Source organism: Acinetobacter junii (assembly GCF_018336855.1).
Taxonomy (GTDB): domain Bacteria; phylum Pseudomonadota; class Gammaproteobacteria; order Pseudomonadales; family Moraxellaceae; genus Acinetobacter; species Acinetobacter junii.
Genome location: NZ_CP059558.1, coordinates 2,998,910 through 3,114,252, shown reverse-complemented (window position 1 = coordinate 3,114,252; position 115,343 = coordinate 2,998,910). Strand labels below are relative to the sequence as shown.

104 protein-coding genes, 8 tRNA genes and 1 riboswitch (2 of these 113 running past the window's edge) are annotated in these 115,343 nt (G+C 39.8%); of the genes, 68 read left to right on the top strand and 44 right to left on the bottom strand.

From position 1 onward, the window contains the following. The 4 genes from thrC to xerD form a co-directional block, all read right to left on the bottom strand. A protein-coding gene (gene thrC, locus H2677_RS14425) for a threonine synthase (protein ID WP_002048893.1) crosses the window boundary here: on the bottom strand, nucleotides 1–569 show its 5' end (the start). 571 nt of this gene lie to the left of the window's left edge; only the first 569 of its 1,140 coding nucleotides appear in the window; it begins with the start codon at nucleotides 567–569; its stop codon lies beyond the left edge, outside the window. Between the two features lie 58 nt (nucleotides 570–627). Continuing rightward, nucleotides 628–1,929 (bottom strand): homoserine dehydrogenase, encoded by a 1,302-nt coding sequence (locus H2677_RS14420; protein ID WP_004917010.1) that lies wholly within the window; start codon nucleotides 1,927–1,929, stop codon nucleotides 628–630. A 126-nt stretch (nucleotides 1,930–2,055) separates the two neighbouring features. Beyond that, nucleotides 2,056–2,871 carry a DsbC family protein gene (locus H2677_RS14415; protein WP_212638808.1) on the bottom strand — a complete coding sequence of 272 codons (816 nt, stop codon included), beginning with the start codon at nucleotides 2,869–2,871 and terminating at the stop codon, nucleotides 2,056–2,058. 136 nt (nucleotides 2,872–3,007) lie between these two features. Further along, nucleotides 3,008–3,928: a site-specific tyrosine recombinase XerD gene (gene xerD / locus H2677_RS14410; protein ID WP_004957351.1), complete on the bottom strand. Its 921-nt coding sequence runs from the start codon at nucleotides 3,926–3,928 to the stop codon at nucleotides 3,008–3,010. A gap of 149 nt (nucleotides 3,929–4,077) precedes the next feature. Between xerD and H2677_RS14405 the strand changes: the two genes are divergently transcribed. From H2677_RS14405 to ftsW, 5 genes are all read left to right on the top strand, one after another. Next, complete coding sequence (locus H2677_RS14405) at nucleotides 4,078–4,338, top strand: FeoA family protein (RefSeq protein ID WP_020899909.1); 261 nt, start codon at nucleotides 4,078–4,080, stop codon at nucleotides 4,336–4,338. After that, a complete protein-coding gene (gene feoB / locus H2677_RS14400; protein ID WP_151707865.1) occupies nucleotides 4,335–6,188 on the top strand; it encodes a ferrous iron transporter B in 1,854 nt (617 codons plus the stop codon). The genes H2677_RS14405 and feoB overlap by 4 nt, the downstream gene beginning before the upstream one ends. Before the next feature lie 13 nt (nucleotides 6,189–6,201). Continuing rightward, a complete protein-coding gene (locus tag H2677_RS14395; RefSeq protein WP_004958521.1) occupies nucleotides 6,202–6,453 on the top strand; it encodes a DUF6587 family protein in 252 nt (83 codons plus the stop codon). 148 nt (nucleotides 6,454–6,601) lie between these two features. Further along, a complete protein-coding gene (murD, locus tag H2677_RS14390) occupies nucleotides 6,602–7,960 on the top strand; it encodes a UDP-N-acetylmuramoyl-L-alanine--D-glutamate ligase (protein ID WP_212638807.1) in 1,359 nt (452 codons plus the stop codon). A gap of 10 nt (nucleotides 7,961–7,970) precedes the next feature. Beyond that, complete coding sequence (gene ftsW / locus H2677_RS14385; protein ID WP_004916997.1) at nucleotides 7,971–9,164, top strand: putative lipid II flippase FtsW; 1,194 nt, start codon at nucleotides 7,971–7,973, stop codon at nucleotides 9,162–9,164. A 52-nt stretch (nucleotides 9,165–9,216) separates the two neighbouring features. On the opposite strand, the gene gluQRS is transcribed toward ftsW, so the two are convergent. From gluQRS to thiC, 5 genes are all read right to left on the bottom strand, one after another. Beyond that, complete coding sequence (gene gluQRS, locus H2677_RS14380) at nucleotides 9,217–10,080, bottom strand: tRNA glutamyl-Q(34) synthetase GluQRS (protein ID WP_212638806.1); 864 nt, start codon at nucleotides 10,078–10,080, stop codon at nucleotides 9,217–9,219. Nucleotides 10,081–10,215: 135 nt separating this feature from the next. Next, nucleotides 10,216–10,749, bottom strand: a complete 534-nt coding sequence (dksA, locus tag H2677_RS14375; RefSeq protein WP_004916993.1) for an RNA polymerase-binding protein DksA — start codon at nucleotides 10,747–10,749, stop codon at nucleotides 10,216–10,218. Between the two features lie 189 nt (nucleotides 10,750–10,938). After that, on the bottom strand, nucleotides 10,939–11,754 hold the full coding sequence (gene cpdA, locus H2677_RS14370; RefSeq protein WP_039046861.1) for a 3',5'-cyclic-AMP phosphodiesterase: 816 nt from the start codon (nucleotides 11,752–11,754) through the stop codon (nucleotides 10,939–10,941). 21 nt (nucleotides 11,755–11,775) lie between these two features. Next, a complete protein-coding gene (locus H2677_RS14365; protein WP_212639621.1) occupies nucleotides 11,776–12,387 on the bottom strand; it encodes an NUDIX domain-containing protein in 612 nt (203 codons plus the stop codon). Between the two features lie 75 nt (nucleotides 12,388–12,462). Then, a complete protein-coding gene (thiC, locus tag H2677_RS14360) occupies nucleotides 12,463–14,358 on the bottom strand; it encodes a phosphomethylpyrimidine synthase ThiC (RefSeq protein WP_212638805.1) in 1,896 nt (631 codons plus the stop codon). A gap of 84 nt (nucleotides 14,359–14,442) precedes the next feature. Continuing rightward, nucleotides 14,443–14,562: riboswitch (TPP riboswitch) on the bottom strand. A 147-nt stretch (nucleotides 14,563–14,709) separates the two neighbouring features. Here thiC and phoU point away from each other — a divergent pair. Together phoU and H2677_RS14350 are read left to right on the top strand one after the other, a co-directional pair. Next, nucleotides 14,710–15,432: a phosphate signaling complex protein PhoU gene (gene phoU, locus H2677_RS14355; protein WP_004916988.1), complete on the top strand. Its 723-nt coding sequence runs from the start codon at nucleotides 14,710–14,712 to the stop codon at nucleotides 15,430–15,432. A 219-nt stretch (nucleotides 15,433–15,651) separates the two neighbouring features. Then, nucleotides 15,652–15,771 (top strand): hypothetical protein, encoded by a 120-nt coding sequence (locus H2677_RS14350; protein ID WP_004916987.1) that lies wholly within the window; start codon nucleotides 15,652–15,654, stop codon nucleotides 15,769–15,771. Between the two features lie 439 nt (nucleotides 15,772–16,210). Here H2677_RS14350 and H2677_RS14345 read toward each other — a convergent pair whose 3' ends face one another. Together H2677_RS14345 and argH are read right to left on the bottom strand one after the other, a co-directional pair. After that, complete coding sequence (locus tag H2677_RS14345; RefSeq protein ID WP_004916986.1) at nucleotides 16,211–16,486, bottom strand: oxidative damage protection protein; 276 nt, start codon at nucleotides 16,484–16,486, stop codon at nucleotides 16,211–16,213. A gap of 9 nt (nucleotides 16,487–16,495) precedes the next feature. Next, the gene (gene argH / locus H2677_RS14340; RefSeq protein ID WP_125299568.1) at nucleotides 16,496–17,929 is read right to left on the bottom strand and encodes an argininosuccinate lyase; all 1,434 of its coding nucleotides are present in this window, start codon (nucleotides 17,927–17,929) and stop codon (nucleotides 16,496–16,498) included. On the opposite strand from argH, the gene H2677_RS14335 reads away from it, so the two are divergent. The 29 genes from H2677_RS14335 (at nucleotide 17,920) to H2677_RS14195 (ending at nucleotide 46,641) form a co-directional block, all read left to right on the top strand. Beyond that, nucleotides 17,920–19,062, top strand: a complete 1,143-nt coding sequence (locus H2677_RS14335) for a sensor histidine kinase (protein ID WP_005403540.1) — start codon at nucleotides 17,920–17,922, stop codon at nucleotides 19,060–19,062. The two genes, argH and H2677_RS14335, sit on opposite strands and share 10 nt — an antisense overlap. Nucleotides 19,063–19,119: 57 nt before the next feature. After that, nucleotides 19,120–19,860: a LytR/AlgR family response regulator transcription factor gene (locus tag H2677_RS14330; RefSeq protein WP_004916982.1), complete on the top strand. Its 741-nt coding sequence runs from the start codon at nucleotides 19,120–19,122 to the stop codon at nucleotides 19,858–19,860. Between the two features lie 110 nt (nucleotides 19,861–19,970). Then, nucleotides 19,971–20,888 carry a hydroxymethylbilane synthase gene (gene hemC, locus H2677_RS14325; RefSeq protein WP_099949318.1) on the top strand — a complete coding sequence of 306 codons (918 nt, stop codon included), beginning with the start codon at nucleotides 19,971–19,973 and terminating at the stop codon, nucleotides 20,886–20,888. Between the two features lies 1 nt (nucleotide 20,889). After that, nucleotides 20,890–21,666 carry a uroporphyrinogen-III synthase gene (locus H2677_RS14320; RefSeq protein WP_212638804.1) on the top strand — a complete coding sequence of 259 codons (777 nt, stop codon included), beginning with the start codon at nucleotides 20,890–20,892 and terminating at the stop codon, nucleotides 21,664–21,666. After that, nucleotides 21,663–22,493: a hypothetical protein gene (locus H2677_RS14315; RefSeq protein ID WP_212638803.1), complete on the top strand. Its 831-nt coding sequence runs from the start codon at nucleotides 21,663–21,665 to the stop codon at nucleotides 22,491–22,493. The genes H2677_RS14320 and H2677_RS14315 overlap by 4 nt, the downstream gene beginning before the upstream one ends. 6 nt (nucleotides 22,494–22,499) lie before the next feature. Next, nucleotides 22,500–23,693 carry a hypothetical protein gene (locus H2677_RS14310; RefSeq protein ID WP_004957381.1) on the top strand — a complete coding sequence of 398 codons (1,194 nt, stop codon included), beginning with the start codon at nucleotides 22,500–22,502 and terminating at the stop codon, nucleotides 23,691–23,693. A gap of 8 nt (nucleotides 23,694–23,701) precedes the next feature. After that, nucleotides 23,702–24,133 carry an acyl-CoA thioesterase gene (locus H2677_RS14305; RefSeq protein ID WP_212638802.1) on the top strand — a complete coding sequence of 144 codons (432 nt, stop codon included), beginning with the start codon at nucleotides 23,702–23,704 and terminating at the stop codon, nucleotides 24,131–24,133. A gap of 382 nt (nucleotides 24,134–24,515) precedes the next feature. Continuing rightward, nucleotides 24,516–24,842, top strand: a complete 327-nt coding sequence (locus H2677_RS14300) for an H-NS histone family protein (RefSeq protein WP_004958548.1) — start codon at nucleotides 24,516–24,518, stop codon at nucleotides 24,840–24,842. Nucleotides 24,843–25,022: 180 nt separating this feature from the next. Continuing rightward, entirely contained in the window at nucleotides 25,023–25,766 is a 744-nt protein-coding gene (gspN, locus tag H2677_RS14295; RefSeq protein ID WP_035336641.1) for a type II secretion system protein N, read from the top strand. After that, nucleotides 25,766–26,614: a type II secretion system protein N gene (locus tag H2677_RS14290; RefSeq protein ID WP_212638801.1), complete on the top strand. Its 849-nt coding sequence runs from the start codon at nucleotides 25,766–25,768 to the stop codon at nucleotides 26,612–26,614. The genes gspN and H2677_RS14290 overlap by 1 nt, the downstream gene beginning before the upstream one ends. A gap of 41 nt (nucleotides 26,615–26,655) precedes the next feature. Then, the gene (gene gspD / locus H2677_RS14285; RefSeq protein WP_004957392.1) at nucleotides 26,656–28,911 is read left to right on the top strand and encodes a type II secretion system secretin GspD; all 2,256 of its coding nucleotides are present in this window, start codon (nucleotides 26,656–26,658) and stop codon (nucleotides 28,909–28,911) included. A 63-nt stretch (nucleotides 28,912–28,974) separates the two neighbouring features. Further along, nucleotides 28,975–29,586, top strand: coding sequence for an FHA domain-containing protein (locus H2677_RS14280; RefSeq protein ID WP_099949312.1), 612 nt, complete (start codon nucleotides 28,975–28,977; stop codon nucleotides 29,584–29,586). A gap of 65 nt (nucleotides 29,587–29,651) precedes the next feature. Beyond that, nucleotides 29,652–30,344 (top strand): phosphoglycolate phosphatase, encoded by a 693-nt coding sequence (locus H2677_RS14275; protein ID WP_212638800.1) that lies wholly within the window; start codon nucleotides 29,652–29,654, stop codon nucleotides 30,342–30,344. Nucleotides 30,345–30,426: 82 nt separating this feature from the next. Beyond that, nucleotides 30,427–31,920: an anthranilate synthase component I gene (trpE, locus tag H2677_RS14270; RefSeq protein ID WP_212638799.1), complete on the top strand. Its 1,494-nt coding sequence runs from the start codon at nucleotides 30,427–30,429 to the stop codon at nucleotides 31,918–31,920. A 98-nt stretch (nucleotides 31,921–32,018) separates the two neighbouring features. Next, nucleotides 32,019–32,094: transfer RNA gene (locus tag H2677_RS14265), tRNA-Thr, on the top strand. Between the two features lie 53 nt (nucleotides 32,095–32,147). Further along, nucleotides 32,148–32,231, top strand: a tRNA-Tyr gene (locus H2677_RS14260). A 34-nt stretch (nucleotides 32,232–32,265) separates the two neighbouring features. Further along, nucleotides 32,266–32,341, top strand: a tRNA-Gly gene (locus H2677_RS14255). Nucleotides 32,342–32,352: 11 nt separating this feature from the next. Continuing rightward, a tRNA-Thr gene (locus H2677_RS14250) sits at nucleotides 32,353–32,427 on the top strand. Between the two features lie 165 nt (nucleotides 32,428–32,592). Then, on the top strand, nucleotides 32,593–33,783 hold the full coding sequence (gene tuf / locus H2677_RS14245) for an elongation factor Tu (RefSeq protein WP_004913952.1): 1,191 nt from the start codon (nucleotides 32,593–32,595) through the stop codon (nucleotides 33,781–33,783). Nucleotides 33,784–33,837: 54 nt separating this feature from the next. Next, nucleotides 33,838–33,913, top strand: a tRNA-Trp gene (locus H2677_RS14240). A 76-nt stretch (nucleotides 33,914–33,989) separates the two neighbouring features. Continuing rightward, nucleotides 33,990–34,427, top strand: a complete 438-nt coding sequence (gene secE / locus H2677_RS14235) for a preprotein translocase subunit SecE (protein ID WP_004674339.1) — start codon at nucleotides 33,990–33,992, stop codon at nucleotides 34,425–34,427. Nucleotides 34,428–34,434: 7 nt separating this feature from the next. Continuing rightward, nucleotides 34,435–34,968, top strand: a complete 534-nt coding sequence (nusG, locus tag H2677_RS14230; RefSeq protein WP_004916944.1) for a transcription termination/antitermination protein NusG — start codon at nucleotides 34,435–34,437, stop codon at nucleotides 34,966–34,968. A 111-nt stretch (nucleotides 34,969–35,079) separates the two neighbouring features. Then, the gene (rplK, locus tag H2677_RS14225) at nucleotides 35,080–35,508 is read left to right on the top strand and encodes a 50S ribosomal protein L11 (protein WP_004637639.1); all 429 of its coding nucleotides are present in this window, start codon (nucleotides 35,080–35,082) and stop codon (nucleotides 35,506–35,508) included. Between the two features lie 3 nt (nucleotides 35,509–35,511). Then, nucleotides 35,512–36,207 carry a 50S ribosomal protein L1 gene (gene rplA, locus H2677_RS14220; RefSeq protein WP_004916940.1) on the top strand — a complete coding sequence of 232 codons (696 nt, stop codon included), beginning with the start codon at nucleotides 35,512–35,514 and terminating at the stop codon, nucleotides 36,205–36,207. Between the two features lie 246 nt (nucleotides 36,208–36,453). Continuing rightward, complete coding sequence (rplJ, locus tag H2677_RS14215) at nucleotides 36,454–36,960, top strand: 50S ribosomal protein L10 (RefSeq protein ID WP_004957403.1); 507 nt, start codon at nucleotides 36,454–36,456, stop codon at nucleotides 36,958–36,960. Between the two features lie 42 nt (nucleotides 36,961–37,002). Further along, nucleotides 37,003–37,374, top strand: coding sequence for a 50S ribosomal protein L7/L12 (rplL, locus tag H2677_RS14210; protein ID WP_004916934.1), 372 nt, complete (start codon nucleotides 37,003–37,005; stop codon nucleotides 37,372–37,374). 308 nt (nucleotides 37,375–37,682) lie between these two features. Continuing rightward, a complete protein-coding gene (gene rpoB / locus H2677_RS14205) occupies nucleotides 37,683–41,771 on the top strand; it encodes a DNA-directed RNA polymerase subunit beta (RefSeq protein ID WP_004957405.1) in 4,089 nt (1,362 codons plus the stop codon). 149 nt (nucleotides 41,772–41,920) lie between these two features. Next, nucleotides 41,921–46,114: a DNA-directed RNA polymerase subunit beta' gene (rpoC, locus tag H2677_RS14200; protein WP_004916929.1), complete on the top strand. Its 4,194-nt coding sequence runs from the start codon at nucleotides 41,921–41,923 to the stop codon at nucleotides 46,112–46,114. A gap of 170 nt (nucleotides 46,115–46,284) precedes the next feature. Further along, nucleotides 46,285–46,641, top strand: a complete 357-nt coding sequence (locus tag H2677_RS14195; RefSeq protein ID WP_004916926.1) for a hypothetical protein — start codon at nucleotides 46,285–46,287, stop codon at nucleotides 46,639–46,641. Nucleotides 46,642–46,706: 65 nt separating this feature from the next. Here H2677_RS14195 and H2677_RS14190 read toward each other — a convergent pair whose 3' ends face one another. Then, nucleotides 46,707–47,192, bottom strand: coding sequence for a DUF4442 domain-containing protein (locus H2677_RS14190; protein ID WP_004957412.1), 486 nt, complete (start codon nucleotides 47,190–47,192; stop codon nucleotides 46,707–46,709). Nucleotides 47,193–47,306: 114 nt separating this feature from the next. Between H2677_RS14190 and H2677_RS14185 the strand changes: the two genes are divergently transcribed. The 5 genes from H2677_RS14185 (at nucleotide 47,307) to htpG (ending at nucleotide 53,271) form a co-directional block, all read left to right on the top strand. Beyond that, nucleotides 47,307–48,182, top strand: a complete 876-nt coding sequence (locus H2677_RS14185) for an alpha/beta fold hydrolase (protein ID WP_212387911.1) — start codon at nucleotides 47,307–47,309, stop codon at nucleotides 48,180–48,182. A gap of 121 nt (nucleotides 48,183–48,303) precedes the next feature. After that, nucleotides 48,304–49,725, top strand: a complete 1,422-nt coding sequence (locus tag H2677_RS14180; protein ID WP_020899659.1) for a Na+/H+ antiporter family protein — start codon at nucleotides 48,304–48,306, stop codon at nucleotides 49,723–49,725. Between the two features lie 452 nt (nucleotides 49,726–50,177). Continuing rightward, nucleotides 50,178–50,762 (top strand): OmpW/AlkL family protein, encoded by a 585-nt coding sequence (locus tag H2677_RS14175; protein WP_212638798.1) that lies wholly within the window; start codon nucleotides 50,178–50,180, stop codon nucleotides 50,760–50,762. A 120-nt stretch (nucleotides 50,763–50,882) separates the two neighbouring features. Further along, the gene (locus H2677_RS14170; protein WP_042892076.1) at nucleotides 50,883–51,233 is read left to right on the top strand and encodes a lysozyme inhibitor LprI family protein; all 351 of its coding nucleotides are present in this window, start codon (nucleotides 50,883–50,885) and stop codon (nucleotides 51,231–51,233) included. Nucleotides 51,234–51,351: 118 nt separating this feature from the next. Next, nucleotides 51,352–53,271 carry a molecular chaperone HtpG gene (gene htpG / locus H2677_RS14165; protein ID WP_212638797.1) on the top strand — a complete coding sequence of 640 codons (1,920 nt, stop codon included), beginning with the start codon at nucleotides 51,352–51,354 and terminating at the stop codon, nucleotides 53,269–53,271. 95 nt (nucleotides 53,272–53,366) lie between these two features. On the opposite strand, the gene H2677_RS14160 is transcribed toward htpG, so the two are convergent. The 4 genes from H2677_RS14160 to H2677_RS14145 all read right to left on the bottom strand — a co-directional run bounded on the left by H2677_RS14160 (nucleotide 53,367) and on the right by H2677_RS14145 (nucleotide 57,378). Further along, nucleotides 53,367–54,488: a hypothetical protein gene (locus H2677_RS14160; protein ID WP_212638796.1), complete on the bottom strand. Its 1,122-nt coding sequence runs from the start codon at nucleotides 54,486–54,488 to the stop codon at nucleotides 53,367–53,369. Between the two features lie 172 nt (nucleotides 54,489–54,660). Further along, the gene (locus tag H2677_RS14155) at nucleotides 54,661–56,097 is read right to left on the bottom strand and encodes a hypothetical protein (protein WP_212638795.1); all 1,437 of its coding nucleotides are present in this window, start codon (nucleotides 56,095–56,097) and stop codon (nucleotides 54,661–54,663) included. Nucleotides 56,098–56,108: 11 nt separating this feature from the next. Next, nucleotides 56,109–56,294: a hypothetical protein gene (locus tag H2677_RS14150; RefSeq protein ID WP_212638794.1), complete on the bottom strand. Its 186-nt coding sequence runs from the start codon at nucleotides 56,292–56,294 to the stop codon at nucleotides 56,109–56,111. Nucleotides 56,295–56,682: 388 nt separating this feature from the next. After that, complete coding sequence (locus tag H2677_RS14145) at nucleotides 56,683–57,378, bottom strand: DsbA family oxidoreductase (RefSeq protein ID WP_136695458.1); 696 nt, start codon at nucleotides 57,376–57,378, stop codon at nucleotides 56,683–56,685. A 175-nt stretch (nucleotides 57,379–57,553) separates the two neighbouring features. On the opposite strand from H2677_RS14145, the gene H2677_RS14140 reads away from it, so the two are divergent. Beyond that, nucleotides 57,554–58,303, top strand: coding sequence for a hypothetical protein (locus H2677_RS14140; protein WP_212638793.1), 750 nt, complete (start codon nucleotides 57,554–57,556; stop codon nucleotides 58,301–58,303). Between the two features lie 64 nt (nucleotides 58,304–58,367). Next, nucleotides 58,368–60,173: an ABC transporter ATP-binding protein gene (locus H2677_RS14135; protein ID WP_212638792.1), complete on the top strand. Its 1,806-nt coding sequence runs from the start codon at nucleotides 58,368–58,370 to the stop codon at nucleotides 60,171–60,173. An 81-nt stretch (nucleotides 60,174–60,254) separates the two neighbouring features. Here H2677_RS14135 and H2677_RS14130 read toward each other — a convergent pair whose 3' ends face one another. Next, on the bottom strand, nucleotides 60,255–60,953 hold the full coding sequence (locus H2677_RS14130) for a YidX family protein (RefSeq protein WP_212638791.1): 699 nt from the start codon (nucleotides 60,951–60,953) through the stop codon (nucleotides 60,255–60,257). Nucleotides 60,954–61,253: 300 nt separating this feature from the next. On the opposite strand from H2677_RS14130, the gene H2677_RS14125 reads away from it, so the two are divergent. Continuing rightward, a complete protein-coding gene (locus H2677_RS14125; protein ID WP_004916891.1) occupies nucleotides 61,254–61,766 on the top strand; it encodes a hypothetical protein in 513 nt (170 codons plus the stop codon). A 56-nt stretch (nucleotides 61,767–61,822) separates the two neighbouring features. On the opposite strand, the gene H2677_RS14120 is transcribed toward H2677_RS14125, so the two are convergent. The 3 genes from H2677_RS14120 to fadB form a co-directional block, all read right to left on the bottom strand. Beyond that, the gene (locus H2677_RS14120) at nucleotides 61,823–62,446 is read right to left on the bottom strand and encodes a PH domain-containing protein (protein WP_004777818.1); all 624 of its coding nucleotides are present in this window, start codon (nucleotides 62,444–62,446) and stop codon (nucleotides 61,823–61,825) included. Between the two features lie 165 nt (nucleotides 62,447–62,611). Next, nucleotides 62,612–63,784 (bottom strand): acetyl-CoA C-acyltransferase FadA, encoded by a 1,173-nt coding sequence (gene fadA, locus H2677_RS14115; RefSeq protein WP_004756315.1) that lies wholly within the window; start codon nucleotides 63,782–63,784, stop codon nucleotides 62,612–62,614. A gap of 12 nt (nucleotides 63,785–63,796) precedes the next feature. After that, nucleotides 63,797–65,950, bottom strand: coding sequence for a fatty acid oxidation complex subunit alpha FadB (gene fadB, locus H2677_RS14110; protein WP_212639620.1), 2,154 nt, complete (start codon nucleotides 65,948–65,950; stop codon nucleotides 63,797–63,799). 481 nt (nucleotides 65,951–66,431) lie between these two features. Here fadB and H2677_RS14105 point away from each other — a divergent pair, with 481 nt between their 5' ends. The 8 genes from H2677_RS14105 (at nucleotide 66,432) to pgsA (ending at nucleotide 74,928) form a co-directional block, all read left to right on the top strand. Further along, nucleotides 66,432–67,403 (top strand): hypothetical protein, encoded by a 972-nt coding sequence (locus H2677_RS14105; RefSeq protein ID WP_212638790.1) that lies wholly within the window; start codon nucleotides 66,432–66,434, stop codon nucleotides 67,401–67,403. Nucleotides 67,404–67,810: 407 nt separating this feature from the next. Further along, a complete protein-coding gene (locus H2677_RS14100) occupies nucleotides 67,811–68,869 on the top strand; it encodes a diguanylate cyclase domain-containing protein (protein WP_004957450.1) in 1,059 nt (352 codons plus the stop codon). A gap of 143 nt (nucleotides 68,870–69,012) precedes the next feature. Further along, nucleotides 69,013–69,927 (top strand): lipid A hydroxylase LpxO, encoded by a 915-nt coding sequence (gene lpxO, locus H2677_RS14095; RefSeq protein WP_004957454.1) that lies wholly within the window; start codon nucleotides 69,013–69,015, stop codon nucleotides 69,925–69,927. A gap of 90 nt (nucleotides 69,928–70,017) precedes the next feature. Beyond that, nucleotides 70,018–70,437 carry a PH domain-containing protein gene (locus H2677_RS14090; RefSeq protein WP_212638789.1) on the top strand — a complete coding sequence of 140 codons (420 nt, stop codon included), beginning with the start codon at nucleotides 70,018–70,020 and terminating at the stop codon, nucleotides 70,435–70,437. Between the two features lie 123 nt (nucleotides 70,438–70,560). Next, the gene (locus H2677_RS14085; RefSeq protein ID WP_212638788.1) at nucleotides 70,561–71,424 is read left to right on the top strand and encodes a hypothetical protein; all 864 of its coding nucleotides are present in this window, start codon (nucleotides 70,561–70,563) and stop codon (nucleotides 71,422–71,424) included. Between the two features lie 108 nt (nucleotides 71,425–71,532). Beyond that, nucleotides 71,533–73,332, top strand: coding sequence for an excinuclease ABC subunit UvrC (gene uvrC / locus H2677_RS14080; RefSeq protein ID WP_212638787.1), 1,800 nt, complete (start codon nucleotides 71,533–71,535; stop codon nucleotides 73,330–73,332). 105 nt (nucleotides 73,333–73,437) lie between these two features. Beyond that, nucleotides 73,438–74,235: a thioesterase family protein gene (locus H2677_RS14075; RefSeq protein WP_212638786.1), complete on the top strand. Its 798-nt coding sequence runs from the start codon at nucleotides 73,438–73,440 to the stop codon at nucleotides 74,233–74,235. Between the two features lie 105 nt (nucleotides 74,236–74,340). Next, nucleotides 74,341–74,928, top strand: a complete 588-nt coding sequence (gene pgsA, locus H2677_RS14070) for a CDP-diacylglycerol--glycerol-3-phosphate 3-phosphatidyltransferase (protein ID WP_004916874.1) — start codon at nucleotides 74,341–74,343, stop codon at nucleotides 74,926–74,928. Nucleotides 74,929–75,152: 224 nt separating this feature from the next. Here the strand turns inward: pgsA and H2677_RS14065 are convergent, their stop codons facing one another. Then, nucleotides 75,153–75,932, bottom strand: a complete 780-nt coding sequence (locus tag H2677_RS14065; RefSeq protein ID WP_004916873.1) for an IclR family transcriptional regulator — start codon at nucleotides 75,930–75,932, stop codon at nucleotides 75,153–75,155. Nucleotides 75,933–76,348: 416 nt separating this feature from the next. On the opposite strand from H2677_RS14065, the gene H2677_RS14060 reads away from it, so the two are divergent. Genes H2677_RS14060 through H2677_RS14050 form a run of 3 tightly spaced genes read left to right on the top strand, consistent with a single transcriptional unit; the run spans nucleotide 76,349 to nucleotide 79,703 of the window. After that, complete coding sequence (locus H2677_RS14060; RefSeq protein WP_212638785.1) at nucleotides 76,349–78,442, top strand: FUSC family protein; 2,094 nt, start codon at nucleotides 76,349–76,351, stop codon at nucleotides 78,440–78,442. Continuing rightward, nucleotides 78,435–78,641, top strand: coding sequence for a DUF1656 domain-containing protein (locus H2677_RS14055; protein ID WP_005403570.1), 207 nt, complete (start codon nucleotides 78,435–78,437; stop codon nucleotides 78,639–78,641). The genes H2677_RS14060 and H2677_RS14055 overlap by 8 nt, the downstream gene beginning before the upstream one ends. Nucleotides 78,642–78,701: 60 nt before the next feature. Next, complete coding sequence (locus tag H2677_RS14050) at nucleotides 78,702–79,703, top strand: HlyD family secretion protein (protein WP_151834249.1); 1,002 nt, start codon at nucleotides 78,702–78,704, stop codon at nucleotides 79,701–79,703. Between the two features lie 165 nt (nucleotides 79,704–79,868). Here the strand turns inward: H2677_RS14050 and ruvX are convergent, their stop codons facing one another. From ruvX to recN, 3 genes are all read right to left on the bottom strand, one after another. Then, nucleotides 79,869–80,312 carry a Holliday junction resolvase RuvX gene (ruvX, locus tag H2677_RS14045; RefSeq protein ID WP_004916868.1) on the bottom strand — a complete coding sequence of 148 codons (444 nt, stop codon included), beginning with the start codon at nucleotides 80,310–80,312 and terminating at the stop codon, nucleotides 79,869–79,871. Next, nucleotides 80,305–80,859 carry a YqgE/AlgH family protein gene (locus tag H2677_RS14040; RefSeq protein ID WP_004916866.1) on the bottom strand — a complete coding sequence of 185 codons (555 nt, stop codon included), beginning with the start codon at nucleotides 80,857–80,859 and terminating at the stop codon, nucleotides 80,305–80,307. The genes ruvX and H2677_RS14040 overlap by 8 nt, the downstream gene beginning before the upstream one ends. Before the next feature lie 114 nt (nucleotides 80,860–80,973). Beyond that, nucleotides 80,974–82,635, bottom strand: a complete 1,662-nt coding sequence (gene recN, locus H2677_RS14035) for a DNA repair protein RecN (RefSeq protein ID WP_004957482.1) — start codon at nucleotides 82,633–82,635, stop codon at nucleotides 80,974–80,976. Between the two features lie 640 nt (nucleotides 82,636–83,275). Between recN and ppnP the strand changes: the two genes are divergently transcribed. The 3 genes from ppnP to H2677_RS14020 all read left to right on the top strand — a co-directional run bounded on the left by ppnP (nucleotide 83,276) and on the right by H2677_RS14020 (nucleotide 85,484). After that, a complete protein-coding gene (gene ppnP / locus H2677_RS14030) occupies nucleotides 83,276–83,602 on the top strand; it encodes a pyrimidine/purine nucleoside phosphorylase (protein ID WP_004958605.1) in 327 nt (108 codons plus the stop codon). Nucleotides 83,603–83,792: 190 nt separating this feature from the next. Continuing rightward, nucleotides 83,793–84,542 (top strand): 23S rRNA (guanosine(2251)-2'-O)-methyltransferase RlmB, encoded by a 750-nt coding sequence (gene rlmB / locus H2677_RS14025; protein WP_212638784.1) that lies wholly within the window; start codon nucleotides 83,793–83,795, stop codon nucleotides 84,540–84,542. Nucleotides 84,543–84,572: 30 nt separating this feature from the next. Next, on the top strand, nucleotides 84,573–85,484 hold the full coding sequence (locus H2677_RS14020; protein ID WP_212638783.1) for a DMT family transporter: 912 nt from the start codon (nucleotides 84,573–84,575) through the stop codon (nucleotides 85,482–85,484). On the opposite strand, the gene coaE is transcribed toward H2677_RS14020, so the two are convergent. Genes coaE through pilB form a run of 4 tightly spaced genes read right to left on the bottom strand, consistent with a single transcriptional unit; the run spans nucleotide 85,481 to nucleotide 89,917 of the window. Continuing rightward, a complete protein-coding gene (gene coaE, locus H2677_RS14015; protein ID WP_212638782.1) occupies nucleotides 85,481–86,080 on the bottom strand; it encodes a dephospho-CoA kinase in 600 nt (199 codons plus the stop codon). The two genes, H2677_RS14020 and coaE, sit on opposite strands and share 4 nt — an antisense overlap. Before the next feature lies 1 nt (nucleotide 86,081). Then, a complete protein-coding gene (locus tag H2677_RS14010) occupies nucleotides 86,082–86,942 on the bottom strand; it encodes a prepilin peptidase (protein ID WP_212638781.1) in 861 nt (286 codons plus the stop codon). After that, nucleotides 86,942–88,168, bottom strand: a complete 1,227-nt coding sequence (locus H2677_RS14005; protein ID WP_125298853.1) for a type II secretion system F family protein — start codon at nucleotides 88,166–88,168, stop codon at nucleotides 86,942–86,944. Before H2677_RS14005 ends, H2677_RS14010 begins: the two co-directional genes overlap by 1 nt. Before the next feature lie 24 nt (nucleotides 88,169–88,192). After that, nucleotides 88,193–89,917, bottom strand: a complete 1,725-nt coding sequence (pilB, locus tag H2677_RS14000) for a type IV-A pilus assembly ATPase PilB (protein ID WP_125298852.1) — start codon at nucleotides 89,915–89,917, stop codon at nucleotides 88,193–88,195. Between the two features lie 345 nt (nucleotides 89,918–90,262). Between pilB and tpiA the strand changes: the two genes are divergently transcribed. The 9 genes from tpiA (at nucleotide 90,263) to H2677_RS13955 (ending at nucleotide 97,191) form a co-directional block, all read left to right on the top strand. Next, complete coding sequence (gene tpiA, locus H2677_RS13995) at nucleotides 90,263–91,054, top strand: triose-phosphate isomerase (RefSeq protein ID WP_004958617.1); 792 nt, start codon at nucleotides 90,263–90,265, stop codon at nucleotides 91,052–91,054. A gap of 12 nt (nucleotides 91,055–91,066) precedes the next feature. Beyond that, nucleotides 91,067–91,396, top strand: coding sequence for a preprotein translocase subunit SecG (secG, locus tag H2677_RS13990; RefSeq protein ID WP_004916847.1), 330 nt, complete (start codon nucleotides 91,067–91,069; stop codon nucleotides 91,394–91,396). Between the two features lie 57 nt (nucleotides 91,397–91,453). Further along, a tRNA-Leu gene (locus tag H2677_RS13985) sits at nucleotides 91,454–91,538 on the top strand. Between the two features lie 43 nt (nucleotides 91,539–91,581). Further along, nucleotides 91,582–91,658: transfer RNA gene (locus tag H2677_RS13980), tRNA-Met, on the top strand. An 85-nt stretch (nucleotides 91,659–91,743) separates the two neighbouring features. Then, a tRNA-Met gene (locus H2677_RS13975) sits at nucleotides 91,744–91,820 on the top strand. A 198-nt stretch (nucleotides 91,821–92,018) separates the two neighbouring features. Further along, nucleotides 92,019–92,543 (top strand): ribosome maturation factor RimP, encoded by a 525-nt coding sequence (gene rimP, locus H2677_RS13970; RefSeq protein WP_004916844.1) that lies wholly within the window; start codon nucleotides 92,019–92,021, stop codon nucleotides 92,541–92,543. Between the two features lie 37 nt (nucleotides 92,544–92,580). Further along, nucleotides 92,581–94,065, top strand: coding sequence for a transcription termination factor NusA (gene nusA, locus H2677_RS13965; RefSeq protein ID WP_004916840.1), 1,485 nt, complete (start codon nucleotides 92,581–92,583; stop codon nucleotides 94,063–94,065). A gap of 10 nt (nucleotides 94,066–94,075) precedes the next feature. After that, nucleotides 94,076–96,790 (top strand): translation initiation factor IF-2, encoded by a 2,715-nt coding sequence (gene infB, locus H2677_RS13960; RefSeq protein WP_004957499.1) that lies wholly within the window; start codon nucleotides 94,076–94,078, stop codon nucleotides 96,788–96,790. Next, a complete protein-coding gene (locus H2677_RS13955; RefSeq protein WP_004916834.1) occupies nucleotides 96,790–97,191 on the top strand; it encodes a ribosome-binding factor A in 402 nt (133 codons plus the stop codon). The genes infB and H2677_RS13955 overlap by 1 nt, the downstream gene beginning before the upstream one ends. A 64-nt stretch (nucleotides 97,192–97,255) precedes the next feature. Here H2677_RS13955 and H2677_RS13950 read toward each other — a convergent pair whose 3' ends face one another. The 16 genes from H2677_RS13950 to H2677_RS13875 form a co-directional block, all read right to left on the bottom strand. Beyond that, on the bottom strand, nucleotides 97,256–97,636 hold the full coding sequence (locus H2677_RS13950) for a Na+/H+ antiporter subunit G (RefSeq protein ID WP_004916830.1): 381 nt from the start codon (nucleotides 97,634–97,636) through the stop codon (nucleotides 97,256–97,258). An 11-nt stretch (nucleotides 97,637–97,647) separates the two neighbouring features. Then, nucleotides 97,648–97,923, bottom strand: coding sequence for a monovalent cation/H+ antiporter subunit F (locus tag H2677_RS13945; RefSeq protein WP_004916826.1), 276 nt, complete (start codon nucleotides 97,921–97,923; stop codon nucleotides 97,648–97,650). Continuing rightward, nucleotides 97,920–98,447 carry a Na+/H+ antiporter subunit E gene (locus H2677_RS13940; RefSeq protein WP_212638780.1) on the bottom strand — a complete coding sequence of 176 codons (528 nt, stop codon included), beginning with the start codon at nucleotides 98,445–98,447 and terminating at the stop codon, nucleotides 97,920–97,922. The genes H2677_RS13945 and H2677_RS13940 overlap by 4 nt, the downstream gene beginning before the upstream one ends. A gap of 1 nt (nucleotide 98,448) precedes the next feature. Continuing rightward, complete coding sequence (locus H2677_RS13935) at nucleotides 98,449–100,260, bottom strand: monovalent cation/H+ antiporter subunit D (RefSeq protein ID WP_004958626.1); 1,812 nt, start codon at nucleotides 100,258–100,260, stop codon at nucleotides 98,449–98,451. Beyond that, a complete protein-coding gene (locus H2677_RS13930; RefSeq protein ID WP_004876507.1) occupies nucleotides 100,260–100,628 on the bottom strand; it encodes a Na+/H+ antiporter subunit C in 369 nt (122 codons plus the stop codon). Before H2677_RS13930 ends, H2677_RS13935 begins: the two co-directional genes overlap by 1 nt. Before the next feature lies 1 nt (nucleotide 100,629). After that, complete coding sequence (locus tag H2677_RS13925) at nucleotides 100,630–103,473, bottom strand: monovalent cation/H+ antiporter subunit A (protein ID WP_212638779.1); 2,844 nt, start codon at nucleotides 103,471–103,473, stop codon at nucleotides 100,630–100,632. A gap of 252 nt (nucleotides 103,474–103,725) precedes the next feature. Next, nucleotides 103,726–105,108 carry an AAA family ATPase gene (locus H2677_RS13920; RefSeq protein ID WP_099949286.1) on the bottom strand — a complete coding sequence of 461 codons (1,383 nt, stop codon included), beginning with the start codon at nucleotides 105,106–105,108 and terminating at the stop codon, nucleotides 103,726–103,728. A 24-nt stretch (nucleotides 105,109–105,132) separates the two neighbouring features. Then, on the bottom strand, nucleotides 105,133–106,635 hold the full coding sequence (locus tag H2677_RS13915; RefSeq protein WP_212638778.1) for a UvrD-helicase domain-containing protein: 1,503 nt from the start codon (nucleotides 106,633–106,635) through the stop codon (nucleotides 105,133–105,135). Between the two features lie 9 nt (nucleotides 106,636–106,644). After that, complete coding sequence (gene hisIE / locus H2677_RS13910) at nucleotides 106,645–107,412, bottom strand: bifunctional phosphoribosyl-AMP cyclohydrolase/phosphoribosyl-ATP diphosphatase HisIE (RefSeq protein ID WP_212638777.1); 768 nt, start codon at nucleotides 107,410–107,412, stop codon at nucleotides 106,645–106,647. A 92-nt stretch (nucleotides 107,413–107,504) separates the two neighbouring features. Then, the gene (locus H2677_RS13905; protein WP_212638776.1) at nucleotides 107,505–107,885 is read right to left on the bottom strand and encodes a VOC family protein; all 381 of its coding nucleotides are present in this window, start codon (nucleotides 107,883–107,885) and stop codon (nucleotides 107,505–107,507) included. A 22-nt stretch (nucleotides 107,886–107,907) separates the two neighbouring features. Continuing rightward, nucleotides 107,908–109,224 carry an FAD-dependent oxidoreductase gene (locus tag H2677_RS13900; RefSeq protein WP_212638775.1) on the bottom strand — a complete coding sequence of 439 codons (1,317 nt, stop codon included), beginning with the start codon at nucleotides 109,222–109,224 and terminating at the stop codon, nucleotides 107,908–107,910. Between the two features lie 11 nt (nucleotides 109,225–109,235). Then, nucleotides 109,236–110,291 carry an SMI1/KNR4 family protein gene (locus H2677_RS13895; protein ID WP_212638774.1) on the bottom strand — a complete coding sequence of 352 codons (1,056 nt, stop codon included), beginning with the start codon at nucleotides 110,289–110,291 and terminating at the stop codon, nucleotides 109,236–109,238. A 166-nt stretch (nucleotides 110,292–110,457) separates the two neighbouring features. Next, nucleotides 110,458–112,077, bottom strand: coding sequence for an ABC1 kinase family protein (locus H2677_RS13890; protein WP_004916803.1), 1,620 nt, complete (start codon nucleotides 112,075–112,077; stop codon nucleotides 110,458–110,460). A gap of 12 nt (nucleotides 112,078–112,089) precedes the next feature. Further along, nucleotides 112,090–112,758, bottom strand: a complete 669-nt coding sequence (locus H2677_RS13885; protein WP_004958639.1) for a ubiquinone biosynthesis accessory factor UbiJ — start codon at nucleotides 112,756–112,758, stop codon at nucleotides 112,090–112,092. 10 nt (nucleotides 112,759–112,768) lie between these two features. Further along, nucleotides 112,769–113,713, bottom strand: a complete 945-nt coding sequence (gene ubiE, locus H2677_RS13880) for a bifunctional demethylmenaquinone methyltransferase/2-methoxy-6-polyprenyl-1,4-benzoquinol methylase UbiE (protein ID WP_004916798.1) — start codon at nucleotides 113,711–113,713, stop codon at nucleotides 112,769–112,771. Between the two features lie 193 nt (nucleotides 113,714–113,906). Then, the gene (locus tag H2677_RS13875; protein WP_168154542.1) at nucleotides 113,907–114,614 is read right to left on the bottom strand and encodes an FFLEELY motif protein; all 708 of its coding nucleotides are present in this window, start codon (nucleotides 114,612–114,614) and stop codon (nucleotides 113,907–113,909) included. A 204-nt stretch (nucleotides 114,615–114,818) separates the two neighbouring features. On the opposite strand from H2677_RS13875, the gene pap reads away from it, so the two are divergent. Then, nucleotides 114,819–115,343, top strand: partial view of a polyphosphate:AMP phosphotransferase gene (gene pap / locus H2677_RS13870; RefSeq protein ID WP_212638773.1) — the beginning only. It continues 894 nt past the right edge of the window; only the first 525 of its 1,419 coding nucleotides appear in the window; it begins with the start codon at nucleotides 114,819–114,821; the stop codon falls past the right edge of the window.

Genomic DNA, 115,343 nt, shown 5'->3' with positions numbered 1-115,343 from the left:
GGTAAACAGTGGTAGTCAGGTGCACGCCCTAGAGCTTCAACAATTTCGTACGCAATGGTTTTTTGACCTTGCAAACGATAAGGATTGATTGAGTTTACGATAGTCACAGGCGCTTGATCTGCTACTTCTTTTACTAGACGCATACCGTCATCGAAGTTACCGCGGATTTGCATGGTGATTGCACCGTACATCATTGCTTGAGCCATTTTACCCATTGCAATTTTGCCTTCAGGAATCAAAACGAATGCTTTGATTCCTGCACGTGCTGCATATGCCGCTGCTGCAGCTGAAGTATTCCCTGTTGATGCACAGATAATTGCCTTCGAGCCTTCTTCAACCGCTTTGGTTACAGCCATCGTCATACCACGGTCTTTGAATGAACCTGTTGGGTTAAGACCTTCGTACTTCACATAGATTTCAACGTCTTTGCCAATAATACGTGGAATGTTCTCTAGTTTAATAAGAGGAGTATTTCCTTCGCCTAAAGAAATTGCACGTGTAGTTGCAGACACAGGTAAACGGTCACGATAACGATCTACAAGACCAGTATAACGATTGGCATTCGACATGATGGTGTTCCAATATGAGGTAGAGCGGGGTGAGGGAAGGCATTTTCCCTCAACCTGATTAACTATCGAGCGATTCTAAACGAATTCTTACGATTTCGCCACGAATAGCTGGTAATGCTTGAATTTGAGCAAGAGCTTCATCCATTTTTGATTCAACAATTGGATCAGTCAAAATCACGATTGGGATGAGGTCTTTAAGGCGAGATTGTTGCATGATCGCATCAATACTAATACCTGAACGGCTGAGAATGCTAGTGACATCAGCGAGCACACCAGTTTGGTCTTCTGCATTTAAACGAATGTAATATCCCGTTGTCATTTCTTCACGGCTTAGGATTGGTACATTTGTAAGCGCTTCGAATGCAAGTTGAGGGATTGTTCCAGCACCGTCTTCGGTGTATGAGATATCTCGAACAATATCAATCACATCTGCTACAACTGCTGAAGCTGTTGGTCCTGCACCTGCACCTGCACCGTAATACAGTGTCGGACCCACCGCATTTGCTTGAACAAGTACCGCATTTTTTACGCCATTCACGTTTGCGATCAATTCTTCAGCAGGAATCAAAGTTGGGTGTACGCGTAACTCAATACCTTTTTCAGCACGACGCGCAATACCTAAATGTTTGATACGGAAGCCAAGTTCTTCAGCATATTTCACATCTTGAGCTGTGATTTTACTAATGCCTTCGGTATAAACCTTATCGAATTGAAGTGGAATACCAAACGCACAAGATGCCAAAATCGTCAGTTTGTGTGCAGCATCAATCCCTTCAACATCAAATGTCGGATCTGCTTCAGCATAGCCAAGCTCTTGAGCTTCTTTGAGAACATCATCAAATGCACGACCTTTTTCACGCATTTCAGTCAGAATGAAGTTACCTGTACCGTTGATGATGCCTGCAAGCCATTCGATATGGTTAGCTGCTAAACCTTCACGGATGACTTTAATAATTGGGATACCACCAGCAACAGCCGCTTCATAAGCAATTTGCACGGCATTGTCTTCTGCTGCTTTGAATAGCTCATTACCATGTTCTGCGAGTAAAGCTTTGTTTGCGGTAACAACTTGCTTGCCATGCTTAATGGCTTCCATGATGACTTCATAAGCAGGATGAATACCACCCATGACTTCAACGACTACATCAACATCAGGTTGACGCACGATCTCCATGAGATCTGAGCTTTGTTTAATGCCTTCGAGTTGTAGATCTGGACGTGGACGGCGGGTGCCTACGTGTGTAATTTGAATTTCTCGACCAGTACGGCGTTTAATTTCAGCAGCATTTTCTTGTAATAATTTAAGGGCTCCACCACCTACAGTACCAAGACCGAGTATCGCCAGACGAACTGGTTTCACGTCACACTCCATTTTATTCAATCATTTTAATGAAGCTTGATCATAGCTAAAAAAGTGCGCAGACACTAGGGCTAAGATCATCTTTAATCTGTCGCCCAAGTCGCTTTGTGGAGTTGCTGTGAGGATTTATTTTTCGAGTCGTTTAATGATTTCTTCTGGTGTCATATATCCACCAAGATATTCGCCGTCAACGTTATAAATTGCTGGTGTGCCATTAACGCCCATGTTTAAACCTAACTGATATTGATCACGTACAGGGTTTTTACATTCTGCTGCAGCAACAGGAAGACCTTGTGATGCTTGATCAAATGCAGCTTTGCGATCTTCACTACACCAAATTGCTTGCATCGTAGACATAAACTGCTCACCACGTGGCCATGCGATATAACGAACTTCAATACCTTTGGTATTAATTTCAGGTAAATGTTCATGCAGCTTGTGACAGTACGGACAGCTTGAATCGGTAAAGACATAAATCACATGCTTAGCTTTACCGCCTTCGGCTGGATAAACAATTAAATCTTCAGTTTTGAGTGCTGCTAAATGCTTTTTATTTTCTGTAGCTTGAAGAGCTTCGCTAACATTCTGTAGTTGTTTGTCGCCTAAACGGATCACATCGCCTTGGATGATGTATTGACCATCACTAGTGGCATAAACAGAACCCATGCCTTCTAGACTCACCCAGAATAGATTAGGAACTTCTGTTTTTTTAACTGCAATAATTTTAGCGTTGATATTTGCAGTTTTAAGATGCTTTTCTAAGGTTGAGACTAAACGTTGTTGCGCGTTTCGCTCACTTAAGGTTGATGCTTCACCCGTAGCAGGCGCTGTTGCTGTAAGAGCATCTTGTTTTTGCGCTGAATTTTCTTTTGAGCAGGCACTAACTAATAAAGTTGATGCTAATGCACAAGCAAGTGCAAGCTTAGACCGAGTAAATACCATAAAGAACCTTTTTTCTACGTATTCATTTGTATTAAGGGTCTAAGCATAGCAAAAAAAACATCTGACTTCGTTAAATCTTGCTTAAGCTTTGTGAACTCAATCAACTTGTTGAATGCGTCAAAGATAAACGGTCGGTTTAACCTCTTGGATGATGTTTGCTATGCAGCTCTTGCATTCGATGTTGAGCGACATGCGTATAAATTTGTGTGGTTGAAAGATCGCTATGACCGAGTAGCATTTGTACTACACGCAGATCAGCGCCGTGATTGAGTAAATGTGTTGCAAACGCATGTCTCAGGGTATGCGGGGATAATTCTGCGGATATATTGGCCTGTAAAGCATAGCGTTTGATCGCGTACCAAAAGTTTTGCCGACTCATGATTCCGCCATGTTGGGTAAGAAATAAATAATCGGTATTACTTTTATAAAGCTGTGGGCGGGATTCGGATAAGTATTTCTCGACCCATTCGCATGCGTATTGACCTAGCGGGACAAGACGCTCTTTATTCCCTTTACCTGTAATACGTAAGAAGCCTTGTTTTAAATTTATTAACTCTAAACGTAAATTCAGTAGTTCTGTAACACGTAGACCACAAGCATATAAAACTTCAAGCATGGCTCGATCACGTAAACCCAAAGCGGTACTGATATCTGGTGCATTTATCAGTGCTTCAACATCATGCTCTGATAAATCTTTGGGTAATGCTCGACCAATCTTAGGGGATTGATGTGTCGCAACAGGATTATCATCTCTAAGTTTTTGTTCTCTGAGAAATTTAAAAAATTGCCGTAAAGCTGATAAACACCGAGCAATGGAGCGTGGGCTTTTGCCATGTTTGGTCAGCGCGATCAGTACATCGGCAATATCATCACTTGACCACTCAGTAAGTACCACTGTGTCGTGCAAGTCACTACATTGAATTAAATCAGACAAATAGGCATTACGAGTATGCGGACTTACTGTTTGTGCAACTAAATAATCACGAAATCCATGTAAAAAACTTAAATGTTCAGGGATTTTTACAGCAGCAGGAATACGAGGTTTTTTATTTAACATAACAGCTTAAATCCTTTCATCTACTGCACTGTAAAAGAAAAAGTATTTGTTGTCGATCTGTGACAAGACTAAATGCCACTGAGATTGCTTTTGGTAATTATTCTCATTTGCTTGTATACTACGTGCAAAAGAGTTATGGGTTAGAAACGGTGCGATTGTCAGCATTAAAAGTCAAACAAACAGCGAAAATCACGCAAGTGAATCGCCTTGTGAATGATAATGATGAACCAGATCTGGTAGCGATACGTCTCGAGAGTTTGGGTTTTGTGCCAGGAGCACAGGTTCAAGTGATTACCAAAGGTGTTTTTGGTGGTGACCCGATTCTAATCCAAATAGGTTTTACCCGTTTTGCTCTGCGCAAATCTGAAGCCGATAAAATTGAAATTCAGCTGGAAGGAGCACCTACATGAGTGATGCACTTCGTGTTGCCCTTGTGGGAAATCCAAACTGCGGTAAAACATCTTTATTCAATCATTTAACTGGTACTCGTCAAAAAGTAGCAAACTATGCGGGTGTTACGGTTGAACGTAAAGTCGGACATTTTCAGCTGCCATCAGGTAAAAATGTTCGTGTTCTAGATTTGCCAGGAACTTATAGTTTACAAGCAACCAGTCCCGATGAAGCAATTACCCGTGACGTCTGCCAAGGTAAAATAGCTGAGGAAGGTCAGCAAGATGCTTTCTTGTGTGTGGTAGATGCGACGAACTTAAAACTACATCTTGGTCTCGTATTAGAAATTATTGAGCTTGGTCGTCCGATCCTCGTGGTTTTGAATATGATGGATGAAGCACGTCGTCGTGGTATTCAAATCAATACACAAAAATTATCTCAACGTTTAGGTGTACCTGTGGTAGAGACGGTTGCTGTACGTAATTCAGGAATCGAAAATTTATTACATGCACTTGATCAAGGGAAATATACCGTTCCGCAGACCGAGCTGAGTGGTTTGACTGGTGAGCATCATCAGAAAATTGAAACCATTTTCAAAGATGTCGTGAATTTCGTAGATCAGGAAGATAAGCGTACAGATTTCCTTGATAAAATCTTCTTGCATCCAGTGTTGGGTTTGCTCAGTCTAGCAGTGATGATGTTCATCGTTTTCCAAGCCGTATTCGCTTGGGCGGCACCATTTATGGATGGAATTGAAACATTCTTTGGATGGCTTGGTGAAACATTAGGTACCCATATCAGTCAGCCACTTTTACAAAGTTTAGTGGTTGATGGAATTATTGCAGGTGCTGGTGGCGTAGTGGTGTTTTTGCCACAAATTCTGATCCTGTTCTTCTTCATTTTAGTTTTGGAAGAATCTGGATATCTACCTCGTGCTGCGTTCTTGCTTGATAAATTGATGTTTAAAGCAGGTTTGAGTGGTCGCGCGTTTATTCCATTGCTTTCAAGTTTTGCTTGCGCTGTTCCGGGTATTATGGCTACTCGAAGTATTAGTGATCCCCGTGATCGTTTCACGACGATTATGGTCGCGCCATTAATGACTTGTTCAGCTCGTTTACCTGTATATGCTTTATTGATTGCAGCTTTTATTCCAGCTCAGACCGTTTGGGGAATCTTTAATCTTCAAGGTTTAGTGCTGTTTGGTCTATATATGGCCGGTATTGTTAGCGCATTATGTGTTTCATTTGTGATGAAATTTTTGCAAAAAGATAAATCACAACATGCGCTTTTATTAGAGTTGCCAAGCTATCGTATCCCCGATTTAAAAAGTGTCGGCATTGGTTTATTGGATCGTGGAAAAATCTTCTTAAAACGCGTGGGTGGAATTATCTTCGCGCTTTCGATTTTACTTTGGTTTTTATGTACTTTCCCACAAGCGCCTGAAGGTGCCACTCAACCTGCGATTGATTATAGTTTTGCTGGTATGTTGGGGCATTTAATGCAGCCTATTTTTGCCCCAGTGGGATTCAACTGGCAGATATGTATTGCACTTATTCCAGCGATGGCAGCACGTGAAGTAGTTGTTGCTGCACTGGGAACAGTATATGCCTTATCTGGAGCTGATGATGAAGCTGTTGCCCAAGGCTTGGCTCATTTAATTAGTGCAGATGGAACAGGTTGGTCTTTAGCTACAGGGCTGTCTTTGCTGGTGTGGTTTGTTTATGCGCCACATTGTTTAGCAACTTTGGCAACGGTGCGTAGAGAAACAGGTTCTTGGAAACATGTGGCTGTGATGACCGCATATTTATTTGGTTTGGCTTATTTGATGTCTTTCTTTACTTACCAAATCGCTTCGCGAATTTGGGGCTAGATAGGAGCTGCATATGTTTGAGTATCTGATTATTGCGGTTTTGGTCGGTTGGAGTGCCATAGTTGTCTTTAAAAAGGTATTTCCTCAAACCGCAAATGCTATGTTCATGTCTTTGTCGAATGTATGTCAACATTTTGGTTGGCAACGCTTAGCACTACGATTGAAACCTAAAATGGTTGTTGGATGTGGTGGTGGATGTGGTTGTGCAAGCGATGAAAAGGACAATAAAAAAACTGAAGAGATTCAAGCCGTGAAATGGCGTTAAGATTTTTTGTTTATAAAGCCATCGAATGATGGCTTTTTTACGCACTGACACAAAAAAATGCGAATAATGATAAAACTGAAAAAGCATTCAAAACAGCAAAGTGCTAACATTTTTGCCATTCTGTGATCTGCGATAAAATGGGGTAAAAATGTTAATACAACGTGGTGGATTAAAAGTTGTTGCTGGCTTGGGTATTTCTGGTGTGTCAGCAGTAAACTTTCTGCATGAACAAGGCTACCAAGTTGCAGTAACAGACTCTCGAGAAACTCCACCAGGTCATGATAAAATTCCTGCTGAGGTGAGAACGAGCTTTGGACGACTCGATACAGAGCTATTACTTCAGGCCGAAGAGATTATTTTAAGTCCTGGATTAGCACCACAATTACCTGAAATTCAACAAGCCATTGATAAAGGAATTCCAGTTGTAGGGGATATTCAGCTTTTACGCCGTGCAACTGATGCTCCCATTATTGCGATTACAGGGTCAAATGCTAAAAGTACAGTGACAACACTCGTGGGTTTGATGGCTCAGGATGCTGGAAAGAAAGTGGCTGTTGGTGGAAACTTAGGTCGACCAGCTTTAGATTTATTAAAAGACAAACCTGAACTCATCGTTTTGGAGTTATCGAGTTTCCAGTTGGAAACTACTTCGCATTTGAATGCTGAAGTTGCGGTTGTTCTCAATATGAGCGAAGACCACTTGGATCGTCATGGTGATATGTTGGGTTATCACAAAGCCAAACATCGTATTTTCCAAGGTGTTAAAAAAGTCGTTTATAACCGTGATGATAATTTAAGCCGTCCTTTAGTGCCTGATGCAACACCAATGCAAAGTTTTGGTTTGAATGCTCCTGATTTAAATCAATATGGTGTGTTGAGAGATGCAGATGGCACCATGTGGTTGGCACGTGGACGAGAGCGCATCTTAAAAAGCTCTGAGATGTATATTCAAGGAATGCACAATGTAGCAAATGCACTTGCTTGTTTGGCCATTGGTGAAGCAGTTGGATTCCCGTTGCCGAGCATGTTGGAAACATTGAAAACATTCAAAGGCTTGGAACATCGTTGTGAATATGTGCAAACGATTGATGGTGTGCGTTATTACAATGATTCAAAAGGAACAAATGTCGGTGCAACTTTAGCGGCGATTGATGGGCTTGGCGCTGCTATTGAAGTCAATAAAGGCAAATTAGCACTTATTTTAGGCGGTCAAGGCAAAGGTCAGGATTTCCGTCCTTTGCGTAATGCAATACAAAAATATGTGAAATCTGTCATTCTAATTGGCGAGGATGCGCCTGTAATTGAACAAGCGATACAAGGAACAACTGTTATTCAGCACGCGTCTAGCTTAAAAGCCGCGGTCGAGCTTGCTCAGAAAGTAACGCAAGCTGAAGATGTGGTTCTGTTGTCGCCAGCATGTGCAAGTTTTGATATGTTTAAAAGTTATAATGATCGCGGGCATCAGTTCGTGGCATGTGTAAATGCCTTGAGTGAAAATAAAAACTAGGAACAGCGTTATGGCGGATTTGGCCCAAAATACAGTGCAGAAGATTTCTCAAATCTTAAATCGATTGCCGAAGCTTCCAGCAGAAATGACACCACGTAACATTCTGATTTTCTGTGTGGTGTCTTTACTCTGTTTGGGTTCGGTGATGGTGGCCTCTGCTTCCATGCCGTATGCAGAATATATCCATGAGAATCCATTTTATTTTTTGATTCGTCATGGTATTTCGATTGTTGTCGCCGCTGTGGTTGCATTTTTGACTTATCGTGTCTCTTTAAACTTATGGTTTAAAAATGCGTTTCCATTATGGCTGATTACGATCATATTGCTGCTCGCTGTTTTGGTGGTCGGATCAGAAGTGAATGGTGCACATCGTTGGATTAAAGTTGGTGGTTTCACGATACAGCCAACGGAGATTGCTAAGATTGTGATGGCAATTTTTACGGCAGATTATGTGGTGCGCCGTGCGAAAGAGGTTCGAACGCACTGGAAAGGCTTGCTACGCTTAAGCGGAGTAATGGCACTTACAGTCGGTTTTATCGTTGCTGAGCCTGATCTTGGGGCAACAGCGGTGATAGTTTTAATGATGGTTGGTGTGTTCTTCTTAGCTGGCGCGCCTGCGACTCAGTTTTTGATCATGTTAGGGGCGATTCTTGCAGGAATTACCGCACTGATTTTATTTGAACCATTCCGCTTTCAACGACTTATTTCATTTACCAACCCTTGGGCTGATCCATTAGGTGTGGGTTATCAGTTGTCAAATGCTTTGATGGCATTTGGTCGGGGTGAATGGTTTGGAACAGGTTTGGGGCATAGTGTCCAGAAACTTTCCTATCTTCCTGAAGCACATACAGACTTTATGTTAGCAGTCTTGGGGGAGGAGTTTGGATTCTTCGGTGTAACCACAGTCATGATTCTCTCATTTACCATGCTGGCATGTTGTATTCGTATTGGGCATCGTGCATTGCAGCATAATTATCTGCGCGCAGGTTATTTAGCTTATGGTATCAGCATTATTTTCCTGTTACAGATTTTGGTAAATGCGGGCATGAATATGGGCTTGATGCCAACTAAAGGTTTGACACTGCCGTTTATTAGTTATGGTGGTACATCATTGATGATGTGTGCTGCGATGATTAGTCTGATTTTGAAAATTGATGCTTCAACCCAAGAGCTAAATCCTGTCAAAGAAGAATCGAATTTCTAAGTGATTTAGTTTCTGATGCAAAAGAGACCCTAATACATTAGGGTCTTTTGTTTTATAAATAAGATCCTGTCAAATGAATGCCTTTAGGGATTAAATTCACATCCCATTGCTGTACAGCTTGTTGCAGCATTATTCTAGGTTGATTTAATTCAACATTTGGTTGCCCAAGTGCCAATATGGCTTGCTGTAATAATTCAGAAGCCTTTGATAGGTCTAATGCTTGTGCCAAATTTTGCTTAGATAATTTCTGACCTTGATTATTCATAGCTAGGGGTAAATGCATATAACTCAAACTTGGATAGTTCAATATAGAACCAAGCCAGATTTGTCGAGCGGTATTATCTAATAAATCCGCACCGCGAACGACATGTGTAATGCCTTGTAAATAATCATCAACCACAACTGCTAATTGATAACTAATGATACCATCTCTTCGTTTTAGAACGAAGTCACCGAGATCATCTTTTAGGTTGGAACATTGTCGACCTTGTGATCTGTCTTCAAAACAAATCAGCAGATCATCGACTTTTAAACGAATGGCTTGATCTGCAAAATCAAGATTTAAATCTCGACATGTGCCAGTATAGATGTGATTAGAGCCGAGCATTTTTCGGGTACATTGGCAGGCATATATGGCATGTTGCTGTTTGAGTTGATCGATTACTTGCTCATAAATAGTTAAACGATCTTTTTGGAAAATAATCTCGGCATCAGGTTCAAATTCAAAGGCATCGATGCAAGATAAAATGTGAGTTTCGCTATTTGGATAAATGCGAGGAATATCGGTATCTTCTATTCGTACTAACCACTTACCATGATTGGCTTTGGCATCACAATAGCTTGCGACAGCAGTCAGTAAAGAACCAAAATGTAAAGGGCCAGTAGGAGAGGGTGCAAAACGTCCGATATAAGACATAAAGATTTATTGGTGTCTAAATAATTAAATCTACACCTAATCCCTCCAATACAAGGAGGGAGATATGCGAAAATAATGGGGTTTTTTAAAATTCGCAATATTCCTCCCTTTCTAAAGGGAGGTTAGGCGGGATGGTTATCCGTTGTTTTGCTTTTCTTTGATTTCAGCCAAAGTTTTGCAATCGATACATTGAGTAGCTGTTGGACGAGCTTCTAGACGGCGTAAGCCGATTTCGATACCGCAAGTTTCGCAGAAACCGTAATCACCACTTTGAATCGCTTCTAATGATTGCTCGATTTTACGAATCAGCTTACGCTCACGATCACGTGTACGTAATTCAATCGCAAACTCTTCTTCCTGAGTCGCTCTATCATTTACATCGGGTAAAGCTGTTGATTCATCTTGCATTGTGTTGAGCGTACGATCAACTTCTGACATTAACTCTGCTTTCCATGCATTTAAGATTTGGCGGAAATGCTCAAGTTGTCCATCAGACATGTATTCTTCATTTTTTTTCGGCTGATAAGGTTCAATCCCAAACAAGCTCGCAGTTGTACCGCCTTCAGAAGCTTTAGGTTTGGTTTTGCGTACACGTTTTACAGTCGATTTTTGTTCGTCGATCACTGCTGTGTGTTCGTCCAAGACTTGATTTTGGTTGTCATTCGCCATATAGGGCATTCCTCATCTTACACGTACTATCTATACGCAAAAAATATGGTGATATGCAAGTGTTTTTATAGAAACCTAAGATGGTTTTTTCCATCAAGGGTCGACATCATATAGACTTTTTCAGCAAGATGGTAGTCATTACTGTCTAGAATTAGTGATAAATCTAGGATGTGATTTGTAATCAAAAGTTTAGTCATAACCTAAGACTTCTGAGCTACTCAAGCGTTGAGAATTACTCAGACGATGTACTTGTGTTTCAATCTCGCCATTTGCTTTCAAACGGATATAACGGTAGCCAGGGTGTTCTTCATCAAGTGCAAATTTTTCACTTTTCGGTTTGAACTGAATACATGTAGAAGGGGTCGACAGGAATTCTATACCTTGCCATGACGTAATAGAGTCTTGATGCACATGTCCACAAATAATTGCCTTAACATTGCTAAAGGGCTGAATGGTTTCAAGTAAATCAGAAGAATTTTTTAATTTATGCTGATCAATCCATGCAGATTGCATTGCAAAGGGATGGTGGTGACATGCAATCATGACATAACGATCATGTAGTTGAGTCAATAATTTTGGAAGTTGCTGCAATTGGGCATCTGCGATTTTGCCGTCAATACGATTCGGCTGGGCACTATTTAATAAAATGACACACCAATTTCCAAGCTCGACAACGGTTGGAGCAGTCTTGTCTTGCTCATGGAATGGAAAATGATTGACATCATCGTGATTCCCAGGTGTTTGAAAAAAGGGAATGCTCAAGCTGTGCATATACTCGAGATAGCGATGATAGGTCAGTGGCGTCGGATTCTGAGCTAAATCACCAGTATGAACAATCAAGTCAATCTCAGGGTGTGTTTGACGCATCAAGTCGATTACTGCATGAAAACTTTGTTCGGGTTGCATTCCGACAAATTCTAAATGTGGATATTCAAGTAAATGAGTATCCGTAATCTGGATCATCACAAAATCTTTTTGTGATAATGTTGAGACTTGAAAAGTCACCGCTTTATCCCCTTCAGATTTTTATTGTTGTCGTACATGCTGAGTAAGCCACTGCAATGCCATAATGACAGGTGCATTTCTCAACCGCCCATTTTTTAATAATAGAGGTGCATCGGAGTAATCAAACAAATGAAGTTGAATGTCTTCCCCTTCGTCTGGCATTCCAAACACACCACCTGATGTTGGTAATTCAACATTTGCAACATATAAGTGGAAAATTTCTGAACATGCTCCTGCCGAAGGATAGAAGGTAAATAAATGTTGTAAGTCATGAACTTCACAACCCGCTTCTTCTAAGCTTTCACGGCGAATACATGTTTCAGGTGTTTCATCCCCATCTAAAACACCAGCAATCACTTCCAATTGCCAAGGTGAAACGATATCGTTTAATGCGCCAATTCGAAATTGTTCGATCAAAGCAAAACGTCTTTGTTGATTATCATATAGTAAAACACCAGCCGCTTCGGGGCGGTGAATTAATTCACGATGAATGGATGATGAATAATTAGATTTATTAAATAATCTATGTTTTATTGTGACTTTCTCTACCTGAATGAACCCTCGAAATAAGTTCTCTCGAGATTCTATTGAAACGTCGGATGCTGAAAAGCTGGCGTGCTCAAGAATATTCATCATAAATTAGGATGAGATTGTACATATCTCATCCTAACCGAGAATGGTTCGCTGGAAAATGTTTTTTTAGTCGATTTACACTTTGTGGTACAGTTTTTGACCATGTTCCTGATAAGCGGTTTTCATGGCATTGAGACCTGCTTCAACTTCTACATCTTCATCATTTGATTGATTGGCATTGTGTTGATTTTGCGCATAATCTCGCACATTCTGTGTGATTTTCATCGAACAGAATTTTGGTCCACACATTGAACAGAAATGAGCTGATTTATGAGCTTCCTTTGGAAGTGTTTCATCATGCATGCTACGTGCCGTATCAGGGTCTAAGCTCAGATTAAACTGATCGTCCCAACGGAATTCAAAACGTGCTTTAGAAAGTGCATTATCACGGACTTGCGCACCTGGATGACCTTTGGCTAAGTCTGCCGCATGCGCTGCAATTTTGTAGGTAATGATGCCATCTTTTACATCTTTCTTATTTGGTAAGCCTAGATGTTCTTTAGGTGTAACATAGCAAAGCATCGCTGTACCATACCAACCAATCATCGCAGCACCGATTGCTGAGGTAATGTGATCATATCCTGGTGCGATGTCAGTCGTGAGTGGTCCAAGAGTATAGAAAGGAGCTTCTTTACAGACTTCTAGTTGTAAATCCATATTCTCTTTAATCATATGCATAGGCACATGACCAGGACCCTCAATCATCACCTGAACGTCATGTTCCCAAGCACGATGTGTCAATTCTCCCAGTGTTTTAAGTTCACTAAATTGCGCTTCGTCATTGGCATCTTGAACACATCCAGGTCGTAGTCCATCACCTAAGCTGAATGAGACATCATAAGCTTTCATGATTTCGCAAATTTCATCGAAATGCGTGTACAAGAAGTTTTCCTGATGATGAGCTAAACACCATTGCGCCATAATTGAACCCCCACGAGATACAATGCCTGTGAGGCGATTAGCAGTCATAGGAACATAGCGAAGTAAGACACCAGCATGAATGGTGAAATAATCTACACCTTGTTCAGCTTGCTCAATTAAGGTGTCTTTAAAGATTTCCCAAGTGAGGTCTTCTGCAACACCATCCACTTTTTCTAAAGCTTGGTAAATTGGAACTGTCCCAATTGGAACTGGTGAGTTGCGAATGATCCATTCGCGTGTTTCATGGATATTTTTACCTGTCGATAAATCCATAATGGTGTCAGCACCCCAACGTGTTGCCCATGTCATTTTGGCAACTTCTTCATCAATAGATGAGCCAAGCGCTGAATTACCAATATTGGCATTAATTTTTACCAAAAAATTACGACCAATAATCATCGGTTCACATTCAGGGTGATTAATATTTGCAGGGATAATCGCACGTCCCGCAGCAATTTCTTGACGTACAAATTCAGGGGTAATTTCTCTTAAATTTTGTGCACCAAAGTTTTGTCCTGCATGTTGGCGCATATCAACGTCATGACGTTGGCGCTGATTTTCACGAATTGCAATATATTCCATTTCTGGCGTGATAATACCTTGCTTCGCATAATGCATTTGCGTGACATTTTTGCCTACTTTTGCGCGGCGAGGATTTTGGATATGAGCAAACCGAATATCTGCTGTGCGAATATCTTTTAAGCGTGCTTGTCCAAACTCAGAACTCAAGGTTTCTAAAACATCGGTATCATTGCGTTCTTCAATCCATGATTGGCGAACAAGAGGTAAGCCTTTGTTCAAATCAATTTGGACATTTGGATCTGTATAGACTCCAGACGTATCGTAAACCATGATCGGTGGATTATGTTCGCCACCTAAACCAGTAGGAGTATCTGTGAGACTGATTTCTCTGAACGGTACTTGGATGTCTGGGCGTGAACCTTCAACATAGACTTTTTTAGAGGCAGGTAAGATACGGGTTAAATCTTTAGCATCTTGCTCATGTTGAGCAGAAATATCAGCAGGGGAAAGATTCGTTAATTGGTTCATTGCATGATCCTTATGTTTGGCATTAACGAATCAAGCACGACCAAAAACGATGGCGGATTTATCTCTTTGATAAATAAAGGCGAAGTTTTTGCTGGGCTTGATTCCTACGCAGGTGTTAACCTGATCAGGTTCAACGGTACTTGTCTTTAAATTGAGAATTAAGACAATCTCAGCAGTTTGTTAACTGCGCTCCGTCAAGCTAGGTATTTAGACTAACAGATTTTTGCTTTATTGTTGTATCAATTAACACCATTCGTTAATTGCCAAATCCATGCTATTGTCATAAAAGTTTCATCATAGTTATGGTTTAATCACCAATCATTTTTTCCATGTGTCTAGTGGAGGCATCCTGTGTGTCCAAGTAATCCAGTGTTAAGTCACCATATTTCTTCACAATTTAATGAAGACCTACAAGATGTTCATACCAAATTTATGACAATGGGTGGATTAGTAGAGCAGCAAGTTGCTAACTCAATTCATGCTTTATTAGACACAGATGCCAATTTAGCGATTGACGTTCAGTTTAAAGACAACACGGTGAATCAATATGAGCGAGATATTGATGAAGGTTTGACTTTAATTTTGGCGCGCCGTCATCCTGCTGCGATCGATTTGCGTATGGTTATTGCAATGAGCAAAGCCAATACCGACCTTGAGCGAATTGGTGATGAAGCTGCAAAAATTGCACGTATTGCCCAAAATCTTTGTGAAGAGGGTGAGTCACCACGTGGTTACATGGAAACGCGTCATATTGGTAATCAGGTTCGTGTCATGATCCATGATGCATTAGATGCATTTGCGCGTTTAGATGTGGATCAGGCTTTGAAAGTTGTTATGGCTGATGTCGATATTGATCGTGAATATCAATCAGCGACTCGTACACTTATGACATATATGATTGAAGATCCACGTCATATCGCACGTGTTATTAATGTGATGTGGGTGTTACGTTCTTTAGAGCGAATTGGTGATCATGCGCGTAATATTTCTGAGCAAGTGATCTATATGGCGAAAGGTATGGATGTTCGTCATACTAGCATTGAAGAAATTGAACAAAAAGTAAATCAAAAGTAATTTTGGCACAGCCAAAAAGATTTAATAGAAAGTGAATTTAATCAAAGTAAATCTGAAGCAGATTTTGATTAAGTTCACTTTTTTTATGAAAAACGGTTTGTTTGGATCATTTTGGGGTGATTTAAATGATCTGTTATAGTTTTTTTTGAAGGCTTTGTGGCTATATTTAGAATCAGTATTTTTTCAAAATAGTATTTTCAACCTAAAGGCGAGAATGCTATGAGTTTCCTGAAAAAGAAAAATAATGCGAGCTTCGTTTTCTTTATTATCGTTCTATATGCATGTCTTGGATTTGGTTTAGGATTTGTGATTTGGGAGTATTTCCTGCTATCTCCATAAGATTGCAGAAATGGATATGTCACACAGATATTTAGATAGAATAAAAAAAATCCCAGACTTCGGGGGAAAAGTCTGGGAGAGAAATATCATGCATTGTTGAGATATTGGGGGTATCTCTATCTTTCTATAAGTAACTTTAAATAGAATCGTTCAATCTGTCATGTAGACAACTGTGTATACTCTGTAATCCTTTATTACTAGTGTAAAGATCACGTAAATAAAAATGATAAATAATAGGCATTTTTAGGTTAAAATTTGAACTTATGGTAAAAATTTCCTTTATTTTAAATAATCAATCTTGTCTGGCTTGCATTTCTTTTAAATAAAAAAAGCAATGATGGAATCATTGCTTTTGATACAAGAAATTTTAAAAAACTAAGCTCCCTTTCTTAACTTGGCAGAGCTTAGCTTTTCGACAAGGGGGATAGCGTTGCTCAGCTTATCCTTGTTCAGGCTTCCAGCCTTCGGCTTTTTCTACGCTTTGGTCATTGTTGAAAAATTTCTCGCGTTGTTCCTCGAGGAATTTTTTTGCATCTGGTTCAAAGACATTTAAACGTTTTTCGTTAATCAATGTGGTTTGATGTTTTAACCATTCTTGCCAAGCTTGTTTAGATACGGTCTCAAAGAATTCTTGACCCTTTGCACCAGGGAATGGTGCAAAATCTAAACCTTCAAGTTCTTGTTGGTATTTACGGCAAAATACTTGTCTAGTCATGATCAGTCCTTAAGCGTATAGCTGTTCTAAGCGAGTGTGTGCACGGACAATTGCAGCTTCAACTTGTTTAGGTGAAGTTCCTCCAATATGATCACGTGCATTCACTGAAGCTTCTAAAGTTAAAGCTTTGTCAAATACATCTGCTTCAATCAGATCAGAGAATTGTTGTAACTGTTCAAGAGAAAGCTCAGACAAATCTTTTTCTTCTGCTACGCCAAGAGCAACTGCTTTACCAACAATTTCATGCGCATCACGGAAAGCAACCCCTTTTTTAACAAGGTAATCTGCAAGGTCAGTTGCTGTAGAGAAGCCACGTAAAGCTGCTTCACGCATAATTTCAATATTTGGTACCAGTGCTGGAACCATGTCTGCAAAAGCCATAAGTGAGCCACGAACGGTATCAATTGCATCAAATAATGGTTCTTTGTCTTCTTGGTTATCTTTGTTGTATGCCAATGGTTGACCTTTCATTAAGGTCAATAAGCTAATCAAGTCGCCAAAAACACGACCTGACTTGCCACGTACTAATTCAGGAACATCTGGGTTTTTCTTCTGTGGCATGATTGAAGAACCAGTACAGAAGCGATCAGGAATATTCACAAACTTGAACTGAGCTGAAGTCCATAGAATTAGTTCTTCAGACATACGTGATAAGTGCATCATGATCAAAGATGCTGCGGCATTAAATTCAATGGCAAAATCACGATCTGAGACTGCATCGAGAGAGTTTTCTGAAACGGCTTCAAAACCTAATAACTCAGCGGTATAGGCACGATCAATTGGGTAGGTTGTACCAGCTAAGGCTGCTGAGCCGAGTGGCATACGATTGACACGTTTACGGCAGTCTTGTAAACGTTCGGTGTCACGAACAAGCATTTCAAACCAAGCTAATAAGTGATGACCAAACGTCACAGGTTGAGCAGTTTGTAAATGAGTAAAGCCGGGCATGATGGTATGCGTATTTTGACTTGCTAAACTCAGTAAACCTTTTTGTAAGCGAAGCAATAAGCCTAAAATGTCATCAATTTCATCACGTAGATATAAACGAATATCTGTTGCGACTTGGTCATTACGACTGCGACCTGTATGAAGTTTTTTACCTGTGATGCCAATACGTTGAGTCAGACGAGACTCAATGTTCATGTGGACATCTTCTAAATCAATACGCCATTCAAAATTTCCAGCTTCGATTTCTGCTTTAATCGTGCTTAAACCTTGAATAATGTCATCACGTTCAGCTTCAGTGAGTACACCAACTTTCGCTAACATGGTTGCATGAGCAATAGAGCCCGCAATATCTTGTTTATAAAAACGTTGGTCAAATTGCACAGATGCTGTAAATTCTGCAACAAATGCATCCGTTGCTTCTGAGAAGCGACCGCCCCACATACCAGAGGTTTGATTAGGGCTTGCTGAAGATGAGGATTGAGAAGATGTGGTCATGGCGGCTCAGTAAAATAAAAAAGAGTATAGCAAATCCAAACGCAGATGCCGAAACTCGACGCAAGAAGTTATCGCAATCTCGTCAGATGAATTCATCAGGCACGTATTTTTTTACGAAAATTGGTCAATGGCAACACTTATTAGAACTAATTGTTGCAAGTAATGTATTGGCAATGGTTTTAGCATTGGCGGAAGCTCGCTCTTGGCATGCTTTGGAAGGTATTCGCGTTTTACAATACACCTTTTTTATTAATTGGGTGATTTTATCTTTTTCCGCATTTGTCGATTATTTTCAGGATTTCTTTACTAAGTTAAGTCAAAAGGTCGCTTTGACTTTGGGTTTTGTTGTCCTGCAAATCATTGTGCTGCTTACAACTTGCGCTGTGAATATCATTCAGTTTTGGGCAGCTCGATCTACTGGTTTTTCCGAAGATGTCTTATTTCATGGCGTAAGTTTGCATTTGGGGTATGGTATTTTATTGGGTGCTTTTTGCTTACGTTATTTATATATGCGTGAGCAATGGTTGCGTCAGCAGTACAGTGAGTTAAATGCGCGTATTCAAGCGATGCAGGCACGGATTCATCCACATTTTTTATTCAATAGTTTAAATAGTGTGGTGAGTTTGATTTCAATAGATCCAGATAAAGCTGAAAATATGTTGATCAGTCTTTCTCGATTGTTTCGGGCCAGTTTTCAGGAGTTGAAACTGGTAAGTTTGGAGGAAGAAATTGATCTGTGTAAGCAGTATCTCAGTATTGAGAAAATGCGTTTAGGTGATAGATTAACCGTAGAATGGAATATTCAAGCGACACCAATTGAGTTAAAACGAGCGACTATTCCATTATTAACGTTGCAACCTTTGTTAGAGAATAGTATTTTTCATGGGGTGGAAAAAGTTTTACAAGCTTCAACGATTAGCGTATTGGTTGAAATATTGCAAAATCAAGTCACTATAGTCATTACTAACCCCTATTCTCACGATAAAATAAAATCCAGAACAGGGAATGGTATTGCAATAGAAAATGTTGAACAGCGCTTGAAGGCTTATTATGGGCCAGCTGTGAAATTTCAAGTGTATGGGGGAGTGTCGTTATATACGACTGTGGTGAGTTACCACGATCGAGTAAAATAATAAGTCCAGTTAACCATAAAAAATATGGATGATGTTAACGGTGACAAGGAGGAGAGGATGAAAGTTCTGATTGCTGATGATGAACCTCTCGCAGTAGAGCGTTTATCACGTTTAGTGACCCAGATGGGGCATGAAGTGATTGCGACAGCACATCATGGGCAAGATGTGTTAGATCATATTGAAAATGATTCACCAGATGTTGTTTTATTAGATATTCAAATGCCAGGGATGAATGGATTAGAGTGCGCTGAGCAATTGAGTCACTTGAACCCACGTCCTGCTATTATTTTTTGTACGGCATACGATCAACATGCATTGGAAGCATTCAAATTTCAAGCCCAAGGATATTTACTTAAACCTGTAGCCCAACAAGATTTACAGCAGGTTTTTGATAATTTAACTCAACTTACCCAAGCTCAAATGACGGGTTTAAAACAACAAGATCATATGTACGATACTAAAACTCAACGTCACCAAATTGCTGCGAAAACTTATCGTGGGGTCGAACTTATCCCTGTAGAAAATATTTATTATTTTTTGGCGGATCAGAAGTATGTCACCGTGCGCCATAAAAATGGCAGTGTATTGATAGACGAAACATTAAAAGATTTAGAGCATGAGTTTGCTGACCGCTTTATTAGAATCCATCGTAATGCGCTTGTTTCACTAGATTATTTAGAAGGTTTAGAGCTGGTTGCTGCTGGACAATACCAAGTTCGATTACGTGAACTTGAGGAGCGCTTGTCGGTGAGTCGCCGTCATTTACCAAGTCTAAGAGAGTGTATGCATCAACTATAATTTGTTGAAGCTAAGCTTGTTATGATCACTTTTTGCTTTTTTTGCTTGCATTTTTAAATGATCAAGTTAAGTTTGGAGCAATTGCTTTGATCAATACTTAACTTAGATTTATGAAAACTCTAAAAATTGCAACTCGACAAAGTCCTCTTGCACTTTGGCAAGCTGAGCATATTCGTGCTCGTTTAAATGAACTTTATCCTGATTTAACGGTTGAATTGGTTAAGTTTGTAACCCAAGGTGATAAAATTTTAGATACACCTTTGGCAAAAATTGGTGGTAAAGGTTTATTTGTAAAAGAGTTGGAAGCAGCACTATTGGATGGGCGTGCTGATTTAGCTGTACATTCAATGAAAGATGTTCCGATGCATTTACCTGAAGGTTTAACACTTGCAGTGATCTGTGAACGCGAAGATCCTCTAGATGCTTTTGTATCGAATCAATATGCTCATTTTGATGAGTTACCACATGGTGCGAAAGTAGGGACCTCAAGTCTACGCCGTAAATGTCAGATACTTCAGCAACGCCCTGATTTAGAAATTATTGATCTACGCGGTAATGTAGGAACACGTTTATCTAAACTCGATGATGGACTGTATGATGCGATCATTTTAGCGAGCGCAGGTTTAAAACGCTTAGGTTTGGCAGAGAGGATTCGCCATTGCCTCGCACCTACATTGAGTTTGCCTGCAGTAGGGCAAGGTGCTTTGGGTTTGGAATGTCGTGCAGATGATCAAGAATTACTGGAATTAATCTCTCCTCTTCAACATGAAGTAACTTCAATTTGTGTACGTGCAGAACGTGCATTTAATGCCTATCTTGAAGGCGGATGCCAAGTTCCGATCGCTGGTTATGCGATAATTACTCAAAATCAACTTCATATCGAAGGTCGAGTCGGTAGTGTAGATGGAAAGACGCTATTAAAAGAACAATTGTCAGGAGCATTGGATGAGGGAGAGCGATTGGGTGTGGTTTTAGCCGAAAAATTATTGGCACAGGGTGCAGGTGAGCTACTGAAAGCTTTATATTAAAATGTTATTCATCAATACGCGCCCTGAAGATCGAGCACATTCATTAAATCAAGCTCTGATTCAAGAGGGGATACAGGTTGAATCCTTGCCCTTACTTGAGTTGGTTGCTGAGCCATTTACAGTAGATTTGATGCAGTTGTATGATCAACTCAAGGCTTCGCAAGTGATCGTTGTTGTCAGTCCAACTGCTGTTGAGATTGGCATGCTGCATCTCAAGAATAGTGGGATTGATTTAGATCAACTTAAACATATTCAATGGATCGCGGTTGGGCAAGCCACAGCAGCAGCGCTAAAAACCTTTGGGATTGATAGTCTTGTTCCTGATGTGGAAAGTTCAGAAGGGATGTTGCAGCTACCGATACTTAGAGAACGTGTTGACTTAAATACAGTCGCCTTTTGGCGTGGGCATGGCGGACGTCAATTTATGATGCAACATTTGCAACAAACAGGCGTTAATATTCTCAACTTTATCCTTTATCGTCGCCAATGCCCTGAACTAAGTTTGACTAAATTTCCTAAACTCGTATCTCAATTGGTATCGCAACAACCAGTTTTTGTGTTGATTAGTAGTGAAGCAAGTTGGAGAAACTGGCAGCAGCTCACCGCACAGATTAGCAAAGAGTTGGATTGTATTTATTTAGTACTTGGTGAGCGTTTAGCTCAGGTATTGTGTCAAACGCAAAATCAAGTAGATTCTATATTGAAATATATTCAGTTAGAAACATTAGCACCATTAGAAATTATTCATTCTATTCAAGGCTGGCAAGGACAATCATGAGAAAAATTGCTTATTTCATATTGGTTCTGGGTTTAGTATGGTTGGCGAAACTCAGTTATGATGTTGCGCAATATTCTCAAACAATTCCTCAGCTTCAACAGCAATTGGTTGAATCACAACAACAATACTCTTTGTTAAATGACCAATTAGTCGGTTTACAACGACAACTGCAAGACAAAAACACTTCAAATACCACTAATAAACTTGTAACTACACCGATAACGATTGATGGTATTGCTCCCGCCGTTGTGATCAAGCAAAAACTACAATTAGTGCAGTTTGCGGTAGATCAGCAACAATTCATTTTTGCGCTAGAACAGTTGAATCAGTTGCAACAACAAATGGCTCAACATCAAGTTTCACCAGCATTGCAGCATGGTCTTATCAAAGCGATTGAACAAGATAAGCAAAACATTCAACAATATGTATTGCTGCAAACTCAGCAGCGTCAGCAGTTTGATACGTTGTTGCAGTATTTAGATCAGCAGCTTCAGCAAGAAATGCAGAAACCCGATATTCGACTGCAGAAAAACAGTGAGCGTTCATGGTGGCAATGGTTCAAATTTGAAAAGGTGCAACGCACTCCACCAGACTTAATCCAACGAAGTATCTTACTAAAAGAGGCTCAATTAAGATTATTACTTGCAGAGCAAGCATTACATCTAAATCAAGCCACTGAATATCGTAAGTCAATGCAAGAAGTTATGCTACTTTTAGAGGATTTGCCAGATCGTAGTAGTCAGCAAATGAAACTACGTGTGGAGAAAATGCTTAATCTTCCCGTCGTTCCTGCTCCGAAACTAACGACTCTCGGTTTGCTAGGGTAGTCCGATATGAAGCATTTATTGAAGATATATTTCCTTGCAATCCTTAGCTTATTCGCTATTTTTTCAGTCTTTAGCTATGGTTACGGTAGTGGTTACGCTTATATCTATTGGCGGGACTGGCAGTTTCAAAGTAGCTTTTGGGGATTAGTAACCTGCTTTATTCTTGTGAGCTTCATCGCTCAGGCAGGATGGTTGTTAGCAAAAAGATATCTCGCACAACAGCAAAGACAGAAAGATACAATTCTTCGATTTAAAGATTTACATCCTTATGAGCAGCTTGGCATCGTTTGGTTATTAGATGCTGCCAAAGATCAGCAAGTGTTCATTGAGCGTGTTTTCACACAGTCAGGTTTGCTGAGTAATATCGTTGATGCTCAATTTGATTATCGCAATGGTGATTATGAAACGGCATTGATGAATCTAGAAAAGTCAGCCCCTATGGCTTTTGAACTTGCTGAATTGCTTAGAGTGGATATTTTTCTAGAGCGACAAGAAACAGAAAAAGCACTTACACATTTGGAATTTCTCGCACAGCATCAACTATCCCCTTGGCTAAGCGAAATTGAAACGGCATATCAGCAAAAAATAACCAGTTTGTGGGGTAAATTGGCCTTACAAAGGCCATGGGTGTTTTTACAAAGTACTCAACATGGGCTGCTAGATGCAGAACATCGTGATCTTTGGTTGCAGCAATTATTAATTCAATTTGATCAAGCTACTGTCGATGATTTAGGTGCACTTCAACAACGTTACATGATGCTGCATTCAGAAATCAAAGCACGGCCGTATACCAGTAAAGTACTTTGGTTAAAATTATTGGCTCGAATGCCTGAAATGAGTGTTCAGCACGAGGAGCTTGCCTTACATCTATTGCAAGAGCATTTTGATCCTGAAGTATTTTATTTGTGGTTTCAACAACAGCTACTTAAGCAAATTCCTGATTATGCTTATGTTGAACAACGAATTATGGAGTTGGAGCAAAAATATACCAGCGTTCCAATGCTGGCTTTTGCAAAATGGCATATATTTATGGCGACAGATCGCCAGACTGAAGCAGCACAATTGTTGGATTTATATCCTGATAATATTTTAATGAGTTATTTAAGGATTAAATCCACCTTGGGTGATGATTCTGATTTAATCAGACAGTTGAATTTAATCTTTGAAAATGATGTTAATTTTCTTAACTTTAAGATATGAGTGAAATAATGAAAGAGCTGTCTGTCTATCCAGTAATTCTTGAGCAAACTGTTGCATGGGGGGATATGGATGCTTTTGGACATGTAAATAATGTTCAATATTATCGATATATTGAAAGTGCACGAATTGCTTATTTAATGAAATTAAATATATTCGATGAGGTTATATTGACGGTTGTTGCTTCGAGTCAATGTAAATATTTAAGCCCAGTATTTTATCCTGATGTGCTGCATATTGGTGCAAGAATTGAAGAGTTAAGAAATAGTGCGTTTAGAATGCATTATGTTTTATGGAGTCGTGATCAAGCTCAAGTGGTTGCAACTGGTGAGGCAGTCATGGTGTGTGTTGGCAAACATGATTCAAAGAAAATTAATATACCAACCGAGATTCGTAATCGTATTATAACGTTGGAATCAAGTGTTGGGCATCATATTGAATAATATGTAAAGACAGTTATGTATAATTTTATCTAAGTCATATTTATTGAGTTGTATCGAGGTGCAATTCAATAAATTTTTTAAAATAAAGCTTACTTATAAATCTAGATTAAGTTTATTTTAAGGTGGGTTTTGAATTGATATTTTAAGAAATAATAACAATAAAATACGAAGTTAAAAGAATGGTAAAATGTGCTGTAATATTTGATGTGAACAAAGTTTCTTTGTTTTATTGTAAATAATAGCTGATTTAAGTGAATGCTGTGATTAAGTTGACTATTTTAATATTGATTATCTAATTACATATAAATTAATATTGAGTTGAATTTTTAATTCATTTTATTTTTTGAGTGATATATTTCCCTTTTGAGTTGGAGTGGTTCTAATGAAACCAGATATTAGTGATTTATCTGTTGAAGATCTCAAGCGTTTGCAAGCTGAAGCTGAAGCTTTAATTGCAAGCAAAAAAGATCAAGCAATTGAAGATGCTTATAATCAAATTATTGCGATTGCTGAAAACGTTGGATACAGTGTGGAAGAGCTTTTGGAGCTTGGTGAGCAAAAACGTAAGAAAACAACCCGTAAAGCTGTTGAGCCGCGTTACCGTAATAAAAATAATGCAGAAGAAACTTGGACAGGTCGCGGTAAGCAACCTCGTTGGTTAGTTGCAGAATTAGAGAAAGGTGCAAAACTTGAAGATTTCTTAATCTAAGTCAAGTTTTAAAGTCATCGTATTGTCATAAGGTGATTTTATCCTTTATTAAAAAGCCAGGCTTAAAAAGCTTGGTTTTTTTATATGAGAGAATTGGCGATGTTGAAAAAGTATGCATAATGTCAATCAGAGGGCGAGTGTCTCGACAAGGATGATATTTTGCGTGTTGGTAAGGGTGGAATGAAGAAAAAAACAAAACAATGGAGATGGTGGGTTTTCGCCGTTTTTGCATTCTTAATTTTTATTATTTTACAAATTCCAGCAACATGGTTAATTGCTAAGTTTTCTAAAGATAATCAAATATTACATAATGTTAGTGGCAATATCTGGCAGGGGCAGGCGGATTGGCAGCGTGGTCAATTACGAGGAACTGTCCATTGGAAAACTAGACCTCTAGATTTATTGTTATTACGTGTTGGTGCAAATCTCGATATACACAGTGGAAATACCCAATTTAATGGTGTTTTTGGTTATGGTTTTGGTAAAAAAATCATGATCAAGAATCTTCAAGGTGAAGTTTCACCTGAAACCTTAAAGTATTTTGCAAATTGGCAGTGGCCTGAGAACGCGATTCAATTAAAAGATGTTCAGTTAAATTATCAAAAAGAAAAAGGATTTAGTGCTGCGGAAGGGCAGCTAAACTGGGGTGGTGGTGAATTGAATTATACGTTCGGTCAACGTCAAGATCGTATGAATATGCCTTCATTAATGGCTGAAATAAAAGATGAAAATGGTCAGCTACAAGTAGATGTACGTGATCAGCGCAGTCAAAAAATGGCAAATCTAAGTTTAGACCCTAGTTTGATGCTTGATGTGCAATTGACGCAACGAATGCTTTTGAATATTCCATCATATGAAGGAAAAGCTGGTTTAGACACTTACGTGATTAGCTCACGTCAACCACTCATGCAGGGTGGCTTCTGATGAAACAATTTGCTCAAAAGATTCAACAATTGAGATGGCAGAAGTTAGACAAGCTAGGTGCGTTGGTGTTGGTAATATTAGTGCTATGGCTATGTTGGAAGTTGGCTTCCTTATTTTGGTTTGTTGTCGCACCACCGCAGCCGATGCAGTTTGATCGAGTTGAGTTGGGTTCGCAGCAAGCTCAAGTACCCAACATTAGTTCGTTTGCATTATTTAACGAACCCGCAGCAGTTTCTGCTCAAGATAATGTTAATTTAGAGTTGCAGGGTGTTTTGCTAGGTTATCCAAGTTATTTATCCTCTGCTGTCATTAAACTCAATGATGTTGCTGAACGTTATCGTGTCGGTGAGACGATTGGCTCAACGTCCTACCAACTTGCAGAGGTTTATTGGGATCATGTGATTCTTAGGCAAGGAAATGGTGCTACACGAGAAGTTAAATTCAAAGGTCTTGAAAACGGCTTATATCAACCGATAGCACCCGTTTTAAATGAGAGTATGAATAATCAGTCAACTCAAATGCAGCCTCAGGCACCTTCTCAAAGTTCTCCGCAATCTGCTTTAGGTCAAGCCATACAGCAGATGCAAGATAATCGAGAGCAGTATTTAAAAAATATGGGTGTGACCGGCGGCGGTTCAGATGGTTATGAAATCTCTGATCGAACACCATCGAACTTGAAAAACACATTAGGTTTGCGTTCAGGTGATCGTATTCTGTCGATTAATGGTCAAACTGTTGGGCAAGGGCTAAGCGAAGTACAATTATTAGAGCAAGTACGTCGTGAAGGGCATGCCAAAATAGAAATAAAACGTGGTGATCAAGTGATGACCATACAACAAAGTTTTTAGTGATAACACGTCACCACATAAGTTAGGAATAAGTGCAGGTTATGGCTTTTTTAAATCATCAACGTCCACTTTGGGCATTACTTGCCGCAGCACCTTTAGCCGCGTCAATCAGTACCCATGTGCAAGCACAAACATGGAAGATCAATTTACGTGATGCGGACTTAACAGCATTTATTAATGAAGTTGCAGATATTACGGGGAAAAACTTTGCGGTTGATCCTCGTGTACGTGGTAACGTCACGGTGATTTCAAATAAGCCTTTAAATAAAGATGAGGTTTATGACCTATTTTTAGGTGTTTTGAATGTTAACGGTGTTGTGGCTTTACCATCGGGAAATACTGTAAAACTTGTTCCTGATAGCAATGTGAAAAATTCTGGTATCCCATATGATTCACGCAGTCGTGCGGGTGGAGACCAAATCGTTACACGTGTGATTTGGCTGCAAAATACCAACCCTAATGATTTGATTCCTGCACTTCGTCCTCTGATGCCACAATTCGCGCATTTAGCTGCTGTAGCAGGAACAAATGCGTTGATTGTTTCTGATCGTGCTGCAAATATTTATCAGTTAGAAAATATTGTGCGTAATCTTGATGGCACAGGTCAGAATGATATTGAAGCGATTAGTTTGCAATCAAGCCAAGCGGAAGAAATCATTGGTTTGCTAGAAACGATGAGTGCAACGGGTGCATCTAAAGATTTTATTGGCTCACGTGTACGCATCATTGCGGATAATCGGACTAATCGCATTTTGATTAAGGGTGATCCTGATTCGCGTAAACGTTTACGTCAAATGATCGAAATGTTAGATGTGCCTTCAGCAGATCGTTTGGGCGGTTTGAAGGTTTTTCGTTTGAAATACGCCAGTGCAAAAAACTTAGCTGAAATTTTGCAAGGCTTAGTCACAGGTCAATCGGTTTCATCGTCTTCAGCATCAAATAATGCAGGTTCATCAAATAATCCAATCAATAATCTTGTTTCAAACAATCAAAGCTCAAATTCAACATCTGGATCATCTTCCTCGATTTCCACGCCTTCAATTAATTTGAATAGCGGCTCAAATAATCAAAATGCAGGTGTTTCAAGCTTTAATGGAAATGGTGTTAGCATTATTGCGGACAGTACGCAGAATGCATTGGTAGTTAAAGCGGATCCTCAATTAATGCGTGAAATTGAGGCAGCGATTCAGCAATTAGATATACGTCGTCAACAGGTGCTGATCGAAGCGGCAATTATTGAAGTTGCTGGTGATGATGCAGATCAATTGGGTGTTCAGTGGGCATTAGGTGATATAAGTAGCGGTATTGGATTAATAAACTTTACTAATGTTGGGTCTAGTTTATCAAAACTAGCTGCTGGATATCTGACAGGTGGAGCGGCTGGTTTGGGTTCTGCAATTGGGGCTGGTTCTTCGATTGTGGTGGGTGACTATAAAGAGGGTGCGAATGGTTCGCGTAAGCTTTATGGTGCATTGATTCAGGCGCTAAAAAGTAACACGAAATCCAACCTTCTTTCCACACCATCTATTGTGACGATGGATAATGAGGAAGCCTATATTGTTGTGGGTCAAAATGTACCATTCGTAACAGGTTCTGTGACGACTAATAGTACAGGTGTAAATCCATACACTACTGTTGAGCGTAAGGATGTGGGTGTAACGCTAAAAGTTGTACCGCATATTGGTGAAGGTGGTTCTGTTCGGTTAGAGGTTGAGCAAGAAGTCTCTGCTGTACAGGAAAGTCGCGGTCAAGCAACTGATTTGGTGACCAGTAAGCGTGCCATCAAAACTTCGGTTTTAGCTGATCATGGTCAAACGGTTGTTCTGGGCGGTTTGATTTCCGACAATTCAATCCATTCGAGACAAGGATTGCCTGTCTTAGGCGATATTCCTTATCTTGGTCGATTATTCCGTGCAGACAGTAAAACCAATGAAAAACGTAATCTCTTGGTTTTCATTCACCCAACGATTGTTGGTGATTCGGATGATGTGCGTCGAATTTCTCAACAACGTTACAATCAGCTTTATAGCTTGCAGCTAGCTATGGATAAAAATGGTAATTTTGCTAAGTTACCTGAAAATGTGGCTGATATTTATCGTCAACAACCGTTAAATACTACGTCACCGTATCAAAAGGTTCCAACAGCAACACAAAATCAAAGTAGTGTCGTCACTACACCTGTAGCGACTATAGAACCCCAGGTACAACAGCAATCTATTCAGCTGCCAGCAAAATCGACTGAGCGTAGTAAGAATACAGTGACAACTACGACGATTCGTTCGGCATCTTCACAGTAGATGCACAGAAGACCTTATGTCACAATGTTAAAATTGAGAGAAATTTTATAAGGATATGCATCTATGACTTGGAAACTACAAGCCATTACGGGTGAATTTACGGGGCAAGAGATTAGCGTAGAGCGTGATATGTTAGTTGGTCGTCATCAAGATGCTGACCTTTTGTTGCAATCTGCTGATATTTCTCGTCGACATGCTGCCTTGTTGTTGAAAGATCAGCAGCTTTGGGTTCAAGATTTGAATTCTTCAAATGGCACATTTATCAATGATTTGAAAATTGAACAAGAAACAGAGTTGCATGATGGGGATATTTTGCAATTTGCGAGCTTTATGTTTTCTGTACTTGCACCTGTTGATGCTGAATTGCCTGAAATTGAAGCAGAGCCAGTGCCATCAACATCACACGACCAAGGTATGCCGAGTATAGCTGAACGTGCTGTCGAAACTCCAATTAGTCGTGATGGAATGCCGCAGCAAGTTGCGATTCCAAAGCCTGCGCCGATACCACAAGGTGTTGATGTGCAGTCGACTTTAGAGCAACAACCTATTCCATTTGAAGAGCCTGTATCACGAGTGGCACAAGAAGTTGAGCAACAGAAAAATGCATCTGTAGGTTTGATTTCAATTATCGTGCTGATCATTTTGGCTGTGATTGCTTGGCTGTTCTTTAAATAATTACGCGAAGCTTTTACAATCAGGGCATACCATGAGCGTATGCCTTTTTTATGTCGAGTAAATTTATGCTAATTGCACAGTTAGAGCGTCGTAGCCTTATTCTCTTTGATCTCGATGGAACACTTGTTGATTCTGCAGCAGATTTGTACCGTGCGATGAATCTCAGTTTGGAAAAACTAGGATTTCCATTAGTCACGGAAGTGCAGATTCGAGCTTGGGTTGGAAAAGGCGCTGCAAAGTTGTGTGAAACGGTGCTTGATCATTTATTTGGAGATGCTAATCCAGAGCAACTCAATCATTTACTTGATACATTTGTTGAAATTTATGCGCAGGAATTATGTGTCGACACGAAAGTATATGCAGGGGTGTTGGAATTTTTACAGTATTGTCAAACACATCAAATAACGATGGCATGTGTAACCAATAAGCCTGAACACTTGGCTCGAGGTATTCTCGATCTTTTGGGATTGAGTGCTTATTTTAAAATGGTAATTGGTGGTGATAGTTTAGCTGAGCGCAAACCACATCCGTTGCCATTGTTACATTGTATGCGGCAGCAAAATGCTCTGGCTTCTGAAACCTTGATGATTGGCGATTCAAGTAATGATGTTGAAGCGGCAAGACGTGCAGGTATAGATTGTATTGTGGTCAGCTATGGCTATAATCATGGAGAAAGTATCTATGACTGCCAACCACAACAAGTGATAGACAGTTTGGCAGAATTGGTAGATGAAGATCAGGTGAGGAGAAGGGCATGAAAATGAGTATGGTTTTTCGATGGCGGGATTAAAGCAGCATTAAAACTAAACGCAGATTAAATCGAAACCATAGAGAATATTCATGACGACCTTAGTACAATTCGAACAGTTAAAATCTTTAGGCTACAACACTATTCCTGTATACCGTCAACGTTTAGCGGATACCGAAACTCCGCTTTCTGTTTTCGCGCGCTTCAAAGAACACAAACAAGCATATTTGTTTGAGTCTGTTGAAGGTGGGGAGAACTGGGCGCGTTATTCCATGATTGGGTTGGGAGAGTCGACAGTTTTTTCTTGCAATGCAGGAATCTTGACTATTCAACAGTTGGATGGTTCTGTTATTCAACAAGAATGTAGTGATCCATTCCAATATATACGTGATTTTCAAAAACAATTTAAAGTGCCGACTCAAAATGAGTTGCCTGATTTACCAAGTTTTACTGGTGGTTTAGTTGGTTATCTTGGTTATGATGCAGTTCGTTATATTGAACCTAAACTTAAAAATGTACCAACAGCCGACCCTGTGTCTTTACCCGATTTATGGTTAATGCTATCTAAAACAGTTATTGTTTTTGATAATTTGAAAGATACGTTATTTTTGATTCATCATGCTGATGTGAGTCAAGAAAATTCCTATCAACAGGCACAACAAAAATTAGATCAACTTGAACAATTACTTGCAACACCTGTAAGTCTGCAAGCAAAGCCGCATTCTGCTCCTCATTTTGAATCTATTACAGGTAAAGAGAAGTTCCTTGCAACCGTTGAAAAGGTAAAAGAGTACATTCGTGCCGGTGATGTGATGCAGGTGGTACCTGGCCAGCGTATGGTTTCTGATTTTGATGGTGAAGCATTACAGGTTTATCGCGCACTCCGTCATTTAAACCCTTCACCTTATTTATTCTTGGTGCAAGGACAAACACTGACGGATCAGAAGCCTTTTCATATTGTTGGTTCATCTCCTGAGATTTTGTCTCGTTTGGAGAATGGTATCGCAACAGTACGTCCTTTAGCAGGTACTCGACCACGTGGTAAAACCAAAGAAGAAGATTTGGCTTTAGAGCAGGATTTATTGGCTGATGAAAAAGAAATTGCAGAACATTTAATGCTGATTGATCTTGGACGAAATGATGTTGGTCGGGTTTCAAAGATTGGTAAGGTTCAAGTCACTGATCGTATGGTGATTGAGCGCTACTCACATGTGATGCATATCGTGTCAAATGTTCAGGGTGAGGTTCGAGATGATATCGATGCACTTGATGTATTTAAAGCAACATTCCCTGCGGGCACACTTTCGGGTGCACCTAAAATTCGTGCAATGGAAATCATTGATGAAGTAGAACCAGTTAAGCGTGGTGTATTTGGTGGTGCTGTTGGATATTTGGGTTGGCATGGTGAAATGGATATGTCGATCGCGATTCGTACCTGTGTGATTCGTGATAAAAAAGTATATGTGCAAGCTGGAGCAGGGCTTGTTGCAGACTCAAATCCAGAATCAGAATGGAATGAAACCCAAATAAAAGCTCGCGCAGTGATCAAAGCGGTTGAATTATCATCAAATGGTTTGATTTTATGAGTTTTTCGCAGTTTTTATAAAAAAACTGCTTGCATAGCCTGAGAGTTTTGCTAAACTGCACACCGTTCCGATACGAAACGTACGAAACACTAAGAAACGCCGGCATAGCTCAGTTGGTAGAGCAACTGACTTGTAATCAGTAGGTCCACAGTTCGAATCCGTGTGCCGGCACCATCTTAATGTAGTAGAGTGTTAGAGTGAAGAACAGCACTGTGTAAGTGTGATATGGTGAGATTCCCGAGCGGCCAAAGGGGGCAGACTGTAACTCTGTTGCGAAAGCTTCGAAGGTTCGAATCCTTCTCTCACCACCATCTAGCTTCGATTGAAGTGGTTAAGTACCAACGCGCGGGAGTAACTCAGTTGGTAGAGTGGCAGCCTTCCAAGCTGCATGTCGCGAGTTCGATCCTCGTCTCCCGCTCCATCGAAGAGATCGCTCTTATAGCTCAGTGGTAGAGCACTCCCTTGGTAAGGGAGAGGTCTCGAGTTCAAATCTCGATAAGAGCTCCAGATATACAACTTGGTAGAATTTCTACAAAGATTTAAAAAGAAGCAGGCTATTATAGTCTGCTTTTCAAGTATTAGGTGTCTAGTTTTTTAGGCGAATGTCGATAAAGAAAGTTTTTCAGGGTTGTTTTTCTCTAAACTGGTGTCGACGTAAACGAGGAAAATCAAATGGCTAAGGCTAAGTTTGAACGTAATAAACCACACGTAAACGTGGGTACAATTGGTCACGTTGACCATGGTAAAACAACTTTAACTGCTGCGATTGCAACAATTTGTGCAAAAACTTACGGCGGTGAAGCGAAAGATTACTCACAAATCGACTCTGCTCCTGAAGAAAAAGCACGTGGTATTACAATTAATACATCACACGTAGAATACGATTCTCCAATCCGTCACTACGCTCACGTAGACTGCCCGGGCCACGCCGATTATGTTAAAAACATGATTACTGGTGCTGCTCAGATGGACGGCGCGATCCTTGTGTGTGCTGCGACTGATGGTCCAATGCCACAAACTCGTGAACACATCCTTCTTTCTCGTCAGGTAGGTGTACCTTACATCATCGTATTCTTAAACAAGTGTGACCTTGTTGATGATGAGGAATTACTTGAATTAGTAGAAATGGAAGTTCGTGAACTTCTTTCTACTTATGACTTCCCAGGTGATGACACTCCAATCATCCGCGGTTCAGCTCTTCAAGCATTAAATGGTAACGACGGTCCTTACGGCGAAGCTTCTGTTCTTGCACTTGTAGAAGCGCTTGACTCTTACATCCCAGAACCAGAGCGTGCAATCGATAAAGCATTCTTGATGCCAATCGAAGACGTATTCTCTATCTCTGGTCGTGGTACAGTAGTAACTGGTCGTGTAGAAGCTGGTATCATCAAAGTTGGTGAGTCTGTTGAAATCGTTGGTATCCGTGATACTCAAACGACTACAGTTACTGGCGTTGAAATGTTCCGTAAACTTCTTGACGAAGGTCGTGCGGGTGAGAACTGTGGTATCTTACTTCGTGGTACTAAGCGTGAAGACGTACAACGTGGTCAAGTACTTGCTAAACCAGGTACAATCAAGCCGCACACTAAATTCGATGCAGAAGTATACGTACTTTCTAAAGAAGAAGGTGGTCGTCATACTCCATTCCTTAACGGTTACCGTCCACAGTTCTACTTCCGTACAACTGACGTAACTGGCGCGATCAAATTACAAGATGGCGTAGAAATGGTAATGCCTGGTGACAACGTAGAAATGTCAGTAGAGTTAATCCACCCGATCGCAATGGACCCAGGTCTACGTTTTGCGATCCGTGAAGGTGGTCGTACTGTAGGTGCTGGTGTTGTTGCTAAAGTAACTGCATAAGCCCAATACTGTGTTACACTCAAATCGGAAGCTTCGGCTTTCGATTTGCTTAATAGGTCAGTAGTTCAATTGGTAGAGCGTCGGTCTCCAAAACCGAATGTTGGGGGTTCGAGTCCCTCCTGGCCTGCCACTTTTTTTAAATAAAAAAGCTTGATTCTGGCTAAGTTGTCATATAATAAGTCGCGAATTCAACGACGAGTAAAAAAATGTCGAATGATAAATCGCGTGACGCATTAAGCGACGCGCCAATCCCTCAAAGAAATAATGCAGAAGTTGTAAGTTCAGGTTCGCCATTGGATGCTGTCCTGTGGTTGGTTGCTATTGCTTTGCTAATCGGTTCTGCATTGGTAAATCAGCATTTACCTGCCTATTGGGCACCTGCAAATGATATTTGGGTGCGCGTTGGGGTAATTTTGGCTTGTATCGTTGTCGCTTTAGGTTTATTATACGCCACCCATCAAGGTAAAGGCTTTGTGCGCTTGTTGCAAGATGCACGAATTGAACTGCGTCGAGTGACTTGGCCGACGAAACAAGAGACGATCACCACTTCGTGGCAGGTGCTCTTGGTAGTAATTATTGCATCTCTAGTGTTGTGGTGCTTTGATTATGGGTTAGGTTGGTTTATTAAGTTAATTATCGGGTAAGAGCGCCATGAAACGTTGGTATATTATTCATGCCTATTCAGGCTTTGAAAAACAAGTGTTGCGTTCGCTTAATGAACGTATTCAACGTAGCACGGTAGCTGACAGCTTTGGTGAAGTCCTAGTTCCTACTGAAGAAGTAGTTGAAATGAAGGATGGTAAGAAACGTAAATCTGAACGTAAATTCTTTCCAGGCTATGTGTTAGTCGAAATGGAAATGAATGATGATACTTGGCACATTGTAAAAGAATGTCCAAAGGTTCTTGGTTTTATCGGCGGTACGCCAGAAAAACCAGCGCCAATCACACAACGTGAAGCTGATGCGATTCTTGCTCGTGTACGTAATACTGGTGAAGCGCCGCGTCCTAAGACGATGTTTGAACCAGGTGAAGAATTGCTCGTTATTGATGGTCCGTTCACTGACTTTAAAGGAGTCGTGGAGGAAGTTCAGTACGAAAAGTCACGTTTAACGTTGACGATTAATGTATTTAATCGACCAACTCAAGTTGAACTTGAATTTCGACAAGTCGAAAAAACAGTTTAATTTCAGTTGTTTGAAAAGCGCCCGATTTGATCGGGCATTGTTGTTGTAATGTTTCGGCATTACTTATTTTTTTGGGGAGCCTAACGGCGTCTGTACCCAGAGGTAATTTCAATGGCTAAGAAGATTGACGGCTATATCAAGCTGCAAGTTCCAGCTGGTAAAGCGAATCCATCTCCACCAATTGGTCCTGCTTTAGGTCAACGTGGTGTAAACATCATGGCATTCTGTAAAGAATTCAATGCTGCTACACAAAAACTTGAAGTTGGTTTGCCAATTCCTGTCGTGATTACTGTGTACAACGATAAGTCGTTCACTTTCATCATGAAAACTCCACCTGCATCTATTCTTCTTAAGAAAGCTGCTGGTATTCAAAAGGGTTCTTCTGTACCTAACAAAACTAAAGTTGGTAAGTTGACTCGTGCTCAATTAGAAGAGATTGCGACTACTAAAGAACCAGATTTAACTGGTGCTGATTTAGACGCTCGTGTGCGTACCATTGCTGGTTCTGCACGTTCTATGGGCTTGGAAGTGGAGCTATAAGACATGGCAAAGTTAACTAAACGTCAAAAAGCCATTGCTGCTGCTGTAGAAGCAAACAAAGTTTATACTTTGGAAGAAGCAGTACAAGTTCTTAACAGCCTTCCAGCTGCGAAGTTCAAAGAATCTTTAGATATCGCTGTAAACCTTGGCGTAGATCCACGTAAATCTGATCAGGTTGTTCGTGGTGCGACTACTTTACCAGCAGGTACAGGTAAAACTGTACGTGTTGCAGTATTTGCTCAAGGTGCTGCTGCTGAAGCTGCGAAAGCTGCTGGCGCTGATATCGTTGGTTTTGATGATCTTGCTGAAAGCATTCAAGGTGGAAACCTTGATTTTGACGTAGTAATTGCTGCTCCTGATGCAATGCGCGTTGTTGGTAAGCTTGGTACTATTCTTGGTCCACGTGGTTTAATGCCAAACCCGAAAGTGGGTACGGTTACTCCAGACGTTGCTAACGCAGTTAAAAATGCTAAATCTGGTCAAGCACGTTACCGTGTTGACAAAGCGGGTATCATCCACGCTGCGATCGGTCAGCTTGGCTTTAGCGAAGAAGCTGTACGTCAAAACGTTGAAACTTTAATTGCAGACTTGAAAAAATTAAAGCCTGCTACTTCTAAAGGTGTATACGTTAAAAAGATCACTTTAAGCTCAACTATGGGTCCTGGTCTTACTGTTGACGTAAACAACGTTTCTAAGTAATTAGACAGAATTTTAAAGCCTCAGACTCTTTTTTTTAAAGAGTTTGAGCAAACTTTGAATTGATAAATGAATATTTATCAGCGTCAAAGACCTCAGGTGAGAAGTGTTTTCGAACATTTTTCTTAATCTACCAGCCTGAGTAGACGTGGTGGTGTGATTTGTTCCTCCTCCACGTGTAAGTCGAAAGGCTTACGAATTGGGAGTGCGTCTGTATAGATGCATAAATCACCGTTAGGAGGTTTTACAATGGCTCTTCTTATCGAAGGCAAAAAACAGATCGTTGCAGAAGTAAGCGAAGTTGCTTCTAAAGCGTTTTCTGTTGTTGTGGCTAACTATCAAGGTTCAAGCGTAGAGCAATTAACAACACTTCGTGTTGAAGCTCGTAAGTTAGGTGTGACGACTCGTATCGTTCGTAACACTTTGGCTAAGCGCGCATTAGAAGGTACTCAATTCGATATCTTAAATGACAACCTTGTTGGCCCAACCATTCTCGGTTTCTCTACTTCTGAAGATGACATGGGTGCAGCTGCACGCTTGTTCGAAGAATTTGCGAAAACTAACAAAGCATTTGAACTTAAAGCTGCTGCATTTGATGGCAAGGTTTATCAAGGTGCTGAAGTTAGCGTTATTGCAAATCTTCCGAACCAAGAAAAAGCGCTTACTATGCTTGCGTCTGTTCTTCAAGCTCCTATTTCGAAATTGGGTCGCCTCATTACAGCGCTCAAAGAGAAAAACGAGTCAGAAGCAGCTTAATCCTATTTTCACACCATTCAATATCCATTTGGAGTTATTCTCATGGCTTTAACAAACGAAGAAATCTTAAACGCAGTTGCTGAAAAAACAGTTCTTGAACTTGTTGAATTAATTTCTGCTTTCGAAGAAAAATTTAACGTATCTGCTGCTGCTGTAGCTGTAGCTGCTGCTCCAGGCGCTGGCGCTGCTGCTGCTGAAGAGCAAACTGAATTCAACGTTGAGTTGACTTCTTTCGGTGCTAACAAAGTTGCTGTAATTAAAGCAGTTCGTGAAGCTACTGGTCTTGGTCTTAAAGAAGCTAAAGACCTTGTTGAAGGCGCTCCAGCTGTTCTTAAAGAAGCTGTTTCTAAAGAAGAAGGCGAAGAGCTTAAGAAGAAGCTTGAAGAAGCTGGTGCTACAGTTACACTTAAGTAATTCTGTAGGGAGTCGATTTTTTTATAATCGGCTCCAAAAAATGGCTGATGGCTCTTGGGTCATCAGCCTTTTTGCGTTACAATAATCGGCTCGTTTTTTGTTAGTTTTGCATATTTCGTGCAGATTTTTATAGAAAACAAATAAAATCAAATGCTTACCAATATTTTTTTGCTTATAAAAATATTGTTAAGCGTTTTGATACCACTAAAAATTGCAGCATTTGTAAACAGTGGTGGCCATATCGGCCTGCGTAATTCCTTCTAGGCCCGTTCTGCAGGCGGGCTTAGTTTACTTTCCGAGGACTCCAGATGGCATACTCATATACCGAAAAGAAACGGATCCGTAAGAATTTTGGTAAATTGCCCCACGTAATGGAAGCACCGTACTTACTTTCGATTCAGGTCGATTCGTATCGTACATTCTTACAAGGTGGTAAAACTCCAAAAAATCGCGAAGATATCGGTCTCCAAGCCGCATTTCGTTCAGTTTTTCCTATTGAAAGTTATTCTGGCAATGCTGCTTTAGAATTTGTTGAGTATAGCCTTGGTAAACCCGAGTTTGACGTGCGTGAATGTATTTTACGTGGTTCGACTTATGCGGCACCAATGCGCGTAAAAATTCGTTTGATCATTAAAGATCGTGAAACGAAATCAATCAAAGATGTTCGTGAACAAGAAGTGTACATGGGCGAAATGCCGCTCATGACCGACAACGGTACTTTCGTTATTAACGGTACTGAACGTGTAATCGTATCTCAATTACACCGTTCACCAGGCGTATTCTTTGATCATGATAAGGGTAAAACACACTCAAGCGGTAAAGTGTTGTATTCAGCACGTATTATTCCTTACCGTGGCTCATGGTTAGATTTTGAATTCGATGCAAAAGATTTAGTTTTCGTACGTATTGACCGTCGTCGTAAATTGTTGGCGACTGTAATCTTACGTGCCTTAAATTATAGCAATGAACAAATCTTGAATTTGTTCTATGAAAAAGTACCTGTATATCTTGATATGGGTAGCTATCAAATTGACCTCGTTCCAGATCGCTTACGTGGTGAAATGGCGCAATTTGATATCTTGGACAATGATGGTAAAGCAATCGTTGAACAAGGTAAGCGTATTAATGCACGTCATGTACGTCAAATGGAAGCAGCTAACTTAGCTAAGCTTTCTGTACCTGATGAATATTTATATGAGCGTATTACAGCTGAAGACATCACACTTAAGAATGGTGATGTGATTCCTGCAAATACCGTACTTAGCCATGAAATTATGGTGAAATTGGCTGAGGGTGGTGTTAAACAATTTAACATCCTATTCACTAATGACATCGATCGTGGTTCGTTCATTGCAGATACATTACGTGCAGATACAACAACAGGTCGTGAAGAAGCGCTTGTTGAAATCTATAAAGTAATGCGTCCAGGTGAACCACCGACAAAAGAAGCAGCAGAGAACTTATTTAATAACTTATTCTTCTCTTCTGAACGTTATGACCTTTCTCCAGTAGGTCGTATGAAGTTTAACCGTCGTTTGGGTCGTCCTTACGAAGTGGGTACTGATCAGAAGTCGCGTGAAGTTGAAGGTATTTTATCGCATGACGATATCATTGATGTACTTCGTACATTAGTTGAGATCCGCAACGGTAAAGGTGAAGTCGACGATATCGATCACTTGGGTAACCGTCGCGTACGTTCTGTTGGTGAAATGACAGAAAACCAATTCCGTGTTGGTTTAGTTCGTGTTGAACGTGCTGTTAAAGAGCGTTTAAGCCAAGCTGAAACTGATAACTTGTCTCCACAAGATTTAATCAACGCGAAACCAGTTGCTGCGGCCATCAAAGAATTCTTTGGTTCAAGCCAATTATCTCAGTTCATGGACCAAAACAACCCATTATCTGAGATTACACATAAACGTCGTGTATCTGCGCTTGGTCCTGGTGGTTTGACACGTGAACGCGCAGGCTTCGAAGTGCGTGACGTACATCAAACTCACTATGGTCGCGTTTGTCCAATTGAAACACCTGAAGGTCCAAACATTGGTTTGATCAACTCGCTTTCTGTCTATGCTAAAGCGAATGACTTCGGTTTCTTGGAAACACCATACCGTAAGGTTGTAGACGGTCGTGTGACAGATGAAGTTGAATATTTATCTGCAATTGAAGAAGTAGGCACTGTCATTGCACAAGCCGACTCAGCAGTGGATAAAGATGGCAACTTGACTGAAGAAATGGTTTCTGTACGTCATCAAGGTGAATTCGTACGTATGTCGCCTGAGCGCGTAACACATATGGACGTTTCTGCACAGCAGGTTGTTTCTGTTGCAGCGTCATTAATTCCATTCCTTGAACACGATGACGCAAACCGTGCATTGATGGGTTCGAACATGCAACGTCAGGCTGTTCCTACACTTCGTGCTGACAAACCACTTGTCGGTACGGGTATGGAAGCAAACGTAGCACGCGACTCAGGTGTATGTGTGATCGCGGGTCGTGGTGGTGTAATTGAATATGTTGATGCATCTCGTATCGTTATTCGTGTGAACGAAGATGAAATGATTGCAGGTGAAGCAGGTGTAGATATTTACAACCTGATCAAATATACACGTTCAAACCAAAATACATGTATTAACCAAAATGTCATCGTAAACTTGGGCGACAAAGTTGCTCGTGGCGATATTTTGGCTGACGGTCCATCGACTGACATGGGTGAACTTGCGCTAGGTCAAAACATGCGCGTCGCGTTCATGACATGGAACGGTTATAACTATGAAGACTCGATCTTACTTTCTGAGCGTGTGCTTCAAGAAGACCGTTTAACGTCGATTCATATTCAAGAATTGTCATGTGTAGCGCGTGATACTAAGTTAGGTGCAGAAGAAATTACTGCTGATATACCTAATGTCGGTGAAGCTGCACTGTCTAAACTTGATGAGTCAGGTATTGTTTATATCGGTGCTGAAGTTACTGCAGGCGATATTCTTGTTGGTAAGGTAACACCTAAAGGTGAAACTCAGTTAACACCTGAAGAAAAACTACTTCGTGCAATCTTTGGTGAAAAAGCGGCTGACGTAAAAGATTCATCTTTACGTGTTCCGTCAGGCACTAAAGGTACAGTGATTGACGTTCAAGTCTTCACACGTGATGGTTTAGAAAAAGATGAACGTGCGCAAGCAATTGAGAAAGCTCAGCTTGATGCATACCGTAAAGACTTGAAAGAAGAATACAAAATCTTCGAAGAAGCAGCACGTGAGCGTATTGTTCGTTTGTTGAAAGGTCAAGAATCTAACGGTGGTGGTTCGACTAAACGTGGTGAGAAGCTTTCAGAAGATATGTTGTCTGGTCTAGAGTTAGTTGATCTACTTGAAATCCAACCAACAGATGAAGCAATTGCTGAGCGTTTAACTCAAATTCAAGTGTTCTTGAAAGAAAAGAGCCATGAAATTGATGAAAAATTTGCTGAGAAGAAACGTAAACTTTCTACAGGTGATGAGTTAACAACTGGTGTATTGAAAGTTGTTAAGGTTTACCTAGCAGTTAAACGTCGTATCCAACCTGGTGATAAGATGGCGGGTCGTCACGGTAACAAGGGTGTTGTATCAAACATCTTACCAGTTGAAGATATGCCACATGATGCCAATGGTGTGCCAGTTGATATCGTATTGAACCCACTCGGTGTACCATCGCGTATGAACGTGGGTCAGATTCTTGAAACTCACTTAGGTATGGCAGCAAAAGGTTTGGGTGAGCAGATTGATAAAATGCTCAAACAACAACGTACAATTGCCGAGTTACGTTCATTCCTTGACAAGATTTATAATAAAGTGGGTGGTGAGCAAGAACAGCTTGACACACTAACTGACGAAGAGATCTTGAAGCTTGCAGGTAATTTACGTGCTGGTGTGCCTTTGGCAACTCCAGTATTTGATGGTGCTGAAGAGTCACAAATCAAAGAGTTACTTGAGCTTGCAGAGTTACCACGTTCTGGTCAACAAATCTTGTTTGATGGACGTACAGGTGAACAGTTTGATCGTCCAGTAACTGTCGGTTACATGTACATGCTTAAGTTGAACCACTTGGTTGACGATAAGATGCATGCACGTTCAACTGGTTCTTACTCACTTGTGACACAACAACCGCTTGGTGGTAAAGCACAATTCGGTGGTCAGCGTTTCGGTGAGATGGAAGTATGGGCACTTGAAGCATATGGTGCAGCATATACCCTCCAAGAAATGCTCACTGTGAAGTCGGATGACGTCGAAGGTCGTACACGCATCTATAAGAACATTGTAGATGGAAACCATTATATGGATCCGGGTATGCCTGAATCGTTCAACGTATTGACCAAAGAGATCCGTTCTTTAGGTATCAACATTGAACTGAAAAATGGTGACTAATTAGCCATTAATCCTCCTAGTTTTCACTCAAAAAGAGTGGGGGCTTCCCTCCTGAGAAAAGGAGGGGTTGAGGGAGGATTGTTCAGTTAAAAAACAATATTTGTGACCCAGTCAGGTAAGCCTAGCTTCCTGACACACGGAGAAAAAAATTGAAAGACTTGCTCGATATCATGCGTAAGAAAACGGATTCAGAAGGTCATGCACCGATTGAATTTGACCGTATCCGTATTGGTCTTGCGTCACCAGAGATGATTAAGTCATGGTCTCACGGTGAAGTTAAAAAGCCTGAAACCATTAACTACCGTACTTTTAAACCTGAACGTGACGGTTTGTTCTGTGCCAAAATCTTTGGTCCAGTAAAAGATTACGAATGCTTGTGTGGTAAATACAAGCGTATGAAATATAAAGGCGTCATTTGTGAAAAATGTGGCGTTGAAGTAACGACTGCTAAAGTTCGTCGTGAACGTATGGGTCACATTGAACTTGCTTCTCCAGTTGCACACATTTGGTTCTTGAAATCATTACCGAGCCGTATTGGTTTACTTCTTGATATGACATTACGTGATATCGAGCGCGTATTGTATTTCGAATCTTATGTCGTTACTGATCCTGGTATGACTCCGTTTGAAAAGTATCAACTTTTAACGGATGAAGAATACTACAATGCACTTGAAGAGCACGGTGATGAATTCACAGCGAAAATGGGTGCAGAAGCTGTTCAAGACTTGTTAAAAGACATTGATCTTGAAGCTGAAATTGCTCGTTTACGTGAAGAGATTCCACAAACGACTTCAGAGACGAAACTTAAAAAAGCGTCTAAACGTTTGAAGTTGATGGAAGCATTCAAAGAATCAAACAATAAGCCTGAATGGATGGTGATGAATGTACTTCCAGTACTTCCACCAGATTTACGTCCGCTTGTACCACTTGAAGGTGGTCGTTTCGCGACTTCAGACTTAAACGATCTATATCGTCGTGTGATTAACCGTAACAACCGTTTGAAACGTCTTCTCGACCTTGCTGCACCAGACATTATCGTACGTAACGAAAAACGTATGTTACAAGAGTCTGTTGATGCATTGCTTGATAACGGTCGTCGTGGTCGTGCGATTACAGGTTCGAACAAACGTCCATTGAAATCTTTGGCTGATATGATCAAAGGTAAACAAGGTCGTTTCCGTCAAAACTTACTTGGTAAACGTGTTGACTATTCTGGTCGTTCGGTAATTACTGTAGGTCCTACTTTACGTCTTCACCAATGTGGTCTTCCGAAGAAAATGGCGCTTGAATTATTCAAACCATTTATTTTCGCGAAACTACAAGCATCTGGTCAAGCAACAACCATTAAAGCTGCGAAGAAAATGGTTGAGCGTGAGACTCCAGAAGTTTGGGACGTTCTTGCTTCTGTAATTCGTCAACATCCAGTGATGTTGAACCGTGCGCCAACACTTCACCGTTTAGGTCTTCAAGCATTTGAACCGATTCTGATTGAAGGTAAGGCGATCCGTCTTCACCCACTCGTATGTGCTGCGTTTAACGCCGACTTCGATGGTGACCAAATGGCGGTACACGTTCCATTGACATTGGAAGCGCAGCTTGAAGCTCGTGCATTGATGATGTCAACAAACAACATCTTGTCACCTGCAAATGGTGAACCAATCATCGTTCCTTCTCAGGACGTTGTATTGGGTCTTTACTACATCACACGTGATGCAGTAAATGCCAAAGGTGAAGGCATGGTGTTTGCGGATACTCACGAAGTAAACCGCGCATTGGCAACGGGTAAGGTAGCGATTCACGCACGTGTAAAAGTACGTGTACACCAAACTGTGATCAATGAAAATGGTGAACGTGAACAGCAAACGATTATCGTTGATACAACACCAGGTCGTTGCTTACTTTGGGAAGTTGTTCCACAAGGTTTAAGCTTTGATATGATCAACCTTGAGATGACTAAAAAGAACATCTCTAAGTTAATCAACTCTTGCTACCGTAAACTTGGTTTGAAAGATACTGTTATCTTCGCTGACCAATTGATGTATTTGGGCTTCCGTCAAGCGACGCGTTCAGGTGTATCTGTTGGTATGGAAGACATGCTGATCCCACCAACGAAACAAGTCATTATTGACAAAGCTGAAACAGAAGTTCGTGAAATCGAACAACAGTTTGAGCAAGGTTTCGTAACTGCGGGTGAGCGCTATAACAAAGTGGTCGATATTTGGGCGCGTACCAATGACCAGGTTGCGAAAGCAATGATGGATAACTTGTCTTACACACTTGTTAAAAACAAGCAAGGTGAAGACGAGAAGCAGAAATCATTCAACAGTATCTACATGATGTCTGACTCGGGTGCCCGTGGTTCGGCAGCTCAGATTCGTCAGTTAGCAGGTATGCGTGGTTTGATGGCGAAGCCAGATGGCTCGATCATTGAGACACCGATTAAAGCAAACTTCCGTGAAGGTTTGACAGTACTTCAGTACTTCATTTCAACACACGGTGCGCGTAAAGGTTTGGCCGATACAGCTTTAAAAACAGCAAACTCTGGTTACTTGACTCGACGTCTAGTAGACGTAGCACAAGACTTAGTAATTACTGAACCTGACTGTGGTACAGCGGGTGGTTTAGTGATGACTCCATTCATTCAAGGTGGTGATGTCATCGAGCCATTACGTGACCGCGTATTAGGTCGTGTAACGGCTGAAGATGTACGTCGTGCATCTGATGATGAAGTTGTATTACCTCGCGGTACGCTTATTGACGAGAAAATCGCAGCTCAGCTTGAAGAAGCGGGTGTCGATGAAGTTAAAGTACGCTCAGTAATTGCATGTGAATCTACATTCGGTGTGTGTGCTCGTTGTTATGGTCGTGACCTTGCACGTGGTCACTTGGTGAATCCAGGTGAATCAGTCGGTGTAATGGCTGCTCAGTCAATTGGTGAACCTGGTACACAGTTAACGATGCGTACGTTCCACGTTGGTGGTGCTGCGAGCCGAACTTCTGCTGCGAACAGCGTTCAAGTACGTAACAAAGGTACTGTACGTTTCCACAATGTGAAAACTGTACAACATGCCAAAGGTCACTTAGTGTCAGTTTCTCGTTCAGGTGAAATTGGTATTGCGGATGACTTAGGTCGTGAGCGCGAGCGTTATAAACTTCCTTACGGTGCCAGCATCTTGTTGAAAGATGGTGAGACTGTAGAAGCTGGCGGTATCGTAGCGACTTGGGATCCACATACACATCCACTTGTTACAGAAGTTGCGGGTAAAGCACGTTTCAGCCAAATCGCTGATGGTGTAACTGCTACCTCTAAGACTGATGATGCAACAGGTATGACGACTGTTGAAATCTTACCAGTAACAGCACGTCCTGCTTCTGGTAAAGATTTACGTCCTGCGATCGTGTTGGATACAACAGATGGCGGCGAACAGTTCTACTTCTTGCCACAAAATACAATCGTGACTGTCCGTGATGGTGAAACGATTGGTGTGGGTGATGTAATCGGTCGTGTACCACAAGAATCTTCACGTACTCGTGATATTACCGGTGGTCTTCCACGCGTTGCAGACTTGTTTGAAGCACGTAAACCAAAAGAGCATGCGATTTTGGCAGAAGTGTCTGGTATCGTAAGCTTTGGTAAAGAGACCAAAGGTAAGAACCGTTTAGTGATCACACCTGATGATGGTTCAGAGATCTACGAAGAGTTGATTCCTAAATGGCGTCAAATCAACGTGTTCGAGGGTGAGCATGTAAACCGTGGTGAAACCATTTCTGATGGTCCACAAAACCCACATGACATCTTACGTTTGAAAGGCGAAGTTGCTTTAACAAACTACATCGTGAACGAAGTTCAAGACGTTTACCGTCTCCAAGGTGTAAAAATCAACGATAAGCACATTGAAGTCGTCGTACGTCAAATGTTGCGTAAAGTTGAAATCACTGATGGTGGCGATACAAGCTTTATTAAAGGCGAACAAGTGGATTACATCCGTGTTGTTCAAGAGAACCAAGCTGTCTTGGCTCAGAACAAGTTCCCTGCGAAGTTTGAACGTCAATTGATGGGTATTACTAAAGCGTCGCTTTCTACTGACTCGTTCATCTCTGCTGCATCGTTCCAGGAAACAACACGTGTGTTAACTGAAGCGGCTGTAACAGGTAAAGAAGATGATTTACGTGGCTTGAAAGAAAACGTTGTTGTAGGTCGTTTGATTCCTGCTGGTACAGGTCTTGCGTATCACCTAGAACGTCGTCGTCAAGAAGCGGAAGCTGCTGAGTTTGAACTTCACAATGATTTCAGTGAAGTTGATCAAGCGTTCAGCCAAGCATTAAATTCAGATCAATTCTAATTATGAGTTGATTCAAAAAAAGCACCTTCGGGTGCTTTTTTTATTGGTTTAAGATTGAGTTTAAATTTACAAATATTAAAGTATTAGCTAACTCAAATTACATAACATGATCAAAGTCCACATAAAAGAAGATTATTATTTTTAACATACAGAACAGGAGAGTATCCGTCATGAAAAAAACAATTGGTGTTGTTTCCGCTTTAGTCATATCAACGGTTATGTTTACAGGTTGTCAAAATATGAGTGCATCAGACCAGCGTATCGGTGCAGCAGCCTTAGGTGGTGCAGTAGGTGGTGGTGTTGGTAACCATGTTGGTGGTGGTCTAGGTGCGGGTGTAGGGGCGGCAGCTGGTGCTGGTGTAGGAGCAAATACCCAAGGTGGTAGTAGCCGTACGACTACAAGTAGTGCAATTGGAGCAGGTATTGGTTCGGTTGTAGGTAAAGCGTTATTAGGTGGTGATTCTGGTGCTGCAATTGGTGGTGCGATTGGTGGTGGTGCAGGTGCTGCCATCCAAGAAAAGAAATAATCTCTAGTTTCTTAAACCAAAATGCCTGTGATTCCTTACAGGCATTTTTTATCTAGCTATATAGATTAGGTAGTAGCTTTAGCCTTTTTTCTACGAATGTATAAGGTTTTCTCGACTTCTGCGATCCGAGTACCAGCTTCATCCACAATATTTAAAGTATATGATCGGAGTACAGGTTCGTGATTTTCAGCTAATCGTTTAATTTCGCTAATTTCTTCTGCGCTGATCCGAATATCAGCATAAACAGTGCTTCGACCTGGTGATAAAAAATTGATTGCAGCACTTTTATCCCACACAATGTATTTGTTTCCCAAATGATGCATCAAAATAAGCATATAAAAGGGATCAACCATAGAGTACAAGCTGCCACCAAAATGTGTTCCAACGATATTTCGATTTTTTCGTGTAAGCGGCATTTTGATTCGAATGAAATAATTGTCGAGATCAATCGTTTCAATTGCAATTCCTGCACCGCGATAGGGTGAGTAATGATTGATCATAAATTTTGAAACGGCTGGAATGGTTCGAATTTTTTTGAAAAAGTTTTTCATGGTCAATTTTTTTTCTGATAACTCTATTCATACTCCATAAGTATCATTTTTATTGTATCGCTGGCAATGGCTGTTTAGTTGACCAAGCCACTTGAAAACAAAATGGGAAAAATTATGCAACCACAAGTAAAAACTGTCACAACTTCTGATCAGCAAACACTGTGTGTGAAGACATGGGGCGATGAGAAAAAAACACCATTGGTTTTAGTACATGGTTATCCAGATAATCAGGAAGTTTGGGAGCCAATTATTGAAAAGCTCGTCAATGATTATTTTATTGTAACTTATGATGTGCGTGGTGCAGGTTTATCTTCTATTCCAAAACGTATCAAAGACTATCGTCTACCGCGTTTGTCATTAGATTTACAAGAAGTGGTAGATCAAGTTTTACCAAATCGTAATTTCCATATGGCAGCCCATGATTGGGGTTCATTACAATCTTGGGAATCGGCAACTGAGCCTAAACTTAAAGGTCGTTTGTTGTCTTATACAACGATCTCTGGTCCTTGCTTAGATCATGCTTCTTTATATTTGCGTGAAAAGTTCAAATCAGCGCCAGCAAATGTTCTGAAAATGCTGACAAAGTCATGGTATATAGGCGCATTCCATTTACCACTCATTGCACCTACAGTTTGGACTTTCTTCAGTCCAGAAAAATGGGGCAAAATCTTGAATGGACTAGAGAAAAAACAAGATTTACCATTAAATGCAAATATTGTTGCAGATGGTAAATACGGGATTAACTTATATCGTGCAAACTTTATTCCTTCTTTAACTCAACCGCGTCAACGTTATGCGCAATGCCCAGTACAAGCGATTGTATTGCGTCGCGATGCATTTGTTAGCCCAGAATATATTACTGAGTCTATGCCGAAGTGGGTTGAAAATTTTGAATATACAGAACTCGATGCGAATCATTGGGCTGTCATCAGCCAACCTGCGAAAATTGCTGAACTTATTCGTGGTTTTATTCAGCGTCAGGCTGCTTAAGATTGAACGATATTTAACAATAAAAATCACATAAGATTTACGCACTTTATTCGGCGATATTTTCAGCTTCATCTCAATGAATCTGCTAGAATGTCGCCTTTCTTTTGCTCCTACTTTTTTCATGAATGCTGTCGTAATCGCGATTGCCGTGATGTTTATACTGTCACTGGCACGAGTTTCTGTTGTTCTCACTTTAGTGATTTCAGCCATTATTGGTGGTTTAGTTGCAGGTTTGAGTCTTTCCCAAACTGTGGAAGCATTTAATGCTGGTTTAGGTGATGGTGCTGAAGTTGCCTTAGCCTATGCAGTATTAGGTGCGTTTGCTTTAGCACTTTCTAAATCAGGTTTACCTGACTTACTTGCGCATAAATTGATTGGTTTACTGGGCTTTGAAGCAAGTAAAAATCAAGAAAAAAAGGTGAAGTATCTTTTATTAACTATTTTGTTAATTGCAGCAATCTTTTCGCAAAACTTAATCCCAGTTCATATCGCTTTTATCCCTGTACTGGTACCTCCATTGCTGAAAGTCATGAACCATCTAAAATTGGATCGTCGTGCGGCAGCATGTGTGCTAACGCTTGGTTTAGTGGGAACATATATTTTCCTGCCTGTTGGTTTTGGTGCGATTTTCCTTGAACAGATTTTGATGGGAAATATTAACAAAATTGGTGCAGCATATGGTTTGCATGTCGAACGCAGTATGATGCCGATTGGAATGGCTATTCCTGTTTTAGGAATGGTTCTTGGTACGCTTGTGGCAGTGTTTGTGAGTTACCGTAAGCCACGAGAATATGTAGATCGTACAATCACAACGGTAAAAACTATTGATTTAGATAAACCATTGCGTACAACATCTCAAGTTGAGCATGATCTCAAAGCCGATGCTGAAGAGCTTCGACATGAAGCAGAAAATGTACCGACAATTTCTAAGAAAACCATGTTTATGGCTTTGCTTGCAATTGTACTGACTCTGGTTGCACAACTGTATTCTGGTTCTATGATTCTAGGTGGATTGGTTGGATTTGCTGTGCTATCCGCTTCTGGAATTTTTAAATGGCAAGATGCGGATGATGTTTTTGTGCAAGGCATGCGGATGATGGCATTGGTAGGCTTCATCATGATTTCTGCTGCTGGATTTGCATCAGTCATGACGCATACAGGCGATATTAATCAATTGGTAAATGGTGTGGTCAATATCATTGGTGATAATCATGCATTAGCTGCATTTCTGATGTTATTTATCGGCTTATTTGTCACGATTGGGATTGGATCGTCTTTTTCGAGTGTGCCTGTATTGGCTGTTATTTATGTACCGTTGTGTGTGCAGTTTGGATTTTCGCCATTGGCGACGATTGCATTGATCGGTACAGCTGCGGCTTTGGGAGATGCAGGATCACCAGCATCGGATTCAACTTTGGGACCAACGGCTGGTTTAGGTGTGGACGGTCAACATGATCATATTTGGGATACGGTTGTTCCAACATTTATCCATTTTAATATTCCTCTTTTGATCTTTGGCTGGATTGCAGCCATGATTCTATAATAATCTTTCTAAATAAAGGCCCTGATTAAGGGCCTTATTTTTTGTGAATTAAATCACGTATTTTATTTATTTAATATCTTGGTTATCTGATTTTAAAATAATTAGGTGACATTTTTCGTCTCTTTTTTATTCTATTTAAATAATAATTACTTTATATTAAAAAATATGGTTTTGTTATTTTGAAGTAAACTTAAATTCTATTTTTTAAATAAATTTACCTATCTTTATTAATGGCTAATTCTGACAAAATAGCTAGGTTTTATAGGTATTTATCTTGACTTAAATGGTCTGGATTAAAGTTATATTACATATTTTAACAATTATATTTTTTTGTTATTCAATGGATTAGGTAAATAATTAAAATAGTCGGATTTTATCTCTATTGCATAATAATGTGAACTGGTGTTTATTATATTGGACAAGAACATAATTTTTTAAATGAGGTTATTTAAATGTTAAATAAAGTTTTAGTGGTCGCATTATTGGGGTTATCTTCAACTGCATTTGCAGGAGGTTTTCAAATTAAAGTGGGTGCGAGTTTAATTGACCCAACAGCAGATACAACGCTTGCACCTGGTGCTACGGTAAAAGGGGATCATGAATTTGCATTTACACCGTCAGTTGAATATTTCTTTGGTGATACACCGTTTTCTGCTGAAGTGTTATTAGCTAATCCTATTAATCACGATGTTTTATTAAATGGTGAAAAGGTTGCAAGTGTGCGCCAATTACCGCCAACAATTACAGCAAAATATAATTTTAAAAATTCAACTCGTTTCACGCCTTATATCGGTGTCGGTGGTACAGCATTTATTGCATGGCATGAAAAAGGCGTGGCGGATGACGTAAAAAATGCATACGGTGTTGCAGGTCAGTTAGGTTTCAATTTCCAACCTGCTGATGCGAAAAACTGGGGTGTGTACTTTGATGCACGTTATGCAGACATTAGCCCTAAAGTTAAATTAGTTGATGGTACTAAATTTAAATTAGACTTGAATCCAATGGTCTATACCCTCGGTTATAGCTATAAATTCTAAGTCATCTAGTTGTGCAAGCCTCACATTATGTGGGGCTTTTTTTATATTAAAAACCTACATAAAAATTAAAAAACTGCTCTTATTATAAATAGAATTCACTATATTTATGTGTGATTTGATATGAAATTTAAATTAGGGTGTATTGGGTTTATTTTGTTTCCATTATTTATTTCATCTGTGGAAGCTGCTAGTTTTCCATGCCATCAAGCAAAATCAACGGTTGAACATCAGATTTGTAATCAACGAGAATTAAATGATGCCGATGTAAAGTTGGCAACAACTTATCAAATTATCTTGCATGCTCTTCCAATGGGAGGGCGTGATGCTGAAAAAGATAAGCAGTTTCAATGGTTGAAACAGCGTAATCGTTGCGGTGCCAAAACATTATGTTTGAGTAAAGCGTATTTACAAAGACAACAACAACTTGATCGTATCCTACAAGATCGCGTGTTGAGTCAGGGACCTTTTTAGCTCACGTAAATTTGAGTGATTTAGATAAAAAATTGCATTTTAAGGATTGAAAAATTTTAGTTATACACCATTCATAGATCATTCCAAATTGATAAGCCTCACAAATAAGGAGTGATTTATGAGTGAACAAGCATCACAAAATTATAGTTTCCAAGCTGAAGTTGCTCAGTTATTGCATTTAGTGACGCATTCTCTCTATTCAAACCCAGAAATTTTCTTACGTGAACTCATTTCGAATGCATCAGATGCATGTGATAAATTACGTTTTGAGGGAATTAATCATCCCGAATATTATGAAAATGATCCAAATTTACGAGTGCGTCTGACTTTAGACAAAGAAAATAAAACGCTTACAATTTCAGACAATGGTATCGGTCTAAGCCAACAAGAAGCGATTGATAATCTAGGTACGATTGCAAAATCAGGTACAAAAGATTTTATGTCTAAGTTGACTGGTGATCAGAAAGCAGATGCGCAATTGATCGGTCAGTTTGGTGTTGGTTTTTATTCAGGTTTTATTGTTGCGGATAAAATCACTGTCGAATCTCGTCGTGCTGGTTTAGCTTCAACTGAAGCGGTACGTTGGATTAGTGGTGGAACAGGTGAGTTTGAGGTTCAAAGCATTGATAAAGCAACACGCGGTACAGATATCATCTTGCACCTACGTGATGATGCACTGGATTATTTAGAATCTTGGAAAGTAAAACAAATCGTTAATAAATATTCTGACCATATTAGCTTGCCAATCGAAATGCAAAAAGAAGTCTGGCAAGAGGAAGAGACTGCTGAGGGCGAAGAGCCTAAAGGTGGTCAAATGGTCAAAACAGATGAATGGGAAGCGATTAACTCTGCGAGTGCATTATGGACACGTAGCAAGAGTGAAATTACTGAAGAGCAGTACATCGAGTTTTACAAAAATTTAAGTCACGACTTTGCAGAACCATTGGCTTGGGCACATAACCGAGTTGAGGGAAGTACTGAATATACGCAATTGTTGTATATCCCAAGTCAAGCGAAACAAGATTTATTTACCCGTGAAGCAAAAGCTGGCATTAAGCTATATGTGAAACGTGTTTTCATCATGGATGAAGCAGATAATTTGATTCCAAATTATTTACGATTTGTACAAGGTGTCGTGGATAGTGCTGATTTGCCATTGAACGTCAGCCGAGAGTTATTGCAAGAAAGCCGTGATGTTAAAACTATTCGTGAAGGGAATGCACGCCGTGTATTAACCTTATTAGATAGTTTAGCTAAATCTGAAGATGAAAAAGATCAAGAGAAATTCAAAAAATTCTATGCGGAATTTGGATCTGTATTAAAAGAAGGTCTAGGCGAAGACTTTGGTAATCGTGAGCGCATTTTAAAATTATTGCGTTACGCAACGTCGACTAATGATGAGGTTGTTACGTCTTTTGCTGACTACAAGTCGCGTATGAAAGAAGGTCAGAAGGCTATTTATTATGTGACGGCTGAAAGTTTGAGTGCTGCTAAAAACTCTCCTCAACTTGAAGTATTTAAGAAAAAAGGCATTGAAGTATTGCTGATGGCAGATCGTGTTGATGATTGGGCGATGAATTTTGTCCATGAGTTCGATGGTACGCCATTACAGAATGTTTCAAAGGGTGCTGTTGACTTAGGCGATTTACAAGATGCTGAAGAGAAAAAAGCGCTTGAAGAGGCAGCTGAGCAGTTTAAACCTGTCGTCGATCGCTTGAGTGCTTCACTCAAAGAGAAAACTAAAGAAGTCCGTGTTACTACACGGTTGGTGGATTCTCCAGCATGCTTAGTCACTAGTGAGGGTGAGCTTTCACCTCAGTTGGTACGTATGCTTAAACAAGCAGGACAAGCAGTTCCAGAGATTAAGCCTACCCTTGAAATTAACCCTGAACATCCACTGGTGAAAAAGTTAGAAAGTTCAGAGCAATTTGATGACTTAGCCAATGTGATTTTTGATCAGGCTGTTATTGCAGAGGGTGGTTTACCTGAAGATCCAGCAGCATATGTAAGACGGATCAATAGCCTACTATTGAAGTAGTTTTATCTCATCTGATAGCAAAAAACCTCTAATCACTTAGAGGTTTTTTGCTATGGATAAACTTAAAGTTATCCACAAGATTGCTGTTAATTTCATCAAAACAAACTTTCAAAGCGAACAAATGTACTGACGTAATGGCTTCGATCTTCACGGTGGTCGTTAAAATAATTGAGATCTCCTTGTACATAGAACCATTCGCGCCAAAGAGGTTGTCGCCAAGATACAAAAGGTCCCCAACTATTTAGACGTAAATCGTTGTTATCGTAATAGCCACCCGTGTAAATACCGTACTTAAAACTATTGTGTGCGAAAAATTGGTGTTGGCGGAATGTACGGTTGTCCCATCGTAGATCATCATCTTGTGTATCAGCATAGGTCAAACTGAGCTGATTTGATAAAAAAGGTTGGTTTGGGCGTGCGTGAATCAGTTCTAAATTTGTTCGAAGATAGTTTTCACTTTTACTGCCATAGCGATAGATTTGTTCAGCATTGAAATTAAAGTCATGATCTAAATCCCAATATTTTTTTGCTCTCAAACGTAAATAAACATCATCACCAGAGCGAATACCGATATCTGCATCGGTATCAAATGGTAGTCGTTTGGAGAAATTTGACCAACGTAATGCGATTGATCCATTACTGTCTCTAGTTTGTTTTGAATCAAATTTTTTATCAGGATCTTGATTCGGTTGAGTGTTGGTATTGGCAACATTGTTGTCAAACTCATCATCAAGCGAGTCATCACCAAAAACCACACTGAATTTTTTTTCTAATGTTGGTAGTTTGATTTTTCCACGAATACGAGGTTTAACCTCATATTGATCATATTTATTCCAATAATTATCAACCAAGACCCGAATGGTAGCTGAAGCAGGCTTTTCTGGATCTACATCTCCAAACCAATCATCAATTTTGACAGAAGTTCGATCTGCCCAATTCCGAATATCTTTTTGTTTGCGATCAATCCAGGTTCTATCTTCTGTTTCTGAAGTTGGTGGAACGATAGGTTCATCAGATTGTTCAGGAAGTATAGTGGGTGTAGCATCGACCCATTTAGGTATATAACTTAATAGATTTGCCGACTCTGATGCATGAGCTTGTTCACCCTGAACGGATATTTCTTCAGTGGCGTAAGTGGCTTGAGTTATCACGCCGAATGGAAGAGCCAAAAGTGTTGGAACAAGGGCGATAGGGACCGTTTTTAAAAAAGTATTCATAATTTAAGCTTATATATTGTTCTTCTTTTCACTCTTTATTATTTCGTTATTAAAATCAATATTTAGACACAAAAAACAGCAATTTATCAGAGAGCTATACAAATAAACTTTAAAAAAAATAAGCCACATTCTGAGATGAATGAGGCTATATAAATCTTGTGATAGATTTTTGTTATGCTGAAACGTCCGCCTTAGCTAAAGCATCATACAAGGCGTGGACTGAGATTGGTTGAGCTAAACTACTAATCACTTGTCGAATCAATTGCCATGTATAGCCGTTTGCACGATCAAGTAATAAGAATGGATAAGCTTGATCTTCAGAGGAAAGTTTGATGCGTTCTAAGCCATGTATCACACGAATTTTTTGACGTTCTTTCAACAGAATAATTGGTGTAAGGAAATTAGCCGCTGTTTCTTCAAAAGGAATGAACTTCTGTGTATTGATAAATGATGCTGGAATATATGGATAAGCATCTTCATCACGTTGCCAAACTGTATGACCATTCATGATGCATTCATTAAACAACGTTTCATGTTGATGATAGTTCTGTTTAAAGGTCGTCCAATGTGTCTGATGTATGGAGCTGGTACGCGTATGGCGTTGATCAGTGTAGGTTTGTAAAACACTCGTTGCATATTCAACGCTGTGTGTACCAATTAAGACAACATAATGTGAAAATTGACCTTGTGCATAGAGTTGTTCAGCTAAAAAGATTTGAGCTGTTTCCCAAATTGGTTGTTCATCATTTTCAGCTTTTAAATATAACCAATCAATTTTAATGTTTTGATCAATCTCATCATGTAGATCTACATGATACAAAGATGGAAAAACTTTTGGATCTACACGTTCAAGTCGGCAAACTAAACCATCTAGATTAAATTCTGTATTTAGAGGTTTAATTTTTTCTAGATTCGCAGTCGGTCGAGAAGCGGATTTAAAACTTGGTTTTGGTCTGCTCGCAACTGATGGTGTCGAAGGTGCAATTGGTGGTGCAGTTTGTAATTTTTCTTGAATAATCGCTTCAAGCTGTGCATCGAAATTCGCAGTTTTCTCTTTAAGCACCGTTAACACATCCTTGGTTTCAGTTTGAGTTGCCTTTGTTGTTGAATCTAACCCAGCTTCACTGATTGGTTCTAAGATTGGAATGATTTGTTTTAGCTGCTCATCAGTTTTGACATATTGCTTAGCGTGTTTAGTTAACCATTCTAAAGCTTCTTTGCTTGAGTCCATCCACGGACTTTTCAAAAATGACAAAGCAGGGCGAACCACCCATACTTGCCAATGATTAGCTTGGCGTAAGGTTGCCCATCCCATATCAGGAGCAGCAAATAAAGCATGCTCAATTTTTTCTGAGAAGTTATATGTGCCGTAATAAGTCATCGAAAAACCATATGCAGCAAGTTCCTCAGATGGGACTTCTTCTTGTTGTATATATTGTTTGAACTGCGCTAATTCTTCTTGAAAAAGAGGGTCATTACATGATGCACAAATGTCTTTAATTCTTTTTTTTGATTTGGCAATTTCAAAAAGCGAAGCTTTATTATCATTAAGCCCAACAATAAGATGTTTGAGCTCATCAACCAATAATGCTTTCTCTAATACGTCCATTGCTTATTTCCTTAGAGATAGGCTTGAGCCTGTTTTAAATAATAAGTAAGTACAACATTGACAGCATCTTCAAGCAATTTGTATTCAGTCGTGGTTGCCAAAGTGTGCTGTTTTGCCAATGCTACAAGCTGTTCTACACATATTTGTTCTAGTTGAATCTGACCGTTTATTAAGGCTTGTAACTCTTGCATTTCCATAACAAAAGATTGTCACTTTATGACGATTATAGAAGAAAAATGCGTAAAATCTATAGTACCTAAGTTATTCAAATTCTGTATTTAAATTTGCTAAATCGAGATTTAGATCATACTTTTAGCTTTAAAACTGCTACGTATTAAAAGATAGAATCGGATAATTAGATGACTATACACAAAGATATCTATAAATTTAAATTCTTTATGTGAGCTTCATCACAAAGCCTGTAGTCAAAACTTGATCAAAGTAATTACAGGATTTGTTTCATATTATTTAGTGCAATAAAAATGCCTGATTTGTGATCAATAATGATTGGAATTGTATTGATTTTTACATGCGTGAAACGCATAGGTTTCGGGGTGAACCGAAACCTATGTGATGAATGATGTCTTAATGTTTGATTTCACAAGATTCATCATTACATTGAGCTGAGTTGTCCTGCTCAATGCTTTCTACTGATGAGGTTTGTGCTTGTTGAAGTGCTTGTAAAAAGATTTCTCGAGGCTGTGCGCCTGAAAGAGCAAGTTTCTGATCAAAAACAAAGAAAGGAACGCCTGTGACCTTCAATTGCTCATGTGCAATTTTTTCATCATGACGTACAAAGTCAGCTAATTCATCTGAATCTAACACGTATTCAACTTCAGCATTGTCTAAACCAATACGCGAAGCAATTTCCTCAACAACTTCTCGCTCACCAATCGCCAAACCTTCAGTCATATAAGCATGGAAAAAAGCTTCTTTTGCTTCATTACCTAAACCTTTGCTTTGTGCCAAATGAATGATGCGGTGAGCGTTAAAACTATTCCCAGAGTTGGCTTTTTGCCATTGGAAATCGATGCCTTCAGTCGCTGCCATAGCGGCGACATTACGCTCCATTTCTTCCATCTCTGCATAACTACGTCCATACTTTTGCGCGAGACGTTCAGTATTTGAAACCTCGTGTTTTGTAGGGGCGTCAGGATCAAGTTCAAAGCTATGCCAATGAATATCTAGCTCAATGCCTGCTTGTTCAGCTACATGTTCAAGACGCTTTTTTCCGATGTAACAGAAAGGACAAACTACATCTGACCAAATATCAACGCGCATAAAATTTCTCTTCAATTATCGTTAAAAGAGATAATAGGGGCGTAGTTGCTGAATTTAAAGCGATTAAAATGTAATGCTCCGTTACGAGAAGTGAAATAAAAACTATATATATTGTTTTCTTATTGATTAAACTGACTTTAACAACAAAAAAATAAAATGAAACTAGGGAGGCTTTATGCGCCGTATTTTAATGATTCTCGGTGTGATCGTGGTATGTATAGGGGCATTTTTCATCTATCAAAATAATTCAAAACAGCGAACAATTCAAAATCAGAAAATGTTTGATGTCGTGATGGCAGAAAAAATGCGTGAGCTATATATCCAAGCACAGGATTGGTCAACGCCCGTACAATTGGAGGTTGAGGATGATCGGCTATCTGGTGATTATCAATTGATGTCGGAGTTTCTACTGAATTATTGGAAGGAGAATATTGAGGCGCGTAATCACTATCTACGTCAATTAAAAGCAGCACAGTGGGATGCATTTTTAGATGTAGAAAGATTGGAGCGTGATAGTAAATTGAACTATAAAGAAACAGAGCAAATGTTTAGCGACGTTCGCCGTGCATCATCAGAGTACGATAAAAAGCGTCAGCAGATACAATCTCAAGCTTTAGCTGATGCCAAAGAACTTTCTCTAGATGCTGAGTTACAGCAACGCCTACAACAAAAACTCGCCAAGAATCTGCATGTTGATCCAGCTCAAGATATTTTTGCTATAGAACAGCAAATCATTGAGAAAGCTCAAGCGATGTTTGATTTGTTAAAAAAATATGAATGGCAGCGACAAGGAAAACTTATTTTGTTTCATGAATCTGCCCAAGTCCGCAAATTCAATACGTTATACCAAGATGTTTTAAAGCTAAATGCTCAAATAGAGAAAATTAAAAATAACAATGTTGCTGTTTTAGAAAAAGAGCTCTAGGTTATTTAGACGATAATGGTTTGAACTAAATTAAAAGTTTTTGAGGAGAGCTGACGTTAAAAACATGAATCTATGGCAACTTTTTAGCAAAGTTCGACCTTTTGTGAAGCCTTACAGACTATTGGTGATAATCACCTTAATCCTGACTTTGATTGGAGCATTGACCGCTCAGGTTAATGCTTTAACGCTGCAATATGCTGTTGATCAAATCAATCGTTTAGTAGAAGCGGGAGATGGTCTTACTCAAGGTTGGCATATTTTAGTAACGATCAGTGTTATTTTACTTAGTAAAGAAATTATCAGTACTTTGATTCAGTTTGGGCAAAAGTTATTTGGTGAACGTCTCAGAATCATGGTGTCACAAGATGTTGCCCAAGCAATTATTGAGAAATTTCTGACCTATCGGCTTTCATTTTTCACTCAAGATGACAATCAAGCGGGAAAATTACAAACTCGTATTGATCGTGGTATTGGTTCGATTACACGTTTGATTCAAATCTTCTTTATCGACATTTTGCCTTTATTCAGTAGCGCGATTCTCGCATTGGGTTTGATGTTCTATGCTAATTTTTGGATCGGACTAGTCGCCCTAAGTATCGTGCCGATTTATTTTTGGTTGACCTTTAAACAAGCGCAGAAATTAGGTGGAGTAAGACGGAGTTTAAGAGATGGTCGTGAGCGGAAAAGTCAGGGTATTCTGAGTATTATTAATTCGATTACAGTTATTAAGTCGTTTAACCGTGAACAAGTTGAAGCTGAAAAACAACTGATCTTACAAAAGCAGCTTACCGATAATCAGATGCACACGCGTCAAATTAGTTTTATTTTTGATGGCGTTAAAACTTTTACTGAGCAAATTGGGATCGTTTTTATCATTATCCTCACCGCGTATTTTGTGTTGATTGGCGACATGAGTATCGGGATGATTATGTTTCATATTTTGCTATTTAATAATGTTTCAGCTCCTATTCGCTCATTGCATCGTATTTATGATGAGGTTAATGATGCCATGATTTATGCGGAAAGTTTTTTTCAGATTCTTGAGGCGGATAATGAGATTGAAACTTCAGGACAGCAGAAACCTTCACAACTCAGTGGAAAGTTTGAGTTAAAACAGGTCGATTTTTTCTATCCAAATGGTTATCATGCGCTTAAAGAAATTAGTATGACCATACAACCCAATAAAATTACAGCACTGGTAGGATTATCTGGTGCAGGCAAATCGACTTTAATCAGCTTATTAGATAAATTTTATTTACCGCAGACAGGACAAATTCTGTTGGATGGTATTGATTTGAATGATATGGATACTCAATATTTGCGAGATCATATTGGTTTAGTGCTGCAAAAAAATCATATCTTTCAGGGCACGATACAAGACAATATTTGCTATGGAAAAATGGATGCAAGTGAAGACGAAATTATCCAAGCTGCTAAAAAAGCATCAATCCATGAACAAATTTTAAAGTTACCTAAAGGTTATCAATCTGATGCATTGTTATTGTCTGGTGGACAACAGCAACGAATCGCAATAGCACGTATGTTTCTGAAAGATCCGCCGATTATTTTTCTAGATGAACCGACAGCGAGTTTGGATGCAATCGCAACAGAGCAGATTAAGCACAGTTTAGATGAAATCAAACAAGGGCGAACTGTGATTATTATCTCTCATAGTCTTTCTCAGATTATTGATGCTGACTACACCTATGTCATGCAAGATGGTGCCATAGTTGAGCATGGTGAACATCATCAACTTTATCAGCAACAGGGTGTATATAAAGATATTTTTGATGCGATGGCAAAAAGCCTAAATATCGAAAAGATCGCTAAAACTTTTGATAATGAAGGCGAAGAAGAAACACATAGTTGATATAACACATTGATTTAGAATCAACATAGTAGGAAGGTCTTTGAGCATCTTTCAGAACAATGATCAAAGACCTATTTTTATTTAATCAAAAATCTTTTCAGCTGCTTGGAACGGTAAGCTCACTACATCAATCGCCACTGCAAATGGCAATAAAACGAGTTTTTCAAAAGGATTCATACCTGATTTTGAGCTATAAGTTTCTTGTTTGTGGGTATAAAACGAGACTTGATAAGGTTTACTCAATGCTTTTAATGAACTGAGATTGTTTGCGGCAGGGTAGACTACCCCCGCCAATTTAATATCAAAACAAAAGCGTTGTGCTTGCATACGTTCGTCACTAGATGATGAACATTCTTTGGCACCATTCTCTATGAAAAACTCTAAGTCCTTTTTGCTCAGGTCTTCTTTGAGTTTTACATAAGACAGCGGCAATGTACCTGAGAAATTTCCATCATTCTTTTCCGAATAGAAGTTTAGTTCTCTGGTGATTTGAATGTTTTTAGGATCAAGTTTATTGATCAAAGTGACAAACTGAGTGCCGCCTTGCGTCAGGATATAACTGTTTTTTTGCCCTGCAATCACAATACTGTCTTTCGGTAAGTTCGCAGATGCTTGCGCAGGTCGTCCGAATGCAACGACATTGTCCTCAACTAACATGACACGTTCAGTACGGGTATATGTTTTACTGTCTTTAGTAATAAGGGTTTTAGTTGCACATCCAGTTAAAGCAATGCCTGTTAGCATGCAGATCATTGTTATTTTTGCTGATGTTGAAGACATCCATTTACTCCTAATATTTTGAATTTTAAATTTAAAAAAGAACAAAAAAATGAAAATAGCTCATAGGACAATAATCAAAAAAGGCGATATATGCGAGGTTTTTTGGCATTGAAATTTGATTTTTTACAAACATCTAACAGATGAGTCTATTTTAATTTTTTTTATCTAAAGTTTAAAATTTTAATGAAATTTACCGTTTATCTGACCTCTGCTGAATAAAACAGCACTTTGTTGTAGCCTATAGGTAGATGCTTTTATTTAATCTCATCACGGATTTGATGACTGAGTTTTGGAGCAGAAATGAACTTACTCAAACGATCATTGCTGATTACGATGTTAACTTATATCGGTATTGCCACTGTTCAAGCCGAAGAACAGGTAGGTTCTTTGCCTACGATTCGGATCATGGCAGAATCAGAGCTACGTGAAGAGGTTGGATTGGTTCCTTTTCAGGAAGATATCAAAGTCCGCCAAGCCCTACAACATTATATAAACAAGCAGCAGACTGATATTCAAAATGCTCAACTCACCGAAGTCACAACTTCGATGGATTATCAGCCGAGAACCGTACAGCCTGATTTATCTCAAGTTTCACCTTTTTTAGAAGATTACATTATGGCTGTTGCGATGGGCTTTCAGTCATCTAATCCAAGTAATGGGGTCTTCAAAATGTTAGAACCCCTCAATATTAATCGGGATAATGCGAATGCATTTCGTGAAGGCACAATAAAAGTAAGTTTGGATGATCTATTAAAATTACAACAACAAATTGAAGCGGGTTTGAAAACACCTCAGAACTTTCTAACACGTTAACTTAAATCATATGTTGAGATAAAAAAATCCCCGTAATGGTACGGGGATTTTTTTATTTATTCTTTTATATAACGCTCAAAAATTGAAGAAAAATCATAGTTTTCAATCTTTTTACGATGCTCAGTCAGTTTTGTTTCAACTTGAATCGTTGTTTGCGAAATGATACTTGGTAAATTTAATAACACTTGCTCAGGAAGTTCACGCAACGAGAACATATTATTTACAGCTTGTTGTGTTGAAAAAAGCAATGATGATTGGCGCTCGATTTCTTTACAAGCCTCACCAATGCTAAACAGTGCTTTATATAAATCGCGCACTTTTTCAATTTGTGATTTTTCAATATCAATTGAATATGCTGCACCGCCTAGATGGAACTTGAGTTCTACATCACGGTCTACTGTACCTGCAGTTTCGAGCTGAACATGACTGATTTGATAATGTTTGTAGGGATATCGGTTTAAAGTACGTTTTTTACTTACAGCACTTGTACCATCGAGATGAATGAAAGCAGAGTTTGTGAAACAATATTCATCAGTTTTGGCTTTGATCAGGAAAAAGATTTTTTCGTTATCTTCATGAAAAATATAGTCATCAATATCTGTTTTGTCATAGTCTCTTGGTTCGATGATCCGACCAATGTCACTTGTCCCCATTAAATCTGCTGCCATATTTTTAAACATTGTTAGAGCCTTATAATTTTTGGAAATCCGATATTAATCTGATGCCAATTTGTTTGTCTATAGACTTTTTGGGATGGATCACTGTTTTAAATTCTCTAATAAATAGAATTGGTTATAAAAAAATCCCCGCACATGGCGGGGATTTTTCTTTTATCTCAGTGTCGATTAAACACGTTCGATAATTGTGGCGATACCTTGACCAAGACCGATACACATAGTCGCAAGACCGATTTGTGTATCTTGTTGTTCCATCACGTTCAACAATGTTGTAGTGATACGAGCACCAGAACAGCCCAATGGGTGACCCAATGCAATCGCACCACCATTCAAGTTGATGATGTCTTGTTTGTCATAAACACCTAAGCCTTTCATTACTGATAAGCCTTGAGCAGCAAATGCTTCGTTTAATTCGATAGTTTGGATATCCGCCATCGTTAAACCAGCACGTTTAAGCGCTTTTTGAGTTGCTGGAACTGGACCGTAACCCATGATCGCAGCATCACATCCTGCAATAGCCATAGAACGAATCACAGCACGTGGTTTTAAACCAAGCGCTTGAGCACGTTCAGCAGACATAACTAACATTGCAGAAGCACCGTCAGAAAGAGCAGAAGAAGTTGCTGCTGTTACTGAACCACCTTTAGGGTCGAAAACTGGTTTCAACGCTTTGAATGCTTCAAGGTTTGCGTCAGCACGAATCACTTCGTCGATGTCGCAAAGGATTTTGAAACCATTTGCATCATGACCTTCAACACCAACGATTTCGTTTTTAAAACGACCTTCTTGTGTTGCAGCCCATGCACGACGGTGAGATTCAACACCGAACGCATCTTGTTCTTCACGAGAGATACCGTTCATACGACCTAACATTTCAGCAGTTAAGCCCATCATGTTAGATGCTTTTGCATAGTGTTTAGATGCTTCAGGGTTAAGGTCGATGCCGTGCATCATACCTACGTGACCCATATGCTCTACACCACCGATGATGAAGATGTCACCTTGGTTGGTCGCAATTTGTGCAGCAGCAGTATGAAGTGCTTGCATAGAAGAACCACAAAGACGGTTAACGGTTTGACCGCCAGCAGTCTTTGGAATATCAGCCAATAAACCAATATTACGAGCAATGTTCATACCTTGCTCTAAAGTTTGGTTTACACAACCCCAAATGATGTCTTCAACTTCGTTGGTATCAAATTGGTTACGAGCAACAAGTGCACGTACTAATTCAGCAGATAAACTGTCGGCACGTACATTGCGGAACATACCGTTACGTGATTTGCCCATGGCAGAACGAACGCCATCAACAATCACAACGTCACGTGGATTTAAAGTAGCCATTCACGTCGCTCCTTAACCGTAGAATTTTTTGTTGTTAGCAGCCATGTCACGCAACATTTGTGGCGCTTCATAAGCTTTACCTAAGTGTGCATATTTGTCGCAAAGCGCAACGTATTCAGCAACACCAGTTTGGTCGATATAACGGCATGGACCACCACGGAATGGAGGGAAACCTACACCCATGATCATCGCCATATCTGCTTCAGAAGCAGTTGCAACGATGTTGTCTTCTAAGCAACGAACTGTTTCGTTACAGAAAGCAAGCATCATACGGTCAATGATTTCTTGTGGATCAAATTCACGTTTTTCGCCAGTTACGAAAGGCGCAATGATTTCGTAAGCTGTTGGGTCAACAGTTTTCGCTTTCTTACCTTTCTTGTCTAACACATATTTGTAGAAACCAACATCGTTCTTTTGACCAAGACGTTTTGCTTCGTACATCGCTTGGATAGAACCTTTGTAATCTGGCTTCATACGGTCAGGGAAACCTTCAGCCATCACTTCTGCACCATGTACACCTGTATCGATACCAACAACGTCGATCAAGTATGCAGGACCCATAGGCCAACCGAATTTCGCCATTACATTATCAACTTGCTGGAAGTCAGCACCGTCTTTAACGAGTAGATCGAATGCACCGAAGTAAGGGAACAATACGCGGTTTACCAAGAAACCTGGGCAGTCGTTTACAACGATAGGTGTCTTACCCATTTTCTGAGCAAGAACAACAGTTGTTGCGATTGCTTCATCAGAAGTTTTTTCACCACGAATAACTTCAACCAATGGCATCATGTGTACTGGGTTGAAGAAGTGCATACCAACGAAGTTTTCAGGACGTTGTAATGCTTTCGCAAGGCGTGTAATCGAGATTGTAGACGTGTTAGATGCAATGATCGTGTTTTCACGGACATGCTTTTCTGTATCTGCAAGTACGATTTCTTTAACTTTAGGGTTTTCCGTTACCGCTTCGATCACGATATCCACTTCTTTAAACTCATCGTAGCTTAAAGTAGGACGGATGCGAGCAAGGGTTTCACCCATTTGCGCAGGTTTCATTTTCTTGCGTTCAACTTGCTTTGTTAGCAAGCCATTCGCTTCTTTCATACCTAATGCAAGTTGTGGGTTACCAATATCTTTCATGATGATTGGAGTGCCTTTGCTTGCCGCTTGGTAAGCAATACCACCACCCATAATACCAGCACCTAATACAGCTGCTTGGTTTACAGGATGAGCACCTTTTTCATATTTTTTCGCAGTTTTCTTCACAACTTGATCGTTGATGAATAAACCGATAAGTGCGCCAGCTTGTGGTGTGATCGCAGCTTTAGCGAAACCTTGAGCTTCTGCTTTTAATGCGTCATCACGAGTTGAGCTTGCACCTGCTTGTAATGAGTCAAGCAATAACTTAGGAGCAGGGTATTGTGCAGGGTTTGCTTTAGCAAGAACCGCACCTTTCGCTGTATTGAACGCCATCATTTGTTCAAGTGGGTTCAATTTAATTGCGTCTAATTTTTCTTGACGCTTTGCTTTCCAGTTCAAACGACCAGCAAGTGCTTGTTTAACTAAGTCAACAGCAGCTTCTTGAAGTTTGTCAGCAGCAACAACTGCATCTACAGCACCATCTTTAAGCGCAGCAGCAGGCTTCTTAGGATTCGCCATTGCCATCCATTCAACAGCATTGTCGATACCGATCAAACGGCTTAAACGAACGCTACCACCGAAACCAGGATAGATACCAAGTTTGATTTCTGGTAAGCCAACTTGTGCTTGTTCAGACATGACACGGTAGTCACACACTAAGCACATTTCAAAACCGCCACCAAGCGCCATGCCATTGATCGCAGCAACTTTAGGTATTTCTAAATCTTCAAAGCTATTGAAGATTTCGTGTACAGGCATAAGCCAATCAATGATTGCTTGTTCACCAGCAGCGAAATTGTCGCCGAATTCAGTAATGTCAGCACCAACGATAAATGTTGATTTTCCAGAAGTAACAACTAAGCCTTTAATATCGTTATTGGCTTTAACTGCAGCAATTGCTGCTTGGAAGTCTTCAATGGTTGCACGGTTAAATTTATTAACCGACTCACCTTGTAAGTCAAAGCGGAATTCTGCAATTCCGTCCGCAAGCATTTGGACGGTAATGGCATTGCCAGCGTGGATCATGCCTGATCTCCCTTGTTGTGGAGGATTCTGAGTTGATGTCATAAAAGCGTGTGTGTGGATATAGGCACACAAAATGCTTCGCTAATCTTACGATAACTATATCCAAAAAGAACATAACAAGTTGTATCAAGCCGTGACGCTAGGGTCATCTATTGTTTTACAAAAATATAGATGGCATGCTTTTTTAAATTTTTTATTTATAAATTATATGCTTATGGGTTCCGCTGTTTCAGCAGGATTATAATTCAAAGCTTAATATGAAAAATGAATATAACGATTGTATGAGAAAAATCAGTGAGCTATGTCCGTATAGCGTTCTATTAAAGCTTTTTGTAGACATAGAAAAATCCTAAAAAGTGGATCAGTACTATGATTTGAATATTTGATAAAAAATAATCATAAATATAGACAGAAAGGATTGTCTATTTTGTGGTGGGTATTTAAAATCACCATGTTATAAAATGTTATTGAAAGTAAGATTATGTTAAAAAATAAATTGATTTTATGCTCTCTCCTTTCTGTTTTATTAACTGCTTGTGGTGGTGGTGGAGATTCAGGATCTTCATCAAATAATAATGAGCCATCACCAACACAAGAAAATGTATCTGTTGATTTATATTCTGTTAAATATGAAGAAGCTGAAGATCATTTATATACTAAAGAATATTCCTATGTGAATAATATTGTTAAGGATACGGAGTTTTATACGCCTTTATCAGAAGAAGATTACTTGTTAACTGAAGATGCTATATATACAGATACTTGGGTTACAGCTAAAACAAAAGCGATAAGTGCATTGAACTTCTATTTTAGTGATGCGCCAAATACGGGCTACTACCATACATTCAAAAAAATTGACCTTTCTGGAGAGAATGTTTTTGAACGTTTTTATCCTAGCTATAAAGTCATGTTTGATAAATTTGGTGTTCCAGAAGAATTACTAAATTCTAAGGTAGCTCAGGCATATAACCGAATAGGTCCTCTATTTTTCCCTCAGGGTTCTTATTGTTATCAAGTTCAAGAAGAGAAAGTTGAAAAGCCATATATCAGTTTTTCTGAATCAGGGATGACGGAAGACAATTATGCGGAAGTGATCAATCAATTGGACAGCCAATATAAATATGAACTAGCGAAAGTAGGTCATACTTATAAGGTGAATACAGGAAAATGGAAAGGTTACACATGGCGTTATTATCGTGAATACGATGCTTACGGACAAATCTATGATTTTGTCGTACTTAACTACAATGGAAAACTAGTTTTGGGGGATATGAATTATTTTGAAAATGTACGTCTGGGTGATGTGGTTGCACAGCATAAACAACGTTTGAATGCGATGAACTCTTCAACTTTTGTTGAGGCATATTATGCTCAAAAAGCGATTGTGCAAGAACTAGATAAGCATTGTTCTTGGTTCAATAAGACTGCAGCTGATACCATTCTAAAACTATAATTTCTGTCTTTAGCCTAAAATAATAAAACCTGTTTTCTGTGCTGATTTGGATCACTAAGTTGATACTGATTCAGCACTTTCATTTTTTCTGAACAAATCCTTAAAATTATCTTTTCAATTCTTTATTTTGGTCTATTTCTTGCTGCATTTTGAGAAGAAAATCACATTAAGCGCTAGAACCTTGAAATAGGGAAGCTGTGGTTCTTTTAAACATTCACAGCATTTATTTTTCATATCGAAACACCGTCATCAGCTGACAAAAAATGTTAGTTAATGCTTGAAGTGGAATGTGAAAATTAAGGCTAGAATTTAATCTAAAGATGGTTTGCACACTCAGAACAAGATAGAACTGAAAATCAATCCAATTCGATTCTCGATAATCTTGTTTGGGGATGAGAGGTGTCAGGATGAAACCAACAGACCAAACCTTGATGAAACAAATGCATATTTCCTCAGAGGAAATAGAGTATCGAAAATCTTTATTGTCGTTGACGAATAAAGAACTTCTACAGTTGGTTCAACTAGGCATAAAGCTTGAGCCTTTATTTGATCAAGTTGTTATGGAGTTTTATCAACAACAAACTTCAGTAGCCGAAATTGCAACTTTGATTGGAGATGTAGATACCTTATCTCGTTTACAACGTGCGCAACGACAATACGTCACTGAGTTATTTTCTGGGACTTATGATGCCAATTACGTTAACAACCGTCTAAGGATTGGTTTAGTGCATAAACGGATCGGTGTAGAACCCAAATTATATTTATCGGCGATTTATCATCTCAAAACTAGATTAATGACTTTGGTGTATGAGCAAATTGGACATACAGATGAATATCATCAAGTTGTGCAAACTCTAGAAAAACTATTTATGTTTGATATTTCTTTAGTTGTTGAAACCTATGTTTGGAGTTTAGTCAGTGAAATCAAATCGTCTAAAGAGAAAATTGAACAATACGCCAATGTCCTCGAAGATCGCGCACAACAAATGGAAGCATTGTCACAAACCGACCCTCTGACAGGTTTACTGAATGTTCGACATTTAAATAGTATTTTGAATGCAACCATATGTACGGCTGAACACACATTAGAACCTGTGACGGTGGTATTTATTGATATTAATGATTTCAAAATGATTAACGATACATTTGGGCACCCACGTGGCGATCAAATTTTAAAAATAGTGGCAGATGGTATCCGCTATGTTGCTCGACTTGATGATCATTGTTTCCGATGCGGAGGTGATGAATTTTGTATCATTTTCCCAAGATGTACAGAGTCTCAAGCGATAGAGAGTTTTGTACCTCGTTTGGAGCAATATATTCGCCAAATAGAACCTTCAATTAGCTTGAGTATCGGTGTCAAACAAACCGATCATGTTGAAGGGTATATTGATGCAACAACCTTAATCCATGAAGCTGATGCGAGAATGTATCAGGTGAAAAAAGAGCGTAAAACAAAAATATAGTTTTTAAAAAAGTTATTAAGTTTTTGAAAAATAGAATTAAAAAAAAATAACTTGCTATCTACGTCTGAGTTTGAGTAAAAGCGGCTAGAAATTGTGAGGGATGGTGTTAAAATTTGGCGATTAATTTTTAAGTGCCGATATCAATGATTAAATGGATCATATTAGCGATCTTTATCATTTCGGCGTTGTATATTCAGCGTCGTGGTAAAGTTAAGCACTCGTTTTATCGTCAATTTTTTGACCATTCTACTGTGCTCGCACCGATTAATTTCTTAATGTACATGTTTTCTAAAGTACCGAATCAACCTTATATCGATACTCAATATTTCAAAGACCTAAAAATTTTAGATGAAAATTGGGAAATGATTCGTGATGAGGCGAAAGCTTTATACGACAAGGGTGGGATTAAAGCTTCAAGTAGCTACGATGATTTAGGTTTTAACTCATTTTTTAAAACAGGTTGGAAGCGTTTTTATCTTAAATGGTACGATTCTGCGCATCCGTCAGCTGCTGAGCTTTGCCCAAAAACGACGGCTTTGTTGAAAACATTGCCAAGTATTAAAGCTGCGATGTTTACCGAGTTGGCACCAGATAGTCGTTTGGTACGACATCGTGACCCTTATGCAGGTTCGTTGCGTTATCATTTAGGTTTGATTACACCAAATGATGACCGTTGCTTTATTGATGTGGATGGCGAACGTTATTCATGGCGTGATGGTGAAAGCGTTGTGTTTGATGAAACCTACATTCACTACGCTGAAAATAAAACAGATCAAAACCGTATTATCTTTTTCGCTGATGTAGAGCGTCCATTAAAGACGCGTTTTATGGAAAAGTTTAATCACTGGTTTGGTAAAAGTGTGATGACTGCTGCGAGTTCACCTAATGAAGCAGGTGACCAAACAGGTGGTTTAAATAAAGTTTTTGGTTATGTTTACCAAATCCGAATTAAAGCCAAAGCATTAAAGAAATCAAACCGCCAACTTTATTACTTTTTAAAGTGGTTCTTAATGTTAGGATTATTCTTCCTTATTTTTATACGTCCCTATGTATTTTAATGAGTGAAATCAAAACGCCCGACAGGGCGTTTTTTATTTGCTCTCGTTATAAAATACGTTTAAATGAGTGAATTTTATCGAGGTACAAATATGCAGACATTTCGTTCAAAAATAGATTGGTGGTTATGGGGAATAGTCATTGCGACGACAGGTTTACTGCTGCAGTTTTTATGGACGATGTATATTAAAGGAACCATGCAAGAATACCCTGAGCATGCAGCTATATACTTTCTAACGATTGTAGTGCTGTGGTGGCCGATCTTAAACACTCGTTATGTTGTGACTGAACATGAACTGACGATTCATTCGATGTGGTTTAAATGGAGAATAAATAAGAAGGATATTGTTGAGCTTAAAAGTACACAGCATCTGACCTCGTCCCCAGCTCTATCTTTGGATCGTTTACGCATTGATTATAAAAAGAATGGTATAGCAACTTATATTTTGGTATCACCTAAAAATAAACAGGCTTTCTGTCAGGCAATACAGTCAGTACTCACTAAAAAATAGATTGATAATTTCGCATTTCATGTTGAATAGAAAACTTATTTTTAAAAAGAGCGATATTTTTTTAGTTGTACCAGATAGTATAATTTGGATAAAATTTGATATTTAAAATCATGAGAAAATATAATGAAAAAACAGCTATTGATTAGTTTAAGTATTTTAAGTTTAGTGGCTTGTACTGAAGAAACTGATGATATTTATGGAACTGTTGATCCTCAGAATAAAGCTTTTTATAGTTATGATCTTTCAGCTGCAAATGAGTCTAATAAACTGACAAAGAAATCGTATCAAGTAGATAAAAATAATGATCTTTTAATTACTTATACCGAAACACCAAAATTACAGACTGAAGCGCTTCGAAACTTTATTACTAGCAATGGGATATCAACCATATTTCCACCGCAAAATACCACTGGTGCTTATATCGTAGGTCGTAAAGCAGTATTCAGTGATAGTGTTTTAGAGTATGAACCTTATAATTTAGAACAGAGAACAGCATTTAAACTTACTTATCAGCTCAAGAAGATTGACTTGTCTGGCTTAGAGGTTTCTGACTATGTACGTTATTTTTTAAGACAAGCGACAGCATCATCGTTCATAAGCGATGTAACACTAGAAATTATTCAAGGACTATTGTTTGCCAGTCAGGATAAATTCCCTACAGGTGCAACATGTTGGCAAAAACAAGTTCAGTTGAGTACTCAAGATTATATTGAATCTTATCCAACGCAAAATCTTGCGCATGTCAGTACCAGTAGTACTGTTCAAAATCAGGGTATTTGGCAAAATGCATCATGGACAGCATATCAACCTAGTACAGAGTTTAATTTAGCGGATACGCGAATTCGTCATCAAGCACGTGAGTATTGGGGTTTTTACCATACGACGAGAGAGGTTAATCCAATTACTCCGACAAATGAACTCGCTTGTGATTTCTTTAATGAGTCAGCCTTTAAGACTGTTGATAAAGTATTGAGTCGAGTTTTTTAATTATCGGTGTAATTTGAGCTATTCAGTTGATGGATTTTAGCTCAATTCACTTGAAATTGATTTATGCAGACTACATCATCAAACCAATACTGATCATGAAAGTCTGCTGTGAATCCAAACGCGCGTGAACACATTGAAAAAATACTGACTCATATGACTCAACTGCCTGGTGTGTACAAAATGCTAGGCAAAGATGGGGAGTTGCTATATGTCGGTAAAGCGAAGAATCTAAAAAATCGTGTCTCCAGCTATTTTGTAAAAACTATTGAGCATCCCAAAACACAAGCTCTGGTTGCACGTATTTATGATATCGAGACATTGATTGTTCGTTCCGAAACTGAAGCGCTACTCTTAGAACAAAATCTTATTAAATTACATCGTCCGCCATATAACATCATGCTGCGGGACGATAAGTCTTATGTCTATATCTTTGTTTCCGCAGATAAACCTTATCCTCGTATTGCCAGTGGGCGAGGTAAAGGTAAGCATCAAATCGGAAAATTTTTTGGTCCTTATCCAAGTGCGTACAGCGCGCGAGATACTCTATTAACCTTACAAAAACTATTTAATGTAAGACAGTGTGAAAATAGCTATTTTTCTCAACGCAAACGCCCTTGTCTACAATATCAAATCAAACGGTGTACAGCACCGTGTGTGGGGTTAATTAGTCCAGAAGACTATAAAGAAGATGTTGATAATTCAATTCGCTTCTTACAAGGCGATACTAAAGAGTTGAATCAGGAACTGATCAGCAAAATGGAGCAAGCGGCAGAAGCTCTTGAGTTCGAAAAAGCGGTATTTTATCGGGATCGGTTGTCTTTATTACGTGAAGTTCAAGCACAACAAGCGGTGTTTAAAATAAAAGGTGAGGCTGATATTTTAGCCATTGCCTATCAAGCGGGTGTCACCTGCGTACAAATCATGTATGTGCGTAATGGTCGTATGCTGGGAGGAAAAAGCTATTTTCCAGATATGTTGGGTGATGATCTTGGACAAATGCTCAGTGATTTTATTGCCAACTTCTACTTCCAAGTGGCAGATGAAATCCCTTCTGAGTTGATTGTGAATGTTGAACTTTCTGATCGAGTTCAACTCGAAGAAGCGTTACAACAAACCTTTGAAAAGAAAGTTCAGATCAAGCACAAAGTTCGAGAAACACGGGCTGAGTGGCAAGAGCTTGCACAAATGAACGTGCAGCATGCAATCAAAGGGAAGTTGAGTAATCATTTAGAGTTGAATGAGCGTTTTCATCAACTTGAACAAGTTGCGGGACGTCCGATTGATCGGATTGAATGTTTTGATATTAGTCATACGATGGGAGAAGCACCAATCGCTTCCTGTGTGGTGTTCGATCAAGGTGGGGCGCGGAAAAGAGATTATCGTCAGTTCGCCATTCAGGACATTACAGGTGGTGATGACTATGCAGCGATGCGTCAAGCGCTGATTCGTCGTTATAAAAAGAATATGTTACCTGACCTTTTACTGATTGATGGTGGTAAAGGGCAGTTGCATATGGCTATGGATGTCATGCAAGAGCTTGGTCTAGATGCATTTATGATTGGGGTCTCTAAAGGTGAAGGGCGAAAACCAGGTTTAGAAACCTTACATTTTACTGATGGTACAAAGATCCAATTGCCTGAAGACCACAAAGCTTTGCACTTGATTCAGCAAGTTCGAGATGAAGCACATCGTTTTGCCATCACCAAACATAGAGCCAAGCGAGATAAACGACGTAGTAGTTCTGTATTGGAAGCAATCCCAGGTTTAGGACCTAAACGTCGACGCGATTTATTGACTCATTTTGGCGGTATACAAGGCGTGCTAAAAGCTTCAGAAAAAGAATTAATGCTTGTTCCTGGTTTGGGAGAAGTGATGGCAAGGACGATTTATAAAATTCTTCATGAATAAAAGGGCGGATTGACCGAATCTTCCATAGAGTTATGGATAAATGATCATTCACAAAACTTAAGAAACGTTGAAAGATAAAGTGAATTTGCCCCTTAAGGAATAATAATGTCACTGCTTGGATTGTATCAACAGCTAGAACAACAAGAATGGATTGATATTCCATCAGGATGGTTGCAAGGGCGTACGGTATTTGGTGGTCTTATCGCAGGTCTGCTCATTCAAAAAGCAATTCTTACAGTCAATGATTCAGCAAAACAGCTTTTAAGTTGCAGTGTCAGTTTTGTTGGGCCTGTACAGCAAGGTGCAGCCAAATTAACGGCTGAAGTATTGAGACAAGGGAAATCAGTGATGACACTTGAAATTCGTCTTTGGCAAGATGATGCAGTGCAAAGTGTTTTAGTCGCAAGCTTTGGTCTGGGGCGAGAGTCGAGAATCGTGGTGAATAACCAACCAACAGTTCCTGACTACGTAAGAGCAGATCAACTGGAAAAAATGGTTTATCTTGAAGGTTTGATGCCTGAATGCTTACAACAGTTCGAATTGTGTTGGGCTGAAGGACATTATCCAATGGCAGGAAGTAAAACACCTGATTTTGGTGGATGGTGTCGTTTTTCTCCTCAATTACACTCAAATCGTGATTTATGTTTGGGTGATTTATTTTCTTTAATGGATGTGTGGCCGCCAGGTGTTTTGCCAATGTTTAAAACACCAGCACCAGCGAGCTCTTTAAGTTGGCACATTACATATATACACCCGATTGAGAATCAATTGCATGACTGGTTTAAATATAAAGTCGTTACTGAGTTTGCAGAACACGGTTATTCAACAGAATATGCTTATCTTTGGGATAGTGAAAATCGATTAATTGCGATCCTTAGGCAGACGGTTGCCGTTTTTGCCTAGTCGACACTTCCTCGTATTTCGTATAAAGTTGCTTACAGATGGATACAATCTCGGCACAACCTTTGTGCAATATGCATATTTGATGCGACCAACATGGCGGTGTTTATGAGCACAGGGCGAATCCTGAACATTCCTAATATTCTAACATTGGCACGTATTGCCTTTATTCCTGTTTTTTTGGTGATTGCCTATTGGCCACCAGCGATTGGAATTGCTGAGCATCATGGTGGGATGATGCGACATTTGATTTTGACCGCGATCTTTGTCCTTGCAGCTGTAACAGATTGGTTTGATGGCTACCTCGCAAGGACATTAAATCAAACATCGGCTTTTGGACGCTTTCTCGATCCTGTCGCTGATAAATTGATGGTCGCTGCTGCTTTGATTGTTTTGGTTCAATGGCAACCTACAATTTCCATGGCATTTGCCGCGATTGTGATTATTTCTCGTGAAATTACAGTTTCAGCATTGCGTGAATGGATGGCAGAATTGGGTGCAAGAACCAATGTTGCGGTTTCAACCGTAGGTAAATATAAAACTGCCTTTCAAATGATTGCGATTAGCGTATTTTTGTTGAACTGGAAGCCATTAGAAATCTGGGCATATGCTTTATTGTATGCTGCGGTGATATTAACCTTGTGGTCGATGATTATATATCTACGAGCTGCATGGCCTTATTTAAAACAGCCTTAATTGCTCATCAATCTAATAGCATCAAATCTAAGAAGCTCTCTACCTAGAGGGCTTTTTTATTGCCTCATCTATACAGCTCAAGAAAAAAGCCCATAACGAATATGAGCTTAGTTCTCTGAGGAAAGTCATGCTCTTTTTGGGAGAGTATGCTGAAGAACATAATCATAATATGAGAATATACTGATATTTACAACGCATGAAAGTGTAAAGATTTTTTAATATTCTCAGTTTTGATTTGCTTGGTTTTCAGTCAGTGTTGCAAATTTATGTTCGATCTGAGCTGCATTGCTTTGTAAGATTTCGATAAGCTTCTGAATATTCAGAAAATCAAAACGATTTTTTGATGCAACTAAGGTCAAGGCGATCGGTGCTTCCTTTGTGGAAAAACGTATCGGTACAGACAGACCGCAAACTTGTGGATCAATTTCACCTTGAGATAAATAAAATCCCTGCTTTTTGATTTTTTTCATCTGTTGAGCGAATTCATCTAGATCATGGGCAAAGCCAACTTTGGCAAGCTCATTTGAGAATTGCTCATAGTAAGACTGAATTCTTTGTTTGGTTAAATGAGCAATCACAATTTTAGGTGATGCCCCCACATATACAGGTCGAGGACAGCCACGTCCGTATGAAAGCAGCTCGGCTGCTTTGAAGGTTTCATGATGTAAATCAATACAGTAATCATGATTCAAATAGGTGAGTAAGCAGCAAAGTTCTGTACGATCTACGATGTCTCGCATGAACGGAATACTGATTTGTACTAAAGGATCTGTACTATGCGAAATATAGTCTAAAACCGCTATTTTAGAGCCTAAAGTGTAGTCACCAGATGTTCCACTAATACGTTTCAAGATATCAGTTGATACCAGTTCCTTTAAATAGCGATATGCAGTGGGTTTTGAGAGATTGAGCTCATCACAAATGATATCAACGTTGATAATCGGGCGAGAAACTGAAAATAAGTCCAGTACAGTGAGAATTTTACCAAAACTCGAAATTGCCATGATGAGCTGTTTACTCCTTAAAAATAGTCTAAAGCTGTGGCTTTTATTTGCTTTATAACAGAAAAGTCATTCAGCGGGTATGCACTTTTAGCGTAGTTGATTCTAAAACGTATGAATAAGTTCTCTGATGAGAAAAATGATATTTTTTGAATGACATATTCTATATTTAATTAAATAATTATCAAATAGTGATAATTTATGTTGACTAAATAACTTTGTTTTGAAAAAATTATAAGCACAATTTCTTCATTGGATAATTTGTTTTAAATTTATCCCTGAAATGTTTGCCATTCCGATCAGTTCATTCTATTTCACGGTCAATTGAACGCTCTTTTAGTCTCTATCAAGAAGCTAAATGCAGCTGAGTTGTTTTGTGAATTTGCGTTTCCTAACGCGGTTAGTATTGAGAAAAGTTCATGTTATTTAAACAGTTGTTGGCTTTTAGGCCGAGTCGACTTGATATTATTTTTGCGTGCAAAACCTTTGTCGCAGGGATGTTGGCACTGTTTATTTCATTTGAGCTTGATTTGATTAACCCAATGTGGTCGATAGGGACGGTATTAATTATTGCCAGTCCTTACTCTGGAATGGTTTCTTCCAAATGTATTTATCGCTTGGTTGGTACGGCTGCAGGAGCAATTATTGCGTTGCTTTTGACACCACATTTTATCAATACGCCGTGGTTGTTTACGATCATCTTGGCACTGTGGGTCGGGTTTGCACTGTATATATCGCTCTTGGATCGTACTCCACGTAGCTATGTATTTATGTTGGCTGGATATTCCACCGCAATGATTGTGTATAACGCCATCACTTATGTTGATACCTATAATATTTTTGATATTGCTCTAGCACGAGTTTTAGAAATCTCTGTAGGTGTGATTTCAACCGCTGTCGTTTCAGCAACTTTTTTTCCTGTTCATGTGGGTGCCATGATTAAACAACGTGTCATCAAAACTTTGCAGGATCTAGAAAATATTTTTGAAAAACTCATTTCAGCCCAAGATACAAACCAAAATTACACACAAATTTTAGGGGTGATCACTCGTGATGCATCAGATATCCATGCTCTAGCAGTTCATCTCGCTTATGAAAAAGGCGAGTTGCAAGGTATGACCAAACCTCTACAAGAAATGCTGCATCAGGTCTCGCTTGTTGTGGCCAATCTAGTTGCCATGTCTCAACGGATTAAACAATTAGAGCAAATGCCATTAACTACATTAGCTCCAAGGTTAAGCCAACTACGACAACAGACCTTACAGTTTTTAAATCAAGAAAAACAATTAACTGCCGATAACTTACGTGATTTACCACCACAGTTTGAACAAGATTTTAGCGAATTGATTGCGATGGCTTCGTCTGAACAAAAGACTGTGTTGGCTGCCTTAAAAATGGATGTACGTCATTTTATCGCCAATATGTTGGCAGTGAAGTTACTTTGGCAACAGATCCAGAAAGGTCATAAAGAAATCCCATCTGAGATAACTACGATTACCACCAAATATCCAAGTTTACACCGTGATCATGGTATCGCGGTACGCGGTGGAATCAGTGCGGTTCTCATCACTTTCATCGTGACAGGAGCGTGGATTTTATCAGGTTGGAAAGCTGGATTTATGATGGCGCAAATGGGCGCGATCACAGCGTGTATTTTGACTGCTTTGGATAATCCTGTACCTGTGTTGCGCATATTTATCTGGGGGAGCATCGTTTCAGCGGGATTGGTTTTTATTTATGCCTTTGGAATTTTTCCCCACATTACGCACTTTTGGCAATTAGCACTGGTACTTTTTCCAATTTTCCTTGTGGCTGTAAGCATGATGGCAAATCAAATGCTAATGCCGATAGGTATGGTTTTAGGCATTAATACCATGATGGGGCTGAATTTACACAATAAATATTCAATGGATGCGGTGTCTTATTTAGACAGCTCTTTTGCCATGATTTTAGGTGTTTTGGTCTCATTAATTGTGATTGATTTGGTTCGTGCTGTTTCACCCGATACAAGCGCAACACGTATTTTAAGTTTGCATTACCAAGCGATGCGTCAAGCTTTAACACTGAGTTATGGGATTGATTTCAAAATTCATTTACGTAGCATGCTTGATCGAGTTGGGGTTCTAAATAGCAAGATGGTACAAAATGCTGAACTGAAATATGCCATCCAAAATGCCTTAATTGAAAGTGCATCGATTGTTGATCTTGTGCGATTACAGGAAATCCGCCAAAAGCTTCCACATTATGTGGACTTGCAAATGCAAATTGCTCTTTTAGAGCAGCAGCTTGCCGAATATTTTCAAACTCAATCAGAGCAACTTTCACTTCAAACTTTTCCAACGCAAATCCTTCAGCAAATCGAAGTGGTCAAGCATCTTGCAATGCCAATTAGTGAAGATGAGTTGCATCAAAGATTATTGATTTCAATGAATAATATTCTCAAAAGCATTGGGCATGTTTCAAATGAACAGGTGAGTTTAAATATGAATGACGTTGAGGTTGCTCATGGGTGAAATCAATCTATATGGAATTTATATTCCAACGTTGTTAGTGCAAGCCGTGATTGCTTATGTGTTGTTTAAGATATTAAGTCCATTCGTAGACCGTTTCGCTCAGATGGGGTGGATCGGGTTACCCAGTATTTTTAATCTCTGCTTCTATTTAGCTTTGATGCTTTGTGTGCATGAAATTTTTGTCCGACTTTGGATTTGAGCTAAATTTTTGATTGTTTAAATTTCTCTGATTTAAAAATGAGTAGTAAAGGTGAAGAACATGAATGCATTTGATATGCGAAAAGTCATACGACCCGTGGTTCTTTTCATTGCCATTATTGTGGCGATATACACGGTTGTGCATTTATGGAATTACTATAATGCGGCACCTTGGACGCGAGATGGTCGTGTCCGTGGCGATGTCATTCAAGTGGCTTCAGATGTAAATGGTTTGGTGACTGAGGTTTTGGTACAAGACAATCAAACTGTAAAGAAAGGACAGGTCTTGTTTAAAATTGATGTCGCACGTCAAGCATTGGATGTGGAGCAAGCCAAATCTGATCTTGCGAAAGCTAAAGCAGGTCTAGCACAAGCTCAAGCGACTCTCGCGGGTACCAAAGCTAGCTTAGTAAAGACCGAAGCCAATATGAAACTTGCCGAAAAGAATGCAGCTCGATATACCAGTCTTATGGATGGTGCAATTTCCAAACAGGAACAAGATCAAGTTTTTGCTGCACGTGATCAAGCTTTTGCTGAACGCGAACAATTAAAAGCAAGTATTGAACAAGCCAATGCTGCGATTGAACAGCAATATGCGTTACTAGATGTGGCGACAAGTAATTTGCACTTGGCAGAATTGAATTTACACCGTTCAGAAGTTGTTGCTCCTGCCGATGGAACTTTATCAAATTTTGATTTACGTGTGGGTAATTACGTTAAAGTTGGACAAGCTGTAGCAGCTCTTTTAGATCGTCAGCAACTTTATGTGGTTGGTTATTTTGAAGAAACAAAACTTGACCGTATTCATGTTGGAGATGTTGCAACAGTTCAATTGATGGGGGATAAACAACGTATTCGTGGTCATGTGCAAGGTATTGCATCTGGGATTGAGGATCGCGAGCGTTCGGGCAGTTCAAACTTATTGGCAAATGTAAATCCAACTTTTAGTTGGGTACGATTGGCTCAACGAGTGCCTGTGAAAATTGTATTAGATGAACCACCACAAAATCCATTGGCATTCGTTTCTGGACGTACTGCAACGGTGAGAGTGATTGAGAAATAAGCTTTGAAGTTGTTAATAAATAAAATTAGTAGAGTGATATTGGTTAGGAAAGCTCATAAGCTCAATTAAACGTTGTTATTCCGTTCCGCCTTCAATGTTAATTCAGCTCAAAAGGCGATATGGATATCGCCCGCCAAGATATTCATTTATATCTAAGATGTCTGATTAAGGTGTGATGCCTGTAGGATCGCGATACCAGCTTTGTATCAACAACGCTGCTGCGAAGCTATCTGCTGATAAGCGTTTTGCTTGACCTTTACTTTGATAAGATTCGAGTTCTTCTCTCGCTTCACGAGTTGTTAGGCGTTCATCCACCATCCACGTTTGGATATTTGTCTGGTGACGTAAACGACGAGCGAATTTACGAGCGCGCGCTGAGAGTTCGGATTCACTATCATCCATATTCAAAGGTAGCCCGACTAGAAATAAGTTCGGTTGCCACTCTTTAACAAGTTTGAGTAATTGGTTCCAGTCAGGAATGCCATCTTTCATTATAAATAAAGGCAGTGGATTGGCACTTTCAATCGCGGATTGACCAATCGCAATGCCCATTTTTTGTGTACCAAAATCAAATGCCATAATCGACTGAGAAGTTTGTATATCAGGCATGACCAATCTCAGAAGCAAACCAAGTACGATCTACACCGATTTTTTTATAAGCCGCATCCCAACGATCGCCGTATGGAAGATTAAAAATAAGATCCATATCTGAATCGCAAATTAACCAGTCACCACGAGTGATTTCATCTTCAAGTTGATTTTTACCCCAACTCGCATAGCCTAGAGCAATTTGATAGCGACCAACGCCTTCATTGTGAGCAATCGCATCTAAGATATCTTTACTGGTGGTGATGCAGACATTTTCTCCTACCGCAATAGAGGAGTGCCAAGTCGGTTGACCAGTATGTAGAACGAAGCCTGCTTCTGGGCGTAAAGGACCGCCCTGCAAGACCGCGTGAGGGTGAACATTATCCGCATCAATTTCCAAATCATTGAGAAGTTCTTTGATTTGTAAATCAGACGGACGATTGATAATGATGCCTTGTGCACCGTCTTCATCATGGCGCGCAACATAGATGACAGTATTTGCAAAGAAGTCATCTGCCATGTCTGGTGGAGCGATGAGACAACGGTGAGTTAAGTATTGTTTCGTCACCTAGGCGGTTCTCCATCAAAAGAATGTACGTTTCTATCTATATAGGTTCTTTATATCAACATACAAGAGTTAATCGGATTTCGCCAATCATTTTCTGATATTTTGCCCTAAAAATCAGGCAGGCTGAAACTTAAGCTGTCGCAACTGCTTTGCATGTTGCAAAGTTGTCTCACTAATTTCGACACCACCAGACATACGAGCAAGCTCTAGAATACGCTGTTCTTCGTCAAGTTCGATGATGGTACTGCTAGCTGGATCAGTTTGTTGTTTTTTGACCAGTAGATGTTGATCGGATTGCGCCGCAACCTGGGCTTGGTGAGTAATACATAGTAATTGAACATGCTGTGCTAAATCAGCCAGTAATCGTCCTACAACTTCTGCAGTTCCACCGCTAATTCCGACATCAATTTCATCAAATACTAGAACTTCTGCTTCGGTCTTCTCAGCATTCATGACTTGCATGACTAAAGCAATACGAGAAAGCTCACCACCTGAGGCAACTCGTGCTAATGGTTGTGGAGGAATTCCTTTATTTGCAGTGAATAGCAGTTGAATAAAGCTTAAGCCTTCTGATGATGCTTGTTCTAATGGTTCGAATTTGAATTCAAAATGAGCTTCAGGAAGAGCCAAAGGTTTGACTTGTTCCGTCAGTTGTTTAGCTAGTGGAATCGCAGCGGTTCGACGAATATCATCTAAGTGCTGTGCTTTTTCAATAAAGGATTGATAGGCAATTTCAACTTGTTCAGCCAAAGTTTCAGGATCTTCAAGTTGATGAAGTTGTTCTAATTCCTGTTGCCATTGTTCAAAATCTTGTTTGAGGGACTCTGGTTGAGTTCTGTATTTACGGGCCAGACGATGGAAAATTTCAAGTGTAGAATTTAATTGCTCCATGCGTTCAGGATCGAAACTTTGGCGATCGATGAACTGACGCAAGCTTGCTGTAGCATCTTCGATTTCGCTTTGTGCATTTAATAAAGAATTATAAATGGTTGAAAGCAGTTCGCTGCGTCCAGCATGAGACTCTAACCGACGGATAATCGATGAGATTTCTTGAGTAATATTTTGTTCAGCTTCATCTAATACATTTAGGCTATAACCACAGTCTTGCATGATGTGTTCGTGATGGCTTAAGCGATCAAATTCTTGTTCAATTTCTCGATAGTCTGTTTGTACGATTTCTTCAAGCTCTTCCAATTGAGTTTCTAAGTTTTGAATCTTCTGCAGGCGAGTGGCTTGCGCATCTAGCGCGGCTTGGTGTTGTCGAATATTTTGCTGCCAAATGCTATACGCTTCACGAACTGCTTGTGCTTGATCACCAAAATTGTGATAACGATCTAACCAGTGTTTTGGATAAGGTGGTTCTAGAAGTTGTTGCTGGCTGTGCTGGCTGTAGAGCTGGACTAATAATCGCCCGATTTCTTTAAGTTCAGCAAGGCTACTAGGTCTTCCATTAATCCAAGCTTTACTACGGCCAGTTGCAAAGATGACGCGACGCAAATGAATCTCGCCTGATTCATCATCAAGCTCATGATCTATGAGCCAATTGGCTTCAGCACTATCAGCTTGGTAGCTAAAAATAGCCGTAACGTCAGCTTTATCTGCACCATATCGGACATAATTTGTATCTGTGCGTTCACCTAAACATGCAGATAAGGCATCTAACAATAAAGATTTTCCTGCGCCTGTTTCTCCTGTGAGAACATTAAAGCCTTGTTCAATATCTAAAGCTAAGTGGTCAGCGAGTGCAAAATTAATTAAAGTTAAATGGGTGAGCATAAACGCATCCAATGCACAGATTGTTTTGCTTAAAGATAGAGAGTTTTTATAGTGGCGACAAGTCGTGATTCACCTATTTTGTTGCTTTCACAACAAAACGATTTATTGGAATTTGGAAAAATGAATAAGTCATATTGTTTGATAAGCAAAGAGCTGAAAGTGCATGATTTCAAGCTGATCCATAATTCAAACTAATAATGTTTTAGCGGTGTTGTTTTTTTTAGTGCTTCAGATGGTTTATTTCTGAAGTCGGTCTCATATATTGAAGTTTGATTTTCTTAATATTCATTATTCATCGCGGTGCAAATTACTTTGTGCTTGGCAAAATTAACGAAGATCATTCTGTCCACTCGTAACATGGTTGTTCGCCTTGCGATTGGGCAAAAGTTCCTTTGCTAGTTTTCTTTATTTGGCATAGCTGTTGGTCTTGCGCTCTGGCAAAGTTACACTTTGTGCTTTTTCACCACTCGTAGCATAACTATTCGTCTAGCGCTCGGAAAAGCTTCGCTTTGTTTTTTACTCGCTCAGGTATGAAAATTGCTGTATTTACGCCAGAAAATGGATTGATTAGTTGTAAAGGCACAATTAAACTACGTCCAGCATAACCTAATATAAATGCGGCAAAATTTGGAGAGTACGCATGAGTTCAGTGCAGTTTGATCATGTAACGGTCATTAAGAAATCGAATGTGTATTTTGGCGGGGCATGTATTAGCCATACAGTACAATTTGAAGATGGTACAAAAAAAACTTTAGGCGTTATTTTACCTACTGAACAACCTTTGACTTTTGAAACACACGTCCCAGAGCGTATGGAAATTATTTCTGGTGAGTGTCGCGTAAAAATTGCAGATAGTACAGAAAGTGAATTATTCCGTGCGGGGCAGTCATTCTATGTCCCTGGAAACAGTGTATTCCATATTGAAGCAGATGAAGTACTTGATTATGTGTGTCATTTAGAAGGTTAACCTTTTCCTTCGTAAATCGAGTACACTATATCTAAAGAAAATCCTGTAAAGTCATTTACAGGATTTTTTTATTAAATTCCCTTGCGGAGCTATTCGCTCCTCACCTGTAAAGTTTATTTGCAGGATTTTTTATTTTCAAAATCCCCCCTAATCTCCTGCTTCAAGTGGGAATGCTGAAAAGAGGTCGCTCATGGCAAAACCTGAATATTATTATGGCGTTCATTCTGTGGAGTCATTATTAGAATTGGAGCCTGAGCGAATACTCACATTGTTTACGCTTAAAGGTCGAGATGATCAGCGTTTACAAAAAATCTTAGCACTTGCAGAACCTTTCGGGATTAGTGTGCAAAAGGCAAGCCGTGACAGTCTGGAAAAACTAGCAGGAATGCCATTCCACCAAGGGGTTGTTGCTGCTGTACGTCCTCATCCAACGCTTAATGAAAAAGATTTAGATCAATTAATGCAGCAGCATCCCGATGCGTTATTGTTGGCACTTGATCAAGTGACTGATCCACATAATTTAGGTGCTTGCATCAGAACTGCAGCCGCTATGGGAGTTCAAGCAGTCATCGTACCTAGAGATCGTTCAGCAAGTTTGACGCCAACAGCACGTAAAGTTGCAGCAGGTGGTGCAGAAAAGGTTAAGTTTATTCAGGTCACTAATCTTGCTCGTACCTTAGCGCATTTAAAAGAGACTACCCATACTCGTGTGATTGGTACGATGCTTGATGAGAAAGCTTTGCCTATTCAGCAATGTGATTTTAGCGGTTCGGTTGTGATAGTGATGGGCGCTGAAGACACTGGACTTCGACCAATTACCCAATCGCAATGTGATCAAACTGTATTTATCCCAATGGCGGGTGATTTGCAGAGTTTAAATGTAAGTGTTGCAACAGGTATGGCACTTTATGAGGCATGTCGACAGCGTACTACTGTATAATCATCGTTACGCTCTATTCAAAATTGAAAAATGACAGTTCGCTCGCAAGGTTATCTTTTTGTCCTGATCACGATGTGTATATGGGGCGGATTTACTATTTTCTCCCGACTTAATGCGCATTGGCATGTCAGTATGTGGGATTTGGTTGCGATGCGCTTTGCAATTGCTTCTGTTATTTTGGTGCCTGTTTTAATTTATAAAAAAGATTTTGCCTTTTTATGGCATCCACGCCCTTTGATTTTGGCACTGATCGGCGGGCTAGGCTATTGTTTTACCGTATATACCGCTTTTCTGCATGCCCCAGCTGCACATGCTGCTATTTTTTTAAATGGTTGTATCCCTTTGTGTACTGCTATTGCTGCATATTTATTATTTAGACAGCCTTTTGATAAACATACGTGGTTCAGTATTGCAATTATGATGAGTGCAATATTAGTCATGAGTTATTTAATGCTGCATGATCAAAGTACTGTATTGGGTTGGGGGGATCTGTTGCTGTTTCTTAGTGCGGTGTGGTGGGGTGTTTTTACCGTTCTCCTAAAACAATGGAAGCTATCTGCTTGGCATTCAACAGCGGGTGTAGTGATTTGGTCTGCGATTATCTACCTGCCTATTTATATTTTATTTATTCCAAAACATTTTCAAGATGCAGAACCTCTTCACCTCTTGATTCAAGGACTTTTCCATGGTGTGTTGGTAGTGATCGTTGCGACTTTAACTTATGTTGCAGCAATTCAAAGATTAGGTGCATTTAAAACGGGAAGTATTGTAACTTTAGCACCATTTATAGCAGCTGTTGTCGCTGTTCCTTTGTTAGATGAACCAATCAATCTCGCCATTATCAGTGGTTTGATTGGAATGGCGATTGGTGCGCTTCAACCGTGGCGATGGTTTCAAAAAGACACCTTAGAGGCTCAGCTCGAACATCAAAACAAAAATTAATATTCAGCGCGTTGTAGATAACTGAAATGTAATGGTTTTAATTGTTGGTGTAGATGTTCCAATAAGCCATCATTTACCACAATGTCATTTGCCAAACGTTGCTTTTCAGAGCGGGGCATTTGTGCTGCAATAATATGACGAATTTGCTCTTCACTTTGCCCATCTCGTTGACTTGCGCGTTCCAATTGAATGTGCTCACTTGCATCGATCAATAAAGTATGATGAACGAGTTCATGTTGATTAGTTTCAAACAAAAGCGGTGAAACTAAAATCACATAGGGGCTTTCAGCTTGTTGTAATTGTTGAATGATAGATTGGCGGATAGCGGGATGTGTAATTTTTTCTAATGTCATACGCGCTTCAGGATGGCTGAAGATGTGTTCTCTCAAGGCTCTACGATTTAAAGTTCCATCTTCTAATAGAACCCAATCTCCAAAAGCACGGTGTATTTCTTTTAAAGCAGGTTGATTTGGTGCTACGACTTCTCGAGCAACAATATCTGCATCTATTACAACAATACCTTGGGACTCAAACCATTGGGTTGCAGCAGATTTACCACTCCCAATACCACCCGTAATCCCCAAGATAAATGTCATATTAACCCCCAAGATATACTTTCATAATTTGCTCACCCCATAGAAAGGCAATCCAACCAGCAATTGCAATATAAGGACCAAATGCAAAAGGTTGATTTTCACCGCGCATTTTCATCAGCATAATACCAATAATTGCGCCTACCATAGAAGAGAGTAATACGATGAGGGGTAACATCATCGGACCCATCCATGCACCAAGGGCTGCAAGCAGTTTAAAATCACCATAGCCCATGCCTTCTTTGCCCGTGATGATTTTAAATAGGTAATACACAATCCAAAGACATAGAAAACCGATTAAATAGCCCCAGATCGCAGCACTAGCCGTTGTATAGATTGCAAAAGTATTGATACCCAGCCCTAATGCTGCTAAAGGTAGCGTAAATCGATCAGGTAGTAACTGTGTATCAAAATCAATAAAAGTGAGTGCAATAAGTGCCCACGTTAGAGTTAAGCCGAACAGCATCTGAATTGTTGCACCGAATACTGCCACAACGATCAATGAACAGATCATAGTAAGTAGTTCAATCAACGGGTAGCGAATGCTGATTGGATTTTGGCAAGTGCCACATTTACCGCGAAGTACTAACCAACTAATAATAGGAATATTCTGGAACCATTTAATAGGCGTTTGACACTTAGGACAAGTAGAAGCTGGCTGACTTAATGTTAACTTGCTCTGATCTATGATCGGCTGTTCAGGGTGTAAAAGCATTTGGCATTCCTGATGCCATTCTTGCTCCATCATTTTTGGAGTGCGAAAGATCACAACATTTAAAAAACTGCCGATGCACAAGCTGATTAATCCAACTGCAAGGTAAAGTGCAATTGGATTTTCTAAAAAGTAAAGGAAAAAAGATTGCATTACACTACAGAACCCATTTGGAAGATTGGTAGATACATGGCAATAACGAGACCACCAACTAATACACCAAGAATTGCCATGATAAGAGGTTCCATCATTGAAGTCAGACCATCTACTGCATTGTCGACTTCATTTTCAAAGTGTGTTGCGACTTTATCTAACATTGAATCAAGTGCTCCAGACTCTTCACCAATGGCAACCATTTGAATTGCCATCGCGGGGAAGCGGTTTGAAACACGCATGGCAAATTGAAGCTGCTGTCCAGTCGCAACATCTTCTCTAATTTTAAGTACAGCTTCCTCATAAACAACATTATTGGTTGCACCTGCTGTAGATGTAAGCGCATCTATTAATGGAACGCCAGCGGCAAATGTCGTTGCTAGTGTGCGACTGTAACGAGCAATAATCGCTTTATATACGAGATCACCAAAAATTGGTAACTTTAGAGCAAGCTTATCTAAAGTATCTCTAAATTTCTTACTACGTTTTTTTGCTTCTAGAAAGCCAGCAATCATGGCGCCAATTACAAGAATAAGGATGAACCAATATTTTTGCATCCAATTAGACATATTGACAACCATTTGGGTAAATGCGGGTAAGTCCGCGCCAAATGAGCTAAATAAATTTTGAAAGACAGGTACGACTTTAACCATTAAAATAATTGTAACAATCAAAGCAACTACAATTACTGTAATCGGATATTTCATTGCTTTTTTTATCTTTTGTTTGAGTAGTTCACTTTTTTCCTTATATACAGCGACACGATCTAACATGGTCTCAAGCGCACCGGATTGTTCTCCTGATTCGACGAGAGAACAAAATAAGGTATCAAAATATTGAGGATATTTTTTTAAAGCACCGGCAAAAGTATTACCACCTTCAACCTCATTTTTTAATCCTAGTACGACTTCACGCATGGATGGGTTTTCCAAACCTTCAGCGACAATTTCAAAGCCTTGCACTAATGGTACGCCTGCTTTCATCATTGTAGCTAATTGGCGTGTGAAAACCGTAATATCCAAGGTCGTCACTTTTTTCTTCATCAAACCTTCGAGAATATTTTTACGTTTTTCTCGAATATTTTTAATTGTCACGCCTTGTTTACGTAAGGTGACTTTCGCTAAAGCCATGTTACGTGCTGGAAGTTCCCCTTTAATTTTTGCCCCTTTACGATCTACCCCTTCATAGGCAAAAGTAGGCATCATTTGCGCTTTTTTCGCTGCCATGACTATTAATCCTTTTTATTGATTTTATTCACTTGTTACTCGATTAACTTCTTGCAAAGAGGTGATCCCTTGCATGACCTTTTTTAAACCAGAACGGCGTAGATTATTGAAACCAGCCTTTTCAGATGCTGCTGCAATTTGTAATGCATTTCCATCTTCCATAATAATCTTGGAAATCTCGGGTGTCACTTTCATTACTTCATAAATACCGACACGCCCTTTATATCCTTCACGACAAGCATCACAGCCTACAGGTTGAAAAATTTGAAAATCAGGGTTGGCTAAATCTTGTTCGGTGAAGCCCATTTCTAAAAGACTTTGCTGAGGAATCTCGATAGGTTGTTTGCATTCCGAGCATAGACGGCGGGCTAAACGTTGAGCAATCACTAGATTAACAGAAGTTGCAATATTGAAAGAGGGAACTCCCATATTGCGTAATCGTGTGAGTGTTTCAGGAGCACTGTTAGTATGCAGAGTCGACATCACCATGTGACCTGTTTGAGCTGCCTTAATTGCAATTTCAGCTGTTTCCAAATCACGAATCTCACCGACCATGATGATATCAGGATCTTGACGTAAAAATGCTTTTAATGCCGCTGAGAAAGTTAAGCCCGTTTTAGGGTTGACGTTAACTTGGTTAATACCTTCTAAGTTGATTTCGACTGGGTCTTCTGCGGTCGAAATATTGGTATCTTCTGTATTTAAGATATTTAGACCTGTATATAACGATACGGTTTTACCAGAACCTGTCGGACCTGTAATCAGAAGCATACCCTGAGGCTTGTCTAATGCACTCATAAATAGTTCTTTTTGTTCATCCTCATAGCCTAATGCTTCAATACCTAACATTGCGCTTGAAGGATCTAAAATACGAAGAACAAGTTTCTCTCCAAATAAAGTTGGAAGTGAGTTAACACGAAAATCAATCGCTTTAGTCTTAGATAGTTTAAGTTTGATACGACCATCTTGAGGCATACGCTTCTCAGAAATGTCCATTTGAGACATGACTTTTAAACGAGACGCTAAACGAGTTGCGAGTTGTAGTGGTGGGTTTGCAATTTGTCGGAGTACACCATCCACACGATAACGCACGCGATACATTTTTTCATAAGGTTCAAAATGTAAGTCAGAGGCTCCCATACGAATCGCATCAATCAATAGTTTATTGATATATTTGACGATAGGTGATTCATCTTGATGGTTTGTATCATCATCCTCAGTTGTGTTGTTTGTATCAGTCGATGCAACATCAACATTATCTAAATCAAAGTCGTCGTTTTCCCCAAAATCGAAACTGCCGCTATCTCCAAATTGCTGATCAATCAGTTTTTCGAGTTTGTTGTGCTCAACAATCACTGGCTCGATATTTAATTTGGTATTGAACCTGATTGCGTCTAATGCATCAATATTCGTCGGGTTGCTGGTCGCAACATACAAAATCTGACCACGTTGTATGAGTGGAACAACACGATGTTTTTGAATCAGTTTGCTGTCAGTTATTTCACGAGGTAATAGAGCTGTATCAAATACAGCAAGATCAAAGAGTGGCTCACCAAACTCTAAAGATATGCTTTCCGCAATTGTCAGAGGTGATAGACGATGATGTTCAATTAAGTGAGCAACAATATCTTGTTGTGCTTTTTTTGCAGCATCAATCGCACTCTGCATATTTGATGCAGCAATGTGACCATCATCGACTATGCGTCGAATAAACCCCGAAAATTTTGGAGACGTATGTATTCCTGACATCTGTCCGCCTTATGACAATATGGTTATAATAGCTATATATCAAAATTATACTTTCGTTACGTAAAATTACTACCATTGAAAGTGTCGTTTTTGACTTGATTAAGCTTTAAAACTTTGAACTAATCGAATCTTTTGCAAATTTATTTTTATCATAAACTTGTAGTTATGATGTTTTGAATAAATAAATGTCTCAGCCAGCCAAATCCACTTTGGTTAAACTGATAATACTCTTTTTCATCCTATAGTCACTGCTTTAAATTCAAACGATATAAAAAAACTGAATTTTCTAAAAAACTGTGTAAAATATGCAGCATTTTTTAGAATTTATTCGTAGGTTGGCGGAGTATGTCGAATTCGACCATTACCCCTTGGGTTGTTGGCAATTGGAAAATGAATCCAATGCATGCTGACGCTTTAAAATTAATAGAAGAATTTAAACTGTTATTACAACAGGAACCTATTTCTCAAGCGGCATGTCATATTGGTGTTTCTCCAGTATCGATTGCGCTTACAAATATACAAGCACATTTAGCTGAATTTAATCGAACAATCTATACGGTCGCTCAGGACGTTTCCAAAATTGCTGGCACAGGGGCGTATACGGGTGAGGTCAGTGCTGAATTGCTTAAAGATAGTCAAATCGAATTTGTACTGATTGGACATTCTGAGCGTCGAGAGTTATTCGGTGATAATGTAGAAATCATCAAGGCTAAACTCAACAATGCTTTAAATGCAGGATTGACTGTGATTTATTGTGTTGGTGAAAGTTTAGAGCAGCGCGAGCAGGGCGCTGCTGAACAAGTTGTATTACAACAAATTTGTGATATCGCAGCGATTGTGAAGCCTGATCAATGGCAGCATATTGTGGTTGCTTATGAGCCGATTTGGGCGATTGGCACTGGAAAGACTGCTTCTCCTGCTGATGCGCAAATGATGCATGCAAAAATTCGTGAAGGTTTAAAACAAATCACACCTTTCGGAGCAAATATTGCTATTTTGTATGGCGGAAGTGTGAAAGCTGAGAATGCTGTTGAATTAGCTGCATGTCCAGATATTAATGGCGCTCTGGTTGGTGGTGCATCACTCAATGCGCAATCCTTCTTCCAAATCGCAAAAGCTTTTGCTCAAAGCAAATAACGAGGAATAGAAATGTATAGTTTTATACTCGTTGTACATATCATTTTGGCAATTTTGATTATTGCTCTGGTTCTTGTACAACAAGGTAAGGGTGCTGAAGCTGGCGCATCTTTTGGTGGTGGCGGTGCTGCCACAGTATTTGGTGCTTCGGGTGCAGGTAACTTCTTGACCCGTTTAACTGCTATTTTTACTGCATTATTTTTTGTAACTAGTTTGACCTTGGCTGTGTTTGCTAAAAAACAAACGACAGATGCATATACGCTTAAATCAGTTCAAACGACGACAACAGCTCCTGCCTCATCGTCTGAAACTTCATCAAACGCGCCAAAAACAACTGAATAAGTTGATTTAGGACTTTTCTTTTTCGCTTTAAACGAATAGAATGCGTCCCACAAAGCTGCGGTGGTGGTGGAATTGGTAGACACGCTACCTTGAGGTGGTAGTGCTTTCGGGCGTGGGGGTTCAAGTCCCCCCTTCCGCACCAAACTTAATAACCAGTAAGTTTGGTGTATGCAGTGTTTTGTTGATGCGGGATGGAGCAGTCTGGTAGCTCGTCGGGCTCATAACCCGAAGGTCGTTGGTTCAAATCCAGCTCCCGCTACCATTTGATTAAGGTGCAACTTAATCAAGCAAGTATGAAAACTTGAATTGACTTTTTTTCGTATTTGTATATAATCTTTGCACGTTGATGCGGGATGGAGCAGTCTGGTAGCTCGTCGGGCTCATAACCCGAAGGTCGTTGGTTCAAATCCAGCTCCCGCTACCAAGTTTCTTAAAAGAGGCTCACAATAAGGTGGGCCTTTTTGCACAGTGGGCAATGCTTTTCTGTGTAACATAGGGGCGATTTACGCCCTTTTTTATTGGTTGTTTAGCTATCGTGTAGTGTTCGACATCAATTGGTCAAATAGTCGTGCTTCACTATACGGTTAAGATTGATTGGCTCGCATGAGAGCGACGAGAGTAAATGAAATTATCAAATAAATCTCAAGCATTGCATGATCTTATCGCGCCAGCTGTAGCTGCGTGTGGTGTAGATCTGTGGGGGATTGAATTCCTTCCACAAGGAAAGCGTTCTTTATTACGTATTTATATCGATAAACCTGTCGATGAGAACGCAGAACCTATTCTGAATGAAGATGGTGAATTAGAACAAGGGCGTGGTATTGGCGTTCAAGATTGTGTGCTCGTTACACAACAAGTGGGTGCAATGCTTGATGTTCATGATCCTATTTCTGGTGAATATGCTCTTGAAGTATCATCACCTGGTTGGGATCGACCATTCTTCCAATTAAATCAATTACCAGCATATATTGGACAACAAGTGGCTTTACGCTTGATTGCTGCCGTCGAAAACCGTCGTAAGTTTCAGGCGAAATTGCTTTCTGTAGATTTGGAAAATGAACTGATCCAAGTTGAAGTGGAAGGTAAACACGTGCTTGAAATTGATAGCAATAACATTGATAAAGCAAATTTAATCTATCAAGACTAATATTAACTTAATTTTATAAGAAATCGGTAGGTGACTTATGGGCCGCGAAATTCTTACCGTTGCAGAAACGGTTAGTAATGAAAAAGGTGTTAGTCGTGAAGCGATCTTCCAAGCGTTAGAGCAAGCCCTTGTTGCAGCAACGAAGAAAAAGTTTTACGAAGGTACACATTCAGAAGAAGCTCAACTTCGCGTTGAGATTGATCGTAAAACAGGTGATTACCGTACTTTCCGTCAGTGGACAGTTGTTGCGGACGAAGATCATGAAATGCCAGCTTGCCAAGATGCAATTTCAGATGTAGATCCATCGAAATGGTCGATTGGTGATGTGCGCGAACTTGAAGTTGAGTCAATCGAGTTTGGTCGTATTGCTGCACAGATCGCAAAACAAGTAATTGTACAAAAGATTCGTGAAGCTGAGCGTGCATTGGTTGCTGATGCTTATGAATCGAAAGTCGGTGAGTTGATTTACGGTGAAGTGAAAAAGCAAACCAAAGATGGCTTTATCATTGATCTAGGCGACAATGCAGAAGCTTACTTGGCGCGTGAAGAAACGATCCATAAAGAAATTTTGCGTCCTAAACAACGTATCAATGCAATTTTATATAGCGTGAATCGTGAAGGTCGTGGCGCACAACTTTTGTTGTCTCGTTCACGTCCAGAGATGCTGATTGCATTGATGAAAAAAGAAATTCCTGAAATTTCTGAAGAAATCATTGAGATTAAAGCAGCAGCACGTCAACCAGGCGTTCGTGCTAAAATTGCAGTGAAAACTAACGACCACCGTATTGATCCTGTTGGTGCTTGTATTGGTATGCGTGGTACACGTATCCAAGCAGTGCAACAAGAGTTAAATGGTGAGCGTATCGATGTTGTGGTGTGGTCTGATGATCCAGCGCAATATATCGCAAGTGCTTTAGAGCCAGCAGATGTATCTGGTATCGTATTAGATGAAGATGCACGCAGTGCAGACATCATTTTTGCGACCAATGACCAATTGGCGCGTGCGATTGGTTCACAAGGACAAAATGTTCGTTTGGCATCTGAATTGACGGGTTATAAACTCGACATGATGTTAGAAGAAGAGTATCGTGCTCGTCAGCAAAATGAAGCTCAACAATATCTCGATATGTTTGTTTCTCGTCTTGATATTGATGAGGATTTAGCAATGGCATTGGTTGAGATGGGCTTTACTTCATTAGAAGAAATTGCTTATGTTCCAGCTGAAACATTTGATGAAATCGAGCTTGAGGCTGATTTAGTTGAATTGTTACAAAGTCGTGCGAAAGAAGCTGCATTAACGGATGCGTTAAAACAGCAAGAAAATATTCAAGAGCCAAGTGCAGAACTTCTCGGTATGGAAGGTATGACGACTGAGATTGCATATGCATTGGCGGCGCGTGGTGTGATTACGATTGATGATTTGGCTGACCAAGCGACTGACGATATCTCAGATATCGAAGGTTTAGGTCATGACAAAGCAGGTCAGTTAATTATGAAAGCACGTGAATCATGGTTTAATTAGGAGATAATAGATGACGGACAAGTCGATTCAAGAGTTAGCGCTCAGCGTAGAACGTCCTGTAGAGAAACTCCTAGAGCAGGTTCGCGATGCAGGTCTACCACAGCGTAAAGCAGATGACATTATTACCACTGAACAGCAAGATACTTTGGTCAATTATTTGAAAAAAGTACACGGTCAGGAAAGTGGTAACACAGGAAAAATTGCGTTGAAACGTAAAACAACGAGTACTGCTAAAGTAACAAGTACATCGGGTAAAGCTAAAAACATTAATGTTGAAGTGCGCAAAAAACAAGTATTTGCGAAACCGAGTCCTGAGTTACTTGCAGCAGAAGCAAAAGCGCGAGCTGAAGCTGATCAGAAAGTACGTGTTGAACAAAAAACACGTGTTGAAGCTGAACAGAAAGCCCGTGATAGTGCTGAGCAAAAAGCTAATGCAACTTTAGAAGCAATGCGTGCAGAGCATACTTCTGACAGTTCAACACAAGCACCAGCTAAAACAGCTGTTGTCGTTAAAAAACGTAACAGCGACAAGATTATTAAAGCACCTGTTGTTAAGCCAACAGAAACGCCAGAACAGAAAAAAGCTCGTGAAGCTCAAGCGGCTCAGTTAAAAGCTACTGAAGAAGCTGTACGTCGTAAAGCTGCTGAAGAAGCACAACAGCGTACACTCGAGCAAATGCGTAAAATGGCATCAAAATATTCAAATGATGATGCTACGACTACGATTCGCGTGATTGATGACTCTCCTTTAGCTGCTGGTCTTGTTGGTCAAGCATATGAAGATTCATTCAACAAAGAAGACCGTGAAATCAAACGTGGTGGTGCAACTGCAAATCCACGTGCTGGTAAGAAAAGCGGTCGTGGTGGCGATGCTCAAGCAGAGCAAAGTTTCAGTAAGAGCCATCACAAGCGTGGTTTAAAAACGAGCCAAGCGAATAAACATGGTTTTGAAAAACCTGTTAAGAAGCAGATTTATGATGTTGAGATCGGTGAGAAAATTATTGTTGCTGATCTTGCTCAAAAAATGGCAGTTAAAGTCCGTGAAGTAATCAAAACACTCATGAAAATGGGTGAGTTAGTTACTCAGAACCAAGCAATCGATCAAGATACAGCTGTACTTGTCGTCGAAGAGTTGGGTCATAATCCAGTTCTAGTTTCTGATACTCAAGCGGAAGACAACTTACTTGAAGCTGCTGAAGAAGCACGTGGTGAGCAAACAACTCGTCCGCCTGTTGTAACAATTATGGGTCACGTTGACCATGGTAAAACGTCACTATTAGATCGTATTCGTCGCTCTAAAGTGGCAGCTGGCGAGGCGGGTGGTATCACTCAGCACATTGGTGCTTACCATGTTGAAACTGAGAAAGGTATTATTACTTTCCTAGATACACCTGGACACGCAGCGTTTACGTCTATGCGTGCTCGTGGTGCGAAAGCAACAGATATCGTAGTTCTAGTTGTTGCTGCTGATGATGGTGTAATGCCACAAACAGCGGAAGCGATTGATCATGCTCGTGCAGCGGGTACGCCGATCATTGTTGCAATCAACAAGATGGATAAAGAATCAGCTGACGTTGACCGTGTACTTAATGAGTTGACTACAAAAGGTATCGTGCCTGAAGAATGGGGCGGTGATGTTCCTGTTGCAAAAGTATCTGCGCATTCAGGTGCTGGTATCGATAGCTTACTTGACCTTATCTTGATCCAAGCAGAATTGATGGAGCTTAAAGCTTCAGCAGAAGGCGCGGCACAAGGTGTAGTAATTGAAGCGCGTGTTGATAAAGGTCGTGGTGCGGTTACTTCTATCCTAGTGCAAAACGGTACTTTGAATATTGGTGATCTTGTATTGGCTGGTTCATCTTATGGTCGTGTCCGTGCGATGTCAGATGAAAATGGTCAACGTATTACTTCGGCTGGACCATCAATTCCAGTTGAAATTTTAGGTTTACCTGAAGCACCGATGGCGGGTGATGAAGTTCTAGTCGTCAATGACGAGAAGAAAGCACGTGAAGTTGCTGATGCTCGTGCAGATCGTGAACGTCAAAAACGTCTTGAACGTGCAAGCTCTATGCGTCTTGAAAACATCATGGCGTCTATGGGCAAGAAAGATGTTCCAACTGTGAATGTTGTACTTAAGACTGATGTACGCGGTACTTTAGAAGCATTACATGTTGCACTTGATGAGTTATCTACTGATGAAGTGAAAGTGCGTGTAATTGGTTCAGGTGTTGGTGCGATTACAGAATCTGACGTTACTCTTGCAGAATCTTCAGAAGCTGTATTATTAGGCTTTAACGTTCGTGCAGATAACACAGCGCGTCAAAAATCTGACCAAGATGGTATCGACATCCGTTACTACAGCGTTATCTATCAATTAATTGATGACGTGAAAGCAGCAATGAGCGGGAAACTTGCTCCTGAACATCGTGAAACAATCTTGGGTGTTGCTCAAGTTCGTGAAGTGTTCCGTTCAAGCAAGTTTGGTGCTGCTGCAGGCTGTATGGTAATGGAAGGTGTAATCCACCGTAACAAACCAATCCGCGTCTTACGTGATGATGTGGTTGTATTCCAAGGTGAGCTTGAGTCATTACGTCGTTATAAAGATGTAGTAGAAGAAGTTCGTGCTGGTATGGAATGTGGTCTTGCGGTTAAAGGTTATAACGACATCAAAGAACTTGATAAAATCGAAGTTTATGATGTTCAATTGGTTAAACGGAGTCTTTAATGGCGGGTAGCCAACGCTTAAAGCGAATGGCGGATTCAGTACAACGTGAGTTGTCAGAGTTGATCCGTCAGGAGCTTAAAGATCCACGCTTAGGTGGTCTAGTGACCATCTCTGCGGTCAAAGTCAGTGCTGACTTAGGATACGCTGAAGTTTATGTAACCGTGATGGGGCGTGAGCTTGGTGATGAGCAAAGTGAAGCAGCAAATAAAGAAACTTTAGATGTGTTAAATAAAGCATCTGGTTTTCTGCGTCATGAGCTAAGTCGTCGTATTAAGACACGTATTACCCCTAGATTGCGGTTCCATTATGATAAAACCAATGCATACGGTAACTACATGTTTGGTTTGATCGCTGAAGCTGTCAAGGATCTGCCTGAACAAGGGCAAGAAGATAAAGAATAAATTTAAAAAAGCCACCTACGGGTGGCTTTTTTATGATGAGAATATATTGTTTAAATCACAAGATTTAGTTCTGATCTTCTTTATTTGCTGTACGACGATAACGTTGCCACGGTAGAGGACGATTTAATGCTTCTGGCACATCACCACTCATAGAACGTAATCGTAAATGTATCGCAGCTTGTGCCATCAAATTGGCTGAAACTGGCGCTGTGATAAAGATAAATAGAGTGATAAGTAACTCTGCAAAGCCAAACTTTCCTTGAGTTGCACCAAAGATCATCGCAGCAATTAAGAAACTACCTAAACCTAATGTGCTTGATTTTGTGGGTGCATGTAGGCGCATAAATAAATCAGGTAAACGAATCATGCCGATAGAACCCACCAGCATAAAAAATGCACCAAAAATCAAAAAGAAGGAAATAATTATTTCAAAAACAAATTGCATGATATATCTCCTTAATCGATCACATGACCCGTTGTAAAGTAACGAGCAAGTGCCGCAGTTGACACAAAGCCCAACATGGCAACCAGCAGCGCACCTTCAAAGACATTCGTGCTGACCCAATACACACCTAAAACGATAATCAGACAAGTCGCGTTCAGGAAAAGCGTATCCAACGCCAATAATCGATCAATCACTGACGGTCCTATGATTAAGCGAATTAGGCAAAGAAACATAGAAATCGTAATCGCAATTAAGCAAATACCAAGAGCATAAGGCAAGATTGTCATTGTTCTACTCCTTGCATTGGCTTGACATTAAAAATCTCCAATAAAGGTGTTTCATATCTATTTTTGATTTCTTGAATATCAAGTTCTGCATTATCTGAACTGAGTGCATGAACTAGAATATCACCTCGCTCTTGATCAATACCTGCTGAAACTGTACCTGGTGTTGTGGTGATGATCATCGCCAGTAATGTATTAACTTCTTCATGTTCCGTTTCAAGCGGTACTCGATACCATTTAGGTTGTAAGTGATCTATCGGTCCAAGCACCATCCGTGCAACACGAAAGTTTGAAATTACAATATCCCAAAACACAACGAAGAATAATTTGATAGCAGGTATCCAATGTATATGTGGTGTGCGTGCGATGAAAGGGCGTAGTAATCGTGGAATAATAATGGCTAACAAGGTTGCTAGAAATAATGTCGATAGTTCAACGCTTCCTGACAACATTAACCAACTGAGAAATACCATAAATGAAACAAATGGGTGTGGAAACCACCGATCAAGCAAAGCGATTTTTTGCATGTTAGTGTTCCTCCATCGGTTTTAATTGACTGGCATTTGGAATTGTTGGTGCTTCAAGAGTTTGCTCTGCAATCTGACGTTGTTTGTATTCCGAAATGTGCTCACCTTGCAATGTTGGTTTAGAAATCACATTTGGAATCAACAGTGCATTATGATCTTCTACTTCACCACCATATTTCGTTTCTGGCAAATAGCTAGGATCATAAGGTTGTACGCTAATAGGGCGACCTTGATCATCAAGTTTTAATATTGCTTCATTATAAAGTGCATGATTCTGAATTTGCTGAGCAGTCGCAGTCATATAATGTTGTACTGGCGCAGCAAAAACGACATAACTCATCAAGCCGAATAAAATGACATAAATCACGGTGTCATTACGATTAGGTGCTTTTTCAGGTAAATCTTGATAAGTAGCAAATGCTGCTTCATCAGGATTGTCTTCAGGTGAGGTCGCTCGCCAGAACAGAATAAAACCTACACGTGTTAATGCGATGATACTCAGTAAGCTGACAACTAGAATCACAGCAATAATCCAACCTTGATAAGCTGTTTCAGCTGTTGCTTGAAGAATAAAGACTTTACCTAAAAAACCGCTAAACGGAGGTAATCCAGCCATCATAAGTGCGATGGTGAAATAGGTAAATGCAGCTGCTTTTTCTTGCTTTATTTTTGGTGCGATTTTTAAATGATCTTTAAACTCGCCACGTTGTGAAGTCATCCAGCCACAGAATAGATAAAATGCTGCAGCGATTAATGTACTATGCACTAAATAATAAAGACCTGCTGCCCAAGCTTGGGTGTTTAGCATAGCGATCGCAATCAGTAATGTTCCAATTGACGATAGCACCATAAACCCAACAAAACGACGTAAGCGATCTGCTCCAAGTGCACCAATTACACCATATAGAGATGTAATTAATCCAATAACCAGTAAGACATGCTTTAAGATGTCTTTTGCCATCGCGTCATCGAATACCGTTCCATTGACACGTAATATGGCATAGATACCTACTTTGGTCATGATTGTGAAAATCGCTGCAACAGGCGTGCTCGCTACAGCATATGTTTTCGGTAGCCAAAAACCCACGGGCAACATTGCGGCTTTGATACCAAAGACAACGAATAACAAAAAACCACCAGCAATTGCGAGTTTGTGCTGATCATTGTCTAGGGTAGGGACAAGACGGCTGACATCAGCCATGTTTAAACTACCGACGCTGCCATAGATCATGCCTAAACCGATGAGGAAAAGCGCCGAGGCAAGTAAATTAATCGTGACGTAATGAACGCCAAGTTGAAAGCGAGGACGACCTTGACCATGCAGTAATAATACGTACGATGCCATCAACAAGATTTCAAAAAATACGAATAGGTTGAACAAGTCACCTGTTAAGAATGCACCAGATAATCCCATGAGTAGGAAGTGGAACATTGCATGGAAATAGCGACCACGAGTATCCCAATTATCACTGGCATACCAAAGTACAGGGAGTGCCAAACCATAAGTTAATACCAGCATAAAAGCTGAAAGTCGATCTAAGACTAAAACAATACCAAAAGGTGCAGACCACTCACTGAGTTGATAAACCGTTATCTGACCTGTGCTCGCTAACAGTAAATAGCTCACTGCAGTAATCAGCCCCAAAGTGACTGAACCTAAACTAATACTCCGTCGCCATGGTTGACGCCAATCTTGTTTTAAAGAACCAGAACCAGGATTTCCTAAAATTAATAGAAGGAAACTTGTAAATGCAGGAATTAAAATACTAAAAATTGGAGCGTGACTTAGCCAAAAATTTGAAAAATTGAACATTATGGCTCATCCTCGCGTGGGTCATATGTCAAGGTTGGTTCCTCTTTGGAGTCAACATGATCCGTACCAGACTCATAACGACTGCGTAACGCCAATTGCACAATAAATGCGGTTGTTGCAAAACCAATTACAATTGCTGTCAAAACTAATGCTTGAGGAAGTGGATCGGTTACTTTGGTTGCTTCAGTTAAAATTGCAGGCGCGTTGACTTGTAAGCGGCCCATTGCAAATAAAAATAAATTCACCGCATAACCAATCATGGCAAGTCCAAGAACGACAGGAAATGTCCTTGCACGCAAAATCAAATAAATGCCTGTTGCAGTCAGTAATCCAATTCCCGATGCGAGTAAAAATTCAATACTTACCATTTTATTTATCTCCACTTGGGATTGGACCCGACATACTTGAGTGGCGAGAGTCACCTAAAACTGAAATTAACAGCATCGTGGCACCCACAACAGTGATGTATACGCCTAAATCAAATGCAGCCGCAGAAGCTAAATGCATTTTGCCTAGAAGCGGAGGCTCAACATAAATATGAGCACTGGTCAAGAATGGACGTGCCCAGTACCACGCGGCAATCCCAGTTAAACCTGCAATCGTGAGTCCAGAACCAATCCATATCTCATAAAGGCGACCAGATTTAGCTTTGATCATTTGCTCTGCCTGATCTTGACCTAAAACGATATATTGAATAATCAATGCCATCGAAGTAATCAATCCTGCAATAAAGCCACCACCAGGATAGTTATGACCACGCAAGAAAATATAAACACTAACCACTAATGCAAGAGGAAGTACCCACGAAGCAGTAATACGTAACATTAACGGTGACGGATTAAAACGATAGCTAAGACCTTGCGTCATGGTCGTACCATGAGCACGCATACCATCCATTAGACATAGGGCACCGATTGCAGCAATACCAAGTACTGCAATTTCCCCAAAAGTATCGAATCCACGGAAATCAACGAGGATCACGTTGACAACATTTGAGCCACCGCCTAATGGAATTGACTGTTGCAAGAAGAACCAAGAGATAGAATTATGGTCTCTGGTTAGGATTAACCATGTAATCCAACCGATGCCAAAACCTCCAGCAATTGCCAAGCTTGCATCACGCCAACGACGAGGACGACTTGATTCGTATGGTGTTAATTGCGGAAGTAATGATAGGCTCATGAGAAGCAATACAGTGGTGACAACATCAACTGTGATCTGAGTTAATGCAAGATCTGGAGCAGATAAAGTCACGAAAACCATAGTCACGACTAAACCAACGGCTCCGCTGATTAACACTGCCTTGATACGTTCATGATGGAACCACAGCATCATCCAACATGCTGAGAATAGAGTAAGCCAAAGAACGATTGCGACCCAAGGTGCATGTGTAAGTTCTCTAGTACCAGTTGTTAAGCCTTGATTGAACAAAGGTAAGGCGACCATGATGATGCTGAACAAAACGATCCAGAGCAAATAGCTTTGTAATGAACCATTTTCAGTTTTTTGCTTAATTTTGCGGCTATTCAATAATAAATGTTTAAGGAATAACTCGAATAAAATCTTTCCTTGAAACTTGCCTAAATACGGATCTAAATCGATTTTACGAATGCGACCATCTTTGGCGAGGCTAAAATAGAAAATTGCCCCGCCAATTAATGCAATTACACTCATTAGCAATGGAGCATTGATGCCATGCCAAATCGCGAGATGTGTACCTTCAAAATTTGGTTGCATGAGACTGGAACGTGTCACGCTGTTGACCATCGTACCTGCAAGAAGGGCAGGGAAAATACCGACTAAAATACATAAAGTCGCAAGAAAAATTGCAGGTAAACGCATCCCTAAAGGTGGTTCATGCGCATCTTTATTCGGTACTTGATTCCCAAGCTCGCCGTCGAAGAACACCCCGTGAACTAGACGAATCGAGTAACTGACTGCAAATATGCCTGCCAAAGTTGCAACGATAGCTGAAATGACCATCACTGGTCCTGACAAATTAGCGAGCAATTCGGTAAAGAACATTTCTTTGGAAATAAAACCATTGGTCAGTGGAACACCTGCCATTGAGGCAGCTGTGATCATAGTTAATGTGCCAGTGAACGGTAATAACTGCCAAAGACCACTAAGCTTGCGTAAATCTCGCGTGCCACTTTCATGATCAATAATGCCAGCTAGCATAAACAATGCAGCTTTGAAGGTGGCATGGTTAATGATATGGAAGATTGCGGCTGCTACAGCAAGAGGAGAACCAATACCAAGTAAACAAACAATTAAACCTAAATGACTAATTGTTGAATAAGCCAATAAACCTTTGAGATCTTCTTTGAAAATCGCGAAACCTGCTGCCATACACAAGGTGAACAGGCCAACAAAAGTTACGATATTGTGATAAAGCGCAGCACCAATAAAAATAGGTGCTAAACGAGCAAGTAGAAAAATACCTGCTTTTACCATAGTCGCTGAATGTAGATATGCAGAAACAGGCGTTGGTGCAGCCATCGCATTCGGTAACCAAAAGTGGAATGGAAACTGGGCACTTTTGGTAAATGCACCTAATAAAATTAATAATAGTGTCGGAACGAATAAGGCATGTTGTTGAATTTCATCTTTCATCAACACCAGTTGATCGATTTGATAGGTCCCTGTAATTTGCCCCAAAAGAACAAATCCACCTAGCATCGCTAATCCACCCATCCCCGTAATGGTGAGAGCCATACGTGCGCCACGTTGAGCAGCATCGTACTGACTCCAGTAACCCACTAAAAGAAATGATGAAATACTGGTAAGCTCCCAAAAAACTAAAAGGATCATCAAGTTGTTTGAGAGTGAAATCCCGAGCATCGCTGCCATGAACAACATCAAAAGTTGATACAGTTTAGCTAACGAATTTTTAGGACTTAAATAATAATAGGCATAAATATAAATAAGCGTACCGATACCGCTAATCAGTAAACTAAACAATAAACCTAAAGCATCTAAACGAAAGCTTAGATTGATCCCAAATTGCGGAAGCCAGTCCCAGCTTTGTACGAGCGGTGTGCCCTGAAGAACCGTTTCTGCTTGAGTTAGCAGTAATAAAAAACAACTCAGGCTAATGCCTATCGCCCCTAGTGCCGTCACACCACGTGAAAAACGTTGCAGCTGTGAGACAAGGGTGGTGCCGAGTATAAGCGGTAATAAGATAATAATCGGTAGCACACTGGTATCCATGTCGATGATTTAGATCAAAGGACCTAAGGGTGAATTTTCTTCCAAGATTCACAGGCATTCAAAGAGATTGCCAAAGTTTCAAATCTCGAAACCCAATCAAGTTAACGGAGGCAGCAAGTTGTATTGCACAACTTGAAAATAAAAAATGAGTTTTATCTTACTATAAAACATCAACAAAAACCCGATGGTATTACATGAAGTAACAACATTCTAGCAACTCAAAAGCCAAAAATCGTTCACCAAAACAATCAATTAAAGTGAAGTCTCTTGAGGGGTATCATCTATTTTTAACAGATTGAATAAATCAGTTTTTTCTTGTGGATTAAGTTCCTGTATTTGATGAAATAACTCATCCACTTTACTTACAAGGGTTTCTGTTTCTAACAAATTATGCGTTTGAGCAACGTTAGTTCCTTCACTCCATACCAGTTGATTATAAAGTTGCGAGAGTTGGTTTTGAGATTGTGCAAGATTGATTTCGTAGATTTCGTTGGCATCCAAACGTAAACATTGATAATCAAGCGCATGTTCTAAAAGCTCATCTCGGTTACCTGTTACGATGATTTGTAGTCTAGGGAATGCAAGATGTAGTCGCTGTAGAATTTCTGCTGAGAAGTTTTGATCGAGTTGATGATCAACCTGATCAATTAATAAAATCCCATCACCTTCTAAGCAAGGATCGAAGCAATGTTGGTTAAGTAAACATAAGCGACGTGTCACATCACCGATCAGTGCGATCCATGTTTTGAGGGAGGCTGATAATTGTTGAAATGGAATGAGTTGCTCTTTGTAGCGCACCATCAATTGCAGTTTTGGTACATATTGTATAAATAAATCAGTAACTTCTGGAAAAACTGTGTGTAGACTTTTTTTCAGAGCATATAAGTTTGGTGCAGATAGTTGTTTGGGATGATTGGCAAGTTCTTGTTGAAGCTGCTGTAAAATTTCAGACTGATTTTGTTGTTTGAAATCATTCCCCATTAAGCGTCGAACAATATGAGCAGAGTGCGCATTTTCCACGTCACTGATTTCTCGTAACCATTCAAAAAAACGTGCAAAGGTTGTGTAGGGAAGTGCTGTTAAATCATATGCCGCAACTTCTTGCAAAATACCTGGAACATTTTTGCTTTGTAGATTGACTTCTTGGACGAAGCGTTCAGCAGGATAGTAGGCAATCAGGGGTAAGCCGAACAAAGGATCTTGCAGGCTGGTTTTCTGATAAAGATTCACCACTTGATCTAGTTGTTGAGTTTCAACCTGACTGATACCAACGCCTTGACTATTAAATGTTTTAAATAATTTCCATGAGCAACTATGCGTATCTGTTTCTAGAGCAGAACTACTTTCAGCAAGAGCACCATTTAACTCAGAACTGATTCTAACGTTGACTTGAACTTTTGCTTGAAGTCGAGTCAGCATAATATCTTGATCAGAGATCACTACGCCTGCGGTTCGAATATCTTTGAAACGTGCTGAAAACCAAGTCAGAGCTTGGTAAATATTTTTTAAAACTGTGGTTTTGCCTGTCGCCTGATCACCAAGGATTAAGGTAATTGGGCGTTGTGCAGGGTGAAATTCAACAGTTAAATCTCGGAACATTCCGACATGTTTAAATTGAACCGACTCGAGTTGCATAAGCTCACCTCAATCCTGAGCGCTTTATCCTGCGGACTGGCGAAGAGTTGAGGGAGCGCATCGTTTTAATTGTTGTATTAAGTCATATAGATGATGAATATTTAGACTTACTTTAGCACGTGTACACGCAACGTAAAGTAATCTCAGCTCTTCATCTGTAATTTTATGTTCCAAGCCATTTATTTTAAATTGATAGTCATCTTCGATGTGTACGCGATTCCACTCTAAGCCTTTGGCTTTATGTGCAGTTGAAATGACATAATCAGCTTGTTCAATCGGGGTGATTTTAGCTAAAGCGCGTTTGAGTGGCTCAGTCCCATGATCATCAACTAGTTTCACTAAGGGTTTGATATCACTGCCATCATTCGTTTCACAGTATTCATGTACATCATGCCATGAATTAAACCAAGCAAGCTCTGGTACATCAGTGATGCGTTTACCTTGTTTGAGTAAACTGGCAGCATCAACAAAACGGCTCAGTTTTTGGTGATCAGCTTGTAAGCTGACTTTATCACCATGAACTAAACCTGAAAGTAATAACTCCATCGCTCTTGCATTGGTCCGACATAAAATCGCATCGCGCATTTTGGTATGCGGTTTGTTGACGACATTGGACTTAACATTTGGATTGCCGAGTAAAGGGACAGTTTCATTCAACGCACCTAGTATGGAGTTTGCTACATCAGCAATCGCATCACCAAAACGGAATGAAGTCGTCAAGCGACTTTCATGTAAGGGCATTTGTTGCATTGCATTGACTGCGCCACGCCATGCATAAATCTGCTGATGTGCATCACCCACATAAATCACTTGGGTACTTTTTTGACGAAGTAATATGCCAAGCATCAGAGGATCTGCATCTTGTGCTTCATCAAACAAGACATAATCTGTTGGAATATTGGGTTCAGATAAAGCCCATAATTTCAAATAAATGTCATGTCCAATACCAGCTTGATGATTTGGATCAATCGATTCTAACCAACGTCTTTCTACTGCAGGGTAAAGGTGTTGTTGTAACGACTGAATATCATCTTGGTGCAACCAGCTAGGTGCTTGAATATGACGAAGCGCAGGATATTGCGAACTTGTCGAGCAAAAATAACTGACCGCATTTGCCACTAAACTTGCAAGTCGACTAGGCATGAGTACATATTTTTCATAACGTCCCCCCATAAGGCGACGTAATGTAATCGGCTCAAGACGATATTCTTTAGCGATAAAACTTGGGCTTAAACGTGGTAAGCGTAGTTTATCAGTGACGCCACGAGGTACACTGCGAAAGGCAAGGGAGTGAAAGGTTCTGCAATTCACATTGCCATGAAATTTATTTTGCGCTTCAGATGCGATGGCTTTGTTAAATGCCAAATACATACCACGACGTTCAGGCATGGCATCACTGATCATTTGCAACGTCGTGGTTTTACCTGTGCCAGCATACGCAATCACTTTAAATGATTGTCCTAAACGAGCATTATCTATGGCAATCGCTTGCTCGTAGGTAGCTTTGGGTTTCTCGTGATTTGACACAGGCTCTAATTACGCTTCTTTGCTACGATTTGCTTTTTCAACCAAACCAGAAAGACCTTGACGACGAGCAAGTTCATCTAAAACTTCTTGCGGATCAAGATCGAAATAGCCCAACATGACAATACTGTGGAACCATAAATCGGCAACTTCATAAATGAGGTCATGTTTGTTTTCGAGAGAGGCGAGTGCGGCATAATCTTTGGCTGCAATAATGCTTTCAATACTTTCTTCACCGACTTTCTCTAGAATTTTATTGATGCCTTTTTTGTATAGACTCGCAATATAAGAACTATCTGCGGCAGCATTTTTACGCTCTTGCATCAAGCGACCTAAATACCCAAGTACATCGACTTGTTCACTGTGGTTATGCTCGTGAGTTTCTGCTTTTGCTGATGCGCCATAAATCGCCGTTGGATCTTTCAGCTGGGCATCTACAATCTCCCAACCTTGAGGGGTCAGTTTGCGATAGAAACAAGATTCACGACCTGTATGACAAGCAATACCACCATGTTGTTCAATTTGTAGAATAATAACGTCAGCATCGCAATCTAGACGGATTTCATACACTGTTTGGAAGTGTCCAGATTCTTCGCCTTTGTGCCACAATTTTTGACGTGAACGGGAGTAATACACCGCTTGATTCTTTTCAGCAGTCAGTTGTAATGCTTCACGGTTCATCCATGCAACCATTAACACTCGACCAGTTTGATGATGTTGTGCAATGGCAGGAACAAGACCATTGGAATCAAATTTAACTTCATCTAACCAGTTTGACATGAGTGAAAAATCCATTGAGTGGAAAGCCGTTAGTGTAGCGTTTGTGGCTTAGGTTGGCTATGCTTGTTGGGTAAAAAGTCATGGATCAGGCTTTAAAGATAGTTCGAGATTTCAATCAAGTTTTGATCTGGGTCACGAAAATATATCGAAAGGATTTTTCCTATCGCACCTGTTCTTTCGATTGGACCTTCAATGATTTTAATGTGCTGTGCCTGAAGGTGCGCAATCACTTCATGGAGCGGTGTTTCCGCAATAAAACATAAATCGGCCGATCCTTCGGTTGGACGATATGCTTTAGGTTCAAATTCTTTACCAGCTTGATGTAGATTGATTTTTTGATTGCCGAATTGCAGTGCTTTTCGGTTTTCGGCAAAAGTAATGACTTCAAAATTCAGGGCTGATTGATAAAACTGACAGGTGATTTCAATATTAGCAACGGTCAAAACAAAATGGTCTAAATGGCTAATTTTCATATTTAATTTAACTCTCTTTTTTTTATTCACATTCAGGTAATGATTGATTGTTTGTAATCAAACGATTTTCATGGTGTTGATACTCAGCAATTTGCTGATAACTCATTTGTTGAAGAGGTCCTTTTTTTAAGCCTGAAATTGTGATTGCCATTTCTTTACGAAAATAGGGGATTTGATACATCCACGGGAAAATTAAGTCACGTAAACTACCTGCCCACCAGTGGTTGGATTGATACAGAGGAGTCAGTAAACGGCTGAGAAATTGATAGAACTGAGTCGAGGAGCGGCGATGTTGATGATAGTGTTGCCATAATATCGACCAATCAATGTGCTGATTCTTCCGAGCGAGGCGCAATGATTGCGAAAAAGCCCATGCATCTAACAGTGCCATATTGGCGCCTTGTCCCAACTGAGGGCTCATGGCGTGCGCTGCATCACCGATGACCCCGATTCGACCTTGCCCAAATTTTGACATCACCACATCACGATATTGAGCTGATAGCCATTGCGGTTGATTTTGCTGGTCTAATAAAAGTTGACTGAACCACTCAGCCACATCTGGCCAGCGATCTGAAACTTGTTTTAGCCATAGCTGCTTTGCAGATTCATCTTTTAAGAAAGATTGCAGTTGCGATGTTGGTAAACTCCAAAACACACTTGAAAGCCGTTGTTGTGGTACTGCAGGAATAACTCCTGTCGGTAATATTCCCATCATAATGTTAGAGCGATCATAAAATTGATGCAGAATCTCAGGATTCAAGCTTAAGCATTCAGGCACGATTGTCCATGCAGCTCCCCAAGGATAGGGTTGATCGATTTTAACCCATGCTTTAGGGCGAAGTTGGCTTCTTGCACCGTTGGCAATCAGTACCGCATCAAAACAATCATCGAAGAATTGGTGTTTGCATGAGCCAAAGATTCGAACTTCACTTTGTAGTTCCTCAAGTCCGTCGATACGATGTCCCATTCTCCGAGTGACATGACTCGAATATTCAGCCAATTTTTCAGTTAAGACGTGACATAAGGTGGCACGATGAATACCAAGACCAAAATGATGAGCCTCAGCTTGGTGATAATGACTATTCACCAATAGACGTTTATCTGCAAGTTGACCTTCTAAACCCGTGACTTTTGCACCTAATTTCAATGCTTGATCAAGTACACCAAGATGTTCGAAAACAGCTAAGCCAGCAGGTTGTAAAAGTAAACCAGCACCAACAGGAGAGAGTTCATCAGCGTGTTCAAAGATCGTGACTTGATGACCTTCGCGTGCAAGTAGAATCGCGGTGGCGAGTCCTGCAGTGCCTGCACCAATAATTGCAAAATGAGGTGTTTTCATTGGTTAAAAATTTAGTCATCATCCTTTTGGCTTAGAATCCATTCATAACGTGTATCCTTGCCTGTATTTAGCTGTTGAATGGTACTTTCAATCAAATGTTTTAATGAATCAAAAAATATAGTTCGGGACCATGATTCATTTTGTAACTCTATAATCTGCCCAACAACGCCATGCTCACTAGGATCAAAATCAATCAATAAGTAATCGCCATTACGCCCTTCTGCAAATGGAATCCAGTTTGGATTCGCATAACCCTTACATTTGATTTTTATATCAAAATTTTCATCAGTTGTGTCTATATCCTCAAAGTCTTCATTTAACTCCATAATATTTTCCCATATCTCATAGAGTCTTGAGAATGGAAGTAGATCGTAGCCCCAACCATTGACGTGGAACTGAAAAACAGAAGTGACAGCATCCCAATACACATTATGTACTTTATAAAAATTGATGAGACTTGTAGGTAATTTGCCTTCAAATAAGCTTTGTTGCTCATCTATATCATGTTGTTGAATACCAAAAGTTAGGTTGTAAAATCGATTATAGCTTGGTACATAGGATTGAATCGCATAAAGCCAGTTTCCCCAAAGTGTTGAATAATATTCAAAGCCTGTATCAAGTTTTAAGGGGAGAGGGATTTCTGGTGCTTGGTAAGATTTAAAACAGATAAAAGAATAAGGATCTTTAAGATAAAGTGAAACAGAAACGTTTTGGGCAATTAAAGAATGCTTATCATCACCTACATATAATGCAACTCGTTGTTCAGGATGTGCTTTGTAATAATCAATCAAGGCGTGTTTATAAAAAGAAACTTGACCAGAAAATGCAGATTTGGGTTGATGGTCATATTTCTCAGGATTCAAAAGCAGGGTTATGTTTTCGATAAAATCATCATTTTTGCTATAAGCAACCAAACCTTCATCATCCCAAAGATAATTATGCTGATATGCTGTTTTAACTTTACGAAATGTTCCTAATGAAGAACAAAATGCTTGGATGGAAATTGGGAAACTCCAAATTTGACCATTGATTGAAAGACCTTGATCATTTAAGTCAATATTAAGCATATTTAAATCCTTATTTTATAAAGATGATTTTGATTTATTTTTAAGTAAAAAAAAAAGTAAAAAACTAAATATTATGAAAATGTTTGTAGAGTTTAGGCCAAATGATAGGTAAATGAACTGCTTAATGGGAATTATTGAATTAATACTTAATTCCCATTTCTAAGCATTATTTCACAATCCGCCACAGTGCCAAAAGGCTACTTAAGACGATCAGAATGATCGAAACAAACCAAGGGCTTATAATTGCGATCGTTAACATAATCAACATCGTGCTGCCAAACATCCAGCTACGACGTTGTTGCTGTTGCATTTGCAAACGCATTTGTTGTATTTCGCGCAGTTGTTTGTCTTGCCATGCCGACTGGTTTTTTAAACCATTCAAACTATCAATGAGTAAAGTTGGTAAATCCTGAGCACCCAAAAGTAAGTCTGGGATTTGTTGTCCAATTTCTTTGATATTTTTAACTGGGTTCATATTGGCTTTGACCCATTCAGTCAAAATCGGTTTTGCCAATTTCCAAATATCAAGTTGAGGGTAAAGATCAGTTCCTAAGCCCTCTACATGGACTAAGGTTTTCAACAACAACATCAGTTGCGGTGGGATTTCTAAATGGAATCGACGCGCAATATCCATGACTTGAATCAAAATACCTGCGAAATCTAATTGATCCATTGGTTTTGAGACCATTGGGCCCACAGTGCGGCGCATCTCACGAGATAAAGCATCTTGGTCAGTACCAGGTGGAATCCAACCTGCTTGATGTACGATCTGAATCAGTTGCATGAAGTTACTGTTCATGACAGCAAGTAACATACGCGCTACGGTCATTTGGTCATGTTTTGACAACTCACCCATAATGGCGCAGTCCAACGCGATAAAGCGTGGGTTACTTGGGTTAATTGTTTCCACAAACACATTACCAGGATGCATGTCAGCGTGGAAAAAGTTGTCACGGAATACTTGGGTGAAGAAGATCGTTAAACCTTTTTCAGCCAAATCAGCACGATCCATACCTAGGCGATCAAAAGTTGCGGTATCTGAAATTGGAACACCAGTGATGCGTTCTGCGACCATCACGTCTTTACTGTCCATATAGACTTCTGGCACATACATCATGCTTGAGCCAGTAAAGTAATGACGCATGCGGCGAGTGTTGTCTGCTTCTAGACTTAGATCAAGTTCATTTAAGATAATTTGGCGATAATCTTGAATGATTTCAGATAAATGCAGTGCACGCGCAGCTTCTAAACGGTTTTCTAGCCAATCGCCCAACCATGCCAAAATCTCAAAGTCTTGCAAAATTTGACTGCGAATATCAGGACGAGTGACTTTAACGATTACTTCACGTCCATCGTGCAAAGCTGCAGTATGAACTTGTGCAATCGATGCAGCCGCAAGAGGTTGTTCATCAAAACGTAGAAATAGTGTTGAAATATCTGCTTTTAATGAGTCTTGAATGCGTTGTTTCGCCAATTGTGTGTCATAAGGTTTTACACGATCTTGTAATAAAACCAATTGTGATAACACTTCTGGCGGGATCAAATCTCGGCGAGTCGAAAGCAATTGCCCAAGTTTAATGGCCAAAGGACCCATATCCTCAAGGGCTTCTTTTAACTTGAGTGGATTCTTTTTCTCACGACTTGACCACGCAGCAGGATGCATTTTGATGATGTTTAATGCATGACGTGCTTTAACTGGTAACTCTTCCGCAGGAAACAAGGTGTCAAGGCGGTAATGTGCTGCAATACGCCAGAGTTCGAGTAACCGTGTAATATGCGGAATCATATGGAATTTTACCTAGTCTTGTGTGGGATTAAACTGAGATTTTAATTGCTGAAATTTTGCTTCTAAGCGATCAATTTCTTGATTGAGCTGACGAGTTTCTCGATTCAGATCATCCATTTGCCAACGTGGCGCAAACAAACCACTATCTTCTTTAAGTGTATCTTCGACAAAGAACAAATGACTTTGCAACGAGCGCTTTATTTGCTGAGGCGCAAGCTGAATTTTTCCTAACTCATGTGCGAGTTGTGGACCAATCCAAGGGGATAAATGTGCAGCGAGATCAGGTTCTGCCTGTTGCATGATGCGCTGGATATCTTGCAATAAATGATAATCACCCTGTAAAGGAATATTACCGATTTGATCCATATCACTTAGCAAAAGTCGAATCAGTTCAACCACATTTGCTACATGTAAGGTTGCAGTGGCATCGGTGATCTTATTTTGATGATCGAAAGGGCGCTGCTCAAAAATAGAAGGAGTTTGACTCTGTCCAGTGACAGTGGGTTCTAGACGAACTTTATTTTCATCAAAGAAAACATCAACTGAGAGTTGTGGACTATCGATCACAACTCGTAATAGTTGACCTTGTAATTGATTCAGTTGGATACGCGTAATCGCATCCAAATCAATCACATGATGAATGATACGTTCGACTGCACCGAGTGCTAAAATCGACCACATATCTTAAGCCTTACAGTTTGAATCCACGGTGAACTGCAACAATACCACCTGTTAAGTTGTGGTAATCACAGCTTTGGAAGCCTGCATTTTCCATCATGCCTTTAAGTGTACGTTGGTCTGGGTGCATACGAATTGATTCGGCAAGGTATTTATAACTTTCAGAATCATTCGCCACCAATTTACCCATCATCGGAAGTGCGGTGAATGAGTAAAAATCGTAGAGTTTTGAAAATGGTTCAAAAACAGGTTTTGAGAACTCAAGTACCAATAAACGACCACCTGGCTTAAGTACGCGATACATCGCTTGTAAAGCCGCATCTTTGTCAGTCACGTTACGTAAACCAAAACTGATCGTCACTAAATCAAAACTATTATCCGCAAAAGGTTCTAATGTTTCTGCATTGGCAAGTACGAAATCAACATTGGTGCAGCCCGCATCAATCAAACGATCACGACCAACATTCAACATGGATTCATTAATATCTGAAAGTACCACATGCCCTTGAGGACCGACTTCACGGCTAAAGACTTTCGCTAAATCACCTGTACCGCCTGCAATATCTAAGACATGCTGCCCACGACGAACACCTGACATATTGATCGCAAAGCGTTTCCATAAACGGTGAATACCAAATGACATCAAGTCATTCATGATGTCGTATTTACTCGCAACTGAATGGAAGACTTCAGCAACTTTTTGAGCTTTCTCATCACTGCTAACAGTCTGATAGCCAAAGTGTGTGGTTGCGCCGACATTGCCCGTATTGGCACCACGCGGTAAGTTGTATTTTGGTACAGAGCCGCCTGTAGGGGTAGATGCAAGTCCTTGTTGTAATGATTGTTGTTGACCTTGCGGTGTACCTTGCGGAAGCGGTGAACTTAGGAATGGACTGACTTTGTCTGAACTCGGTTTTTGCTCAACTTCTGGGGTAGGCTGTTGGTTTTCGTTAGACATTGTTTTCTCCTAAACTCTCGTTCTAGCGATACGAATCAACATGCATGATGACAGATTTTGTAATTTTTTACAGGGCTTAGCATGTAATTGTTATGAATAATATACAGAAAGTCAGTGACTAAAAAGAGTTTCTAAATCGAAAAATGCTTATGCGTCATCTCTCAATAAAAATTAGCAGAGATGACGCTGATGTTTAAGGGCGAAATGGGTCTGGGTGACCTGCGTGAACCTTCTCAATAATTTCACGCTCTTTTTCAGTGAAAGTTTTGATGAAGTTAGCCGCTGATTTCATTGGTTTCATCGCTGCAAAACCTTCTTGGATAAAGTCATACATGCGTTCGAACTGGTATTTATTGGCGATGCCTTTACACATTTTAAATGCAGCGTACATCATGGTTGAACGCATATATTTATCTAATGCGACACCTAACTCATCCAAAAGATGTAATTGCTCATAACGATCTTCGCCTTGATCCAATTTGATGAGCGTTTGACGCATAATCTCATCAGTCAATACAGTGTCAGCTGGGTAATCTTGTAAAAGTTGTACAGCAACTTGCTCATCCAAACGTGTTGCTAAGACAGCTAAGCTAACCGATTTAGTTCCCGTTTTAATTGCATTATCTGGCAATAAACTTTCTGCTTTGTGTGCATATTTCAATAGACGTTCGATCTGCTGTGCCATTGCATCAAAATCTGGTCCACCATACAAACGGTTTAAAAAGTATTGTGCCATCAACTGATTTTCAGGTTGGGCAAAAAACTCTTGGTGTGTGGCAGCAATACGTGCTTTCATCCATGCTTGTACGTCATGTAAACGCTGAGCTAGAACTGGATCTTGATGGTAATTTAAGCTTTGGTATTGTAATAAAAGTTGATCAAATGCAGCGAGTTTTGACATGTTCGAACTCAAAAGAAATAAAACCTTAAAATCATAGGCGTGATGATAACTTAGAACTATGACAGCACAAACCTAAAATCTTTAACAATCGGTCAGTCGAGATATGCACTGAATCTAATCTACATAAACTGTACACGGGATTTGATGCCTTTTTATCAGATTTAACTATACTTATTGTTAATAATTAAACATTTAGAATTAAATATGAGCACACAACAACCGACATTTGAACTACGATCAGAAGACGAACTTTCTTTGGATTTGATCGAGGCTCAATATGCTTTAAAAGATAGCCAAGATAAAAAAAATGCCAAAAGCGTATTAATCCTTGTCAGCGGAATTGAACTTGCAGGTAAGGGCGAAGCGGTTAAGCAATTACGTGAATGGCTTGATCCTCGTTATCTTAAAGTGAAAGCTGATGCGCCTAAGTTGTTGAGTGCCGATCAAACATTCTGGCAATCCTATACTCGGTTTATTCCTGCTGAAGGGCAAATCGTCGTGATGTTTGGTAATTGGTATAGTGATTTGTTATCTACTGCGATGCATGTTGCGAAGCCTTTGGATGAAACACTGTTTGATGCTTATGTTGAGCAGATGCGATCATTTGAACATGATTTGCAAAACAATAATGTCCATGTCATTAAGGTTTGGTTTGATTTATCTTGGAAATCATTACAAAAACGATTAGACCAAATCGATGCATCTGAGCAGCATTGGCATAAATTGCAT

What these genes read in the sequence shown, in the direction of transcription:
- H2677_RS14415 (WP_212638808.1), bottom strand. Translation starts at nt 2,871, where the DNA reads ATGGTATTTACTCGGTCTAAGCTTGCACTTGCTTGTGCATTAGCATCA.
- xerD (WP_004957351.1), bottom strand. Translation starts at nt 3,928, where the DNA reads ATGTTAAATAAAAAACCTCGTATTCCTGCTGCTGTAAAAATCCCTGAA.
- feoB (WP_151707865.1), top strand. Translation starts at nt 4,335, where the DNA reads ATGAGTGATGCACTTCGTGTTGCCCTTGTGGGAAATCCAAACTGCGGT.
- H2677_RS14395 (WP_004958521.1), top strand. Translation starts at nt 6,202, where the DNA reads ATGTTTGAGTATCTGATTATTGCGGTTTTGGTCGGTTGGAGTGCCATA.
- murD (WP_212638807.1), top strand. Translation starts at nt 6,602, where the DNA reads ATGTTAATACAACGTGGTGGATTAAAAGTTGTTGCTGGCTTGGGTATT.
- ftsW (WP_004916997.1), top strand. Translation starts at nt 7,971, where the DNA reads ATGGCGGATTTGGCCCAAAATACAGTGCAGAAGATTTCTCAAATCTTA.
- gluQRS (WP_212638806.1), bottom strand. Translation starts at nt 10,080, where the DNA reads ATGTCTTATATCGGACGTTTTGCACCCTCTCCTACTGGCCCTTTACAT.
- dksA (WP_004916993.1), bottom strand. Translation starts at nt 10,749, where the DNA reads ATGGCGAATGACAACCAAAATCAAGTCTTGGACGAACACACAGCAGTG.
- H2677_RS14365 (WP_212639621.1), bottom strand. Translation starts at nt 12,387, where the DNA reads ATGAATATTCTTGAGCACGCCAGCTTTTCAGCATCCGACGTTTCAATA.
- thiC (WP_212638805.1), bottom strand. Translation starts at nt 14,358, where the DNA reads ATGAACCAATTAACGAATCTTTCCCCTGCTGATATTTCTGCTCAACAT.
- H2677_RS14350 (WP_004916987.1), top strand. Translation starts at nt 15,652, where the DNA reads ATGAGTTTCCTGAAAAAGAAAAATAATGCGAGCTTCGTTTTCTTTATT.
- H2677_RS14345 (WP_004916986.1), bottom strand. Translation starts at nt 16,486, where the DNA reads ATGACTAGACAAGTATTTTGCCGTAAATACCAACAAGAACTTGAAGGT.
- H2677_RS14335 (WP_005403540.1), top strand. Translation starts at nt 17,920, where the DNA reads ATGTGGTCATGGCGGCTCAGTAAAATAAAAAAGAGTATAGCAAATCCA.
- argH (WP_125299568.1), bottom strand. Translation starts at nt 17,929, where the DNA reads ATGACCACATCTTCTCAATCCTCATCTTCAGCAAGCCCTAATCAAACC.
- H2677_RS14330 (WP_004916982.1), top strand. Translation starts at nt 19,120, where the DNA reads ATGAAAGTTCTGATTGCTGATGATGAACCTCTCGCAGTAGAGCGTTTA.
- hemC (WP_099949318.1), top strand. Translation starts at nt 19,971, where the DNA reads ATGAAAACTCTAAAAATTGCAACTCGACAAAGTCCTCTTGCACTTTGG.
- H2677_RS14320 (WP_212638804.1), top strand. Translation starts at nt 20,890, where the DNA reads ATGTTATTCATCAATACGCGCCCTGAAGATCGAGCACATTCATTAAAT.
- H2677_RS14315 (WP_212638803.1), top strand. Translation starts at nt 21,663, where the DNA reads ATGAGAAAAATTGCTTATTTCATATTGGTTCTGGGTTTAGTATGGTTG.
- H2677_RS14310 (WP_004957381.1), top strand. Translation starts at nt 22,500, where the DNA reads ATGAAGCATTTATTGAAGATATATTTCCTTGCAATCCTTAGCTTATTC.
- H2677_RS14305 (WP_212638802.1), top strand. Translation starts at nt 23,702, where the DNA reads ATGAAAGAGCTGTCTGTCTATCCAGTAATTCTTGAGCAAACTGTTGCA.
- H2677_RS14300 (WP_004958548.1), top strand. Translation starts at nt 24,516, where the DNA reads ATGAAACCAGATATTAGTGATTTATCTGTTGAAGATCTCAAGCGTTTG.
- gspN (WP_035336641.1), top strand. Translation starts at nt 25,023, where the DNA reads ATGAAGAAAAAAACAAAACAATGGAGATGGTGGGTTTTCGCCGTTTTT.
- H2677_RS14290 (WP_212638801.1), top strand. Translation starts at nt 25,766, where the DNA reads ATGAAACAATTTGCTCAAAAGATTCAACAATTGAGATGGCAGAAGTTA.
- gspD (WP_004957392.1), top strand. Translation starts at nt 26,656, where the DNA reads ATGGCTTTTTTAAATCATCAACGTCCACTTTGGGCATTACTTGCCGCA.
- H2677_RS14280 (WP_099949312.1), top strand. Translation starts at nt 28,975, where the DNA reads ATGACTTGGAAACTACAAGCCATTACGGGTGAATTTACGGGGCAAGAG.
- H2677_RS14275 (WP_212638800.1), top strand. Translation starts at nt 29,652, where the DNA reads ATGCTAATTGCACAGTTAGAGCGTCGTAGCCTTATTCTCTTTGATCTC.
- trpE (WP_212638799.1), top strand. Translation starts at nt 30,427, where the DNA reads ATGACGACCTTAGTACAATTCGAACAGTTAAAATCTTTAGGCTACAAC.
- tuf (WP_004913952.1), top strand. Translation starts at nt 32,593, where the DNA reads ATGGCTAAGGCTAAGTTTGAACGTAATAAACCACACGTAAACGTGGGT.
- secE (WP_004674339.1), top strand. Translation starts at nt 33,990, where the DNA reads ATGTCGAATGATAAATCGCGTGACGCATTAAGCGACGCGCCAATCCCT.
- nusG (WP_004916944.1), top strand. Translation starts at nt 34,435, where the DNA reads ATGAAACGTTGGTATATTATTCATGCCTATTCAGGCTTTGAAAAACAA.
- rplK (WP_004637639.1), top strand. Translation starts at nt 35,080, where the DNA reads ATGGCTAAGAAGATTGACGGCTATATCAAGCTGCAAGTTCCAGCTGGT.
- rplA (WP_004916940.1), top strand. Translation starts at nt 35,512, where the DNA reads ATGGCAAAGTTAACTAAACGTCAAAAAGCCATTGCTGCTGCTGTAGAA.
- rplJ (WP_004957403.1), top strand. Translation starts at nt 36,454, where the DNA reads ATGGCTCTTCTTATCGAAGGCAAAAAACAGATCGTTGCAGAAGTAAGC.
- rplL (WP_004916934.1), top strand. Translation starts at nt 37,003, where the DNA reads ATGGCTTTAACAAACGAAGAAATCTTAAACGCAGTTGCTGAAAAAACA.
- rpoB (WP_004957405.1), top strand. Translation starts at nt 37,683, where the DNA reads ATGGCATACTCATATACCGAAAAGAAACGGATCCGTAAGAATTTTGGT.
- H2677_RS14195 (WP_004916926.1), top strand. Translation starts at nt 46,285, where the DNA reads ATGAAAAAAACAATTGGTGTTGTTTCCGCTTTAGTCATATCAACGGTT.
- H2677_RS14190 (WP_004957412.1), bottom strand. Translation starts at nt 47,192, where the DNA reads ATGAAAAACTTTTTCAAAAAAATTCGAACCATTCCAGCCGTTTCAAAA.
- H2677_RS14185 (WP_212387911.1), top strand. Translation starts at nt 47,307, where the DNA reads ATGCAACCACAAGTAAAAACTGTCACAACTTCTGATCAGCAAACACTG.
- H2677_RS14180 (WP_020899659.1), top strand. Translation starts at nt 48,304, where the DNA reads ATGAATGCTGTCGTAATCGCGATTGCCGTGATGTTTATACTGTCACTG.
- H2677_RS14175 (WP_212638798.1), top strand. Translation starts at nt 50,178, where the DNA reads ATGTTAAATAAAGTTTTAGTGGTCGCATTATTGGGGTTATCTTCAACT.
- H2677_RS14170 (WP_042892076.1), top strand. Translation starts at nt 50,883, where the DNA reads ATGAAATTTAAATTAGGGTGTATTGGGTTTATTTTGTTTCCATTATTT.
- htpG (WP_212638797.1), top strand. Translation starts at nt 51,352, where the DNA reads ATGAGTGAACAAGCATCACAAAATTATAGTTTCCAAGCTGAAGTTGCT.
- H2677_RS14160 (WP_212638796.1), bottom strand. Translation starts at nt 54,488, where the DNA reads ATGAATACTTTTTTAAAAACGGTCCCTATCGCCCTTGTTCCAACACTT.
- H2677_RS14155 (WP_212638795.1), bottom strand. Translation starts at nt 56,097, where the DNA reads ATGGACGTATTAGAGAAAGCATTATTGGTTGATGAGCTCAAACATCTT.
- H2677_RS14150 (WP_212638794.1), bottom strand. Translation starts at nt 56,294, where the DNA reads ATGGAAATGCAAGAGTTACAAGCCTTAATAAACGGTCAGATTCAACTA.
- H2677_RS14145 (WP_136695458.1), bottom strand. Translation starts at nt 57,378, where the DNA reads ATGCGCGTTGATATTTGGTCAGATGTAGTTTGTCCTTTCTGTTACATC.
- H2677_RS14140 (WP_212638793.1), top strand. Translation starts at nt 57,554, where the DNA reads ATGCGCCGTATTTTAATGATTCTCGGTGTGATCGTGGTATGTATAGGG.
- H2677_RS14135 (WP_212638792.1), top strand. Translation starts at nt 58,368, where the DNA reads ATGAATCTATGGCAACTTTTTAGCAAAGTTCGACCTTTTGTGAAGCCT.
- H2677_RS14130 (WP_212638791.1), bottom strand. Translation starts at nt 60,953, where the DNA reads ATGTCTTCAACATCAGCAAAAATAACAATGATCTGCATGCTAACAGGC.
- H2677_RS14125 (WP_004916891.1), top strand. Translation starts at nt 61,254, where the DNA reads ATGAACTTACTCAAACGATCATTGCTGATTACGATGTTAACTTATATC.
- H2677_RS14120 (WP_004777818.1), bottom strand. Translation starts at nt 62,446, where the DNA reads ATGTTTAAAAATATGGCAGCAGATTTAATGGGGACAAGTGACATTGGT.
- fadA (WP_004756315.1), bottom strand. Translation starts at nt 63,784, where the DNA reads ATGGCTACTTTAAATCCACGTGACGTTGTGATTGTTGATGGCGTTCGT.
- fadB (WP_212639620.1), bottom strand. Translation starts at nt 65,950, where the DNA reads ATGATCCACGCTGGCAATGCCATTACCGTCCAAATGCTTGCGGACGGA.
- H2677_RS14105 (WP_212638790.1), top strand. Translation starts at nt 66,432, where the DNA reads ATGTTAAAAAATAAATTGATTTTATGCTCTCTCCTTTCTGTTTTATTA.
- H2677_RS14100 (WP_004957450.1), top strand. Translation starts at nt 67,811, where the DNA reads ATGAAACCAACAGACCAAACCTTGATGAAACAAATGCATATTTCCTCA.
- lpxO (WP_004957454.1), top strand. Translation starts at nt 69,013, where the DNA reads ATGATTAAATGGATCATATTAGCGATCTTTATCATTTCGGCGTTGTAT.
- H2677_RS14090 (WP_212638789.1), top strand. Translation starts at nt 70,018, where the DNA reads ATGCAGACATTTCGTTCAAAAATAGATTGGTGGTTATGGGGAATAGTC.
- H2677_RS14085 (WP_212638788.1), top strand. Translation starts at nt 70,561, where the DNA reads ATGAAAAAACAGCTATTGATTAGTTTAAGTATTTTAAGTTTAGTGGCT.
- H2677_RS14075 (WP_212638786.1), top strand. Translation starts at nt 73,438, where the DNA reads ATGTCACTGCTTGGATTGTATCAACAGCTAGAACAACAAGAATGGATT.
- pgsA (WP_004916874.1), top strand. Translation starts at nt 74,341, where the DNA reads ATGAGCACAGGGCGAATCCTGAACATTCCTAATATTCTAACATTGGCA.
- H2677_RS14065 (WP_004916873.1), bottom strand. Translation starts at nt 75,932, where the DNA reads ATGGCAATTTCGAGTTTTGGTAAAATTCTCACTGTACTGGACTTATTT.
- H2677_RS14060 (WP_212638785.1), top strand. Translation starts at nt 76,349, where the DNA reads ATGTTATTTAAACAGTTGTTGGCTTTTAGGCCGAGTCGACTTGATATT.
- H2677_RS14055 (WP_005403570.1), top strand. Translation starts at nt 78,435, where the DNA reads ATGGGTGAAATCAATCTATATGGAATTTATATTCCAACGTTGTTAGTG.
- H2677_RS14050 (WP_151834249.1), top strand. Translation starts at nt 78,702, where the DNA reads ATGAATGCATTTGATATGCGAAAAGTCATACGACCCGTGGTTCTTTTC.
- ruvX (WP_004916868.1), bottom strand. Translation starts at nt 80,312, where the DNA reads ATGCCTGATATACAAACTTCTCAGTCGATTATGGCATTTGATTTTGGT.
- recN (WP_004957482.1), bottom strand. Translation starts at nt 82,635, where the DNA reads ATGCTCACCCATTTAACTTTAATTAATTTTGCACTCGCTGACCACTTA.
- ppnP (WP_004958605.1), top strand. Translation starts at nt 83,276, where the DNA reads ATGAGTTCAGTGCAGTTTGATCATGTAACGGTCATTAAGAAATCGAAT.
- rlmB (WP_212638784.1), top strand. Translation starts at nt 83,793, where the DNA reads ATGGCAAAACCTGAATATTATTATGGCGTTCATTCTGTGGAGTCATTA.
- H2677_RS14020 (WP_212638783.1), top strand. Translation starts at nt 84,573, where the DNA reads ATGACAGTTCGCTCGCAAGGTTATCTTTTTGTCCTGATCACGATGTGT.
- coaE (WP_212638782.1), bottom strand. Translation starts at nt 86,080, where the DNA reads ATGACATTTATCTTGGGGATTACGGGTGGTATTGGGAGTGGTAAATCT.
- H2677_RS14010 (WP_212638781.1), bottom strand. Translation starts at nt 86,942, where the DNA reads ATGCAATCTTTTTTCCTTTACTTTTTAGAAAATCCAATTGCACTTTAC.
- H2677_RS14005 (WP_125298853.1), bottom strand. Translation starts at nt 88,168, where the DNA reads ATGGCAGCGAAAAAAGCGCAAATGATGCCTACTTTTGCCTATGAAGGG.
- pilB (WP_125298852.1), bottom strand. Translation starts at nt 89,917, where the DNA reads ATGTCAGGAATACATACGTCTCCAAAATTTTCGGGGTTTATTCGACGC.
- tpiA (WP_004958617.1), top strand. Translation starts at nt 90,263, where the DNA reads ATGTCGAATTCGACCATTACCCCTTGGGTTGTTGGCAATTGGAAAATG.
- secG (WP_004916847.1), top strand. Translation starts at nt 91,067, where the DNA reads ATGTATAGTTTTATACTCGTTGTACATATCATTTTGGCAATTTTGATT.
- rimP (WP_004916844.1), top strand. Translation starts at nt 92,019, where the DNA reads ATGAAATTATCAAATAAATCTCAAGCATTGCATGATCTTATCGCGCCA.
- nusA (WP_004916840.1), top strand. Translation starts at nt 92,581, where the DNA reads ATGGGCCGCGAAATTCTTACCGTTGCAGAAACGGTTAGTAATGAAAAA.
- infB (WP_004957499.1), top strand. Translation starts at nt 94,076, where the DNA reads ATGACGGACAAGTCGATTCAAGAGTTAGCGCTCAGCGTAGAACGTCCT.
- H2677_RS13955 (WP_004916834.1), top strand. Translation starts at nt 96,790, where the DNA reads ATGGCGGGTAGCCAACGCTTAAAGCGAATGGCGGATTCAGTACAACGT.
- H2677_RS13950 (WP_004916830.1), bottom strand. Translation starts at nt 97,636, where the DNA reads ATGCAATTTGTTTTTGAAATAATTATTTCCTTCTTTTTGATTTTTGGT.
- H2677_RS13945 (WP_004916826.1), bottom strand. Translation starts at nt 97,923, where the DNA reads ATGACAATCTTGCCTTATGCTCTTGGTATTTGCTTAATTGCGATTACG.
- H2677_RS13940 (WP_212638780.1), bottom strand. Translation starts at nt 98,447, where the DNA reads ATGCAAAAAATCGCTTTGCTTGATCGGTGGTTTCCACACCCATTTGTT.
- H2677_RS13935 (WP_004958626.1), bottom strand. Translation starts at nt 100,260, where the DNA reads ATGTTCAATTTTTCAAATTTTTGGCTAAGTCACGCTCCAATTTTTAGT.
- H2677_RS13930 (WP_004876507.1), bottom strand. Translation starts at nt 100,628, where the DNA reads ATGGTAAGTATTGAATTTTTACTCGCATCGGGAATTGGATTACTGACT.
- H2677_RS13925 (WP_212638779.1), bottom strand. Translation starts at nt 103,473, where the DNA reads ATGGATACCAGTGTGCTACCGATTATTATCTTATTACCGCTTATACTC.
- H2677_RS13920 (WP_099949286.1), bottom strand. Translation starts at nt 105,108, where the DNA reads ATGCAACTCGAGTCGGTTCAATTTAAACATGTCGGAATGTTCCGAGAT.
- hisIE (WP_212638777.1), bottom strand. Translation starts at nt 107,412, where the DNA reads ATGTCAAACTGGTTAGATGAAGTTAAATTTGATTCCAATGGTCTTGTT.
- H2677_RS13905 (WP_212638776.1), bottom strand. Translation starts at nt 107,885, where the DNA reads ATGAAAATTAGCCATTTAGACCATTTTGTTTTGACCGTTGCTAATATT.
- H2677_RS13900 (WP_212638775.1), bottom strand. Translation starts at nt 109,224, where the DNA reads ATGAAAACACCTCATTTTGCAATTATTGGTGCAGGCACTGCAGGACTC.
- H2677_RS13895 (WP_212638774.1), bottom strand. Translation starts at nt 110,291, where the DNA reads ATGCTTAATATTGACTTAAATGATCAAGGTCTTTCAATCAATGGTCAA.
- H2677_RS13890 (WP_004916803.1), bottom strand. Translation starts at nt 112,077, where the DNA reads ATGATTCCGCATATTACACGGTTACTCGAACTCTGGCGTATTGCAGCA.
- H2677_RS13885 (WP_004958639.1), bottom strand. Translation starts at nt 112,758, where the DNA reads ATGTGGTCGATTTTAGCACTCGGTGCAGTCGAACGTATCATTCATCAT.
- ubiE (WP_004916798.1), bottom strand. Translation starts at nt 113,713, where the DNA reads ATGTCTAACGAAAACCAACAGCCTACCCCAGAAGTTGAGCAAAAACCG.
- H2677_RS13875 (WP_168154542.1), bottom strand. Translation starts at nt 114,614, where the DNA reads ATGTCAAAACTCGCTGCATTTGATCAACTTTTATTACAATACCAAAGC.